Here is a 111814-nt window from a genome sequence, read left to right as displayed (position 1 = left end):
AGCGTCGTCCGCGTCCCATTCCAGCTCAGGTGGAACCGATTGCTCAGCGATAAATACCGCTTCACGAATGCGCCGTATCTCAGCGATGTCCTTTTGCCAGTCCGCGACACTTACGTGAATCTTATTCATCGGCAAACCCCAGGCTCCCTTGCTTGACCAGTTCGCACAGCAGATCGCGGCCGTCTTCGTCGGCCAGCCATGGGCCGAGGTTCTCGGCGTGCAGGGCGTCGGCGGAGCACACCAGTTTCAGCAGCTCGCGCAGTTTGCCCGGCAGGTAACGGCTCTGGCCGCTAGCGAACAGCAGTACATCGTCGTCCACTTCCGACCAAGCCATGCGCGCGCTCGGGTTGCGCACCAGGATCGCACCGTCTTGCAGGGCGCTGATGAAGTCTTCTTCACCCAGTTCCTCACCGGCAACCAGTTCAGGGTAGCGCGGCTCGGTCATGAACTGGCCGAACCAGGTCAGCAGCATGCGCTCATCGCTCATGTGCTCGGCCAGCAGGCTTTTCAGGCGGTCGAGGGCGTCGCTCTGGATCTGGTGCGGATCGCTGACCGGCTGGGCGTCGGCGTCGGTGTAGCGCTCTTCGTCGGTCAGGTATTGGGCGAGGAAGTCGGTGAAGTGGGTCAGCACTTCGGCGGCACTTGGTGCGCGGAAGCCGACCGAGTAGGTCATGCAGTCATCTTCGGCGATGCCGAAGTGCGCCAGGCGCGGTGGCAGGTAGAGCATATCGCCCGGTTCCAGTACCCACTCGGCGCTTTCTTCGAATTCGGCGAGGATGCGCAGGTCGGCGTGCTGCAGCAGCGGACTTTCGGAGCTGCACATCTGGCCGATCTTCCAGTTGCGCTTGCCCTGGGCTTGCAGCAGGAACACGTCGTAGTTGTCGAAGTGCGGGCCGACGCTGCCACCCGGCGCGGCGAAGCTGATCATCACGTCGTCGATGCGCCAGCTTGGCAGGAAACGGAACTGCTCCAGCAACTCGGCGACTTCCGGTACGAACTGGTCAACCGCTTGCACCAGCAGGGTCCACTCGCGCTCGGGCAGGGCGCTGAAGGCATCTTCGGCGAACGGGCCGCGACGCAGCTCCCACGGACGCTCGCCGTGTTCGATCACCAGGCGCGACTCGACTTCTTCTTCAAGGGCCAGGCCGGCCAGTTCGTCGGCGTCGATCGGGCTTTCGAAATCAGGAATGGCCTGGCGGATCAGCAGCGGTTTTTTCTGCCAGTAGTCGCGCAGGAATTCCCGTGCCGTGATGCCGCCCAGAAGTTGAAGAGGGATGTCAGGATTCATGTGTAACCTATTGAAATAAAGCACTTTTCAGACTGGAATAAAAACGCCCGGCGCGGCCGGGCGTCTCAAAGGGTCTTGCGATGATCAGATGCGCTTGGCTTGCTCTACAGCGTTGCCGATGTAGTTGGCCGGGGTGAGCAGTTTCAGCTCGGCCTTGGCGGCGGCTGGCATGTCCAGGCCGTCGATGAAAGTTTGCAGCGCTTCAGGGCTGATGCCCTTGCCACGCGTCAACTCTTTCAGCTTCTCGTACGGGTTTTCGATGTTGTAACGGCGCATCACGGTCTGGATCGGCTCGGCCAGCACTTCCCAGCAGGCATCCAGGTCAGCGGCGATTTTCTGCTCGTTGAGTTCCAGTTTGCTGATGCCTTTGAGGCTGGCTTCGTACGCGATCACGCTGTGAGCGAAGCCCACACCGAGGTTGCGCAGTACGGTGGAGTCGGTCAGGTCGCGCTGCCAGCGGGAGATCGGCAACTTGCTGGCCAGGTGCTGGAACAGGGCGTTGGCGATGCCGAGGTTGCCTTCGGAGTTTTCGAAGTCGATCGGGTTGACCTTGTGCGGCATGGTCGACGAACCGATTTCACCGGCAATGGTGCGCTGCTTGAAGTAACCCAGGGAAATGTAGCCCCAGATGTCGCGATCGAAGTCGATCAGGATGGTGTTGAAGCGCGCGATCGCGTCGAACAGCTCGGCAATGTAGTCGTGCGGTTCGATCTGCGTGGTGTACGGGTTGAAACCCAGGCCCAGCTCATCTTCGATGAAGGCGCGGGCGTTGGCTTCCCAGTCGATCTCCGGGTAGGCCGAGAGGTGGGCGTTGTAGTTGCCCACGGCGCCGTTGATCTTGCCCAGCAACGGCACGGCTGCGACCTGAGCGATCTGACGCTCCAGGCGGTACACCACGTTGGCCAGTTCTTTACCCAGGGTCGTCGGCGAAGCCGGCTGGCCGTGGGTGCGCGACAGCATCGGCACGTCGGCGAAGCGGATCGCCAGCTCACGGATGGCATTGGCGGTCTGGCGCATCAGCGGCAGCATCACGTCATCACGGCCCTCGCGCAGCATCAGTGCGTGGGACAGGTTGTTGATGTCCTCGCTGGTGCAGGCAAAGTGGATGAACTCGCTGACCTGAGCCAGCTCTGGCAGCTTGGCCGCTTGCTCTTTGAGCAGGTATTCGATGGCTTTTACGTCGTGGTTGGTGGTGCGCTCGATCTCTTTTACACGCTCGGCGTGCTCCAGGGAGAAGTTTTCCGCCAGGGTGTTCAATACAGCGTTGGCTTCGGCGGAGAACGCCGGCACTTCGCTGATGGCAGGGTGAGCGGCCAGGCGCTGGAGCCAGCGCACTTCAACCAAGACACGAGCACGGATCAAGCCGTATTCGCTGAAAATAGGGCGCAGGGCCTGGGTTTTGCCGGCGTAGCGGCCGTCAACAGGGGAAACCGCAGTGAGCGAAGAGAGCTGCATGGGGTGTTCTCGGACAGTCGGGCAACGAAATGGGGCGCGTATCATACATGAAAAAATTCGCCGGTCCGTCGCCAACTGACCGGCGTATTACGCGTAACGGCTTGAAAAACGCTTGTTGCTGCGACTTATTCGTTGCGCATCAACGGGTAAAGCTCTTTGAGCAATTTGCGACGGCTGATGACCAACTGCCAACGATGACCGCCCAACTGGCGCCACAGCCGCGCCGAACGAATACCGGCCAGGAGCAGGGCGCGGATTTTCGAGGCGTTGTTCGGTTGTTGCAGGTTGCGCATGTCGCCGTGCACCTGGATCCGCTGGCGCAAGGTGCTCAAGGTGTCCTGGTACAGCGCACCACAGGCCGCGATCACGTTTTCGTGGGCGGGGCCGAAGTGTTCCACCTGGGACTGTATTTGCGGCAGGCGCTTGCCGATGATCTCCAGCATATCCTCGCGCTTGGCCAGTTGACGCTCCAGCCCGAGCATCGACAGGGCGTAGCGCAACGGTTCGCGCTGCAGGGTGCTGGGGTCGCGTTCCAGGGCGCCGATCAGCGCGCGATAACCTTCGCGCAGTGCCAGGTCGTCGCCACCGTAGACTTCCAGGGTGTCCTTGGGGTCGCGGATCAGCAGGCTGCCGAGCATGCAGGTCAGGCCGGCCTCGGTGACCTGGCCGGTCTTGGCGATCTTGTCCACCAATACAGCGGCGAGGAAAACCCCGCCCAGTGCCGTCAATTGCTCCTGGGTCGGGCTCATGCCTTTTGGCTCCAGGCTTCGGCGATTTCAATCACGCCGCCGCCCAGGCAGATTTCGCCGTCATAGAACACCACGGATTGGCCCGGAGTGACCGCACGCTGTGGGTCATCGAAGGTTGCGCGGTAGCCTGTAGCGGTTTTTTCCAGGGTGCATGCCTGGTCGCTCTGGCGATAGCGCACTTTGGCGGTCAGGCGGCGTGGGGTGCTCAGGTCGATCGGGTTGACCCAGTAGATTTCCGAAGCGAGCAGGGCGCCGGAGAACAGCAATGGATGTTCATTGCCCTGGCCCACGATCAGCTCGTTGTGCTCCAGGTCTTTGATCAGCACGTACCACGGCTCTTCGCCGGCGTCTTTCAGGCCGCCGATGCCCAGGCCCTGGCGCTGGCCGATGGTGTGGTACATCAGGCCGTGGTGGCGGCCGATCACTTCACCGTCGGTGGTTTTGATTTCGCCAGGTTGTGCTGGCAGGTATTGCTTGAGGAAGTCGCTGAAGCGGCGCTCGCCGATAAAGCAGATCCCGGTGGAATCCTTCTTCTTGGCGGTGGCCAGGCCGTGTTGCTCGGCGATCTTGCGCACTTCGGGCTTTTCCAGCTCACCCACCGGGAACAGGGTCTTGGCGATCTGTTCGCCGCCGACGGCGTGCAGGAAGTAGCTCTGGTCCTTGTTTGGGTCCAGGCCCTTGAGCAGTTCGGTGCGGCCGTCGACATCGCGGCGGCGCACGTAGTGGCCAGTGGCAATCAGGTCGGCGCCAAGCATCATGGCGTAGTCGAGGAACGCCTTGAACTTGATTTCGCGGTTGCACAGGATGTCCGGGTTCGGCGTGCGACCGGCCTTGTATTCGGCCAGGAAGTGCTCGAACACGTTATCCCAGTACTCGGCGGCGAAGTTGGCGGTGTGCAGCTTGATGCCGATCTTGTCGCACACGGCCTGGGCGTCCGCCAGGTCGTCCATGGCGGTGCAATATTCCGTTCCATCGTCTTCTTCCCAGTTCTTCATGAACAGGCCTTCCACCTCATAACCCTGCTCCATGAGCAGAACGGCGGAAACGGAAGAATCCACGCCGCCGGACATGCCGACGATGACGCGCTTCTTTTGTGTGTCAGAAGGGGCTGGATCACGCATAGGGTTTCAACGGGTGTCTTGAAAAAGGACGCGATTCTATCAGGCTCGGGCCTTCAAGGCTAAAGAGAAGGGCGGATCAATTCGAGACTGTGATGCTGGCCGGCCAGATAATCATCAATACAGCGGATGATCAGCTCGCTGCGCCAGTCGTCACGCACGGCCAGCAGTTCCTCACGGCTCAGCCAGCGGGCACGCAGGATGCCTTCGTCGAGTGGGTAGTCGGGGTGGTGTTTGAGTGCCTTGGCGATGAAGCAAACCCGCTGATAGGTCACGCCGTTGCTCGGCGCGGTGTACAGGTAGATGCCGACGATGCCGGTGGCTTCGACGTCCCACCCGGTTTCTTCGAGGGTTTCGCGCACAGCGGCTTCGGTGAGGGTTTCGTGCGGGTCGAGATGGCCGGCGGGTTGGTTGAGCACGGCGCGGCCGTTTTTGAGTTCTTCGACCATAAGAAAGCGGCCGTTGTCTTCGACGATGGTGGCGACGGTGATGTGGGGTTGCCAGGTCATGGAATGCCTCGATTTGAATGTGCGACGCGGTCTACCGGCAGGATCGTAGTCAATGTGGGAGTGGGCAAGTGCGATCGGCGCACCGCCGCTCCCGCATGTGGATCGGGTTTCCTCAGGGGGGGGCATAAGCAATCTGCATGACACGCCCGACATTTTATGATTTTACCCCGATGTGCCAGCGGCGCAGTTTACCTCTCCAGAACCTTCACTGGAGAAATCTCATGAATCCGATTGCCCACAAAAGCTACGAAGTGCGCCTTACATCGCCGTTGCCGATTGCCTTCATCCTGTTGTGGAGTTCCGGTTATATCGGTGGTGCGTTCGGTGTGCGCTATGGCGAGCCCTTCACCATGACGTTCTACCGATTTGCCCTGGCTGCCTTGGTTTTCCTGGGCGTGGCGCTCGCGATCAAGGCCGAGTGGCCTAGGCGGCTTACACCCTACCTTCACGCGGCTGCCGTGGGGTTGCTCTTGCAGGCTCTGCAGTTTGGCGGCCTCTACACCGGGATAAGTCAGGGCGTCCCGGCTGGGCAAGCTGCGCTGATTGTTGGGCTGATGCCGGTATTTGTGGTGATAGGCGCCTATTTCTGTTTAGGCGAGCAATTGAGTTGGCGCGACTTGCCAGGCTCGATCCTGGGCGTAGGCGGCGTGGCTATTGTGGTAGGCAGCAGTTTTTTTGGTACCGAGGCGTCAATCGGCGGTTATGGCGCGGTAGGGCTGGCGCTGCTAGGCATCACCCTTGGCACGCTTTATCAGAAGCGTTTTCTCGGCGGCGTCAACCTGTGGGTGGGCTGTTTTGTTCAGATGGTCACCGCGTCGCTGGTCATGTTGCTGCTGGCCTATGCCACCGAGACCATGCAGGTGACGCAGTGGGGGCCCTTCGCTGCCTCTGTGGCGTGGATCACTGTAATGAACTCGGTCGGCGCGCTGACCCTGCTTTACCTGATGATTCGGCGGGGGGAGGCGAGTAAGGCGACTAACTTGTTTCATGTTATTCCGGCTGTCACTCAGATCATGGCGTCGTTGATGTTGGGTGAAGTACCGAGTGTGGTGGTGATTGTAGGTTTCATTGTGTCGGGGGTGGGAGTTTATTTGATGAATCATTCGAGAGCAAAGTAAGCGTCGAATATTGAAGGCTGCTTATCAGGAGAATGCTAATGTTTAAGCACGAAATAGCTGATGAGAAATTATATAGCGATGACATTTGCCGGTCTGGAGGTGGACTGCACGTTGACGATATTGATTATCTGAATTTTGAACCTTATGAAGTGGAAGGGCGCAAAGGGATTTCAATATTTTACCTTTATGATGCGCGGGATAATGCGCAAGGGCCAGTTGCCGCATTGGTCCGTTATGCTGTCGGAGCTTTAACGCCGAGACACAGGCATCAGGGATGGGAATTAGTGTTGGTGGTCGATGGTGAGCTAGTCGATGACAGGGGGCGACATACTGCAGGTGCGCTGCAAATTTACCCGCCGGGCTCTACTCACCAACTTTCTTCTGCCACGGGTTGTACGTTTCTAGTCGTTTGGGAGCAACCCGTTCAGCCCGCTCCACCTCAGGATTCCGAGGCCGCAGCATGAAAGTTATCAACGAACAGCAAGCGGCAGAATTGATTGAAGACGGATGGACAATCGTTCCGGGAGGGTTTGGAAGTTGCGGGCATCCTGATGGACTTACTCGAGCAATCAGTGAGCGTTTCAAGCGGGAGGGACGGCCTCGTGAGCTGGGTTTGCTATTCACTTCTGCCTCTGGAGATCTTGACAAAAGGGGGGTGGACGTTTTGGCCCAGAGTGGGCTGGTGGCCAAGGCAATTGGAGGGTTCTGGGGACTCGTGCCGCGATTGGGAAATATGGCGCGTTTAGGAGAGATAGAGGCGCATAACTGGCCGCAGGGGGTTATCAGCCAGCTATTCCGTGCAATCGCGGCGAAGAAGCCTGGTGTGATCTCAAATGTTGGCCTTAACACTTTCGTTGATCCTGATTATGAGGGGGCGTGCTTGAATAGCAGGGGCGCAGGCACACTGGTTCAGAAAATTATTATTAATGGAGAGTGGACGCTATTTTATCCTGCACTTAAGGTGGATTGCGCGTTACTAAGAGGGACATCTTGTGATCCTTCGGGCAATATTTCGATTGAACGGGAAGTGTCTAATAGTGATGTGCTTGCGCAGGCCATGGCAGTCAAGAACTCCGGTGGAATAGTGATTGTGCAGGTTGAAAGTTTGGTGGGACTACACGATATTGAACCGCAGCATGTAATAGTGCCTGGGTTGTTGGTGGATTATGTGACGGTGTCGCGCCCTCATGAACATCCTCAAACGTATGGCGTGGCAAGTAATTCAGCATTTACGCGTCCGGGAGTTCTCACGCCTAGTGAGAGGCCGATTTCGTGCGCGGAGAGAATTATTGCTAAAAGAGCTTTGCAGGAAATTCGACGTGAAAATGCGAGGATTATCAATCTTGGTATTGGTATACCGGTCGTCGTTGCTCAGGTGGCTGAAGAGTTAGGTTGTGCGGAGTCGATGAACTTTACTGTTGAATCCGGCGTTATAGGTGGTCGGCCAGCAACTGGATTGTCATTTGGGGCTAGCTATCGTCCGGTTAGTATCATTGAGCAGGCAGCTTTGTTTGATTTTTACGAAGGTGGTGGGATTGATGTGGCGTGCTTGGGTTTTGCCGAAATGGATAGTTTTGGCAATGTCAATGTGTCGCAGTTTGGTCGTAAGTTGCAAGGCGCGGGTGGCTTCATAAACATCTCACAGTCGGCGCGATGCATTGTATTTTGTGGGACTTTTACAGCTGCAGGGTTGGTTGTGAGTGTAAGTGAAGGGGAGGTTCATATAGTTCGGGAAGGTCGAGTAAATAAATTTGTTCGCCAGGTCTCGCAATTGACATTTAACGGTGGCTATTCTCAATTGTTGGGCCAACGAGTTATTTTTGTTACGGAGCGTGCAGTTTTTGCACTGAAAAATGGAGTGGTCTATTTGGAGGAGATCGCTCCGGGTATAAGTATCGAGCAGGATATTATCCCATTCATAGAGGGTGGTTTTGTCGTGTCTGGAAACTGCAGGCCTATGTCGGAGCACATATTTGTATTGTAAGTATGTTGTTTGAAGCTTTTAAAAAATAAGCATGTTTCATGCAGAAAAAATAGTGGGAGGTTGTTATGTCTGGCAGCGTAATCACGATAATTGGTGGTGGAGCCTCAAGTGTCTCTTTTATCTACGCGATTTTGAATGGTTTAGGGCGATATGGCTGCCATTCGGATGTGTCGATATTTTTGGTGGACAAACAATCTCAATGTGGTCGAGGGTTTGCCTACTCGGAAGACTGCTCCACAAATATTTTAAATACACGAGCGGAATTTATTTCGCCTTTTCCTGATCAGCCTGGACATTTTTACGGATGGTTGGTGGCTAATCGTGGGGTTTGGGAAGATGACTTCCCTGACATTGAACTGTGCCCACATGCATTTTTGCCTCGGCCCCTGTTCGGGTTATATCTTGCGCACATGATTCAATCTCTAGTCAAAAAAGCTGTAGAGCTCGGTTGTCAATTGATTCCAGTCCATGACGAGGTTGTAAATATAAGCTTCTCCCATGACGGAAGGGTCGTGGTTTCAACAAAAGGGAATCTATCGTTCCCCAGTGATCATGTGGTTTTGAGTTGTGGTAATGCACGCAGTCTCGAATACCAGCACCTGGAGGGTACGCAGGGTTTCTTCTCCAGTCCTTATCCTATAAAGCGCACAAGCCGGCTGATTCAAAAGCAGGCGAGTGTTGCAATTGTCGGTTCAAGATTGAGTGCGATCGATGCAGTTATAGGGCTGACTGCTAATGGCCATGAAGGGCCCATTACATTGCATTCCCGCACGGGAGCTCTGCCTAGTGTCAGGGGGAGTCAGGGGCGCTATCAACCCACGATATTGACGCCGGAAACAGTCAGGTCTTGTATTTCTCGATCTGGCGTAGTCCGACTTGACGACGTTATTCGTTGGATGACGCAAGAATTGGCCTTGGAGGGTAAGCGGATTGGCATGGCTGATTGGACTGCAATGTGTTCCCAGAGACCGGCAGCGGAATTTCTTGAGGCTGAAATAGCGGCTGCCCAACACCCTCGGTTTTGGCAATCCGTTCTCTACTCGACAAATGCTGTACTTGATTTGATTTGGCCTGCAATGCCGGATGAGGATAAGCATATATTTCTGGGTTACTCAAGCTGGTGGATGGCCTACCGTGTTTCTATTCCGATGGAGAATGCATTGAAAATTAGATCATTACTCGAGTCTGGGCAGCTATCAATTATAAAGGGTGGGCTTGAGGCGATTGAATACAATAAGCGGTTTTGCTTAAAGGTAGTTAATCGATCGCTTAAGAGTTGCCACAATTATGACTCCGTTGTACTGGCCACGGGTACTCCTCGGGATGCGAGTAAGTTTGATAACCCTTTGGTGCAGAATATTCTCCAGCGAGGAATTGGGTGCGTCGACCCATTTGGCGGAGTGAAGGTGTCTACTGAAACGGGTGGTTTGATAAATCATCTGGGGCATGTAGATGACAGAATCACTGTTTTGGGGGAGCTGACAAGCGGTGCGTTCTTTTTTACTAGTGCTTTAGAAATCAACGCTCGACATTCGACTATGCGTGCAGAGTCTGTTTTGGCGAGGTTGGCATTAACCTCCGGTATGTACTTTAATGCCTCTAAGGCTCGCCTATCAGCTTAGGATGACAGGAAAATCTCTAATTAAACATTTTGTTGCATGTTTTCATACGTAATTTTGCCCCTTACCTATCCGAATGGTCAGTGGTGGATGAAGTGTTGATTTGCCACAATCAGAATATTAATTTCGATAGGTGGCGTGTTATGAGAGTCAATCTTGATGTTCAGTCGTTGCGGAGCTTTATCAAAGTAGGTGAGACCAAAAGTTTTACGCGAGCGGCTGAAGCTCTAAGTTTGACTCAGCCTGCTATCAGTCAGCAGATTAAAAGGTTAGAGGATTTATTGGGTGTGGTGCTGTTTGCAAGGGAAAATCGACAGGTATTGCTGACATTGGAGGGAGAAAAGCTTTTGGGTTATGCCAAAGATATAGTCATTTGTAACGATAAAGTTGGCAGGCTGTTTGAGAGAGTTGAAAGAAGAGAAACGATCATAGTGGGTATGCCAGAGCATTTTTGTGAGAGGGTGCTCCCAAAGATTATTTCCAGCATGGCTACTCACTTTCCAACCATACAGATGGTGGTGAAGGTCGCTAGGTCTGGTTTGCTATTGGACGCGGTAAGTGAGGGTAGGATCGACCTATGTCTTGTGATAGATGAACTGGAAAAGATGCACGAGCGTCCTTGGCACACATTATCGGTCAGATGGTTTGCTGGCGATAGCGCTGACGTGGTCGATAAGCCACACGATGTCCCGCTCGCTTTGTTCAAGCCACCCTGTGGGTTTCGCAGTCTAGCGATCCGGAGTCTAGAGGAGTGCGGTATAAAATGGCATTGCGTTTACGAGTCGGAAGACTTGATGTCGCTGCGGTCTGCAGTGCAAGCAGGAGTTGGCATTACATTACTGCCTTTTGTCGCGCAGGTTTCGGGTTTAAGGAGTCTTGAAGGCATTTCCAGTTTGCCGGTACTGCCTCAATTTGCTGTGGTGTCTAAAGAGCGGGACGGTTGGAATCCTGTTTACAGGTGTGAGGTGCTTGAGTTGATTCGCTCCGTTTGGACTTCAGAGTACGTCAATGCTTCCCTGTGAATAAACTTGAATTCGCTGAAAACACAAACCCCGGCACCAGGCCGGGGTTTGTGATGTCACCTCACAACCTTACTTCAACTTGGCAATCGCCGCGTTGAGGGTGTTGCTTGGGCGCATGGCCTTGCTGGTCAGTTCCGGGCTCGGCGCGTAGTAGCCGCCGATGTCCACTGGCTTGCCCTGTACGGCGTTGAGCTCGGCAACGATGGTCGCTTCGTTCTCGGTCAGGGTCTTGGCCAGTTCGCCGAACTGCGCTTGCAGTGCGGTGTCTTCGGTCTGGGCTGCCAGGGCTTGAGCCCAGTACAGTGCCAGGTAGAAGTGGCTGCCGCGGTTGTCGATGTTGCCGACTTTGCGCGATGGCGACTTGTTGTTGTCGAGGAACTGGCCGGTGGCCTGGTCCAGGGTCTTGGACAGTACCAGGGCTTTCGGGTTGTTGTACGTCACACCCAAGTGCTCAAGGGAGGCCGCCAGGGCCAGGAACTCGCCCAGGGAATCCCAGCGCAGGAAGTTTTCTTCCACCAGCTGTTGCACGTGTTTCGGGGCCGAGCCGCCGGCGCCGGTTTCGAACAGGCCACCACCGTTCATCAGTGGCACGATGGACAGCATCTTGGCGCTGGTGCCCAGTTCCATGATCGGGAACAGGTCGGTCAGGTAGTCGCGCAGCACGTTGCCGGTCACCGAGATGGTGTCCAGGCCCTTGCGGGTGCGTTCCAGGGTGAACTTCATCGCGTCGACCGGAGCCATGATGCGGATGTCCAGGCCTTCGGTGTTGTGGTCTTTCAGGTAAGCCTGGACTTTCTCGACCACGACGCCGTCGTGCGCGCGCTGTGGGTCCAGCCAGAAGATCGCTGGGGTGGCGCTGGCGCGGGCGCGGTTGACGGCCAGTTTGACCCAGTCCTGGATCGGCGCGTCTTTGGTCTGGCACATGCGGAAGATGTCGCCGGCTTCGACTTTCTGTTCCATCAGCAGGTTGCCCTTGCTGTCGGTGACGCGGACTACGCCGTCGGCCTTGATCTGGAAGGTCTTGTCGTGGGAGCCGTACTCTTCGGCTTTCTTCGCCATCAGGCCAACGTTTGGCACGCTGCCCATGGTGGTCGGGTCGAAAGCGCCATGGGCCTTGCAGTCTTCGATGACGGCCTGGTAGATGGTGGCGTAGCAGCGATCCGGGATCACGGCCTTGGTGTCGTGCAGCTGGCCGTCGGTGCCCCACATTTTGCCGGAGTCACGGATCATGGCTGGCATCGAGGCGTCGACGATCACGTCGCTCGGCACGTGCAGGTTGGTGATGCCTTTGTCGGAGTTGACCATCGCCAGGGAAGGGCGAGCGGCATAGACCGCCTGGATGTCAGCTTCGATCTGCGCCTGCTGGTCGGCCGGCAGGGCCTTGATGCGAGCGTACAGGTCGCCGATGCCGTTGTTCAGGTTGAAGCCGATCTGTTCCAGCACGGTGGCGTGCTTGGCCAGGGCGTCTTTATAGAACTCGGCAACGATCTGGCCGAACATGATCGGGTCGGAGACCTTCATCATGGTGGCTTTGAGGTGGACCGACAGCAGCACGCCTTGTTTCTTGGCGTCTTCGATTTCAGCGGCGATGAACGAACGCAGTGCATTCTTGCTCAATACGGCGCTGTCGATGATTTCGCCGGCCTGTACCGAAGTCTTTTCCTTCAGGACGGTGGCGGTGCCGTCCTGGGCGATCAGCTCGATTTTGACAGCATCGGCGCCTTCGATCTGTACGGCTTTTTCGCTGCCGTAGAAGTCGCCACTGTTCATGTGGGCAACGTGCGACTTGGAGTCGGCAGCCCAGGCGCCCATTTTGTGCGGGTGCTTGCGTGCGTAGTTCTTGACCGACAGCGGTGCGCGGCGGTCGGAGTTGCCTTCGCGCAGTACCGGGTTCACGGCGCTGCCCTTGACCTTGTCGTAACGTGCGCGGGTTTCTTTTTCCGCGTCGGTGGTTACGGTTTCCGGGTAGTCCGGCAGGGCGTAGCCCTGGGCCTGCAGTTCCTTGATCGCGGCTTGCAGCTGCGGGGTCGAGGCGCTGATGTTAGGCAGCTTGATGATGTTGGCTTCAGGCGTAACGGCCAGGTCGCCCAGTTCGGCGAGGTGGTCCGGGATGGCCTTGGCGCCCAATTGCTCGGGGAAGCTTGCGAGGATGCGCGCGGCGAGGGAGATGTCGCGGGTTTCCACGGCAATATCAGCGGAAGCGGTGAAGGCCTCTACGATAGGCAGCAGTGAATAGGTGGCGAGGGCCGGGGCTTCGTCGGTGAAGGTGTAGATGATCTTCGAGCGGGTGGGCATATTCGGATTAACTCTCTTCTTTGCTGAAAGCGTGCGCAGAAACTCGAGATGCGCCGGGTGGAGCGCGTTCGTTCAAAGCCATCCATGAGCGAAATGTCGAGGTTTCTTCGCGGTGATGTTGGGTTGCATCAGTCGAGCGTCAAGCGGGTGGGCTATTGTAATAGTCCTGCTTTGTAGCGGAAGGCTGTGTTCTAGAGCGGTCCGCCGTCGTGACTCTTGGGTCAGCGGCGGCATTATACATAGGTCGCTATGCTTACGCCGAGCCTTCATACAAAAGGTGTGTCGTCCATTGGTCTAAAGGTCGCAGGTACCCCATTGCGCCCAAAGTCGTATGGCGTGCTCAAGATTGGCGAATTTGCCTTAGATTTCAGGCTTGTAGACGACAAAATGTGCTGTTTTCGACGCAAATGACCGTGGCGTGAGGTTTCAGTCGTCATGTATCTGGAGTAGGCTCGAACGCAGCCAGATGTTCAATCCAAAGATGGAGTTCAGCATGGGATACAAGAAGATTCAGGTTCCAGCCGTCGGCGACAAAATCACCGTCAATGCAGACCATTCTCTCAATGTTCCTAATAACCCGATCATCCCTTTTATCGAGGGTGATGGTATCGGCGTCGACATCAGCCCGGTGATGATCAAGGTGGTCGACGCAGCTGTTGAAAAGGCCTACGGCGGCAAGCGCAAGATCTCGTGGATGGAGGTTTATGCCGGCGAGAAGGCGACTCAAGTCTACGACCAGGACACCTGGCTGCCCCAGGAGACCCTGGATGCGGTCAAGGATTACGTGGTTTCCATCAAGGGGCCGTTGACCACGCCGGTCGGCGGTGGCATCCGTTCGCTGAACGTGGCCTTGCGCCAACAGCTCGACCTGTATGTGTGCCTGCGTCCGGTGCGCTGGTTCGAAGGCGTGCCGAGCCCGGTCAAGAAGCCGGGAGATGTGGACATGACCATCTTCCGCGAGAACTCCGAGGACATTTACGCCGGTATCGAGTGGAAGGCCGGTTCTGCGGAAGCGATCAAGGTCATCAAGTTCCTCAAGGAGGAAATGGGCGTTACCAAGATCCGTTTCGACCAGGATTGCGGGATCGGTGTGAAGCCGGTGTCCAAAGAGGGGACCAAGCGTCTGGCGCGTAAAGCGCTTCAGTATGTCGTGGATAACGACCGCGACTCCCTGACCATCGTGCATAAAGGCAACATCATGAAGTTCACCGAGGGGGCCTTCAAGGAGTGGGCCTATGAAGTGGCAGCTGAGGAGTTTGGTGCCACGCTGCTCGATGGCGGCCCGTGGATGCAGTTCAAGAATCCAAAGACTGGCAAGAATGTCGTGGTTAAAGATGCCATTGCTGACGCCATGCTTCAGCAGATCCTGCTGCGTCCGGCTGAGTACGATGTGATTGCCACGCTTAACCTGAACGGCGATTACTTGTCCGACGCCCTGGCGGCAGAGGTGGGCGGTATCGGTATTGCGCCGGGCGCCAACCTGTCCGATACCGTGGCGATGTTCGAAGCCACCCACGGCACCGCGCCCAAGTACGCGGGCAAGGATCAGGTCAACCCGGGGTCGCTGATCCTGTCGGCGGAAATGATGTTGCGCCACATGGGCTGGACGGAAGCGGCAGACCTGATCATCAAGGGGACCAATGGTGCGATTTCGGCCAAGACTGTGACCTATGATTTCGAGCGCTTGATGGAAGGGGCGAAGTTGGTGTCGTCGTCGGGCTTTGGCGATGCGTTGATTTCGCATATGTAAAAGACGGGCACACAAAAACGGCCATCCCGGTTTGAGTGGGATGGCCGTTTTTTTTTACTGCAACCCCCAGGCTCAGTGGCGGTTAAGCCGTTAATTTCTTTTCTTTGTGAGCCGTGGTTGTTGCAGGTTTTGCAGGGGTGTCCGCCGTAACCGCAGAGATGTTTACGGCATGCAGCCCTTTAGGTCCTTGAATTATGTCAAAACTCACAGGTTGGCCGGCTTTCAGCGTTTTATAACCTTCCATGGTGATTGCTGAGTAATGGGCAAAAAGATCGTCACTCTTGCCCTCTTCGTTGACGAAGCCGTATCCCTTGGCATTGTTGAACCACTTGACCTTACCGCTTGCCATCTCCATATCCCTCTGCACCAGACTCCATCACTGGAGTATCATCCAGTTTATCCGTCCTAACCCGAATAAATAAGGTTGACTGCGCGGACCTTTTTTACCCACTGTGGGTTCTATTGGTTGTAACACCGATTTGCCGATAGTCAAGGCGACCAGTCGTTCAGAGTTGAAATTCTGACAGGTCGCCCCCACCACTGTATTTGAACCACTGACGAACCTTTCTTTCCATGCATGCAAACAGCCAGATTCGACTAACATTCAATCAGGATCGCCCGGATCAGGAACATGACGACGACGGTTCTGCAGGCATTGCTGTTCAGGAGGCCAAGCCTGCTCTACAGGCGCCGCCGATGTACAAGGTGGTTTTGTTCAATGATGACTACACACCGATGGATTTCGTCGTCGAAGTGCTCGAGGTGTTTTTTAACCTGAACCGCGAGTTGGCGACCAAGGTAATGCTGGCCGTTCATACAGAAGGACGGGCAGTATGTGGAGTGTTTACCCGCGACATCGCCGAGACAAAGGCCATGCAGGTCAACCAGTACGCCAGGGAAAGCCAGCATCCGCTACTCTGTGAAATCGAGAAGGACGGTTAACGCCGACCACTTGGGTATGAGGTGAAGCTATGTTAAACCGCGAGCTCGAAGTCACCCTCAATCTTGCCTTCAAGGAGGCTCGTTCGAAACGTCATGAATTCATGACCGTTGAACACCTGCTGCTGGCACTTTTGGATAACGAAGCTGCCGCCACCGTCTTGCGTGCGTGCGGCGCCAACCTCGACAAACTCAAGCATGACCTGCAGGAGTTTATCGACTCCACAACGCCACTTATTCCAGTCCACGATGAAGACCGTGAAACCCAGCCGACCCTGGGCTTCCAGCGGGTGCTTCAGCGTGCGGTTTTCCACGTGCAGAGCTCCGGTAAGCGTGAGGTCACGGGCGCCAATGTGCTTGTGGCGATCTTCAGCGAACAGGAAAGCCAGGCAGTGTTCCTGCTCAAGCAGCAGAGCGTTGCCCGTATTGATGTCGTCAACTACATCGCCCACGGTATCTCCAAGGTGCCTGGGCACGGCGATCATTCCGAGGGTGAGCAGGATATGCAGGACGACGAGGGCGGTGAGTCTTCTTCTTCGGGCAATCCACTGGATGCCTATGCCAGCAATCTCAACGAACTGGCGCGCCAGGGGCGGATCGATCCGCTGGTGGGGCGTGAGCTTGAAGTCGAGCGCGTAGCGCAGATCCTCGCGCGTCGTCGCAAGAACAATCCGTTGCTGGTGGGCGAGGCGGGCGTGGGTAAAACCGCGATTGCCGAGGGCCTGGCCAAGCGTATCGTCGATAACCAGGTGCCGGACCTGCTGGCCAATAGCGTCGTCTATTCCCTGGACTTGGGCGCGCTGCTCGCCGGGACCAAGTACCGTGGCGATTTCGAGAAGCGTTTCAAGGCATTGCTCGGCGAACTGAAAAAACGCCCGCAAGCGATCCTGTTCATCGATGAGATCCACACCATCATTGGTGCCGGTGCGGCTTCGGGTGGCGTGATGGATGCTTCCAACCTGCTCAAGCCGCTGCTGTCCTCGGGTGATATCCGTTGCATCGGCTCGACCACCTTCCAGGAATTCCGCGGCATCTTCGAAAAAGATCGCGCCCTGGCGCGTCGCTTCCAGAAAGTCGACGTGTCCGAGCCTTCGGTTGAAGACACCATTGGCATCCTGCGCGGGCTCAAGGGGCGTTTCGAGGCGCACCACGGCATCGAATACACCGATGAGGCGCTGCGTGCGGCGGCCGAACTGGCGTCGCGCTACATCAACGATCGGCACATGCCGGACAAGGCTATCGATGTGATCGACGAGGCGGGTGCCTATCAGCGCCTGCAACCGGTCGAGAAGCGTGTGAAACGCATTGATGTGGCTCAGGTTGAGGACATCGTCGCGAAAATCGCGCGTATTCCGCCTAAGCACGTCAACAGCTCCGACAAGGAGCTGCTGCGTAACCTGGAGCGCGACCTCAAGCTCACTGTGTTTGGCCAGGATGCTGCCATTGACGCGCTGTCCACGGCGATCAAGTTGTCCCGTGCGGGCCTCAAGTCGCCGGACAAGCCGGTTGGCTCGTTCCTGTTCGCCGGCCCTACCGGCGTCGGCAAGACCGAAGCGGCGCGGCAGTTGGCCAAGGCCATGGGGATCGAGCTGGTGCGTTTCGACATGTCCGAATACATGGAGCGTCACACCGTGTCGCGCTTGATCGGTGCACCTCCGGGTTATGTCGGGTTCGATCAGGGCGGCCTGCTGACCGAAGCGATCACTAAACAACCGCATTGCGTATTGCTGCTCGATGAAATCGAAAAGGCCCACCCGGAAGTCTTCAACCTGCTGTTGCAGGTCATGGACCACGGGACCCTGACCGACAACAACGGGCGCAAGGCGGATTTCCGCAACGTGATCGTGATCATGACCACCAACGCCGGTGCTGAAACGGCCGCGCGGGCTTCGATCGGCTTCAGCCATCAGGATCACTCTTCCGATGCGATGGAAGTGATCAAGAAGAGCTTCACGCCGGAGTTCCGCAACCGCCTGGACACCATTATCCAGTTTGGTCGCCTCAGTCACGAGGTCATCAAAAGCGTGGTGGACAAGTTCCTTACCGAGTTGCAGGCGCAGTTGGAAGACAAGCGCGTGCAGTTGGAAGTGACCGATGCGGCACGCAGTTGGCTGGCCGAAGGTGGCTACGACGCGGCAATGGGCGCACGCCCGATGGCGCGTCTGATCCAGGACAAGATCAAACGGCCGTTGGCCGAAGAGATCCTGTTCGGCGAACTGTCCGACCATGGCGGTGTGGTGCACATCGACTTGAAGGATGGCGAGCTGACCTTCGAGTTCGAAACCACGGCTGAAATGGCCTGATCGATAGCTGCAACAAAACGAAAAGGCGCCGAAAGGCGCCTTTTTGCTGTCTTGAAAACCATGAGGAGCAAATGTGGGGGCGGGCTTGCTCGCGAATGCGCAGTGTCAGTCAATAGATTCATTGGCTGATCCACCGCATTCGCGAGCAAGCCCGCTCCCACACAAAAACGCCCGGCATAACCGGGCGTTTTGTATTGACTTGCTTAGCGAGCGCGGTAAGTGATGCGCCCTTTGCTCAAGTCATAGGGCGTCAGCTCGACGCGCACTTTGTCACCGGTAAGAATACGAATGTAGTTCTTGCGCATCTTGCCGGAGATATGCGCGGTTACGACGTGCCCATTTTCCAACTCCACACGAAACATGGTGTTGGGCAGGGTGTCGACGACAGTGCCTTCCATTTCGAAGCTGTCTTCTTTCGACATGCAGTAAAGCCCTCGGTATCCAGTGAATGGCCCGGTGCAACTGCGCCAGGCAAAAGCGGCGTGCATTGTGCCCGAAAAAGGGTGTTTAAGCCAAGGGGTTCTAGTTAAGCGTGACCCATCTTTGATTAATCAGCAGTTCTATGGGGCGATATTGGGTCTTGTAGTTCATCTTTTTGCAGTTTTTGATCCAGTAACCGAGGTACACCGCCTCCAGTTCCAGGCGCAGGGCTTCGCCGATTTGCCACAGGATTGCAAAGCGCCCCAGGCTGCGGCGCTCTTCTGCCGGCTCGTAGAAGGTGTAGACCGCCGAGAGGCCGTTAGGCAGCAGATCGGTCACGGCGACAGCCAGCAGCCGGCCGTCGAGGCGGAACTCGTAGAAACGCGAAAACGGCAGGTCGCGCACCAGGAACGTGGAAAACTGGTCGCGGCTGGGCGGAAACATGTCGCCGTCGGCATGGCGTTGTTCGATGTAGCGTTGGTAAAGATCAAAATACTCTTCACTGAAACGCGGCTTGGTAGCTGTGACCGTCAGGTCGGCATTGCGCTTGAGGATGCGCTTCTGATTGCGATCCGGCAAAAACTGCCCCACAGGAATGCGTGCAGGTACGCAGGCATTGCAGTTCTGGCAATGGGGGCGGTACAGATGATCACCGCTGCGGCGAAACCCCATTTCCGAAAGGTCGGCGTACACGTGCACGTCCATCGGCTGACTGGGGTCGAGGAACAGAGTGGTAGCCTGCTCGTCGGGCAGGTAGCTGCAAGAGTGGGCTTGAGTGGCATAGAACTTCAAGCGTGCCAGCTCGGTCATGATCAACCCTCGGGATAGCCTTTGAAACAAGTGTAAGCCACGTGCGCGAAAGTCGCCTAGGAAACCACCCAGGGTCCGCTGTTGGGTTGATCCAAGTGGTTGCGCAGGAAATCTGCGAACTCACTGCGCGGTATGGCGCGGGCGCCCAGGCTGTGCAGGTGATCGTTGGGCATCTGGCAGTCGATCAGTACAAAGCCCCAAGCCTGCAATTGCCGGGTAAGCGTGGCAAAGCCGAACTTCGATGCATTGTCGGCACGACTGAACATGGACTCGCCAAAGAACAGTTGCCCCATCGCCAGGCCGTACAGGCCGCCCACCAGTTCGCCAGCGTCCCACACCTCGACGGAGTGCGCGTAGCCGCGCCTGTGCAGCTCCAGGTAGGCGCTCTGGATGCCTTGGGTGATCCAGGTGCCATCGGCATAGGCGCGCGGCGCCGCGCAGGCCTGGATCACGGCGGCGAAGTCCTGGTCGAAGGTCACTGTGTAACGTTGTTGGCGCAGCAGTTTGCCCAGGCTGCGGGATACATGCAGCTCTTCAGGGAAAATCACCGTGCGCGGGTCCGGCGACCACCAGAGAATCGGCTGGCCATCCGAAAACCACGGAAAACAACCGTGCCGATAGGCCTGCACCAGCCGTTCGGCCGACAAGTCACCACCGGCGGCCAGCAGGCCATTGGGTTCGCGCATGGCCTTGGCCAATGGCGGGAAAGTCAGGGAATCACGTTGCAACCAGGTCAGCATGGCATCCAGGCTTATGGAAGGGGAGGGGAGTGGCAGGTATGACACCTGCCGCACGTGGCGGTGATTATTGTCGACGCAGCGCCTCAGGGCCAGCCCGAATCGGGTGGCGGTCGGGATTAGCGTGAGCAGGTGTTTCTGCAACTCTCTGCCGGGGATGTGGTCGTAATCGGGTCGGCGCCATGCAGGCCATTTGCCAAGCTTGCGCTGATTGGTAAAAACAACCCATAAGCCTTTGTCAGCAAAGACAATGCATGCTCAAATTGACCCTGATGTGACACTTCAATTGTCTATGCTGCTGGGGGAAGGGCAAGGGCGTGGCATCGGGGACACAAACCCGTACAATGCGGCCATTGTGGCGTTATCGCCGTTTCATCGATCCATTACCCAGTGTTAAACGTAGAATCAACGACGTTCGTTCATTTTTCAGCTGCTCGGATTGGGCAGTAGTTGCAGTCATTCAATAGATGGACGCGCCAAAGGCGCAGGAAAAGACCCGTTTTGAAGAAATCCGCCGCAACACCCAAAGCAGCAGTCGTGCCGGCCTGGCGCCAGCACCTGCATTACCGCCTCAAGGAAGGCGCGCTGATCGCTATCGGCGCGCTGTGCCTGTTCCTGATGATGGCCTTGCTCACCTATGGCAAGGACGATCCGGGCTGGAGCCACAACAGCAAGATCGACGACGTGCAGAACTTCGGCGGACCTGCCGGCTCCTACAGCGCCGACATCCTGTTCATGGTGCTGGGTTACTTCGCGTATATCTTCCCATTGCTGCTGGCGATCAAGACCTGGCAGATCTTCCGCCAGCGCCACGAGCCGTGGCAGTGGAGCGGCTGGCTGTTCTCTTGGCGCCTGATCGGCCTGGTGTTCCTGGTGCTGTCCGGCGCGGCGCTGGCGCATATCCATTTCCATGCGCCTACCGGCCTGCCGGCGGGCGCGGGCGGGGCGCTGGGCGAAAGCCTCGGTGACCTGGCGCGCAAGACCCTGAATATCCAGGGCAGCACCCTGATGTTTATCGCACTGTTTCTGTTCGGCCTCACGGTGTTCACCGACCTGTCGTGGTTCAAGGTGATGGATGTGACCGGCAAGATCACCCTCGACCTGCTGGAGCTGTTCCAGGGCGCCGCCAATCGCTGGTGGGCTGCCCGGGTCGAGCGCAAGCGCATGGTGGCCCAGTTGCGTGAGGTGGACACACGCGTCAACGAAGTGGTGGCGCCAAGCACGCCTGACCGCCGCGAGCAGGCCAAGGTCAAGGAGCGCCTGATCGAGCGCGAACAGGCCCTGAGCAAGCACATGTCGGACCGCGAGAAGCAGGTGCCGCCGGTGATCGCTCCAGTGCCGACCAAGGCCCCCGAGCCGAGCGCCCGTGTGCAGAAAGAGAAACAGGCGCCGCTGTTTGTCGACAGCGCCGTCGAAGGCACCTTGCCGCCGATCTCGATCCTCGACCCGGCCGAAAAGAAACAGCTCAACTATTCCCCGGAGTCGCTGGCTGCTGTCGGCCATCTGCTGGAAATCAAACTGAAGGAATTCGGCGTCGAAGTGACGGTGGATTCGATCCACCCCGGCCCCGTCATTACCCGTTACGAAATTCAGCCGGCCGCTGGCGTCAAGGTCAGCCGCATCTCCAACCTGGCGAAAGACCTGGCCCGTTCCCTGGCCGTGACCAGCGTCCGCGTGGTGGAGGTGATTCCCGGCAAGACCACCGTGGGTATCGAGATTCCCAACGAAGACCGCCAGATCGTGCGCTTCTCCGAAGTGCTGTCGACGCCGGAATACGACAACTTCAAGTCGCCGGTCACCCTGGCCCTGGGCCACGACATCGGCGGCAAGCCGGTGATCACCGACCTGGCGAAGATGCCGCACCTGCTGGTCGCCGGTACTACCGGCTCGGGTAAGTCGGTGGGTGTGAACGCGATGATCCTGTCGATCCTGTTCAAGTCCGGCCCGGATGACGCCAAGCTGATCATGATCGACCCGAAGATGTTGGAGTTGTCGATCTACGAGGGCATCCCGCACCTGCTGTGCCCGGTTGTCACCGACATGAAGGACGCCGCCAATGCCCTGCGCTGGAGCGTCGCCGAGATGGAGCGCCGCTACAAGCTGATGGCGAAGATGGGCGTGCGTAACCTGTCGGGCTTCAACGCCAAGGTCAAGGAAGCCCAGGACGCCGGCACTCCGCTGGCCGACCCGCTGTACAAGCGCGAAAGCATCCACGACGAAGCACCGCTGCTGACCAAGCTGCCGACCATCGTGGTGGTGGTCGACGAATTTGCCGACATGATGATGATCGTCGGCAAGAAAGTTGAAGAGCTCATCGCCCGTATCGCCCAGAAAGCCCGTGCGGCCGGTATTCACTTGATCCTTGCAACCCAGCGTCCGTCGGTGGATGTGATCACCGGTCTGATCAAGGCCAACATCCCGACGCGCATGGCGTTCCAGGTATCGAGCAAGATCGACTCGCGGACCATCATCGACCAGGGTGGCGCCGAACAACTGCTGGGCCACGGTGACATGCTCTACATGCCACCGGGCACCAGTCTGCCGATCCGTGTACACGGCGCCTTTGTCTCCGATGATGAAGTGCACCGTGTGGTGGAAGCCTGGAAACTGCGTGGCGCCCCGGAATACAACGACGACATCCTCAACGGCGTCGAAGAAGCCGGCAGCGGCTTCGAGAGCGGCGGTGGTGGTGACGACGATGCGGAAACCGACGCCCTCTACGACGAAGCCGTGGCCTTTGTACTGGAAAGCCGCCGCGCCTCCATTTCTGCCGTGCAGCGTAAATTGAAAATCGGCTACAACCGCGCCGCCCGCATGATCGAAGCCATGGAAATGGCCGGCGTCGTGACCGCGATGAACACCAACGGCTCGCGTGAAATCATCGCCCCCGGGCAGATGCGCGACTGATCCCGCGCCGTGTGGCAGCACACGGCGCGCCCTGACTACTCAATGAGGACTCCCATGCGTCTTATCCGCATGCTGTTGTTGCCGGCACTGGCCCTGACTGCTGTTTCGGCGCACGCTGATCCGGCCTCGGTCGCCAGCCTGACCAACCTGTTGGACAAATCCAAGACCCTGACCGCGCGTTTCTCCCAACTGACCCTGGACGGCGGCGGCACCCAATTGCAGGAAACCGCTGGCGAAATGGCCGTGCAGCGTCCTGGCCTGTTCTTCTGGAAAACCGACGCGCCGAACGAGCAGACCATTGTCTCCGACGGCCAGAAAGTCACCCTGTGGGACCCGGACCTGGAGCAGGTAACCATCAAGAAGCTCGACCCGCGCCTGAACCAGACCCCGGCGCTGCTGTTGTCGGGCGATGTGTCGAAGATCAGCGACAGCTTCGAGATCACCTCCAAGCAGACCAGCAACGTGATCGAGTTCACCCTCAAGCCAAAATCCAAGGACACGCTGTTCGACAGCCTGCACCTGTCGTTCGGCAACGGCGTGATCAACAACATGCGCCTGATCGACAGCGTCGGCCAGCGCACCGACATCCTGTTCTCCGGGGTCAAGGCCAACGAGCCGGTCGCCGCATCCAAGTTCAAGTTCGACATCCCCAAGGGTGCCGACGTGATCCAGGAATAATCTGCCCAGAGGTTTCAAACGCTGCCCATGGACTTGTTTCGAAGTGACCCGATTGCTCAACCCCTGGCCGCGCGCTTGCGCTCGACCAACCTGGATGAGTACGTCGGCCAGGAACACCTGCTCGCTCGCGGCAAGCCCCTGCGCGAAGCCCTGGAGCAAGGTGCGCTGCATTCGATGATCTTCTGGGGCCCGCCAGGGGTGGGTAAGACCACCCTGGCGCGGTTGCTGGCGAAGGTCTCGGATGCGCATTTCGAAACGGTCTCGGCGGTACTCGCCGGGGTCAAGGAGATCCGCCAGGCCGTCGACGTCGCCAAACAGCAGGCCGGGCAATACGGCAAGCGCACCATCCTGTTCGTCGACGAAGTGCATCGCTTCAACAAGTCGCAGCAGGACGCGTTCCTGCCATATGTGGAAGACGGCACGCTGATCTTTATCGGCGCCACCACCGAGAACCCTTCATTCGAATTGAACAATGCCTTGCTGTCGCGGGCGCGGGTCTATGTGCTCAAGAGCCTGGACGAAGCGGCGATGCAAAAGCTGCTGCACCGTGCCTTGAGCGAAGACAAGGGCCTGGGCAAGCGCCGGCTGAGTCTCAGCGACGAAGGCTTCAAGATCCTGCTCACCGCCGCCGATGGTGATGGGCGCCGTTTCCTCAGCCTGCTGGAAAACGCCTCCGACCTGGCCGAAGACGGCAGCGAGATTGGCGTCGACCTGCTGCAAAGCCTGCTCGGCGACACGCGCCGACGCTTCGATAAGGGCGGTGAAGCGTTCTACGACCAGATTTCCGCGCTGCACAAATCCGTACGCGGTTCCAACCCGGACGGTGCGCTGTACTGGTTCGCGCGCATGATCGACGGTGGTTGCGACCCGTTGTACCTCGCGCGTCGCGTAGTGCGCATGGCCAGTGAAGACATCGGCAACGCCGACCCGCGGGCGCTGAGCTTGTGTCTGGCGGCGTGGGAGGTGCAGGAGCGCCTCGGCAGCCCGGAAGGCGAGCTGGCGGTGGCCCAGGCCATCACCTACCTGGCCTGTGCGCCAAAAAGCAACGCGGTGTATATGGGCTTCAAGTCTGCCCTGCGCGCCGCTGCCGAATACGGCTCCCTGGAAGTGCCGCTGCACCTGCGCAACGCGCCGACCAAGCTGATGAAACAATTGGGCTACGGTGATGAATACCGCTACGCCCATGATGAGCCAGACGCCTATGCGGCCGGCGAAGATTACTTCCCCGACGCGCTTGAACCGCTAGCGCTCTATCAGCCGGTGCCCCGTGGCCTGGAGCTGAAGATCGGGGAAAAGCTCAATCACCTCGCCCAACTTGATCGACTCAGCCCCAAACAGCGGAGAAAGTAGTGCTCAAGACGATTCTTGCCGTGTCCGCAGCCGGCATCGCTGGTACATTATTGCGTTTCGCCACCAGCACCTGGGTCAGCGCCAACTGGCCGAAGCATTTTTATGCGGCGACCCTGGCGGTCAATCTGGTCGGCTGCTTGATTATCGGGCTGTTGTACGGCTGGTTCCTGTTGCGCCCGGAAGTACCGATTGAAATTCGCGCCGGCTTGATTGTCGGCTTTGTAGGCGGTCTGACGACCTTTTCATCCTTTTCACTGGATACGCTGCGCTTGCTGGAAAGCGGGCAGGCCCTGGTAGCGTTCGGTTACCTGGGTATCAGCGTGTTCGGCGGGCTGCTCGCCACCTGGGCCGGCCTGTCCTTGACCAAACTTTGATAAACGAGAGACCGACATGCTCGATTCCAAACTGTTACGTAGCAACCTTCAGGACGTAGCGGACCGCCTGGCATCCCGTGGCTTTGCCTTGGATGTTGCGCGCATCGAAGCGCTGGAAGAACAGCGCAAGACCGTCCAGACCCGCACCGAAGCACTGCAGGCTGAGCGTAATGCGCGTTCCAAATCCATTGGTCAGGCCAAACAACGCGGCGAAGACATTGCGCCGTTGATGGCGGACGTCGAGCGTATGGGCACTGAGCTGTCCGAGGGTAAAGTCGAGTTGGACAAGATCCAGACCGAACTGGACTCGATCCTGCTGGGCATCCCCAACATCCCGCATGAATCCGTGCCGGTGGGCGAAGACGAAGACGGCAACGTCGAAGTGCGCCGCTGGGGTACGCCAAAAGCCTTTGATTTCGAGATTAAGGACCACGTCGCCCTGGGCGAACTGACCGGCGGCCTGGACTTTGAAACCGCCGCCAAGATGTCCGGCGCGCGATTCTCGTTGCTGCGCGGCCCGGTGGCCCGTCTGCACCGCGCCCTGGCGCAGTTCATGATCAACCTGCACACCGCCGAGCACGGCTACGAAGAAGCCTACACGCCGTACCTGGTGCAGGCACCAGCGCTGATGGGCACCAGCCAGCTGCCGAAATTCGAAGAAGACCTGTTCAAGATCAGCCGCGAAGGCGAAGCCGACCTGTACCTGATCCCGACGGCGGAAGTGTCGCTGACCAACATCGTGTCCGGCGAGATCCTCGACGCCAAAGCGCTGCCATTGAAGTTCGTCGCCCACTCGCCGTGCTTTCGCAGCGAAGCCGGTGCATCGGGTCGCGACACCCGCGGCATGATCCGCCAGCACCAGTTCGACAAGGTCGAGATGGTGCAGATCGTCGAGCCGTCGACCTCGATGGAAGCCCTCGAAGGCCTGACTGCCAACGCCGAGCGCGTCCTGCAACTGCTGGAGCTGCCGTACCGTGTACTCGCGTTGTGCACCGGCGACATGGGGTTCAGCGCCGTGAAGACCTACGACCTCGAAGTGTGGGTGCCGAGCCAGGACAAGTACCGCGAGATCTCGTCGTGCTCCAACTGCGGCGATTTCCAGGCCCGCCGTATGCAGGCACGTTTCCGCAACCCGGAAACCGGCAAGCCGGAGCTGGTGCACACCCTTAACGGTTCGGGCCTGGCGGTAGGCCGTACCCTGGTGGCCGTGTTGGAAAACTACCAGCAGGCAGACGGTTCCATCCGTGTACCCGAGGTGCTCAAGCCTTATATGGCAGGCGTTGAGGTCATCGGCTAAATGGAATTTCTGCCGCTGTTTCATAACCTGCGCGGCAGTCGTGTGTTGGTCGTCGGTGGCGGGGAGATTGCCTTGCGCAAATCCCGGCTGCTGGCCGACGCCGGTGCGTTGCTGCGGGTGGTTGCTCCCCAGATCGAAGACCAACTCCGCGAGTTGGTACTGGGCAGTGGCGGGGAACTGATTTTGCGCGGTTATCAGGAGGCCGACCTCGACGGTTGCACCCTGATCATCGCGGCAACGGACGACGAGCCACTGAACGCGCAAGTGTCCAGCGACGCCAAGCGCCGTTGCGTGCCGGTCAATGTGGTGGACGCGCCGGCCTTGTGCAGCGTGATCTTCCCGGCGATTGTCGACCGCTCGCCCTTGGTGATCGCGGTGTCCAGTGGCGGCGATGCGCCGGTACTGGCGCGGCTGATCCGGGCCAAGCTGGAAACCTGGATTCCGTCCACCTACGGCCAATTGGCCGGGTTGGCGGCGCGCTTTCGTGCCCAGGTCAAAGGTTTGTACCCGGATGTACAGCAACGTCGCGCGTTCTGGGAAGAGGTGTTCCAGGGCCCGATTGCCGATCGCCAATTGGCCGGGCAGGGTGCTGAAGCCGAGCGTTTGTTGGTGGAGAAAGTCAACGGCAAGCCGCCCCATGCGCCGGGTGAGGTTTACCTGGTGGGCGCCGGTCCTGGTGACCCGGACCTGTTGACCTTCCGCGCACTGCGCCTGATGCAGCAAGCCGATGTGGTGCTGTACGACCGCCTCGTTGCGCCAGCGATTCTCGAACTGTGCCGCCGTGATGCCGAGCGCGTATACGTCGGCAAGCGTCGCGCCGACCACGCCGTGCCCCAGGACCAGATCAACCAGCAATTGGTGGACTTGGCCAAGCAAGGCAAGCGGGTGTTGCGCCTTAAAGGTGGCGATCCGTTCATCTTTGGCCGTGGTGGCGAAGAAATCGAAGAGTTGGCGGCCCACGGCATCCCGTTCCAAGTGGTACCGGGCATCACGGCGGCCAGCGGTTGCGCGGCGTATGCAGGGATTCCGCTGACTCACCGCGACTATGCGCAATCGGTACGCTTCATCACCGGGCATTTGAAGGACGGGACTTCGGACCTGCCCTGGCATGACCTGGTGGGGCCGTCGCAGACCCTGGTGTTCTACATGGGCTTGATCGGCTTGCCGATCATCTGCGAACAGCTGATCAAGCATGGACGCGCAGCCGATACCCCGGCGGCATTGATCCAGCAAGGCACAACGTCCAACCAGCGCGTGTTTACCGGCACCCTGGCCGACTTGCCGCGCATGGTGGCGGAGCATGAAGTGCATGCGCCGACACTGGTGATCGTCGGTGAAGTGGTGGTGTTGCGCGAGAAGCTCAAGTGGTTTGAAGGCGCCCAGTCCCAGGTCTGAAAACTAAAAGCATCGCGGGCAAGCCCGCTCCCACAGGGGATCGCATTCCATGTGGGAGCGGGCTTGCCCGCGATGAGGCCTTCAAGCTCAGCGAGCAACCCGGATCAGCTCCAAACTGCGTTGCCCTTCAATTTCAAGCGATCATGCGGGGTATCAAATGCTTGCAACGGACCTTTGGGCACAATTCCCGTCGGATTGATCGTGCGGTGACTGGCGTAGTAATGCCCCTTGATATGCGCAAAATCCACCGTCTCGGCCACTCCCGGCCACTGATACAGCTCCCGCAGCCAGTTCGACAAGTTCGGATAATCCGCAATCCGCCGCAGATTGCATTTGAAGTGCCCGTAATACACCGCATCAAAACGGATCAGCGTAGTAAACAGGCGCACATCCGCTTCGGTCAGGAACTCGCCGGCCAGGTAGCGATGGTCGCTCAGGTGCTGCTCCAGATGATCCAATTCGGCAAACACATCATCAAACGCACTTTCGTATGCCTGCTGCGAAGTGGCAAAGCCTGCGCGATACACGCCGTTGTTCACGGCCGGGTAGATGCGTTCGTTCAGTGCGTCGATGCTCGGGCGTAGCGCCTCGGGGTAGAAGTCCAGGGTGTTGCCGGTCAGCCCATTGAACGCGCTGTTGAACATGCGGATGATTTCCGCCGATTCATTACTGACGATACGCTTGAGCTTCTTGTCCCACAGAACGGGCACCGTCACCCGGCCGGTGTAGTCGGCGGTATCGGCGGTGTAGCGCTGATGCATGAAGGCAAAACCGTCGAGGGCGTCGCCGCTGGAGCCGTGGGCCTTGTCGAAGGTCCAGCCGTTTTCCAGCATCAACCAGCTGACCACGGACACATCGATCAGGCTTTCCAGGCCCTTGAGCTTGCGCATGATCAGGGTGCGATGGGCCCAAGGGCAGGCGAGGGACACGTAGAGGTGGTAGCGACCGGCTTCGGCCTTGAATCCACCCTCGCCACTCGGGCCGGGCGAACCGTCGGCAGTCACCCAGTGGCGGCGCTGCGCCTGTTCACGCTGGAAAGCGCCATCTGCGCTACTTTCGTACCACTGGTCTTTCCAGCGTCCTTCGATCAGCAAACCCATGACTGGCTCCTCAACTAATAAGCGTTGGAGCCCAGTCTAAAGGGATGGGTTCGATTTAAAAGCGCAAAGACTGCGGGTGAATTATCGATTAAATCGATTTGTTCCGTGCGTCCCAGTATTGCTGGGCCAACACGAAAGCCTGCTCCCGCGAATGGCCAAGACCGCGCAAGGCCAGCGCCATGGTGGCGATCAGCGCCAGTTGCGGGTAGCTGTCCTCGACTTCACCGCGCCACAACGCTTTCAAATGCTCGGGCTCCAGGGTCGCCGGTTTGACGTGGCGTTGGGCGGAGAGGGCGGGCCACTCCTCGTCCCAGCTCTCGCCGCCGGTGGTGCCGTAGAGGTGGCTGGCGCTGTCGGGGTTGATCTCGATCTCGCCGCCGTCGCCCTTCACCACGATCACATTGTCGCCGAGCAGGCCGCTGGCATCGCGGTGCACGCCCTGGTAGCCGGGGTGGAAAATGCTTTGCAGGCCCAGGCGTGCATTCAGCGGGTTGAGCAGACGTGCCAGGGAGTGGATCGGCGAACGCAGGCCGAGGGTGTTGCGCAGGTCGATCATGCGTTGCAGTTGTGGCGCCCAGTCGCCCAGCGGGATAAATGCCAGGTTCCCGTGTTGGTAAGCGCTTTCGACCTGCTGCCAGTTGCGGCAAAGCGGGATCTGCAAGGTTGCCAGCAGTTGCTCGGTGTACAACCGCCCCGCGGTATGCGCGCCGCCGCCGTGCATGAGGATGCGTACGCCATTTTGCGCGAGGCACTTGGCCGCCAGCAGAAACCACGGCAGGTGGCGCTTCTTGCCGGCGTAGGTCGGCCAGTCCACGTCGACGTTCAGCGCCGGGGCGTTGAGGCGTTCGCGTACGGCTTCGGTGAAACCGGCGAGTTCTTCCGGGCTTTCTTCCTTGTGGCGCAGCAACATCAGGAACGCGCCGAGCTGGGTGTCTTCGACTTTTTCGTCGAGCAGCATGCCCATGGCTTCGCGGGCTTCCTCACGGGTGAGATTGCGCGCGCCGCGCTTGCCTTTGCCCAGGATGCGCACGAATGGCGCAAACGGGTGTTCGGCGGGAGTTTCGAGGGTCAGCGGGGCAAAGTCGGTCATAAGCAATTCGTCGGCCTGGGCAGGCCCGCCAGCTTGGCGGCGAGTTTGGCGGGAGTGCCGTTGAACAGTTTGTTGAGGTGCAGGCTGTTGCCCTTTTCCGGGCCCAGCTTCAAGGCGGTGTACTTGATCAGCGGGCGCGTGGCCGGGGACAGTTGGAACTCGGCGTAGAAGCCGCGCAGCAGTTCGAGGATTTCCCAGTGGTCGGGCGTCAGATCGAGCGCTTCGGCGGCAGCCAGGGCGCTGGCGACTTCTGTGGACCAGTCGTTCAAGTCGACGAGGTAGCCGTCCTTGTCCAACTCATAGGTGCGTTCGCCTACGGTCAAGGTGTTCATAGCCAGCTGTTGACCTTGTCATAGTCGATAGACAGTTGCACGAAGCCGGGATAGTCCACGCTGTCGGCCCAGTCGGGTAATGGCAGGTTGCGCGCCTGCATGTCTTCGGCCAGCACAAACACCCTCACACCCTTGGTGTGCAGGGCGGGGGCGTGCAGCCCGTAGGCGCCATCGCCGCACAGCAAGATCGCGTCCTCGGCGCCGCAGATGCGCAGGCAGCTGTCGAGGCGACTGTCGGAAAACGGCGAGTGAGACACCACATGTAAAGTCGACATCAGAGGGTAATCACCTGGTCGTAACGGTCAATCAATTGGGAAATAGCGTCGTTGCTCAATGGTTGTGCCTCGGTGGGCGGCGTCAGGCCACGCACAGCCATGCTGTGGCGGCAGACAAATACATCGTCGATACCGAACAGCCCCAAGGCCTGCAGGTTGGCACTGAGGTCCTTTTGTTGCACGGCCTTGGCGTTCTGGTGCGGTGCGAGCTGGAACACGCCGTCATCCATGAACAACAAACCGATGGGCAAATCGAACGCGCCACCGGCCAGCACGATATCCAGCGCTTCCCGTGCACTCGGGCCGGACCAAGGTGCCTGGCGGCTGATCACCAACAGGGATTTGGACATCTCACGGCCCTCCAAAGCAGATCAGGCGGTCGGCGGTTTGTGCGGCGTCGTGCAGTTGCCCCAGGCCAGACAACGCCCACGGTGCATCGAGGTTGACCGCGCTGCGCTGATAACGCGTGGCCTCCTCGGTGTTGAGCACCCCGCGACGCAGGGCGGCGGCGATGCATACCACGCCGTCAAGCTGGTGCTGGCTGACAAACTCACGCCATTGGCGGGCGATGTCCTGCTCATCCTGCGGGGTGACGATGTTATTGGACGCGCTGTACACGCCGTCCTGGTAGAAAAACAGCCGCACAATCTCATGCCCGCCGGCCAACGCCGCCTGGGCGAACAGCAAGGCGCGGCGCGAGGAGGGCGCGTGGGCCGCGGAAAACAGGGCTATCGCAAACTTCATGGCACACTCGGCAAGCAAACGTGGGCCAATGATAAAGCCGCCGCCAGGAAAAAGCCCGCCGTGATCAAAACGGTCACTGTTGCTGATCGTTCTGACGATTGCCCGTAGGACCAAGGCTGCCTAGTCTGTGGGCAATCGAAACGGAATTGGAGTGCCCATGTCAGGTCCCTTGGCGTCCCTCAAAGTGTTGGATTTCTCCACCTTGCTGCCTGGCCCGTTTGCATCCTTGATGCTCGCGGACATGGGCGCCGAAGTGCTGCGCATCGAATCGCCAACGCGCATGGACCTGCTGCGGGTGCTGCCGCCCCATGACCGGGGGACTTCGGCGAGCCACGCCTACCTCAATCGCAATAAGCGCAGCCTGGCCCTGGACCTCAAGCAAGCCGAGGCGCTGGAGATCGTGCGGGCGCTGGTCAAGGACTACGACATTATTCTCGAACAGTTCCGCCCCGGGGTCATGGAGCGCCTGGGCCTGGGATATGAAGCGCTGAAGGCGATCAACCCCCGGCTGATTTATGTGTCGATCACCGGCTACGGTCAGACCGGCCCCTACAAGGACCGCGCCGGGCACGACATCAACTACCTGGCGTTGTCCGGTGTGGCCAGCTACACCGGGCGCCAGGACAGTGGGCCGCTGCCGTTGGGCGTGCAGTTGGCGGATGTGGGCGGTGGCTCGTTGCATGCGGTGGTGGGGTTGCTCGCGGCAGTGATTGCGCGGCAGCAAAGCGGGGTGGGGCAATATCTGGACGTGAGCATGACCGATTGCTCCTTCAGCCTTAACGCCATGGCGGCAGCGGGCTACCTGGCGTGCGGGGTGGAGCCGGCGTGGGAAAACCACGTGCTCAACGGTGGCAGTTTCTACGATTACTATCGGACCCGGGATGGACGATGGATGTCGGTGGGCAGTCTGGAGCCGGCTTTCATGCAGTCGCTGTGTGCGGCGCTGGGACGGCCGGAGTTGGCGGCGCAAGGCTTGTCGCCGGAGCCGGAGCGGCAAAAAGTGCTCAAGCAGGCTTTGCAGGTTGAGTTTGAGAAACGCAGTTTTGAGGAGCTGTGCGCGTTATTTGCCGAGGTGGATGCCTGCGTCGAACCCGTGTTGAGTTTGAGTGAGGCGCTTGAGCATCCCCAGTTGAAGGCGCGGGAATTGTTGAGCCAGGTGCCCCGGGGCGATGGTTCGACCCAGGTGCAGTTGGCGTGTCCGTTGAAGTTCTCTGAGGGGTTGCCAGCGCCTCGGCATATTGGCGGGGCGGTGGGCGCGCACAGTGATGAAGTGTTGGCTGAATTGGGCTTCAGTAATCAGCGTATTGAGGCTTTGCGGCAGGCCAGGGTTATTGGTTGACTGATCCGGCGCCTTCGCGGGCAAGCCCGTTCCCACATTTGACCGGGTTGTCATGTCGATCACCGATCCAATGTGGGAGCTGGCTTGCCTGCGAAGAGGCTGTCACTCCACCCGGGTCTCTCCAGTAAACACCAAAGTCTGCCTACACCGCCGACACAAATACCGCCGCCCCTGAGCCACCAACCCATGGCGCTGCGACGAAAAGGGAAAGTCACTGTCCGCACACGGGCAACGGTAGATATACCGCGTCACCTGACGCCGCTTTACCGCATACGTATGGCAACGGTCCGGCGGCAGTTCGTACACCCCGCGCATGATCAATTGCCATTCTTCGCCATGGGGCTGAATGCGTTCGCCAAACAATTGGTGGGCAATCAGGTGCGCCACTTCATGGGCCACCGTCTGTTTCAGGAAATGCTGGCTGTTTTCACGGTACAGCTGGGGGTTGAAGCGCAGCAGGTTCTCGTGCAAATGCGCGACACCGGCCTTCTGGCCCCGCAGCTTGAGGCTGACCTGGGGGCGTTTGAAGCTTCGTTTGAAAAAGGATTCGGCTTGCAGGAAACAATCTTCGACGCGGGTATTGAGTTGCTCGGGCATGCTGTACCTATCTCCAGAGGCGCCCAGTATGCCGCAACGCCGTGTGTTTCCGAATGGTTCAGGCGCCGAATGGTCATGCATAACGCACAAAGCCACCTTGCGGTGGCCTTGCTCACGGTCTGAAACGCTCAATTGGTATAGATAGGCCCAACGCCCAAGCCCCAGACGATCACGGTAAACGCCATGATTGCCACCAGCACCACCAGGCCCACGGCCAGCACCGAGCTGGAAAACAGGAAGCCCTCGTCCGGATCGATGCTCATGAACGTCGGCAGCCCCACATACAGCAGGTACACCGTGTAGCAGATCGCCGCGGTGCCCACGACCATGCCCAGCCACATATGTGGGTACAGCGCCGCCAGCCCGCCGATAAACAGCGGTGTCGCGGTATAGGTGGCAAACGCGACGCAGCGCGACATGCTGGGGTTGGCGTCGTAGGTTCGGGCCATCCAATGGATGAAGGCGCCCATCACCGCCACGCCGGCGAGCATGGCCGCGTACGACATGATGGTCATCCACAGGGCGCTTTCCTGAGTCAACATCACGGGCGAGCGGTTGCCGATGACCCAGCCGACCTGGGTGGTGCCGATAAAGGCTGATACGGCGGGGATCGCCGCGAGAATCAGCGTGTGAGTGAGGTACATGTGGCCGATGCTTTCTTCTTTATCGCCACGGATTTCCCGCCATTCCTGGTCAGGATGGGTAAACAGCCCCACGACGTGATGGATCATGCCAGTCACTCCTGTTGTTATTACCATCGCCCCCCATCGGAGCGCCCACGGGCCAATTGGCCTGAAAGGTCTGGATATATACGTGCGACCTCAAGTCGCAGTATAGGAAGGGATGACCGGAATGACTGTAGGGCCTTTAGAGCAAATCGCGCTGTAAACATTGGCCCTAATCGCGGTGAAGTCTGTCGGGACTGCCATGGTCGGTGTGGGAGCAGGCAAGCCAGCCCCCACATTGGATCGGCGTCGCCCATTGAAGCATTTTTGCGTAAAATGCTGCGCTTTTCGTCACACACCTTTTGCGGATTCAAGCGCCATGGGCACTCTTACAGTCAACCAGAACAAACTGCAGAAACGCCTGCGTCGCCTGGCCGGTGAAGCGGTCGCCGATTTCAACATGATCGAGGACGGCGACAAGGTCATGGTCTGCCTCTCCGGCGGCAAAGACAGCTACACCATGCTCGACGTGCTGCTGCACCTGCAAAAGGTCGCGCCGATCAAGTTCGAGATCGTTGCCGTCAACATGGACCAGAAACAACCGGGCTTCCCCGAGCATGTGCTGCCGGCCTACCTCAAAGAGCTGGGTGTCGAGTATCACATCGTCGAAAAAGACACTTATTCGGTGGTCAAGGAATTGGTTCCGGAAGGCAAGACCACCTGCTCGCTGTGCTCGCGCCTGCGTCGGGGCACGCTCTACACCTTTGCCGATGAAATCGGTGCGACCAAAATGGCCCTGGGCCATCACCGCGACGACATCGTCGAGACCTTCTTCCTCAATATGTTCTTCAACGGTTCGCTCAAGGCCATGCCGCCCAAGCTGCGCGCGGATGACGGGCGCAACGTGGTGATTCGCCCGCTGGCGTATTGCAACGAGAAGGACATCCAGGCCTACTCCGACCTCAAGCAATTCCCGATCATCCCGTGCAACCTCTGCGGCTCCCAGGAAAACCTGCAACGCCAGGTGGTCAAGGAAATGCTGGTGGAGTGGGAACGCAAGACACCGGGCCGCACCGAGAGCATCTTCCGCAGCCTGCAGAACGTGCAGCCGTCGCAGTTGGCCGACCGCAACCTGTTCGATTTCACCAGTCTCAAGATCGACGAAAGCGCCGCTTCGCGTTTCGTCAATATAGTGAACCTCTAAGCGACTTCAATGCTCTGACACACGGCGCTCGCGGGCGCCGTTTTCAATTCGAATCCCGGGAGAGGGCATGCGCGATTACAAGTGGCTGCACGAATACTGTCTGAACCGCTTCGGTTCGGCGGCCGAGCTGGAAGCCCACCTACCCGTACCGAATACTGCGGCGCAGTTGCGCCAGATCAGCGACGACCGCTACCTGTCGACCCTGGCCCTGCGGGTGTTCCGTGCGGGCTTGAAACACAGCGTGGTGGATGCCAAGTGGCCGGCGTTCGAGAAAGTGTTCTTCGGCTTCGACCCGGAAAAAGTCGTGCTGATGGGCGCCGAGCACCTGGAGCGGCTGATGCAGGACACCAGCATCATCCGCCACCTGGGCAAGCTCAAGAGTGTGCCGCGCAATGCGCAGATGATCCTGGACATCGCCCATGAACACGGCAGCTTCGGCGCGTTTATCGCCGATTGGCCGGTGACCGACATCGTTGGGCTGTGGAAGTACCTGAGCAAGCACGGCCACCAGTTGGGCGGGCTATCGGCACCGCGCTTTTTGCGCATGGTCGGCAAGGATACGTTCGTGCCGAGTTTTGACGTGGTGGCGGCGTTGAACGCACAGAAGATCGTCGACAAGGCACCCACCAGCCTGCGGGACCTGGCGACGGTGCAGGCGGCGTTCAACGAGTGGCATGCCGAGAGTGGGCGGCCGATGTGCCAGTTGTCGATGATGCTGGCTTACACCGTCAATCACTAGCCTGTAGTGAGCGGGCTTGCCCCGCGCCGGGGGGCGAAGCAGCCCCAAACGGTACTCCGCGGTGTATCAGCAAGACCGCGGTGTCTGGATTTAGGGCGGCTTCGCCCCCCAGCGCGGGGCAAGCCCGCTCACTACAGGTCAAGGTGCGAGCTGTCGGTTGAGCTGATGCCGCCAGCGCACATATAGCAAGGCCGTACAAAACACCGCCAGGCTTGCCAGCATCTCCAGCACCCCGAACCACTGGCGGTTCGGGTCATACGCCGCCAGCGCGCCCTTGATGAAATACAGGTTCACCGCAAAGCACATCCACGAATGCCCGCGCGCACTGCCCAGCAGCATTCCCGGTGCGAGCAACAGCAGCGGCACCAGTTCGATCAGCAGGATCACCCACGGCCGTGCGCCGTGCAGGTCGGCGACGAACAGGTAATAGCCGCACAGCAACCCCACCAGCCCAAAGAACGCCAGCAGGCTCAACGCCCGTGCAACCTTGACCCGTGGCTCCAACCACGCCTGGGGCGGCAAGACCTTAGGCTTTCTGGCCACGGCCGCTCTCCAGCAATGTGGCGGTGTTCGCCAGGCGCAAGCCCAGGGCGCGGCACAGGGCGATCTCATGTTGATCAAGCAGGCGCTTGCCGTCCGGCCCGGCGTGGTGGCTGGCGCCGTAGGGCGTGCCGCCGCCTTGGGTGTCGAGCAATGCCTGTTCGCTGTAGGGCAAGCCGGTGATCAACATGCCGTGGTGCAGCAATGGCAGCAGCATCGACATCAACGTGGTTTCCTGGCCGCCGTGCAGGCTGGCGGTGGAAGTGAACACCCCGGCCGGTTTGCCGACGAGGGCGCCGGTCAGCCACAGGTTGCTGGTGCCATCGATGAAGTACTTGAGCGGCGCGGCCATGTTGCCGAAGCGGGTCGGGCTGCCCAGGGCCAGGCCCGAGCAGTGTTTCAGGTCGTCGAGGCTGGCATACAGCGCGCCTTCCTCCGGGATGCTCGGCGCCACGGCTTCGCACTCGGTGGAGATCGCCGGAACGGTGCGCAGGCGCGCTTCCATGCCGCCTTGCTCGATACCCCGGGCGATCTGCCGGGCCATTTCGCTGACCGAGCCGTTGCGGCTGTAATACAGCACCAGCACATACGGTGTGGTCACGGCAGGATCTCCAGCACGTTCTCTGGCGGGCGGCCGATGATGGCTTTGTCGGCGGTTTCCAGGATCGGCCGTTCCATCAACTTGGGGTGCGCGGCGATGGCGGCGATCAGTTGTGCTTCGCTGAGGCTGGCGTCGGCCAGGTTGAGGGTCTTGTATTCGTCTTCGCCGGTGCGCATCAATTGGCGTGCGCTGAGGCCCAGCTTGGCGAGCAAGGCCTTCAGTTGCGCGGCGTCCAGCGGGGTTTCCAGGTAACGCACCACGGTCGGGGTGAGACCACGGGCTTCGAGCAGTTCAAGCGCACCGCGGGATTTCGAGCAGCGCGGGTTGTGATAAAGCGTCAGATCGGTCATGTGCGGGTCGCATCTTGCGTAAGGTGGCAGGTATTCTACCTGCGCAGCGTCCCGTCCTTAAACCGTAAGAGGCGATAGGTCGCAGCCAACGTTCATTTTTACGAAGGATTACCCCATGACAAGTCGACTGATCGGTGCATTGGCGATCATCACAACCCTGCTGCTCAGCGGCTGCGGTAATGACTACGGCGTTGACCAGTACGGCAAGAAAGTCGCGGCTGAACGCCTGGATAAACAATGGGTCGTGGTCAATTACTGGGCCGAATGGTGTGGCCCGTGCCGTACCGAGATCCCTGAACTGAACGCCCTGGCGGATCAGTTGAAAGGGCAGAACGTCGGGGTGTTCGGGGTCAACTTCGACAATGTGCAGGGTGAGGAGTTGAAGGCCGCCAGCGAGAAGCTGGGGATCAAGTTCACGGTGCTGGCGCAGAACCCGGAAGGGATCTTTGATATACCGCGCAGCGAGGCGCTGCCGGTAACCTACATCATTGATGACAAGGGCAAGGTGCGTGAACAGTTGATGGGGGAGCAGACGGCGGAAGGCGTGATTGCAAAGCTGAAGGCACTACGCGGTTAAAGCAACAACACCAAACCAATGTGGGAGCGGGCTTGCTCGCGAAAGCGGCGGATCAGACAACACATCTGTGACTGATCCACCGCTTTCGCGAGCAAGCCCGCTCCCACATTTTGACCTCGTTCAATCCTGAAAAGGTTGCTGTCAGCCCTCTTCAAGCCACAGGCGAATCGGCTTGCCTTCTGCCGGCCAGAAACGCGTCTGCTCGATCGGCGAGATGTCCCAGCGCTGCACGCCTTGCAGGGCCTGGAAGAAGCGGTGTTCCTGCTCCATCAAGGCCTCTGCGCAGAGTTTGCGGGTGCTGCCGATCTGGCCGAAGCTGAGCTTGTCGCCCTCGAGGGTGTACGGCGCGAACCAATGGTTGCAGCCGCCGTTGCCATAGGCACGACCGTCCTCGCCGAGGGTGACCGTCAGGTGCGCGTAGTCCATCAGTGGCCGCTCACCGATCCATTCCACCACGTAGCTGTGATCCCGCTTGAGCTTGGCCGTATCAGCGGCGCAACCCGTGAGGGCCGCACCTGCGGCGGCGAGCAGAAGCAGGCCTTTCATTGTGCGGCCTGCTGGCATTTCGGGCAGCGGTGCTTGTCGCCCTGGCTGGCCCAGCCCAGCTCCTTGATGCGCGCGTTGGCGGCCGGTTGCAGCGGCTCTTTGCTCAGCTTGGTTTCCACTGCGAATTCAAACTCCAGCACGGTGTCGCAGCTGTCGCAGTTGACCTTCCAGGTGTGAATTTCCAATTCGCCGAATTTCGGCCCGTGGGCCATGGCGACCCATTGACCCGCCGGGCGGATGGAGTAGCGCGCGTCGCCTTCGACGGTGAGGCGCATCGACAGGGTTTTGCTGCCGCGCAGGGTGACGATCAGCACGTCGCCGTGCTTGATCGAACCACCGTTGCCGGTGATCTGGTAACGGCCCGGCACCAGGGCGCGGCATTCGATCAGGGTGTGTTGCGGGCTCAGCAAGCTGAAGCGGAAATCGTGTTCGGCCATGGATCCTCCAAATAGGCGCGGCATCCTATCACGGGTGCTGGCCCATCATGAGCCTGGTATGTGACCGCTGATCATCCTTCAACGAGGTTCTGCGTGCGGCCCTCGGCCCACGCGGCGATGTTGGCGAGGGTCGTGCATGCAATCGCCGACAGCGCCTCGCGGGTAAGAAACGCCTGGTGTGCGGTGATGATCACATTGGGGAAAGTCAACAGGCGCGCAAGTACGTCGTCTTGCAGGGGCAGGTCGGAGCGGTCCTCGAAGAACAATTGCGCCTCTTCCTCGTACACATCCAACCCCAGGTAACCGAGCTGGCCATCCTTGAGCGCTTCGATCAGTGCTGGGGTGTCGACCAGGCCGCCGCGCCCGGTGTTGATCAGCATCGCGCCTGGCTGCATGTGCGCCAGGGAGTCGGCGTTGATCAGGTGTTTGCTGTCGGCCGTCAGCGGGCAATGCAGGCTGATGATCTGCGCTTGGGCCAGCAGTTCGGGCAGGCTCACGTAGCGGGCGCCGAGGGCCAGCACCTGCGGGTTGGGGTACGGATCGTAGGCGAGCAACTGGCAGCCGAAACCGGCCATGATCTTGGCGAATGTCGCACCGATTTGCCCGGTGCCGACCACTCCGACGGTCTTGCCGACCAGATCGAAGCCGGTCAGGCCGTGCAGGCTGAAATCGCCGTCACGGGTGCGGTTGTAGGCGCGGTGCAGGCGGCGGTTGAGGGCGAGGATCAGCGCCACCGCATGTTCGGCGACGGCGTGCGGCGAATAGGCGGGCACGCGCACGATAGTCAGGCCCAGGCGCTTGGCGGCGGCCAGGTCGACATGGTTGTAACCGGCCGAGCGCAGCGCGATCAGGCGGGTGCCGCCTTTGGCCAGGTGTTCCAGCACCGGGGCGCTGAGGTCATCGTTGATAAACGGGCAAACCACTTCGTGGTGTTCGGCCAGTGCCACGGTGTCGAGGTTGAGGCGGGCGGGTTGGAATTGCAGCTCCACGCCGGACGGTAGCGCCTCGCCGAGGAAGCTGTCGCGGTCGTAGGTCTGGCTGCTGAAAAGTATGACGCGCATAAAAAATGCTCCCTGCGATTAATCATTTGAAAACACATGACCCTTGTGGGAGCGGGCTCCCACACAAGCCCGCTCCCACATAAGGCGGTTTCCTGAAGCGTTGCTTCAGGCGCTGACCCGCGCTTCGCTCGCCAACCGCGCAATCGCCATGTCCAGTTCGTCCAAGGCATGCAAGGCCTTTGCATCGTCCTGTTTAAGCAAGGTCTCGGCTCGTTGGCAGGCGGCGCGCAGTTGCGGCACGCCGCAATAACGGGTGGCGCCGTGCAGGCGGTGGACGCGTTCGATCAGCGCGTTGTGGTCCTTGGCTTCGCGGGCCACGGTGATGGCCAGGCGGTCGGCTTCCAGTGAGGCCAGCAACATGGCCAGCATGTCGGCGGCCAGGTCGGTCTTGCCGGCGGCCAGGCGCAGGCCTTCTTCATGATCCAGCACCAGCAGCTTCACGGCTGGGGCGAGGCCGTCGGTGGCACGCTCCGGTACCTGGTTGCGCAGGGCCAGGCCGGTCCACTTGAGCACCACCTGGGCCAACTGCCGCTCGCTGATCGGTTTGGTCAGGTAGTCATCCATGCCGCTTTGCAGCAGGGCACGTTTTTCGTTGGCCATGGCGTGGGCGGTGAGGGCGACCACCGGCAGCGGCGTACCGTGGCGCTCGCTTTCCCACTGGCGAATCGCCTCGGTGCTCTGGCGTCCGTCCATGCCAGGCATCTGCACGTCCATCAGCACCAGGTCGAAGGTTTCCCGTTTGACCGCGTCAATGGCGGCGAACCCGCTTTCTACCGCTTGGACCTTGGCGCCCATGTCTTCCAGCAGGGTCTGCACCAGCAGCAGGTTGGCCGGGTTGTCGTCCACGCACAGCACCCGTGGCGCGCGGCTGGACAGCGGCTCGCCGGGCTCGCTGCGCGAGGGCCGCGGGCTGATCAGGTCGGCCAGGGCGCGGCGCAGTTTGCGGGTGCAGGCAGGCTTGGCCTGCAACTGGCTGTTGGGGTTGGGTACCGACTGGGTGAACAGCATCTGTTCGGTGGTCGGGCACAGCACCAGAACCTTGCAACCCAGGTGCTCAAGGTCCCACAGGTGCTGGTTGAGGCGCTCCGGTGGGATGTCATTGGCGGTGATGCCAAGCACGGCGAGGTCGATGGCCTGCTCGGTCTGATGGGCGCTGGTGATGCCGTTGGTCAGGCTTTCCAGGCTGTTGAACGGCGTGACTTCCAGGCCGCAGTCTTCCAGCTGATGCTGCAGGGCCTGGCGCGCCAGTTCGTGGTTCTCCAGCACCGCCACGCGGCGCCCGAGCAATGGCGCAGACGGCAGGTCTTCGAGGTCGTCGCGGGTTTTGGGCAGGTTCAGGCTGATCCAGAATTCCGAGCCTTCCCCAGGCGTGCTGTCGACACCGATTTCACCGCCCATCTGTTCAATCAAACGCTTGGAAATCACCAGGCCCAGGCCGGTGCCGCCAGGCTGGCGCGACAGCGAGTTATCGGCCTGGCTGAAGGCCTGGAACAACGCGCGCACATCCTGGCTGGACAGGCCGATGCCGGTGTCCTGCACGCTGATGCGCAGTTGCACGCTGTCTTCCTGTTCGTCTTCGATCATTGCCCGGGCGACGATGGTGCCTTCGCGAGTGAACTTGATCGCGTTGCTGATCAGGTTGGTCAGGATCTGTTTGAGGCGCAGCGGGTCGCCCACCAACGCCAGTGGGGTGTCGCGGTAGACCAGGCTGACCAGCTCCAACTGTTTGGCATGGGCCGCAGGGGCGAGGATGGTCAGGGTGTCCTGCAGCAGATCCCGCAGGTTGAAGGGCACGCTGTCGAGCACCAGTTTGCCGGCCTCGATCTTCGAGAAATCGAGGATTTCGTTGATGATGCCCAGCAGGTTGTCGGCGGATTTTTCGATGGTGCCCAGGTAGTCCAGCTGGCGCGGCGACAATTCGCTTTTTTGCAGCAGATGGGTGAAACCAAGGATGCCGTTGAGCGGAGTGCGGATTTCATGGCTCATGTTGGCCAGGAACTCGGACTTGATGCGGCTGGCCTCCAGGGCCTCCTTGCGCGCCAGGTCCAGCTCGATGTTCTGGATCTCGATGGTTTCCAGGTTCTGGCGCACGTCTTCGGTGGCCTGGTCAATGCTGTGCTGCAGTTCTTCCCTGGCGTTTTGCAGGGTTTCGGCCATGCGGTTGATGCCCGAGGCGAGCTGGTCCAACTCCTGGCTGCCCAGCGGCGGCAGGCGGGTTTCCAGGTTGCCGTCCTTGAGCTGGGCTACGGCTTGCTTGATCAGGCCAATCGGCGAGTTGATGGTGCGGCTGATGCGCAGGGCCAGGGCTGCGGTGCAGATCAGCCCGATGGCGATCAACAGCAGGCTGGCGAACAGGCTGCGATAGCCACGCAGCAACATGCCGTTGTGGGACAGTTCGACTTCGACCCAGCCCAGCAGGCGGTCGGCTTCGTCGGGGATCAACTCGCCCGCGAGGTTGCGATGACGGCCAAATACTGGCAGCAGGTAACGCGTTGCATCGTTGCCGGTGCGTTGCAGCAGGTGCGAACTGTTGCCGATGGGCGGCTGGTTGAGCATGGTCGGGCCGGCGTGGGCTTGGGGCGTGCGGTCCGGGCTGAGGAACGACACGGCGCGCACGTCCGGCTGCTCCAGTGACTGGGTGGCGATGCGCTCCAGCAGCTCGGTGTTCTTCGCGCTCAGGGCCGGGGCGACCAGCGGCGCCAGTTGCTCGGCGATCATTTCGCCGCGTTGCAGCAATTGGGTCTGCAATTCCGACAGTTGCATCCAGGTGAAATAGCCCCCCAACAACAGGGCCATCAGACTGGTCGGTAATAAGGTCAGCAACAGTACGCGGCCTTTTATCCCCATTCTTCTAAGCACGCCACTCTCCTGCTACCACATTGTTATCGATAAACCACGCCAGCATCCGGGCCGCGCCACCTGCGCAGTGTAGCCATTTGAGCGGCGTCGGATCTTGCAAATTAATGATATGAGGCAATCTTCGGGCCATTGGGGGGGCGGATGGCGATTGCCTGCGGCGGGTTAATCTTGAATAATCGGCCATTGAGAATGACTTGCAGACGCTAATGAATCCCGCAGCAGTTGTCCTACCCAGTATCCTGACCATTGAAGATGACCCTGTGCTCGGCGCCTATGTCCACGAGCATTTGGGGCGCTGTGGTTTCCAGGTGACGTGGTGCCAGAACGGTCAGCAGGGCTTGCAAATGGCCCGTGACCAGGCGTTCGACGTGGTGCTGATGGATATTCTGCTGCCGGGGATGGATGGCTTGTCGATCCTCACGCATTTGCGCCAGAGCCACTCGATCCCGGTCATCCTGATGTCGGCCCTGGGCGCCGAGGCCGATCGTATCAGTGGCTTTCGCCTGGGGGCGGACGACTATCTGCCCAAGCCGTTCAGTATGGTCGAATTGCGCGTGCGCATCGAAGCCATCCTGCGCCGGGTGGCCCTCGACCGCCGCCCGTTGCCGAGCCTTTCACCGCCGCGCGACGATGCGCCCACCCTGCGTTTTGACGACGAGCTGTGCGACGTTCTCTATCAGGAGCAGTGGGCCGGGCTGACGCGCAGCGAATACCGCTTGCTGGAAACCCTGCACCGCAACGGTGAAGAAGTCCTCAGTAAAGCCTTCCTTTATCAGCACGTGTTGCAGCGCGGCTATGCGCCCCATGATCGCAGCCTCGACATGCACATCAGCCAGATCCGCCGCAAGCTCAAGGCCGTTGGCTACGGCGAGCGCGAAGTACGCACGGTGTGGGGCAAGGGCTATGTGCTGAGCGGTGCCGATGACAGCCTTTGAACGTCCGTTGCAGCGGTTGCCGGGCAAGCACTCGCTATTCTGGAAACTGGCGTGCCTGTTGATCGCCTTCTGTTTGTTGATGATCTGGCTCAGTTGGTCCTGGGGTCGGTACATGGAGCAGAAGAACCAGTACCTGTCCGACGAAGCGAGGATCACCTTGAGTGGTTACGCGGTCAGTGCCGAACAGGCCTGGAACCGCGGTGGGCACGCCGGGGTTGATGCGTGGCTGCAGCAGATGGGCACGCGTGAGCGCACCTGGATCGGGGTGATTGGCAATGACTTGCAGTCCTTGAGCAGCTACCCGTTGAGCGACAAGGAAAGTCAACGCCTGACGTTCCTGCGTGGGCTGGACTGGCCGGTCAGCCGGCATGTGAAAGGCTTGCCGTGGTTGAAAATTCCCTTCCCGGTGAACCCGGAGGCGGGTTCGCTGGTGATCGAGTTGCCGCAACGTTTTATGCCGGGGCGCTACCAGGTGTTCTGGCGAGTGGTGACCAATGGGGTCATCCCCGGTTTATTCACGTTGCTGCTGTGCATCGGGCTCTATCGCCTGCTGATCATGCCCCTCAATCAACTGCGTGAGCAGGCCAATGCCTGGCGCGCCGACCAGTTGAATACACGGTTGTCCCAGGCGGCCATCAGTCGCCAGGATGAGCTTGGCGAATTGGGGCGTGCGTTTGATCACATGTCCGAACGCCTGCAGGGCACGGTGGTCTTGCAGCAACAACTGCTGCGGGACATGTCCCACGAACTGCGCACCCCGCTGAGCCGGCTGCGGGTGGCGTGCGACAGCGAACAGGATCTGACGCAGCTGCGTGAGCGCTTGAGCCGGGAGATCGACGCAATGCAGCGCCTGGTGGAGGACAGTCTGCAACTCGCCTGGCTGGATACCGAGCGTGCGCCGCTGCCCCGGGAAGACATTCAGGTGCAGGCGTTGTGGGACATGTTGCGTGAGAACGCCTGTTTTGAAAGTGATTGGCCGGCATCGCGCCTGCCGTGCCTGCTGGGCGCCGATTGCTGGGTGCGCGGCAACCTCAACGCGTTGGCCCAGGCCCTGGAGAATATCCTGCGCAATGCCATACGCCATTCGCCCGCCGAGGGTGCAGTCAGCCTGGATGGGCGGCGCGAGGGGGATTACTGGCACTTGTGGCTGGAGGATCAGGGCGGTGGTATCGATGAGCGCGATCTGGAGCGTATCTTTGCGCCGTTCACCCGTCTGGATGGCTCGCGGCCCGGCGACGGCGGCTTTGGCCTGGGCCTGAGCATCGCGCGCAACGCCGTGCAGCGTCAGGACGGCAGCCTGTGGGCGCAAAACACCGGACAAGGCCTGCGCATTCACCTGCGCCTGCAGGCGCGCCAGGCCTCAAGCGCGACGTAGTCTGCGCTTCTTCCATTGGTGGGCCACCCACCAGCGCCAGTAGCCCATGGTCAGGCAATAGGCCAGCGCGCCCAACACCAACCCCAATACCACTGAACCCAGCAGGAACGGCTGCCACAGGGTGCTCAGCTGGCCGCTGATCCACTCCCAGGTCAGGTCGTCGGGCAGGCTGCGTGGCGGCACATTCATCAGCCAGGCGCCGGTCAAATAGGTGCAAAAGAACACCACCGGCATGGTGATCGGATTGGTCAGCCACACAAGGCTGACGGCGATGGGCATGTTGCCGCGCACCGTGATCGACAGGACCGCCGCCAACAACATCTGCAACGGAATCGGGATAAACGCCGCGAATAAACCCACGGCCATGGCCCGTGCCACCGAGTGCCGGTTGAGGTGCCAGAGGTTGGGGTCATGCAGCAACGTGCCGAGGAATCGTAAGGACTTGTGTTCCCTGATACTGCTGGGGTCGGGCATGTACCGTTTGAATAAGCGCCGAGGCATAAGGCTTCCAGGTCAGATCGAGGGGCAAGTATGCCCACATTCTATAAACAGAAAATTCAGACTTTGTGACAAAACATCAAAGGCAGTACCGGGCGCTCGGCTAAGACTGAATGGATCACTTGAAAGGGATGATCCATGAGAGCAGGGATGTTCGCGTTTGCACTGGGGTTGTTGACCCTGCGCTTTTTACCGGTGTTGCCGTCTGTCGGCCTGCTGCTGGCCATGCCAGTGGTGGCGTTGATGTTGTTGCCATTTCGCACCTATTGCCTGGCGTTCTTTCTATTCGGCTTGAGTTGGGCGTGCCTGAGTGCGCAGTGGGCGCTGGATGATCGTCTTAGGCCGGCACTGGATGGGCAGACACGCTGGCTGGAAGGGCGTGTCGTCGGGTTACCGCAGCAGACTGGCAGCGGTGTACGGTTCGAGCTGGCCGACAGTCGCTCGCGCAATGCCCGGTTGCCCAAGCGTATCCAAGTGTCCTGGCACGCTGGGCCGGCGGTGCACAGCGGTGAACGCTGGCGCGTGGCGGTCACGCTCAAGCGGCCGGCGGGGTTGCTTAATTTTCATGGCTTTGACCGCGAGGCCTGGTTGCTTGCCCATCGTATTGGCGCCACGGGCTCGGTAAAGGATGGCATGCGCCTGTCGCCTGCGCGTAACGCTTGGCGCGACAGCGTGCGCCAACGCCTGTCGAGCGTGGATGCCCAGGGGCGCGAGGCTGGGTTGGCGGCGTTGGTGCTGGGGGACGGTTCGGCACTGGCGCCGCAGGATTGGCAGGTATTGCAAGCCACCGGCACGGTGCACCTGCTGGTGATTTCCGGTCAACACATTGGTTTGCTCTCGGGGTTGATTTACGCGCTGGTCGCCGGGTTGGCGCGCTACGGCTATTGGCCGCGGGCCCTGCCTTGGCTACCGTGGGCGTGTGGCTTGGCGTTTGCCGCTGCGCTGGGCTACGGCTTGCTGGCAGGGTTCGGTGTGCCCGTGCAGCGTGCCTGCGTGATGGTCGGGCTGGTGCTGCTGTGGCGCTTGCGGTTTCGCCATCTGGGTGCCTGGTGGCCGCTGCTGCTCGCGCTCAATGGGGTATTGGTGCTGGAGCCGTTGGCCAGTTTGCAGCCTGGATTCTGGTTGTCGTTCGCGGCCGTTGCCGTGTTGGTGCCGGCGTTCAGCGGGCGCTTGGGCGCTTGGAGTGTGTGGCAGGCGTGGACCCGTGCGCAGTGGCTGATTGCACTCGGTTTGTTTCCGGTATTGCTGGCGCTGGGGCTGCCGATCAGCCTGAGCGCGCCGTTGGCCAACCTGTTCGCGGTGCCCTGGATCAGCCTGGTGGTGTTGCCGTTGGCGCTGCTCGGGACTGCGCTCTTGCCGCTGCCATGGGTGGGCGAGCAACTATTGTGGCTGGCCGGTGCCGCGTTGGACGGACTGTTTCGCGGCCTCGCGTTGCTGGCGGAACAACTGCCGGCCTGGACTCCGGCCGAGGTGCCGCTGGGCTGCTGGCTGATCAGCCTGTCGGGCGCGGTGTTGTTGCTGTTGCCCAAGGGCGTGCCGTTGCGGCTGCTGGGCTGGCCGATGCTGTTGCTGGCGGTGTTTCCACCCAGGGAATCAGTGCCCCATGGGCAGGTCGAGGTGCTGCAGTTGGATGTCGGGCAGGGTCAGGCATTGATCCTGCGCACCCGTCGGCACACCCTGCTTTACGATGCGGGGCCGCGTTCGGGTGCGTCCGATCTGGGCGCCAGCGTGGTGTTGCCAGCGTTGAAAAAGCTCGGGGTAGGGCGGTTGGACATGCTGCTGCTGAGCCATGCCGACGTCGACCACGCCGGTGGTGCGGCCGCGGTTGCCCGTGGGTTGGCCATCCGCCGGGTAGTGGGCGGCGAGACCGAAAGGTTGCCGACATTCCTCGGGACCCAGCCATGCGTGAGCGGCGAGCGTTGGGAGTGGGACGGCGTGGCGTTTGAGTTGTGGCAATGGTCGGACGCGGTTGAAGGCAACGCGAAGTCCTGTGTGTTGCAGGTCCAGGCCAATGGCGAGCGCCTGTTGCTGACCGGCGATATTGACCGCGCCGCCGAGCGGGCCTTGCTTGAGTCACCCCTGGCGGTGGCGACCGACTGGCTGCAGACACCCCACCATGGCAGTCGCAGTTCTTCGTCCTGGCCCTTTGTACAAAGGCTTTCGCCCCACTCGGTGTTGATCTCCCGCGGCCGTGGCAATGCGTTTGGCCATCCTCATCCGCAAGTGCTGGAGCGCTACCAGGCGCTGGGTAGCCGGATCTACGACAGCGCCGAGCAAGGGGCCGTGCGTCTGCGACTGGGCGCCTTCGCACCGCCGATTGTTGCGCGCAGTCAACGTCGTTTCTGGCGTTATGCATTACCCTTTGAGCCTAAGGTCGGCGAACCCCGCTGACGAACCGATATGGTAAAGTGGCGCACTTTTTCGAGGGGACATTCACTGTGTGGGAATTGGTCAAATCCGGTGGTTGGATGATGTTGCCGATCATCATGAGCTCCATCGCCGCACTCGGCATCGTCGCCGAACGCCTGTGGACCCTGCGCGCCAGTCGCGTCACCCCCGAACATCTGCTGGGGCAGGTGTGGGGCTGGATCAAGAACAAGCAGCTCGACAAGGAAAAACTCAAGGAACTGCGCGCCAACTCACCTCTAGGTGAAATCCTCGCCGCCGGCCTGGCCAATTCCAAGCATGGTCGCGAGATCATGAAGGAGTGCATCGAGGAGGCCGCCGCCCGGGTCATTCATGAGCTGGAGCGCTATATCAATGCCCTCGGCACCATTGCCGCCATGGCCCCGTTGCTCGGTTTGCTGGGCACCGTTCTGGGTATGATCGACATCTTCAGTTCGTTCATGGGCTCGGGCATGACCACCAACGCTGCCGTACTGGCCGGTGGTATTTCCAAGGCACTGATAACCACGGCCGCCGGCCTGATGGTCGGGATTCCTTCGGTGTTCTTCCACCGTTTCCTGCAACGGCGCATCGATGAATTGGTGGTGGGCATGGAGCAGGAGGCGATCAAGCTGGTGGAAGTGGTACAGGGCGACCGTGATGTGGATCTGGTCGAGGGTCGAGCGTGAAATTTCGCCGCAAGCAACGGGAAAACGTCGACATCAACCTCGCGTCGTTGATCGACGTAGTGTTTATCCTGCTGCTGTTTTTTGTCGTCACCACCACCTTCACCCGGCAGACCGAGCTGCGCGTCGATTTGCCCGAAGCGGTCAGCGGCTCGCCGGCAGAAGACCAGCAGGTCAAGCAACTGGACATCGCCATCAGTGCCGAGGGGGTGTTTTCGGTGAATAACCAGGTGCTGGAGAAAAACGACCTGGCCAGCCTGATGGATGCCTTGCAGCGAGAATCCGGCGGCGATACCAAGATGCCGCTGTCGATCAGTGCCGATGGCAAGACCCAGCATCAGGCGGTGATCACGGCGATGGACGCTGCTGGCAAGCTCGGTTTCAGCCATCTGCGCATGAGTACCGTCGAGGCGGCGAGCCAACCCTGATGGCTATGTCCGATCGTTTACTCAAGGCCTGGTATGAAGGGCACCCGGCGCTGTCGCTGTTGCGCCCGCTGGAGTCGCTGTATCGCCGCGTCGTGCAGGGCAAGCGCGCGCGCTTCCTGGCGGGCGAGGGCGAGATCTATCAATCGCCGGTGCCGGTGGTGGTGGTCGGCAATATCACGGTGGGCGGCACCGGCAAGACGCCGTTGATCCTGTGGTTGATCGAGCACTGCCGTCGCAGCGGGTTGCGTGTGGGGGTGGTCAGCCGGGGTTATGGCGCCAAGCCACCGCAGTTGCCGTGGCGGGTCGAGGCCAGTCACAGTGCTGCAGTGGCTGGCGATGAGCCACTGCTGATCGTGCAGCGTTGTGGCGTGCCGCTGATGATCGATCCCGACCGCAGCCGTGCAGTCAAGGCGCTGCTGGCCAGTGAAACCCTGGACTTGATCCTGTCCGATGACGGCCTGCAACACTATCGCCTGGCCCGCGACCTGGAACTGGTGCTGATCGACGCCGCGCGCGGCCTTGGCAACCGCCGCTGCCTGCCTGCCGGGCCGTTGCGCGAGCCGGTGGAGCGTCTTGAGAGCGTGGATGCGCTGCTCTATAACGGTGCCACCGCTGATCGCGAAGATGGCTTTGCCTTCCGTCTACAGCCCACGGCGTTGATCAACTTGAAGACCGGTGAGCGTCAATCGGTCGAGTATTTTTCGTCTGGCCAGCAGGTTCACGCGGTTGCCGGCATCGGCAACCCGCAACGTTTCTTCAACACGCTTGAATCGCTACACTGGCAGCCGATCCCCCATGCTTTTGCCGACCATGCGCCCTACAGCGCAGAGGTCTTGAATTTCACGCCATCATTGCCGCTGGTCATGACCGAGAAGGACGCGGTCAAGTGCCGCGCCTTTGCCCAGCCCGACTGGTGGTATCTTGCGGTGGATGCGGTGCCGTCGCCGGCGTTCGTCGCCTGGTTCGACACGCAACTGATGCGCCTGTTGCCCGCCCGTCTCTTGCCTTAAAACGCTTCTTTCCAGGAAACACTCATGGACACCAAACTGCTCGACATCCTCGCTTGCCCTATCTGCAAAGGCCCGCTCAAGCTCAGCGCCGACAAAACCGAGCTGATCAGCAAAGGCGCCGGCCTGGCTTTCCCGATCCGTGATGGCATTCCGGTCATGCTGGAAAGCGAAGCCCGTACCCTGACCTCCGATGAGCGCCTGGATAAATGACCACCGCCTTTACCGTTGTCATTCCTTCGCGCTTTGCCTCAACCCGCTTGCCGGGCAAACCGCTGCAACTGATCGGCAACAAGCCGATGATCCAGCTGGTGTGGGAGCAGGCCTGCAAGAGCAGCGCCGAGCGGGTCGTAGTGGCCACTGATGACCCACGCATCATCGAAGCCTGCCAAGGCTTCGGCGCCGAAGCAGTGCTGACCCGTGAAGACCACAACTCCGGCACCGACCGTTTGGCCGAAGTGGCCACGCAGCTGGGCCTGGCGCCCGATGCCATCGTGGTCAACGTACAAGGCGACGAGCCGCTGATCCCGCCAAGCGTCATCGACCAGGTGGCTGCCAACCTCGCTGCCCACGGCGAAGCACGCATGGCGACGCTGGCTGAGCCGATTGAAGACATCGCTACGCTGTTCAACCCGAACGTGGTGAAAGTGGTCAGCGACATCAACGGCCTGGCACTGACCTTCAGCCGCTCGACCTTGCCTTGGGCGCGCGACGCCTTCGCCAAGCATCCTGACGCGTTGCCGGAGGGTGTGCCGTATCGCCGCCACATCGGCATCTACGCCTACCGCGCCGGATTCCTGCATGACTTCGTCAGCTGGGGCCCCTGCTGGCTGGAAAACACCGAATCCCTGGAACAACTGCGTGCCTTGTGGCACGGCGTGCGCATCCACGTCGGCGACGCCCTGGAAGCGCCGCCCGCCGGTGTCGACACGCCGGAAGACCTTGAGCGCGTCCGTCGCCTGTTGGGGGCCTGATGGAAGTCCTGTTCGTCTGCCTGGGCAACATCTGCCGCTCGCCAACGGCCGAGGGCGTGTTGCGCCAGAAGTTGCGCGATGCGGGGCTGGCCGGGCAGGTTGAAGTCGCGTCCGCCGGCACTGGTGACTGGCATGTCGGCAACCCGCCGGACCAGCGCAGCCAGCGCGCGGCGCTGGCGCGCGGCTACGACCTGTCGGCACAGCGTGCGCAGCAGGTCGGTCGAGCCGACTTCGCGCGCTACGACCTGATCCTGGCCATGGATCACAGCAACCTGCGCAACCTCAAGGCGCTGCAGCCGGGGCAGGGCAAGGCAGAGCTGGACTTGTTCCTGCGCCGCTATGACGCTGAGGTCGACGAGGTGCCAGACCCATACTACGAAGGCGAACAAGGCTTTGAGCGGGTCCTTGACCTGATCGAGCAAGCCTGTGACCTATTGGTGATCGAAATTAAGGGGCGGTTATGACCTTGCACGTGCTTGCGCAGGTATCGCTCAAGCCCTTCAACAGCTTTGGCATCGATGTGCGCGCGCGACTGTTCGCCGAAGCCCGCAGTGACGCCGATGTTCGTGAGGCCCTGGCCTACGCCGCCGCGCAGGCGCTGCCACTGCTGGTGATTGGCGGCGGCAGCAATTTGCTGCTGACCCAGGACATACCGGCGCTGGTGTTGCGCATGGCCACCCAAGGTATTCGGGTGTTGCAGGACGATGGCCAGCAGGTGATCGTTGAAGCCGAAGCAGGCGAGGCCTGGCACCCCTTTGTGCTCTGGACCCTGGAGCAAGGCTTTTGTGGCCTGGAAAACCTCAGCCTGATCCCCGGCACCGTCGGTGCCGCGCCGATGCAGAATATCGGCGCCTATGGCGTAGAAATCAAAGACGTATTCGCCGGCCTGACCGCCCTGGATCGCCAAACCGGCGAACTGCGGGATTTCAGCCTGGAGGAATGCAACTTCGCCTATCGTGACAGCCTGTTCAAACACGAAGTCGGGCGCTGGCTGATCCTGCGCGTGCGTTTCGCCCTGAGCCGCGTCAGCCACCTGAAACTCGACTACGGCCCGGTGCAGCAGCGCCTGACCGGGCAAGGGATCACCGAGGCGACACCGAGCGATGTGAGCCGCGCCATTTGCAGCATCCGCCGCGAAAAACTGCCAGACCCGGCAGAGCTGGGCAATGCTGGCAGCTTCTTCAAGAACCCGTTGGTCTCCCAAGCCCTTGCGGCTGAACTGCAAGCCTTATACCCCGATCTTGTGGCCTACCCGCAGGCAGATGGGCAGATGAAACTCGCTGCCGGTTGGCTGATCGACAAGGCTGGCTGGAAGGGCTTTCGGGATGGCGATGCGGGCGTGCACAAGCTGCAGGCGCTGGTGCTGGTCAACTATGGTGCCGCCACCGGGCACGATATTGCAGACCTGGCGCTACGTATCCAGCGCGACATTGCCGAACGCTTCAAGGTGGACCTGGAGATGGAGCCCAACCAGTACTGATCCCTTGAAAACAAGAAAGCCCCGCATCTTTCGATACGGGGCTTTTTTTGTGTCGGCTGAAATCAGTCGTCGCGGCTCATGATGCCGAAGATCTGCAACAGGCTGATAAACAGGTTGTAGATCGACACATACAGGCTGATGGTCGCCATGATGTAGTTACGCTCACCGCCGTGGATGATCGCACTGGTCTGGAACAGGATGCACACCGAGGAGAACAGCACAAAACCCGCGCTGATCGCCAACTGCAGGCCGCTGATCTGGAAGAACATCCCAGCTACCACCGCTGCCAGCAGCACGAAGAAGCCTGCGGTGATGAAACCGCCCAGGAAACTCATGTCCTTACGGGTGACCAGCACGTAGGCCGACAGGCCACCAAACACCAGCGCGGTCATGGCAAACGCCGAACTGACCACTTGCGCACCGCCGGCCATGCCGAGGTAGCGGTTAAGGATCGGGCCGAGGATAAAGCCCATGAAACCGGTCAAGGCAAACGCCGACACCAGGCCCCAGGCCGAATCGCGCAGTTTGTTGGTCAGGAAAAACAGACCATAGAAGCCGATCAGCACGACAAAAATGTTCGGATAACCAACACGCATCTGCTGCGCCACGAACGCCATCACGCCGCTGAATGCGAGGGTAAGGGCGAGCAAGCCGTACGTGTTGCGCAATACGCGGCTGACTTCAAGCTGCTCAGCCTGCGCATTGCCATTCACTGCGTAATTCTGTTCGCGCATGGCGACACTCCTTGAGTTTTGAAACGTTCAGTCGCAAAGATCATAACAGACGCTCTGTAACAAGCGATGGCGAGAGTTTGACAGTGTGTTTCATTCGGGTATTATGGCGCCCGCTGAGACGGGATGGTCTATTCTAATCCTGTGATGCAAAAGGGAAATTGGCAGAGTGGTTGAATGCACCGGTCTTGAAAACCGGCGAACGTTAATAGCGTTCCCAGGGTTCGAATCCCTGGTTTCCCGCCAAGATTCATACAAAAGCCCCGCAATGCGGGGCTTTTGTGTTTCTGGCATTCGGGAAGCGGGAGGCGTCTTTTCATAGGTATTCCATAACTATTGTGGAAGTGTCCCAGAACTTTCCTATTTTGATGGCTTCGCGGTCGCGCCGATCCTCCTGTAAACCCGCTTGGTAATTTCCTGTCCGCTGTGCCAGCAGCAGGTTCGCGTCGCCAATAATCAGCGTCATCGCCTCGCTCTGCTCAGTAATCCCAGACCACTCCATCAGATCGACCAAGGGCTAGCGTATTCCAAGTCTGACACGGCATCGATGATGCAAAGTGTCACTGCTTATTCTTCCTTAAAACAGTAGATCGGAGGCTGATCTTGGGGAGTGATTATGAAGGAAGGGAAATCGGTGATTGTTACCGTCTTGTATAGCCTTAGATCGCTTCCAGTAGCGGGGAGAGTACTGCGCATTTTGTTCGCCACAATGGACTCGCTGGCTGGATTTGAAGGGCTGAATGAGACAGTTAGGCTATCTGGGTCAATATCAACTAACTCACCGTCATCTTCCATGGTTGCTCGCGACTGGTAATTCACGGTCATTGTGGTGGTTGATGATCCCTGTGGGACAAACGTTACGCTCACATCAGTACGGGTCAGGTTCCCCGTTCTTTCTTCGATGTGCGCGCGAGTTTTCAGGAGCGTTGGAAATAAATTTCCCCCGTTTCCTTCAAGCCGCGTCTCACAGCTAACCACACTACCGGGCGGGTACGCGGCATTGAGCTTGAGCATTTCTTCCCGCGTTATAGCTTCGACATTCATCGAGCACAACACCGCAATACCGATACCCGTAGGTAGTAGAAACGTTTTGTAGATGTGATTCATGTCCCTATCCTTCGATGTTGAAGCTCCGGTGGTGCTTAAATCCAGAAAAAGGTAAGCGTCCCGCCAAGACACCTTGATTTTCGATATGGCACGCGAAGCAATGCCTGCTTCTTGATAGATGCTTAGTTGAAGGAATAAGTAATTATCGTGCCGGCAAAGCCGGTTCGGCGGGTCGTGCCGCATTCCGCACGACTGATCTCTCCCTCTCATTGTTTTCCAGAATGATCCCGAATAGGCCAGACAGCTCCTTTCGTCCCTTGGATGTCAATGCGAGTGCCCGGCTATCAAGGTCTTGGATAACCCACTTGCGGCTTATGACCGTCTGTAGAAAAGCCGCTCCGAGTGCTCCGGCAAGATGAGGGCGCCGCATGCTCCAGTCCAAGCAGGAGCACGCGAAACGACGCCGCTGTGCCCTTACCTTTTCTATCTCGATACCGAGCCCGGTCATGGCTTTTTCGCCGCTTATCGTAAGCTGATACAACTCCCCGGAAACTGGCACGGTTAACCAGCCTGACTCCACGAAATGATCGTGCAGTTGTACAGCCAGTGTTCCTGCCATGTGGTCATAACAGGTACGCGCGAACTGCAGTCGGGTTGGGGTCGTGGACACATATCGTGTAGGTGCGTTTTGGCTGATCACCATGAGGGCCTCAATAGCCTGGGCCACTTGCGCGTCAGCCAGACTGTAGTAACGATGCCTGCCTTGCGTGTGCAACTTTACCAACCCGTCCTCTTTTAGCCTTGCCAAATGCGCGCTCGCCGTGGACGCACTGACGTCGGCGATGACGGCCATTTCGGTACTGGTACGGGCGTGGCCGTCCATCAGCGAACACAGCATTTTCGTCCTCGCTGGTTCGGCAATAGCGCCGGCTACCCGAGAAATCGCGGTGTCATTGCTTCGAGCGTCCATATTTCGTTCCTGAGCGAATCGTCACCATGAGGGGTGCTCGATAGTAGCCGTTCTTTGTGAACAGGACTTACGCAATGACGCCTTTTGAAGCCGCTACCCATACTGATCCCTACGTTTATTACTCAGGTCTCAGGCGACAAAACGGCCTGCTATTCGATGCAGATCTTCGTTTATGGATTGCAAGTAGTGCCGAAGCTGTCGAAGCCATTCTGGGGCATCCAGACTGTCGGGTGCGTCCGCTAAACGAGCCGATACCTCCTGCCATTGCGCAAGGCGTGGCAGGAATGATTTTCGGTCGTTTGATGCGCATGAACGAAGGCCCACAGCACCTGTGCCCCAGGATGGTTATCGAACCTGCCTTGGCCTCTGTCCAAACAGATAGCATCGCAGACATCGTGTCACGTGTGGTCGAGACCCTCGATAACCCGGTCGACAACCTAGATGAGTTGATGTTCACGTTACCGGTTTCCGTTATTGCCGCTTTGATAGGCTTTCCATCCAACCGGCTACAGGAAGTAGCGAGGCTGACGAGGGATTTCGTCGCCTGCCTGTCGCCGTTAAGCGACGAAATTCAACTCGGTGAAGCTGATTCTGGGGCCACCCGACTTAGTCAATTAGTCAGCGCGCTGCTGAGCAACGACGATGAAAGTAGCCGCTTCTTGAGCCATATCTGGAGTGGATGCGAAGCCACCGCCTGGAGAGATCATGATGAATTGATCGCTAACCTGATCGGCCTGTTGTCACAGACCTGCGAAGCCACTGCAGGCCTGATCGGCAATACCCTTGTAGCGCTCCATCGTAACCCTGATCTGATTAAAGACATGCTACCTACGCAGATGCTCGTTGCAGACTTGGTGGAAGAGGTAGCGCGCTACGACTCGCCCGTGCAAAACACCCGGCGATTCGTTGCTAAGCGATGCACTATCGGGGGCAGCGTCTTGGAGGCGGGCGATACCGTTCTAGTGTTACTCGCTTCAGCCAATAGGGATTCCTACGCGAACCCAGACCCCGATAGACTCTTGGTCAAACGAACGCAACGACGAACCTTCAGCTTCGGATCAGGACGACATGAATGTCCAGGCCAGCAACTTGCATTGACTATCGCCGCTGAGGCGATTTTGGCATGGCTGCATCGACAACCAGCCTCCTCTGCGCGTCCTTATCGGTGGAGTTATTTGCCCTCCCTTAATGGTCGCATACCTCATTTTTATCGTGATCGGGAAACTCAGCAATGAATCGCCCCGTATTCTCTAGACACCTTGCAAGCTCATTGGCCCCGTTAGAGGCTCAGTTACCTCTGTAGGTAGAGAAACCATAGGGGCTGAGCAGTAATGGAATGTGGTAGTGCGCAACGGCACCGTCTACCTCAAAGATTACCGGTACCTCAGGGAAGAAACTTGGAATCTTATGCGCTTTGAACCACTCGCCTGTCTTGAAGGTTACACGGTAGATGCCTTTCTCCAGAGCCTGACCTTCGGGGTATAGCCCGGGAATACGACCTTGTTCATTTGTCGAAGCGCTGTTGAGCATGTCCCAGTTCTTACCGTCTTGTTTTTCCAATGTGACATTGATACCAGGGGAGGGCAGGCCATCTTGTAAGTTGAGGACATGCACGCTCAGCGGGTTTCCTGCCGCTGATGCCAGTGACGATACGACACTCAATACAACGCCAGCGAAGAATGTTTTCAATCCAGTCATGATGATGTCCTTAGTTTTTGACGGTAGGTAAAATTTTGTTGATAGCGGCCAATGCGCAACCTTCATCGTTTGCTGCTCCGCCGGCACCGGCCACTCCGATTGCGCCAATGACTTGCCCTTCAAACAGCAACGGCACGCCGCCGCCTAGCAGCAATAGCTCATGCAGGGTGTTGAGGTTTTCCGCATCGGGGGTACTGCGAGCACGCTCTGCCAACAGTCGTGTGGGCGTCTTGGTCGATAGGGCGGTATAGGCTTTGCGTTGGGCGGCTAATGTATTGTGTGGGCCCACGTTATCGTCACGCTGCAAGGCGACTAGATTTGCGCCACTGTCGACAATTGCAGCAACACCTGTGCGGCCTTCGGCGTGACACGCTGCCAGCGCGGTATTTAGCAAATCATTGGCCATTGCCAATGAAACGTCGTTGCGCTGCACAACTTGACCCGGGGCTGCAACGGCGAGCGCAGAGCTCATTGCAAGTGAGCTGAGCAATAAAGCTGACAGGCGTATACGCATGCTTTTTTCCTTTGTTTTGTCTGGCTGAGTCATCGCCAGGCATGATGCCCCGTGCACACCGTCAGAATGATTGCCTCATGATTACCAAGATGTAATGTGCCAAAACGGCCAAGCGCGCTAGCCTATGCTCCAATTCTGGAGGAAAAGATGCGTATCCTGGTCGTTGAAGATGAAGCGAAAACAGCGGATTACCTCCACAAAGCCCTGACTGAATCGGGCTACGTGGTGGAGGTCGCCTTAGATGGCCTGGAGGGCCAGTATCTGGCACAGGAAAGTGAGTTCGACTTGATCATCCTGGATGTCATGCTGCCGGGCCTGGACGGTTGGCAATTGCTTCAGATTATTCGACGCAAGTGGCAAACCCCGGTGCTTTTTCTTACTGCTAGGGACTCTGTGGAGGATCGGGTCAAGGGGCTTGAATCAGGGGCCGATGATTATTTGGTCAAACCCTTTTCCTATGCCGAGTTATTGGCGCGTGTACGTACGCTCCTGCGCAGGGGGCCGCCCCGTGAGGTCGAGCAGTTCCTGGTTGCAGACCTGAGCGTGGATCTGTTGAGCCGTAAGGTCACGCGCCAGGGTGAACGCCTGACCCTGACCAACAAGGAGTTTGCCCTGTTGCACCTGTTAGTCAGTAGGGAAGGAGAGGTGCTATCGCGTTCCTCGATTGCTTCGCAAATCTGGCAGATGAACTTTGACAGTGATACCAATGTGGTCGATGTCGCCATCCGACGACTGCGCGCCAAGGTTGACGATCCTTACCCACTAAAGTTGATACATACAGTGCGTGGCATCGGTTACATGCTTGAGGTGCAATCCTGAAACTGTTTGCGCGTAACCTGAGCTTGCGCCTGGCGCTCATGTTCGCGTTAGTCAGTGCGCTGCTGCTGGGGTCCATTGGTTTTTATCTTTATCAGTCGTTACAGCGAGAAATCGCTTGGCGCGATGACCAGGCCCTGCTCGGGCGCCTGGAGCGCATGCATGCGTTGATCAACGACAGTATCAGCGTCGAGCAACTCAGAAAGCGGCCCAAGCTATACGAAAATATGCTGGGCAATCGCGACAACTTGCTGTGGATCATCGATGACACAGGTCAGGTGCTGATCGAAATCAACCCCGTCGGCATGAGCTTGCCCGCGTTACCGGCTGTAGCCCAGGCTCAGTTGAGTGACGGTAACTCTTCGGTGGCAGTGCGCTTTGCCTGGCAGCATGTCATGCAAGGTGATCGCGGCTTGACCCTGATTGCTGGCAAGTTGTTGAGCGAGCGCGAGCAGATGCTGGGGGCTTATCGACTCAAGCTCTGGCTCGCGATGTCGGTCGGTGCGCTGCTGGCTTTTGTGCTCGGCGGGTGGGTAAGTCAGCGAGGCTTACGACCTGTGCGCTTACTGGCGAAGCGCGCTGCCGCAATTGATGTACACCATCTGCATCTGCGGCTGGATGAGTTCAACGAACTGAGTGAACTACAAGCACTCAGCCAAGCGCTTAACCAGATGCTTGCACGCCTCGAAGAGGGGTTCGCCCAGCTATCACGATTCTCGGAGGATCTCGCCCATGAGATGCGCACCCCGCTCACCAATCTGATGGGGCACACCCAGCAGGCCCTGAGGCATTGTCGTTCAATCGAAGACTATCAAAACTTGCTGGTTTCGAATCAGGAAGAGTATGAGCGTCTAGCGCGAATGGTCGATAGCATGCTGTTTCTCGCGCGCACCGAGCAGTCGCATGCATGTGTCAGTGATGAGCTCATCAACCTGCACGACCTGGTGGAGCAACTGTGTGAGTATTTTGAAGGTGTTGCACAAGAACGTGATGTCGCGCTGATCAATCAGGCCCATGATCAACTGCATGCTGATCCTGCTTTGATCCGCAGAGCACTGGCCAACTTGCTGGCCAACGCACTGCGTTATGGCTCTCCTGCTACGCCGGTAACCATTAGCAGTATGGCTTTAGGGGACAGGATTGAAATTATCGTGCATAACCAAGGCCAGCCGATTTCAGCGCAGCATCTCCCTCGACTGTTTGAGCGCTTCTACCGGTGCGATCCGTCACGTAGTCAGCCGGACGACTCTGGTGGGCTAGGTTTAGCCATCGTTCGCTCAATTATGCAGTTGCATGGTGGTCGGGTCAGCGTAGACAGCAATTCATCCGGAACGAGCTTTCGTTTGGAGTTTCCTCCAATGGGCCCGGTAGCAAGCCAGGTTGAATCCAAGCGGATTATTTAGTGAGTCCTCCTGAACATGATCGACTGGACCTGTGTTTGCACATAACGTTGTGACGCTGTTGTGGATGACGTGAGCAACGCCAGCAAGGTCAATTCATCCACTTGAAGATCCAGCGAACCGGCCAGGGCCAGTACCGCTTCACCGCTCTTTTGCGGTGCGGCGAGGCTTACCGATTGCCGTGACAGCCCGCCCGAGTTCGCGTTGATGTCAGTAAAACCGGATACCTCGACCCGCCCGGTAGGCGTCGTCAACGTGCCGCTGACACGACCTAAAGCATGCTGGCTTGACGCTCTAACGTGCAGTTTCAGGTTATATCCTTGCACTGCCATCCAAGTGCCATTTAACCGGTTGTCGTGCTCCGAAGCCAAGGTGGGGGTGATAGGACGTAGTTCTATGGCCTCATCTGCAACCCGTCGATAGCTCAGTTTGTCCAGATACGCTCCTTGTTTAGCCAGATCGGGAAAATCTTCGGTGGCGATGAGCACGTGCGATAGATTGAGCCGATCCTCGCCTGCGATCCGATGGAGCTGTCCGCACAACCCCGACACCCAATGCCAGCTCGGGTCGGCCTGCTGCTCATCCAGCGAGTGCCAGTCTATAGCCAATGCCACAGGTAGCCCTTTTTCCCGTGAAGGACTTGTACTCGCTTGATAACCCGTCACTGCGTATCGGCCCGTTGAGCCCGTGGATGACTGATACGAACCGGTAATGACATTGCCGGTGACCGTCAACGTCATTGTCGAGCCGTAGTCATTTTTCCAGGTGCCAGCGGCGCAAAGCGGCGGCGCTGTATGGGCAGTCGCTAGGGGCGGGCGGAGCACCAGCTTTCCACTGACAAGCGTGCGCGGCTTTGCCTCAAAGCGCCGTGAAGATGAGCGGCTGATAATCTGGGGCCCCTGCGGGCGGTTAAACAGCCATATCCCAACCGGCGCGAGTGAGTAAGTGCCTGCTCGACATTGCACCACACGATACTCATAGACGGTGTAGCAATACTCCATCACCAGCGAACCCACCAGCACCAGGTCGGTCAGTCCCAGCGGCTCGAATTGAGGAAGGGTTTTACCCTTGTCTGGACCGTCCTCGATCAAAACGTTGTACAGGTCGGCACCCAGGGTGATTTCGCCATCGGCGAAGCCCAGGACGACCGTTGGACTGCCGCCTTGGGCAATACGCTCAAGGGTCTGGCGCATCAGCCGGTCATCCCCTTTGAATTGGGATGAGCCAGAGTCCAGCGCGAAGGTTACGTTCCTGGCCAAAACGTCGCCGCCTACGGTGTAGGACGTCAGCGGAGTCGACCAGATGTATTCCATACCACGCACTTTGCTGTAGAGCGACCACGGAAGAAACAGGTGCGGACCACGGGTTTTAGCCGCATCCACTGCCCCCATCTGGCACACGCCCCGACGCGAAGCAGGGTCCCAGTCGAAGGCAACGAAGGGTTGATGGGGATCGATTTTTCCAGCATTCATCAACGCCTGAAACACAAACGAGCTTTTCCCGTCGACATAGGCGCTGCTGCTGGGCAAGCCCATGCCGCCGTCCCAGTCCAATTGGCGAAACTGCGTTCCGGTGTAGTCTGCCGCCAGTAGAAGTTGAATGGGCAATGCGGTGTTATTCAGAGTCAATACATCCGAACCGGATTCTACCTGCATCGTGCCCCAGGGCCCGAAGCTGTAGGGCCGTTGCAGGCAATCCGTAAAGGTGAAGGTGCTGGACGCCTGATGGTCAAACCGGCCTGCGCTGAAGTGCTGGCATCGGTCGGGCGAACACAGGCTGGAGGTTATCCAGGTGATATTGGTTCCGGTGTCCATCGACACCTTCAGGGATTGCCCTGGTGTGCCTACCTGTACACGGGTGTACCAAGGTGTGGCGCCGTTGTTCTGAAAGGGACCGCGTTGCATGGTAAAGGTGAATCCGTCACTCCATTGTTGACTGTCCATAGTGAATTCCGTGTCTGCAATTTGATGGGGCATCCGGTTGGATGACCCGCTCGAGGTCTGGGGTTATTCAAACGCAGGGGGCAGGGCGTGGGCTGTCAGTCACGATGGATCACATATGCCTGAAAGCACGATGGGCATTGTGCTAATCCAACGCCTTGCCCTCGGTTTCAGGAATGAACAGTGCGAGCAACACGGTTACCAGCATGAAGGCATTGATAAAGGTGGTGGTCATATTGAAGGAGGCGCCGTAAGCCACCAGTGCGCCGATCAAAGACGGTGCCAGGATATTGGCCACGCGTTGCGCAAAAATCGCCCACCCGTAACCGATGGTACGCAATGGGGTCGGGTACAGCTCGGCGATCCAGGTGCCCCACACCCCCCAAGCCCCCAGGCTGAAGAACGCCAGGGCGAAGTTGCTCAGGTACAGCATTTCCAGGCTTTGAGCGTTGGCAAAGCCGTAGCCAGCGAGCACCGAGGCACTGATGAAACCGATAATGACGTGTTTGCGGCCATAACGATGGGTGAGCCACGACGCCGCCATGTAGCCGGGGATCATGCACAGTGCCGACAGTGCAATAAAACCGTAGCTTTGCGGCAGGCTCAGCCCGCGTTGTTGCAACAGCGTCGGCAGCCAGGTCTGCAAGCCCCAGTAACCCCAGGAGAACGTAAAATTCACCAGGATCTGCAACGCACTGATCCTCAACAGCGCCGGTGAAAACAGCTCCCGCTGGCGCCCTGACGTCGTTTGGTCCACTTGCAGCAGGCAATCTTCAGGCACTTGCACGGTACCTCGGCTTAATCGCGTGATGACCGCTCGGGCCTGCGCTTGGCGCTTGGCGTTGGCCAGCCAGTACGGCGACTCCGGCACCCAGAGCGCCACCACCAAAGCCCACAACCCACCCAGTGAACTCACCGCAATGATTGTGCGCCAACCATAGGGCATCAGCCATACGGTCGCCCCCAGTGCCAGTAGCATGCCGATTGGCCATCCCGAGGCCAGGTACACGGTTAGCGCGCCGCGATGGCGCACGGGCAATAGCTCCTGATAGTGAGCAAACGTCACCACCATCATGCCAACTGCGGCCACGCCCGAGAACAGCCGTAACGCGTAGAGCGAGGCGTAGTCGGGGGCAAACGCACTCGCCAACGAGATCACGCCGTAAATGGCCAGGCTCCAGACCACCGCGCCCTTGCGGCCGATACGTTCGGCGAGCTTGCCCCAGACTAACGAGCCCAACAGCATGCCGATGAACATGGCGCCGATCAGGTGGCCGACGGCAAGTGCATCCAGGGAAAAATCCTGGGCGATCAGCGGCGCGGTGTAGACGATGATCATCATCTCCCACGCCTCAATGGCGAACACAAAAAACAGCGCCAAGCAGCACTTGAGGTGCTCGCGGGTCAGGGGTACGTCTCTGAATACATCGCCCACTTGCCGAGTGGAGGTGTAGTTGGCTTGTGCGGGCATTGGCGTGACGTCGCTCATAGGGATTGCTCCAAGTAAGGGCTAGGCTTGCACACGGTTACCGATGGGCACCGGGCCCTGAAACAGGCCAAAGGCTTTGATTTCGGCTTCCGGTGGAGGCTCGCAACTGCCGACACGGCTGGGGCTCCAGCCGAAGCGCTGCTTCATCCCCGCCATGGCTTCGGCCATCTTGAACGCGGCGACCACCGGGTCGATCACGGGTACGCCGACCTCACGCTGCACCTGTTCGAAGAAACCGAATTCGATGGTGCAGCCCAAAATGATCGCTTCCGCGCCATCTTCCTCGACCGCCAAAAACGCTTGTTCAATGATTCGGCGTCGGGTGAGGGCCGGGTCTTTCTGGAACTCATCGACGCCCATGCCCAGCGCGCGCATAGAGGCGAGTCGATCCGCCGAGCCGTAGCCGCGAACGCGCTCGCGCATTTGCTCCATCCATTTATCTCGCCCTACGATGATCGAATAACGGTTAGCCAGTTGGTCGGCGATCTGCAGGCTGGCCTGGCAGGGAGCAACCACCAGGCAGTTGCCGGAGATTTCCCGGGCATCCTCCAGGGCCGGATCGTAGAAGCAGCCGATCACCAGGGCATCGATGTTTTGCTGGGCGCAATCGCGGGCAATGCGTACCGTGCGCTCGTAGGTCATTGCCTCGTAGGCCCGGTACTCCAGGTGTGTCGGGCTGGGCTGCATATCGAACGACACCACTTCCAGGTGTGTCGAGGGGTGCTTGATGCCGTGCAGCAACTCGGCGATCGGTGCGTCGAACATCGAGCAACCAATCGGGTTAAGCCAGCGCACTGTCACCGGCACATCGTGTGGTGGGGGAGTGGGGGTTGGGGTTTGCATCGGTTATTTCCTCGGATAGGGGGCCAATTGGCGCTAGAAAAACTTCACCAGCGCCATGGTCAGCTCATTGGAATGGGGCAGGTTGGCGCTGTGGTAGTAGTCGAAATTCAGATTTGCAGACAGGTAGAGTCCCTGTTGGGAAAAGCCTGTGTAGGTCATCGACGGTCCGATTTTTCCAACCCGCGACTCGGCATAGTCCGAGGCTGTTCGATTGTTGATGTGGTAGACGTGATGCGCGCCCAGCCACAGGTCATCGGTGACGAGGTAGCCGGCGGCGACGTTGGCCAGCCATAGGCTGACACCGCCTTGCAAGCGCTTGGGATCGCCGCTGCCGAGATCTGTGGTGTTGCGGTTACGTGCGGCGTAATGGATGCCAACTGGGGTGAAGGTCGCGGCGAATTTTCCGACACGCAGGTAATTGGCGAGGCTGAAACTCAGCGCATAGCGGTTGGCAAAGGCACCGTAACCGGCAACTTCGTTGTTACCGTTGGGGAACTCGACCGTCAGCGTCGGGTTGGTCCAGAACGTGGTGTAGTCCTCTGAACCATAGGCGCTGGCGGGCTCGACCACGTTGTAGTAGTAGGCAAAGCCGAGATTGGGTGAGGCGATGCCCCAGGGGCTGACGTTTTTCGCGTCGTTGGTGCTGGCGTATCCGGGAACGGCGCCGACCCAGAACTGCAATTGGTCGCGGGTGGTGTCGGTGAAACCGGTCTCGGAAAAGTACGCAAGCACCGTATTGCCACCGGCACGTACATTGCCGTCGGTGTTGCGGTTGAAGACCGGGAAGGTTTCCAAAGCCCAGCGTCCCGGCAGCCCTGGTTGACCGAAGCCGATGAATTGTTCGGCTTGGGTTGAAGGGCTGCTGCCCAACACCAACGCCAGCGAGCACGCAGCGCCGAAGCGCGAGAGTGGAAGTTGCAACATGACGGTTCTCTCTTATTGTTTTAGGTCAACGCATGGAAAGCCGCCGCACGGCGGTGTATTGGGATCAGGGCATGACGCCGTACACGGCGCGGGCGGTTTGCGCGTCGAGGTAGCCATTCTTCAAGTCGTCGCGCACGGCCGCCGTGTCACGGGCTGCGGGTGCGCCGTAGCCACCGCCGGCCCCCGTGCGTACCCGCACCAGGTCGCCGGCATTGAGAGGGATGCTGCTGGCCATGGCGTAGCGTTCCGGCGGGTTGTCGCCGCGCAGCACTTCGACGTAATTGGGGGTGCCATCCTGGCCCTGTTGCAGGCCCCAGGGTGGAACGACCGAGCGGGTGTAACCACAGGTCAGAAAGCTGTCATCGGCCCGTACGCGATAGTCGATGCAGATGCCTCGCCCACCGCGGAACTGGCCGTGCCCACCGGGTTCGTCATTCAGCGCCATGCGCTCGACATACAGGCCGTAACGGGCCTCACAGACTTCCACTGGACAGTTGTAGGTCTCGCCATGCAGGCCGCAATAAACGGCGTTGTTGCCGTCACGTCCGGGCTCGGCGCCCCAACCACCGATTTCCGGCTCCACCAGGGTAAACAGCCGACCGGTATCCGGATGCCGGCCGCCGATAACAGTGGCGCATACCGAAGAGAAATTGCCCGCCGGCAAGCGGTCGGGAAAATGCTGGGCCAGGCAGCGCAAGATCAGGTCGTGTACGCGAATCAGGTTTTCAAAGTAAAACCCCTCTGCGGCGGGCAGTTGCGCATCGAATAGCGAACCGGGGCGTGTCAGTACATTCAACGGCCGGAACGTGCCTCCATTGGTAATGCCTTGCGGGGCAGTCAGGGATTTGAACGCCATTTGGGCGGCAACCACCGCGCCATCCCGACTGAGGTTAGTGGGCCCGGTGCATTGGTCGGGGTTGTCGCGCAGGTCCACGGTCATTGCACGGTCATGGATCTGCACCGACACCGAATACAGGCTGCCGTCGTCTTGCGGCTCCACCAGGGAAAGGTTGACATTGGGCAGTTCGGCCAGGGCTTTGCGCGATACCTTTTCGCCCAGGTCCATGAAGTCCTGCATCGCCAGCAAAAACAGGTCAGTACCGTATTTGGCGGTCAACTCACGCAGGTGCAAGGCCCCGCCGCGCACCGCCGCTACGCCAGCCCATAGATCGCCTTCCATGAAATCCGGCATGCGCGTGTTGGCCCGCAGTATCTGCAGCACTGAGCGGATCGGTTGGCCACGGCTGATCAGCTTGACCGAGCACAGGCGCAGCCCTTCCTGAAAGATGTCGGTAGCCTCAGTGGACATCGACCCGGGGACCATGCCGCCGACATCGTTCCAGTGGGCGATATTCGCGGTCCAGGCCACGCGCCTGCCCTCGGCAAACACGGGCATGGCCAGCACCACATCGTTCAGGTGAGTGACTGCGCCACCGTGGGGGTCATTGCAGATGAACACATCGCCGTCTTCGATTTCCCCTGGGCGGGCATGTTGCAGCAAGATCTGTTTGACGGCCTTGTCCAGCACGCCTACGAAGGCTGGGATACCTGCGCCGGAGCTGGCAATCTCGCCATTGGCGTCGGTGATGCCGGTGCCCATGTCGAGCACTTCATAAATGACGGGGCTCATGGCAGCTTTGCGCATAGCTACGAACATTTCGTCAGCAATGGCTTGAAGCGAATTTTGGATAATGTCTCGGGTGAAGATGTCGAGCGTATGCATGGCGAGACTCCCGTCAGCCGTTGATCGTGATGTGCAGATTGCCGAAGCGATCCACATGCACCCGGTTTTGTGGATGAACGACGACGGTGGTGCCGGCGTCTTCAATGATGGCGGGGCCGTGGAAACACATTTGGGGTTCCAGCAGGGCGTAGTCGTAGATGGCCGCGTCGTGGATGCCATCGGTTGCGTAGTCGACGACGCGGTGGCCCTTGCGTGCGGCCTCAAGCGTTCGCCCTGTCACTGCAAGCGATTCGGGAATCAGCTTGTCAATTTGCGCGATGGCGACCAGGTGGAAGCCGACGATCTCCACGGGAGCGTCCAGGCAGTAGGTGTAATGCTGTTCGTACAGGGTATGAAAACGATGCTCGATGTGTGCCCAGTCACGTTCGAGGTGTTCATCGGCGTCCAGCGGCACTTCGACCGAGTGTTCCTGGTTCTGGTAGCGCAGCTTGCAATTGACCTTCAATTCGACCCGCTCCGGGGGCACAGCCTCGGCGATGAACTGCTCGCGGGCCGAGGCCATCAGTTCGTTCAGGAACGCCTGGGTGTGCGCCTGTGCCTGTGGCTGGGTGGTGTCGACAAAACGATTGATAAACAGGTCGCGGCGTAAGTCCGACAGGGTCATGCCCCAGGCTGAAAACACCGAGGCGCCGCGCGGGACGATGACTTTTTTGACGCCCAGCTCTTGAGCCAAGGCGACCGCATGCAGCGCGCCACCGCCGCCAAAGGCCATCAGGGTCAGGTCCCGGGGATCGTGACCACGGCTAAGCGACACCAGCTTCAGGGCGTTGACCATGTTGTTATTGGCCAGGCGCACCACACCACGGGCAATTTCATCGGCAGGCAGATCCAAGCGTTCGCTGAGCAGGCTGAAGCCGTCCGCTACTGCTTGTAGGTCGGCTACCACTTCGCCGCCGCAGAAATACGCCGGGTTGATCCGGCCGAGTGCCAGGTTGGCATCCGTGGTGGTGATGTCGGTGCCACCGTTACCGTACGCCGCCGGGCCGGGCAGAGCGCCCGCTGATTGCGGGCCGACATGCAGCTTGTCAAACCCGTCGACCCAGGCAATGGAGCCGCCGCCGTTGCCGATTTCCACTAGGTCCACCACGGGCACCATGATGGGGTAACCGGCATTGAGGCGGTCTCGTTCGATCCAGTAGTCCGTCTTGATCGCGACCTGGCCATCGCGGATCAGTGCGCATTTTGCCGTGGTGCCGCCGATGTCGAGCCCCAGCAAGTTGGGTTCGCCAATCAAGCGTCCCAACTCGGCGGCCGCCCAGAAACCACTGGCCGGCCCGGACTCGACCATGGTGATCGGGATGTCCCTGGCGTGGGCCACACTGTCAACGCCGCAATTGGACTGCATGATATACAGCGGCGCCTCGTAGCCTGCGCTGCGCAGACCCGCCTCCAGTTCATCGAGGTAGCGCGCCGCTATCGGTTGCACGTAGGCCGACAGCACGGTGGTGCTGGAGCGCTCGTACTCGCGCCATTCACGGGTGATCTGATGTGAAGCGACCACCGATACTTCAGGCCACAGCCGCTTCACTTCGGCCAATACCGCCTGCTCGTGGCTGGGGTTGGCGTAGGCATGCAGCAGGCAAATAGCAATGGCTTGCACGCCATCGGCGCGCAAGGCGTCGATGATGGCGGGCAGCTCATCGAGTATTACAGGCTCGCGCTCACGGCCGTCGGTGTGCAGGCGCTCGGTGATTTCCCGGCGTAGGTAGCGCGGCACAAACGGCGCAGGTTTGACCCATTTCAGGTTGAAATAGTCTGGGCGGTTGGCCCGGGCAATTTCCAGGATGTCGCGAAAGCCTCGGGTGGTGATCAGCGCGGTCTTGACCCCACGCCGTTCGGTAAGCGCGTTGATGACAACAGTGGTGCCGTGGGCGAGGAAGTCGACTTCCGAAAGCGTTACCCGTGCCTTTTTGATGACATTGAGAATGCCTTGGGCAAAGTTCGGTGGCGTGGTGTCCACCTTCGCCGTACGCAGAGTCTGCTGGCCGGTGACGGGATCACTTTCGAAGTACACAAGGTCAGTAAAGGTGCCGCCCACATCGGTGGCTACGCGTACGGTTTTTCGGCTTTTCTGCACGGTTCGTCTCCTGGATCGTGTCTTGGCGCAAGCAGGAGAAGGACGGCATGGCGCCCCTCATTGCTGATGGTCACGATGCTAGGCAGGGCGCTGGGCGGGGGGCCACAGATGGGGCGGGTAGGTCGCAGGCCGATAGGTGGCAAGACCTACCCGCCTGGGTGGGTTGGTGGCTTAGAAAGTGGTGTCGAGGTGCCCTTGGCGTATTGCAGCGCTGATTGCCGCGGTGCGGTTGTCCACGCCCAGCTTGGCGAACAGGTGTTTGAGGTGGAACTTTACCGTGTTCTCGGAGATGTCCAGGGCGAGGGCGATGGCCTTGTTGGATTGACCGCTGACAAGCAGCTCCAGTATCTGCGCTTCCTTGCCACTCAGGGCCATGTGCGCCGGCGTTGGGTGCGAGCGCCAGCCGCGCAGTCGCGTGATGGCTGTGGTCAGTAGCGTTGTGGGTTTGGGGTAGGCCTCCAGTGCCGGCAGCAGGCTGGGGCCGACTTCCAGCAACAGGCCGGGCAGGGCGTACTGCATGATCGGGGCAAGGGCCATGTCGAGTTCTTCTGCTTGGAGCTGCCGGCCGTTTTTCGCCGCGGCCAGGGCCATCAACCTCAAGCGCCAGGCGGGTAGACGCAGACCTTTGTTCTCCATCTCTTCAGCGGTTCGTTGAAGGTCGGTCCATGCGGCGCCCGAGTGACCGCTGAGCAACCGCAAGCGGCCCAATGCCAGGCTGGCAGCTTCCTGACTACGCCAGTCTTCGCGCTGACCTGCAATCTGTTCCAGATTGGCCTGCAGGAGCGCTTGGCGAGCGGCATGCAGTTGCCCACTCTGTACCTGGGCATCGATGCGCCAGGCCTGTACCAGACGCAATAGCCGTGGCCACTGGCGCGCGTGCGCCAGGTGGTCGGCATGGTCCAACTCCTGCAGTGCGGCATGCAACCCATGGCTGCGTAACCGCGAACGCCACGCTACCTCCGCCGTCATCGCAACCACATCGAGCCAGCCATCGGCGTGTTCCAATGCAGCCCAGCCGTCGTCCAGCCACGGCTGGATTTCGGACCAAGTACCTTGCCAATAGAGCTGACGTGCCTTGAAGCAGCCGACCAGGGCCCGCAGCGAACTCTCCTGACCAAAATGGCCGTCGGCAAATGCCAGGGCCTCGTCCACCAATGTAGCGGCTTCGTTGATAGACCCTGATAACGCCAGGGCCTGGGCTTCATGGATCCGGCAGTAGTTTTCGCCACGCGGGCTGGCGATCACGCGCATTTTGACGTGAGCGTCCCTGATGGTGCGCAGGCTCGAAACCAACTCGCCGCGCGTCAGGTCCGCCAGTGCGTGCACGCACTCCAGCGTGGCTTGCGCGAGGGTCTGGTCAAGGGGGTAGGGGCTGCTATGGAACGTCGTAACATCAGCATCAAGGCACTCAAAGCAGTCCTGGTAAGCATTCGCCAAGGTTTGGATAACATGAAAGTCTCGGGCCAGTCGTGCATCCCCGACCACCGTGCCACGGGCCAGGTGCAACAGCTGTGTGGACAATTTGTGATCGCCCAGCTTGGCGTGCAGGTAGGCTTGGAGCAGCAGGAGGTCCGGCTGGGTATTGCAGGTAACGGCGTCGAACTGACTCAACAAACCCTGGGCGTAACGAATGCCATGGTGCAGCACCAGTTCCCAGCCGCCTGCGCGGACCACCAGGTTCACCGCCAGTGGGATGTCCCCCGCCTTGAGCGCGTGATGAATGGCTTGGCTCCAGTCCTGTTGCTGCGCCAACCAATGTGCGGCGGCGCGGTGAATTGCCTGGGCTTGATGACTGTCGACACGCAAGCGCAGGAAGTCACGTAGCAATGCGTGATAGCGAAACCACTGGCGTTCGGGGTCCAGGGGAATCAGTAGCGTGTCGAGGTGCGATAGTTGCCTGAAGAGGTCTGCGCTGTCATGGCGGCCGCGCACCGCATCTGCCAAATCGGCATTGAACCGTTGCAGCAAAGAGGTCTGCAGCAGCAGTGATTGGCAGTCCGCGGACAGGCTGTTGAATACATGCGCGGTGAGGTAGTTCGCAACGTCCGTCACTCCCCCGGAGAACGCTGTCAAGCCATACACCGAGCCGTCAATGCTGGTACGCCAGAGGCGTGCCAATTGCACTGCCACGGCCCATCCCTCGGTCGCGATGTGTACGCGACATAGGTCGTTCTCATCCAATCCATTGCCTAGAATGCCACGCACCTCGTGCAAGGACAGGATCAACTCCCGGGCGCTGATCTCGTGTACCCAGCCTTTGGCTTTCCAGCGTGACAGCGGCCAGTCCGGACGGGTCCTGCTGGCGACCACCCAACGCAAGCCCGACGCGGCATGCTCTGTTAATACACCTAGTATCGAACTCACTTCCGGGCTGGCGGCGAGGTGATAGTCATCCAAAAAAAGCGTGATCGCCCGATCTTCCTCGGCAAGCGCGCGCAGTAGCGCCTGGATCGTGCGTTGTGGTTGTACATCCAAGGCTTGCAAGGCTGCCAGGCGCGGCAAGTGCGCCAGCGCAACACCGGCATGGTCCAGCGAAAGGATCAGGTACGCGAGGAAGCGATTGGGGTCTGCGTCAGACTCGTCCAGTGACAACCAGGCCACTATTGCCTTGGGTGTCTGCTGCCGTATGGCTGCGTGCGATTGCATCAGCAGCGTGGTTTTACCGTAACCAGCGGGGGCCGTCAGCAGTGTCAATGGGACAAGGGCGTTCGTTTGCATGGAAGCCAGCAAGGCCTCACGCACAACTGAGGTGAGCATTGGCTGTGGAGGGGTGAGTTTACCGATCCAATACCAAGCATTGGATGAATGAGCGGGGGACTGTTGTTTCATGGTGAGGCGCACCGATGAAGAGCTGTTGGGGCCGTTTTAACAGCAAACTACGCGAGTTGTTGATTGACTGTGTTACCCGCAGTTTCTAAGTAAATCGCCCCGAATTCTCCAGACACTTTGCAGACTCGTGGTCGTGGACGCCCACCATCCCCGATCACTGACGACGGTGATGCGCGCAAATGTGGGAACCAGGCGCGATGCAATCAGGGTATATGCGCAGCTTGGCCCCACAGAAAATGCCCCACTAACTCTGTGGCTTTTCTGGCGAGCTTTTCCTCGTCATCTCTTTGTTTTTTTACTACTATCCTTCATCTGTGTACTCAAGGAAGAGGGGCTGAGCGCCTTGAGGCTGGTAGAAAATTTACACTCGATCATTGAGTGAGTTTTTACTTTTACCCAGAACCTAACGACTCAGCCAGCCGTAATTACTTTTTGGTGGAACCGATGGATAAAATGTGTGGCATCGTTGTAGTGGTAGGACTTGCCCTCTCGGGATGCGCTACGAAAACTCCAGAAAAACCTGAAGAAGTGACGCCGCCTCCTGCCGTAGTTCAACAAGCACCACCTGAAGCCGCACCTTCGACACCCTATACTGTGCGATATGAGGCTGCACCCGCCGCCAGTGCTGACGCGCAAGCCCACGCTTCTGCTGAGGCCGATCAGTCAGACTCTGAAACAAACTTGAACCAAAATCGCGCTGAGCAATGCCGTAAAGAGTTGGATGTTTTGAAGGTTTACAACAAAGCGTCTTACGCCAAATACGAAGCGGAATACCAAGGCATTGCGGCCAAGACTGCAAAATACATGGAAATCAAAGACTCGCTGGGTCCTGATTTGAACTACATGGTTATGCCGGCTTATCAATTTCAAATCCGTGAATTCTGCTTCCGGGTTAAGACCCGTCTGTCAGAGCTTGTGCTTCGCCAAGCCAAATAACGATTTCATGTTCGGGGGCGTCTTTTACCAGTCACGGAGGCACTAAAAAGGTTTCCATCTCTGATGAAATGTTCGCCTCACGGGAATCGCACGGTTAAGCGCCAATGACGCAGAGTGCCTTCGCTGCTGCCGAATTGGCGGGTAAATATAAGCGCCTGATCGGCTTCTTGGTCCAGAGAGGTCAGGCGGCTTCTCCCAATGCCGCTGGCATCGCCCATATCTGGAATCCGCTTGCGCGTTTTCGGGCGAATGTCGTGGGAACTGCACACCAGCGGATGCTGGATGCGTATCTCCCCTGTCTCCTTTCTCTGGTTTTCGTAATTGTTTTTTCGCGTGTGTCGTCGAAACGCAACCGGAGCAATGGTTGGGCAGTCGTTTAACCACAAACTACTTGAATGGAGAACCCCGTGGGCTTACGGATAGAGCTGAATGACGCGCCGCAAGAGGTCGACTACCAAGCGATTCTGGCGCCATTGAAAGAATACAACCAAGCCCAAGCGGGCCTTATCGAAACTGAAAAGTTTGCGCTTTTAATCAAGGATGACGTGGGCGCCACTCAAGGTGGGCTATACGCGAGAATTTCTGGACAGTGGTTATTCGTTGAATTGCTGGTGGTGCCCGAAGCGGCGCGAGGGCAGGGTCTGGGCGCAAAATTGATGGCCAGGGCGGAAGCTCAGGCGCGTGAGAAAGGCTGCCAAGGTATCTGGCTGGACACATTCTCTTTCCAGGCTCCGGACTTTTACCGCCGCTTGGGCTTCAGCCTATTTGGAGAACTTAAGGATTATCCCGTCGCTGGATACAGCCGGTTTTTTATGCAGAAGCGATTTGATTGAATCGCCCCGGTTTTTCTAGCCAGGCTGAGACCTTCCGGATGACGAGTGCATTGACAAAGACACTCGTCATTTCCCCAGAGTCAGTTAGCAGTCAGAGCAGCAACTACCGGCACGATCAACACGGTACTGATCGCCATCGACAACACATTGCCAATATACGGATGCATGTGCTTTGGCAGCCTCCCTGCGATCGCGCAGGCCAATGGCGGTGCGATCAGCGCCCCCAGCAAAGCACTGAGCACAATCACGCTCGCGCTCCCTCCATGGGTCAACACCGCCGCAGGTACTACGGACACCAACGGCACATAGGTCGGATACCACCCACGCTTTCGCCATTGCTGACGCCACAACAGGACGCCCAGCAGTGAGGCCAGCGCCTGACCCGTGACCAAATGGGGCAACCATCCCGACCCGTAGGCAGGGCTTAAGGGATTCAACGCATAGGCCAGCAAAACCCCGGCGAGCAACCCCAGGCTCGCCCATTCATTGCCAAAAAACGGCGCTTCCGAAAAGTCGGCCAACACTCGGCGCAATGTCCAGCGAACTCCGTAGTCCGGTGGAGCAACGGTCGTGGTAGGGGGGACATTGACCCTGCTCTCAGGTTTACGGCTAACCAACCCTGGCAATGCCCGACACAGCAAAAACGCCGCCACGCTGCCCAGTGCCATACCCAGGACATTCCCGATCACCACCGGCAATCCCAACGGGAGGCATAAGTAATTCACGAACAACAGACAACTTGGCGTCACTAGAATCGCACCGAGTAGGGCACCATTCAGTGTGACCTTCCAGCCACCTCCAAACAGCAACACCATGGCCGCCGGTAACGACACAAATGCCGCAAACGTGGGCTGCCAGGATTCGGCACTCACCGTCCAGCCCCACAGTGCATTGCTCAGCAAGAGCCCAAGCAATGAGCTAGTCACCAGCCAAGGCCAAAGACCCGTGCCATAGCTGATGCTGAAACCCTGCCAGCGCTGGGCGTAACGGCTGGTCCAGTAACCGAATGCACCGCCAAGCAGCAAGCCTATAGATGCAAACTCATGTTTGTAAAACGCCACCTCGCTGACATCACCGACCACCCAGCGCAACCAGGCAGTCGGTGAAGGCAGGGCGGCTACCATGTCGTTATAGGCGGGCCAGTAGCCCGGCGCGGAAGATGAATACATCACCGACAGTGCGGTGATCGTTCCGATGGTGACGAGTGTAAAAGCAATCAGGATCGTCAGATGGCGAGCAGCCGAGTCTGATGACGGTTTCGTCGAGATAAAGTCCATGATCCTGCCCCCATCAACGTGGCAGGCACGGGTGGTGGCGATAGCCGAGCATGCCGTCATACAGGTCGATGCGGCGATCACGCTGCAGGTCGTTCAGATCATTCCAGATCGGTGCGCTGCGGGCGCTGGACAGATCGATGTCGGCATACAAAATGGCCTGCTCATTCGGCGAGGCGACTTTGCCGATTGGCCAACCGTTGGTGCCAGCGATCAGCGAACAACCAAGGTACCGCCCCCCATGTTCCTCACCGATCCGGTTGGCAGCGGCGATGAATACGTTGTTGACGTGGGCGGCGGTCATGGTCAGGTAGGAGGCCATGCATTTGCCCGCTTCATCGAACAGCGGCGGCGGAGTCCACACCCAGTTGTTCAAGCTGCAAATGATGTCGGCGCCTTGCTGGGTCAGTATGCGAGGGACTTCAGGGAACCAGATGTCCCAGCAAATCAGCAAGCCGACGCGGCCGATGGGCGTCTCAAACACCGGGAAACCTAGATTGCCCGGCGTAAACCACAGCTTTTCCTTGTTCCACAGGTGGGCCTTGCGGTACTTGCCGATCAAACCATCCGGGCCCAAGAGCACCGCCGTGTCGAACAGTTGCATGCCCTCGCGCTCCGCCAGCCCGGCGACGAGGTATACCTGCCGGTCTCGCGCAAAATCCATCCAGGCTCGGATGCTTGGGCCGTCCGGAATGGACTCGGCATGCTCGAACGCATCTTGGCGATTGCTGAACAGGTAACCGGTATTGGCCAGCTCCGGCAGCACAATCAGGTTGGCGCCATTGTTCACCGCTTGCAGGGCCAGGCTAAGGCTGTTGGCGAGGTTGGACTGGCGATTTTGTGTGCCGACTTGCGGATCGAATTGCACAACGGCAACGCGGGCGAGACTGGTAGCTTCGTTCATGGATCATGACCTCTTTTTATTGTTATGGCTCCGCTACGGTAGGCGGATGCTTAAGTAGGAGGTCTTTTCGGTGTGCTCGTCAGTAGTCTGTTTCCGCTAGAGATGTAGGCTCTTGCCATAAAGGCTGGGTCTGGTAGCTCGGGTAGTCGTCAAGAGTAAAATCTTGATCTTTTGCAGGCTTTACTTCCGTTGCTTCTCAAAACGAATGTCCCCTTGCCCTAGATTCTTCACGGGCTGCCAGCCAAGGTTTCTATAGAATCCGCTCGCACGGCTTGCTTCAGCGGTTTCTAGCCATATCTTCTGATGGCGTTTAAACAGGAAAGACTCTGCTTTGTGCATCAGATTACGCCCCAACCCGTATCCTTCGAATTCCGGTAGGACGAAGACCGCGAATACGCAGCCATCTTCAATATCGACCATCGAAAAACCTACTGGAACACCACAGACCTGCGCGACCCAAGCGCACGGAGTCTCTGAAATTGCCTGACTTATGGCTTCAGGTGTTATCCCCATATCCGCTAACTGATCTTCAGATAAGTGATTTTCCTGAACGCTGGTTCGAATCTTGAAAATCGCATCGACATCGGCAAGTTTGGCAAGCCGGACTACTGCTTCCATGGCGTCTTCCTTTTTTCATCCGTGTAATGGAAAGTATCCTTACATATATCGGTGCTAGTGCAGCGAAAATGTCTACGCCGCACCCTTGGAGCCTGCTGGATGAACCGTCAACGTCCACCTGATCACTTCGCAACACCTCCTGCCGCACCAAGCACTGAAAGCACCGCCGCCCATCCGCCTGTTTGGCATAGCGGTCCGGACTTCTTGACCATTAGCAACACCGGTTCGGCCATTTTGGGCTTCTGCTGCGCGGTGCTTATGCTGTTGCCGGCCTTCTGCCTGGCGATACTGCTTTTTGTCGGGCTCGGTGCGATGCAGGACGTGCCATCCGGGGATGAGTCGAGTTTCACAACATCGTCGTTCATCCTGTTCCTGCTTGGTTTTGTCGTGCTTATGGGCTTGGTCTTTGCGTGGATATTTTCTGAGCCTAGCGTGGAGGCCTTCACGTTCGACGAAAACCAGCGACTGCTGACCCTCACGGTCACTCGGCGCGGACGTAAACCCACTCAATGGCGCGTGCCATTCAGCGACATTATTTACATCTGCCCCTATGTGGTCGCTGCGTTTGACCGCGATGGCCATTTTAGCGTGGTGTTTCAGGGACAAAAGAACAAGGTATTCGAGTTCCGGTTTGCGCAGGGCACTTCTCTGGAAAACATGGAGTTTCATGCGACGTGGTTGCGGGGAATCATCGGCGAACGGATGCACGAACTACTGAATCTGGACAAATGAGCAAAGCACATCCATCCATTTACGGGTTTTCCATTTCGGCTTTTCAAACGCCTCTAAGGCGATACGAACCTTGATAGGCGTGCGAAAGTGGATCGCGTAGTTAGCCGTGAACAATCCCCCTCGGCGATCTGCAGTAGGCTGGTCGCGCGTTCACGGAGGAAAACATGCGGATCTACATCACTGGCGCCTCGTGCGCAGGTGTCACCACCCTGGGCCAGAACCTTGCCACGCGGCTCGATGTGCAACACGTCGACGTCGATGACTTCTACTGGATGCCCACAAACCCGCCGTTTACGACCAAGCGACCCGCCGCTGAACGTGTGTCATTGATTCAGCAAACACTCAGTGGCGAAGCTTGGCTGTTGACCGGTTCCTGCATGGGCTGGGGCGACGCCCTGATGGCTGCTGTCGACCTGATCGTGTTCGTGGTGACACCCACGCCCGTTCGTCGCGAACGCCTGGCGGCCCGTGAAAAACAGCGCTTTGGCGATCGGATCGCGCCCGGTGGCGACATGCACCAGATCCATGTGGCCTTTCGGGAGTGGGCTTCGCAGTATGACGATCCGGGCTTTTCAGGGCGCAACCGCGCGTGGCACGAGAGGTGGCTGTCGGAGCAAACGGCGCAGGTGTTGCGCATTGATGGAACGCGGGATGCGCAAAAGATGGCGGCGGATGTCATCCAGGCGCTGCCACGTTAGCCCGGAACCCACTGTCGAACACGCGGTCCGAACGACTGCGCCCCGCGATGGCATCGACCCTCTACCGTGAAGGATCACACCCGATGAAACGATTGACCGCCAGCCTCCTGCTCGCCGGCACCAGCCTGATTTGCGCTTCCAACACCTGGGCGTGGAGCAGCGACGGAGACAAGATCAAGTTGACCGAGGGCGAAATCGCGTTCTGTCGGACCTGGCAGAACGACGGCACTTTGGTGATGTACGCCAGGCAGAAGGGGGAACCCACGCCGACTTACCCTGATGACGCCTACTCTGAGCCCTCCGATGAGCAAAAAAAGATGCGAGCCTATTTCATTCGAGAGGCAAAAAATGTTCAGGTTGCCAACACCGAAAAAGAGCACGTGGCAGTTTCCGAAGCCTTCGGCGTCCAGATGCTGAATCGCTGCGTAGGCCTGGTCACCTCGCTTCCATCGAGCAAGGAACCGTAGGCCGCCATCCGCCGCTGATGGGCCAGCCGGCTCGCGGCGCTGCCGCACATTGCCTGATAAATCCCAGACAAAGAAAAGCCCGCGATGGGGGCACGGGCTAAAGGGATGTTCATTAGGAGCTGGATTAACCATAAGCCTCCGTCTGTGAAAACGGCGTGAAAGGAAAGCCTGCAATACGAGCTTTTTTGTAGGACTGTGCCTCGCTGGTCAGCTGGCGTACTGTGTCGGTTCATTTTTCCCACAGTGAAGGGTGTTATCCATGTCAGATGAAGTACGGCTTGTCGTGATTATCCAGACCCAACCGGGCCGCGGGCCGGACCAGTTGGCAGCGTTCGCGCAACTGGCGCCGCTGGTCAGGGCCGAGCAAGGCTGTATTCAATATGACCTGCACCCCGTCTCCGGCAACCCGGACAGTTTCGTGCTGATCGAGAAGTGGGCGTCCAAAGCTGCGCTCGAAGCCCACCACGCCACGCCCCATATGATCGCGGCGAGCCGGCACAATCCTACGTTCCGCGCCGGGCCTTCCACGGTCTTGTTGCTTGAGGCCGCTGTTTAAGCAAGCGCCTATCGCACTTTTTTGCATTTCCTCGCTCTATCTCTGACCCCACCACATAAATACTCCCTGTGGTCACAAGAGCGAGACCTGGTGCCGATAGTTCGTCTGTTTACTTCATGCAAGCGTCGCTGGACGCGTCAGCCTCTGCTACTGGCTGCCGCGTTCATGCTCTGTACTGTCGGTTGCAGCCAGCAGCAGGCGCGAGATGTGGCCAAGCAATTGAGTAACGGCAAGCCGGATGAGTTCTTTCAGACCAGCGTTGATCGCATGGCGACCCTGGGCATGCGCGCCAATCTGCAAAGTCTGTATTTGCTGATGAACAAACTTTACCTGCGCAACCCCAGCCAATGGCGGCAATCGGGATACCCGGATGCGGTGAGCGCGGCCCGGGAAATCCGCCTGGCGATTGAAAACCGTCGCCCGTTGCCAGCCCTTGGCGAGCGGCGCGACCTGGTGGCGTTGAGCTACTCCTTGAGCCCGGAGTTTCGCGGCGATCGTGTCGGTGCGTTTATCTATGCCATCGGCAGCATGATCGTTACCGCCCACGGCGGGCGCACCGAGTTTTACCTCACCGATTCAATCAACCCGCAATTCGTCAGCAACGCCGCACGCAACATCGAGAAGGCCACCTGGCTGCTCAGCCAGCGCCAGGATGCCAATGGCGTGTTGCTGCTGTTCTCCAACGAAATCTCGGAGGAGGGCAGCAACCTCAGTTTTGCCGTGGAGTTTGGCAAGGTCGTCGCGCGGCTCGACCTGTTGACCCAACTGCTGGATGAGCGCTACCGGCGGATCGGGGTCAACTATGCGCAGAGCTTGTTGCTGATGAATTTTCTGCCGGTACAGTGAGCCACATGCGTACGCCATAGCAGGGAAAAAGCATGGCGTTATCCTCGTCTTGCTTTACATCCTTGTGGCTAAAAATGTCCAATTGCCCCGTGATAGACGGTTTCAGCCGCCTAGCACCCCATCCGCTTTGCCCAAGAGGCCTCAATGCAGATCAACAGCGAGCGTGCAGCCACTGCATGCGGTTTGGTAGCGATTCTCCTGTGGAGTACCGCCGCCGGGCTTATCCGCAGCGTCAGTGAACTGTTCGGCCCATTGGGCGGTGCGGCGTTGATCTACACACTGGGAGCGGTGCTGCTGGTGATGTTCCTGGGACGGCCGCGGGTGCGCTCCACCTCCTGGTTCTACCTGATTGTGGGCAGTGCGCTGTTTGTGGCGTACGAATTGTGCCTGTCGCTGGCATTGGGTTACGCAAGCAATCACAACCAGGCGATTGAGCTGGGTGTGGTGAATTACCTGTGGCCATGCCTGACCGTACTGCTCGCCATCGTCATGAATGGGCAAAAGGCCCGTTGGCTGATCTTGCCTGGCACCGTGCTGGCGTTGTTCGGCATCGTGTGGGTGGTGAGCGGCGATGGCCTGGCCTTGGCCACCCTCGTCGCCAATGTGAACAGCAACCCCCTGAGCTATAGCCTCGCGCTCGGCTGTGCAGTCACTTTTGCGCTTTACTGCAATGTCACCCGACGCTACGCCGGCGGGCAAAATCTGGTGATGCTGTTTTTCATCCTGGCCGCCAGTGTGCTCTGGTTGAAATACGCGCTGAGCAGCGAAGTGCTGCCGGCATTCACTTTCAATGGCAGCCTGCAACTGGGTGCGGCCGGTGTGGCCATGGCCGGCGGTTATGCGCTGTGGAACGTCGGAATACTGCGCGGCAACCTGACGTTGCTCGCCACTGCCTCGTACTCTGCGCCGGTGTTGTCTTCGGCATTTGCCGCTGTGTGGCTGGGTGCGCATCTCACTGCACAGTTCTGGCAAGGCGCAGTCCTGGTAACGCTGGGCTCACTGATGTGCTGGCAGGCAACGCGGGTGCGTTCAACGGCCTGAGCCAGTACGTTGTTTCGCTTTCCAGTGTAGGAACGGGCCTAAGTGCACGGACGCTGCTTGAAACGCTCTCGGCTCGGCAATAGCCTCGGACTTTTCTTAAACATGAGTGGCTGCCTTGGGTAAGCAAAAAACGCGTTGGCCGACTGATCGCGAGATTCGCCTGCGATTTATCCTGTTTGCCGTCATCAATGCCGCGAGCGTTCAAGGCGTTTCTGCGGAGTTGTTATTGCCCGCGCACAAACTGCTGCGGGAATCGCCGACAGAGGCGCAGTTGCACGACACCCTGGCCGAGATTTTGGCGACCGATGAAATGTATGGTTTGCGGTTTCCTCCCGGTTCAGAGGCCGATGAGCTGTTGCAGACGCTGAATCTCAGCCGCGGTTAGATCGATCCTTTCCTTCTGACAGGCCGCCATTGCTGATCGCTTGTACGCCACAGGTAAATACCCGGTTAATCAGGCGTGACTTGAGCGCGATCCTTGTCTTCCCATCTGGGCCCCGCCATTTTCGCCTCCCCGATTTCCAAGGACCCACCCCATGTTGCTGCGTCAACCTCCGCTCCTTTTCGCTGCCCTGACCTTTGGCTCACTGGTGCACGCCGAAGGTCTGCAACTGGCCCCGGTCGAAGTCACCAGCAGCGAAGCCAGCGCTGGCGAAATCGCCGAGGCCCAGCTCAAGAGCGTGCCGGGCGGCACCAACTACATCGACATGGACAGCGTGCAGCAGGGCAGGGTGAGCACCAACGAGGACGTGTTCAAGTACCAGGCCGGGGTGTACGCCAAGGCAGCGAACAACGAAGGGATCAAACTGTCGATCCGTGGCTCGGGCTTGAACCGCAGCCCCGGTGCCCATGGCTCGGGCCTGTATGAAATGTTCGACGGCCTGCCGCTGACCGGCCCTGGCGGCACGCCCTATGAATTGAAAGACCCGTTGTGGCAAAGCCGCGTCGAAGTGCTGCGCGGCGCCAATGGTTTCGACCAGGGCGCCTTGGCCCTGGGGGGCGCGGTCAACTACGTGACCCGCACCGGCTACGATGCGCCCAAACTGCAACTGCGCTATGAAGTGGGCAGCAAAGGTTACGCCCAGCGCGAGATCAGCTCGGGCCAGGTGCTGGGGGATGCCGACTACTACATCAGCCTCACCGACTCCGAATCCGACGGCTACCAACGCCAGAGCGCAGCCACCGGCAAAGGCTTCGCCGCCAACTTCGGCTACCGCTTCAGCCCGGAATTGGAAACGCGTTTTTACATCCGTTACCGCGAAACCACCAACGATACCCCCGGCAAGTTGACGCGCGACCAGATCAGCCACGACCCCCGCGCCGCCAACAGCCTCAACGCCGCCCGTGACTCCAAGCGCCTGCAACCGGGCTCGACCTGGATCGCCAACAAGACCACCTTGCAGCTGGACGACAACTCCCGCGTCGAATTCGGCTTGGCCTACCACGATTACCCGATGGACCTGCGCGAAGGCACCATCCGCCTGAAAGTCGCCTACACCGACATCAGCAGCACCCTCAATTACATCCGCCAGGACACGCTGTTCGGGCACGACAGCAAGACCACCATCGGCCTGCGTACTACCCAGGCGATGCCCAATAACGGTGGCGCGGAATACGTGCGTATTCCTTCAAAAGACCCCACAAAATACTACGCCCCCGGCACCAAGACCCGCGACTACAGCTACCTGGGATCCGACACCGTGCTGCACATCGGCAACGACCTGGAGCTGGTGCCGGACCTGTGGCTGACCACCGGCCTCGCGGCAATCTATACCCGCCGCGAAACCGAAGTCACTTACCCAGAGACCCACGCACCGCTGAGCCAGCACGATTGGGACTACGCACCACGGGTCGGCCTGCGTTACGACTTCACGCCGCAATTGCAGGTCTACGGCAACCTGAGCCGCTCGGTGGAGCCGCCGCATGCGTGGTCGATGATCTGGGGTTCGAACAAGTACTTTACGAGCGGACCGGCCAACGGCATGGCCCGCGAAGGTGTCAGCCTGAAAAACCAGACCGCTACAACCTTGGAGATCGGGGGACGTGGCGAGCAGTGGTTCGGCCAATGGGACTTGGCGCTGTATCGCTCTGAAGTGCGCCACGAATTGCTCACTGTAGAAGTACAGGCCGAAACCTCCAGCACCCGTGCGATAAACGCCGAAAACAACGCCAGCCCAACCATCCACCAAGGCATCGAACTGAGCCTGCTCAGCCCGCTGTGGGACGGCGGCGGCAGTGGCAAGCTCGACCTGCGCCAGGCATATGCCTTCAGCGACTTCCACTACCGCGACGATGAGCGCTTCGGCGACAACACCTTGCCGGGTATCCCCAGGCACTACTACCAGGGGCAGTTGCGCTACAGCCATCCGACCGGTTTCTACACCAGCTTCAACACCGAGCATTCGTCAAAAGTGGCAGTGGACTATGCCAATTCCTACACGGCTGCGTCCTACACCCTCTTGGGTGCAACCTTCGGTTACGACGCCCCCAAGCACGACTGGCAAGCCTGGGTTGACCTGCGCAACCTCACCAACCGTCGCTACGCCAATACCGTCACGCCGGGTTACGACGACAAGGGCGCAGACATGGCGCGTTCCACACCGGGCGATGGTCGCGGCATCTACACCGGCGTGTCCTGGAGCTGGCGCTGAGGCTGACAGACCGTCATCGCAGGCAAGCCAGCTCCCACAGGGATTGGCGTTGGCTGTGAGATCTGGAGCCAGACGCGTTCTGCCGAACAACACAGCTCACCTGTGGGAGCGGGCTTGCCCGCGAAAGCGGTGGTTCAGCCAACACCTCCACCAACAGTCTCACCGCCTTCGCAGCCTCGCTAAAGCTCGACAGCTCCCACAGGGGATTGGCAGTGCCTGGGCGATCTCCAGCCGAGCACTCACTATCCATCAACACCAATCAACTGTGGGAGCGGGCTTGCCCGCGAAAGCGGTGGTTCAGCCAAAACCTCTACCGACAGTACCGCCGCCTTCGCAGCCTCGCTAAAGCTCGACAGCTCCCACAGGGGACTAGCAGTGCCTGGGCGATCTCCAGCCGAACACTCACTCCCCATCAACACCAATCACCTGTGGGAGCGGGCTTGCCCGCGAAAGCGGTGGTTCAGCCAAAACCTCTATCAACAGTGCCACCGCTTTCGCAGCCTCGCTAGGGCTCGACAGCTCCCACAGGGGATTGGCAGTGTTCGGGCGATCTCCAGCCGAGCACTGACAGCCCGCCAACACCAATCACCTGTGGGAGCGGGCTTGCCCGCGAAAGCGGTGGTTCAGCCAACACCTCTCCCAACAGTGCCACCGCCTTCGCCGCCTCGCTAAAGCTCGACAGCTCCCACAGGGGATTGGCGGTGTGAGGGCGATCTCCAGCCGAACACTCACTATCCATCAACACCAATCACCTGTGGGAGCGGGCTTGCCCGCGAAAGCGGTGGTTCAGCCAAAACCTCTACCGACAGTACCGCCGCCTTCGCAGCCTCGCTAAAGCTCGACAGCTCCCACAGGGGACTAGCAGTGCCTGGGCGATCTCCAGCCGAACACTCACTATCCATCAACACCAATCACCTGTGGGAGCGGGCTTGCCCGCGAAGGCGGTGGTTCAGCCAACACCTCTATCAACAGTGCCACCGCCTTCGCAGCCTCGCTAAAGCTCGACAGCTCCCACAGGGGATTGGCAGTGCCTGGGCGATCTCCAGCCGAACACTCACTTCCCATCAACATCAATCAACTGTGGGCTTGCCCGCGATGACGGTCCGTCAGTCAACAGTGATAGGTGCTGCTCAGTGGTTCTTGCTCCTACTTCGTTTTACTGGCATTGTTTGCGCAATTGGTAATATTTCCCATTTGAGACTCTTTTGCGCATGCATGACATTCCGGCCACGCTTGACGGTTCAGCCCGTCAGCAGACCCTTGCGGCAATGTACAGCGAGCATCACGGCTGGTTGCACGGCTGGCTGCGCAAAAAGCTGGGTTGCTCGCAACACGCCGCCGACCTGGCTCACGATGCGTTTATCCGCGTCCTCATGCTCGCCGAACCGCAACATATCAAGGAGCCCCGGGCGTTCCTGGCGACCACGGCAGGGCGCTTGCTGATCGATAGTGCCCGTCGTCGCCGTATCGAAAAAGCCTACATGGAGGCCCTCGCCGTCCAGTGCGAAGACGCCGGCATGCCCGACCCAGCGGCGATCCATGTCGCGCTGCAAGCCCTGGAACGCATCGCCGAGATGCTCGCCGGCTTGCCCGCCAAGGCTCGCGAGGCCTTTCTGTTAAGTCGCCTCGACGGGCTCACCTACAGTGAAATCGCCACGCGCCTGGAAGTTTCCTCCAGCACCGTCAAAAACTACATCTCCAGCGCCCTGGTGCACTGTTACCACAGCCTGCACGGGGCCGACCCGCTCTAATGAACTGCGAACACATCATCCAGCAAGCGGCGAATTGGCTGACACGCTTGCACGACGAAGACGTCAGCGACGCCGAGCGCCAGGCCTTCCGCGCATGGTGCGACGCCGACCCGCGCCACGCCGTCGCCATCGAGCGCATGCGCGGCCTGTGGGGCAGCCTCGACACCTTGCCGGCAAAGCCTGCGCGTCGCGCCCTCAACCGTGCGTTTGCGCCCCAACACCGGCGTGGCGCCCAGGCGGTCGGTTTGCTCGGCGTGGTGCTCTGCGCCTGGCTGGGCCTGCAACACCTGCCGGTGTGGATGGCTGACCAGCGCACCGGCGTCGGCGAACGCCGGCAGATCGCCCTCGACGATGGCAGCCAACTGCAGCTCAACAGCAACTCGGCGGTGGACGTGAAATTTGACGGCCACCAGCGAGTGATCGAGTTGCTGCAAGGCGAACTCTGGGTCGATGTGGCCAAGGATGCGCAGCGACCGTTCGTAGTGCGCACCGACCAGGGCACGGCGACGGCACTGGGCACCCGTTATCTGGTCAAGCGTGCGGCCGACGGAACGACCGTGGTCACGGTGATCGAGTCCACCGTGGCCGTGCAGGGCGACAGCCGCGACAGCGTCAAGGTCATGGCCGGCCAGCGTTCGGTGCTTGACCACGGTCACGCGCAGCCTGCGCAAGCCAGCGGCAATGCCGATGCGGACGCCTGGACCCGTGGCCTGCTCAAGGTCAATGACCAACCCCTCGGCGACGTCCTGCAAACCTTGGCCAGCTATCGCCACGGGATGCTGCGTTTCGATCCCGAGGCCCTGCGCAACCTGCGGGTGTCCGGGGTGTTCAAACTGGATGACACGGCGGCGGCGCTCGCGGCATTGGCGGATAACCTGCCGATCCAGGTGGAGTACTTCACCGACCTGCTGGTGGTGGTCAAGCCGCGCTAGGGTTCGTTCTGGCGCAGGCGTTTGTACAGGGTGTTGCGGCTGACGCCGAGTTCCCGCGCAAGGTGGGAAATGTTCCCGCCGAGCGCCTTCAAGCGCTGGTTCAGGTCGATGTTGTCATCCAGAAACTCATTGGCGGGCAGCGGCGGCGTCACGTTCAGGTCGACAAAAAAATCATCCGGCAGGTGTTCCGCGCGAATCGGCTGCTCTTCGGCCATCGCCAGCGCGACCTGCAACACGCTGCTCACCTGGCGCAAATTCCCCGGCCACGGATGCTGCTCAAACAGTGCCAGCACCTCGGCGCTCAGCCCGGCCCATTGGGTCGGCTCGCGGTGTTGTTGCCAGAGTTGCTGGAACAGCGCCTGCTTATCGGTGCGCTCGCGCAAGGGCGGCAACTCCAGGGTCAGGCCACCAATGCGGTAGTACAAATCCTCACGAAAACGCCCGGCCTGCACCCATTCGCGCAGGGCGCGGTTGGTGGCCGAGATAATGCGCAAATCCACCGGGAACAGCTCGCTACTACCGACTGGTTGCACACAACGTTCCTGCAATATCCTTAGTAAACGCGCCTGGGTCGGCAGCGGCATATCGCCGATCTCGTCAAGAAACAACGTGCCCTTGTCGGCCTTGCGGATCAGGCCAATGCTGCCTTTCTGATTGGCCCCGGTGAACGCGCCTTTTTCGTAGCCGAACAGTTCCGATTCCACCAGCTCAGCCGGAATGGCCGCACAGTTCACCGCGATAAACGCCTGCTGGCTGCGGGAACTGGCCTGGTGCAGGGCTTTGACGAACACCTCTTTGCCCACGCCGGTTTCGCCGTGGATCAGCAGCGGAATGTCCTTCTCCAGCAACCGCTCGGCCTGGCGTACGGCCTTCTCCACGCGCAGGTCGCCGAAGTGCAAGGTTTTCAGGCCAACCGCTGCCGGCTTTGGCGCTGCGGGTTGTGTGAATACTCGCGCCTGCACCGGCATCTGCTTGGGGCGTTTCAACAGGCACTGGAACCGATTGCGTCCCGCCGCCTGCAACGAAAACGGCAAGCCTTCCGGCTGGTTCAACAACTCCAGCAGCGACACCTTGAACAAACGGTCGATCATCACCCGCGACAAGCTGATGCCCAGCAGGTTGTCTGCACGGCGGTTGGCCGAGAGCACCTGGCCGCTGTCATCAAAGATCAGCAGGCCGGCCCATTGGCTGTCGAGGTTGTTCAGGCCGGTGTTGAAGGTCAGTTGGAAGTGTTCACCGCGAAACAGGTTGAGGATCAGCCGGTTTTCTACGGTCTGGCTCATCATCTTGACCATGCCCAAGGTGTGGGAGGGCGGCAGGTAGCTGTCGCTGGACACATCCAGCACCGCAATGATCTCGCGTTGCGCATCGAAAATCGGCGCCGCCGAACCGGTCATGAAGCGGTTGGCCTTGAGGAAGTGTTCGTCGTGCTCGATATGCACCGCCTGGGCACAGGCCAGCGCGGTGCCGATGGCATTGGTGCCGCTGGAACGCTCCTGCCAGCTGGCGCCAGGGTTGAAGCCGCGGGCCAGTTTCGGCTCGATGAACCGCTGGGTGCCCCACGAGGTCAGCACCTGGCCCTGGTTGTCGGCCAGCATGATCAGGCAGTTGGAATTGCTCAGGATGTTTTCGTAGTACGGCAACACTTCCTGGTGGGTGGTCTGCACCAGGGAATGTTGGCTTTCGAGCAGTTGGCTGATGCCTGCGGCGGGCAGTTGATCAAAGCTGGGGGCGCTTTGATGGTCCAGGCCGAATGCGCGGCAACGGCGCCAGGATTCCTGGATAAGGGTGTCGTGAGCCAAGGGTTCGGCCATGGTGTGACCTTCTTTTATTGTTATTTTTATACAGCCTTGCGCAGCCCGATGTGGGAGCGGGCTTGCCCGCGATAGCGGTGGGTCAGTCACTGAACAGGCAAGCTGATACACCGTCATCGCGGGCAAGCCCGCTCCCACATGTTGGCGGTGTCGATGGCCAAGAGAGTGTTGTTCAGAACTGTTCATTGTCAACCCCCGAACTGTTCAGTTGTTCAGTCGGATTGTTCACTCCCGAACATCCCGTTCAAGCCATTTCCTCATACATCAAGCACTTGCAGTTTTGGCACGAAACTCGCTCTGACGAATGGCCAGATTCATTCCAATAATAAAAAAGGTCGTGTCATGTCATTGACCCTGGAACATGTCTCCCGCGTCGTTGAAGGCCAAACCTGGATCGACGACGCCACCCTGCGTTTCGAAGCCGGTTCCTTCAACGTGTTGCTCGGCCGCACCCTGTCCGGCAAGACCAGCCTGATGCGCCTGATGGCCGGCCTGGACAAGCCCGACAGCGGCCGCATTCTGATGAACGGCGTGGATGTCACCCACAAGCCGGTGCGCCTGCGCAACGTGTCGATGGTGTATCAGCAGTTCATCAACTACCCGACCATGACCGTGTTCGAAAACATCGCCTCGCCCTTGCGCCAGGCCGGGATGGCCAACGAGCTGATCCAAAGCAAGGTGCTGGAAACCGCCAAGATGCTGCGCATCGAGAAATTCCTGCAGCGCCACCCGCTGGAATTGTCCGGCGGCCAGCAGCAGCGCACGGCCATGGCCCGGGCCTTGGTGAAAGACGCCGAGTTGATCCTGTTCGATGAGCCGCTGGTGAATCTGGACTACAAACTGCGCGAAGAGCTGCGTCAGGAAATGCGCGAGCTGTTCAAGGCGCGCCATACCATCGCCATCTACGCCACCACCGAACCCAACGAAGCCCTGGCGCTGGGTGGCACCACCACCATCCTTCACGAAGGTCGGGTGATTCAGAGCGGCAAGGCCGCCGAGGTCTATCACCAACCCCAGAGCGTGCTGGCTGCCGAGCTGTTTTCCGAACCGCCGATCAACCTGATGCCGGGACGGATCAGCGGCAACGAAGTCAGCTTCGCGAATTTTGTGCACTTTCCGCTCAATGTCGATTTGCGCCCCATCGGTGAAGGCGAATTCCGTTTTGGCGTGCGTCCCAGCCATATCAGCCTGGTGCCGAGCAACGACGATGACCTGGAGCTGGCGGTGACTGTGGAAGTCGCCGAGATCAGCGGCTCGGAAACCTTTCTGCATGTGCGCAGCGAACATTTCCTACTGGTGCTGCACCTGCCTGGGGTGCATGAGTACGACGTCGACGCACCGATCCGCGTGTATATCCCCACCCATAAACTGTTTGTGTTCGATAGCCAGGGCCGCTTGGTCCAAGCTCCCGGGCGACGTGTTGCGAGGGTTGCCTGATGGCCGAGATCCATTTGCAGAACCTGGCGCACAGCTACAGCCCTACGCCGAGTGGTCCTGAGGACTACGCAATTAGGGAAATGAACCACGTCTGGGAGCAGGGCGGTGCCTACGCGTTGCTCGGGCCGTCGGGTTGCGGCAAGTCGACCTTGCTCAACATCATCTCCGGCCTGCTCAGCCCCTCCGAAGGCCAGGTGCTGTTCGACACCAAAGTGGTCAACGACCTCACCCCGGAAAAACGCAATATTGCCCAGGTGTTTCAGTTCCCGGTGGTGTACGACACCATGACCGTGTTCGACAACCTGGCGTTCCCACTGCGCAATCAGGGCATGGCCGAAGCGAAAATTCACAGCAAGGTGCAGGAAATTGCCGAAGTCCTCGACCTACAAAACCTGCTGACGAAAAAGGCGCGCAACCTCACCGCCGACGAAAAGCAGAAAGTCTCCATGGGCCGTGGCCTGGTGCGTGACGACGTGTCGGCGATCCTGTTCGATGAACCGTTGACGGTGATCGACCCGCACCTCAAGTGGAAGCTGCGGCGCAAGCTCAAGCAGATCCACGAGCAGTTCAATATCACCATGGTCTACGTGACCCACGACCAGTTGGAAGCCTCGACCTTCGCCGACAAGATCGCGGTGATGTACGGCGGGCAGATCGTGCAGTTCGGTACGCCGCGTGAACTGTTCGAGCGCCCCAGCCACACCTTTGTCGGCTATTTCATCGGCAGCCCTGGGATGAATCTGATCGAGGTGCAGGCCGAGGTGGGCGGGGTGCGTTTTGCTGGTACCCATCTGCCGTTGTCCGAGGCGCTTCAACAGCGCATCAACGACACGCCTTACAAAAAACTCCAGGTCGGTATCCGCCCGGAATTTATCCACGTATGGGATGAGTACAACCCTGACGCCCTGCACGCCGATGTCACTCATCTGGAAGACCTCGGCACCTACAAGATCATCACCCTCAACCTCGACGGCGCGCTGTTGAAGGTCCGCCTGGCCGAAGACAAACCGGTGCCGCAAGGCCAGGCCTGCATCAGCTTCCCCGCGCAATGGCTGATGCTCTACGCCGACGATTACCTGCTGGAGGTGCAGCCATGAACAAGGTGCAGAACAACAAGGCCTGGTGGCTGGTGTTGCCGGTGTTCCTGCTGGTGGCGTTCAGTGCGGTGATCCCGATGATGACCGTGGTCAACTACTCGGTGCAGGACATCTTCGACCAATCCAGCCGCTACTTCGTCGGTGCCGATTGGTACAAGCAGGTGCTGCTCGACCCGCGCCTGCACGACTCACTGTTGCGCCAGTTCATCTACTCGGCCTGCGTGCTGTTGATCGAAATCCCTCTGGGTATCGCCATCGCCTTGACCATGCCGACCAAGGGCCGCTGGTCGTCACTGGTGCTGATCATCCTCGCGATTCCGTTGCTGATCCCATGGAATGTGGTGGGCACCATCTGGCAGATTTTCGGCCGCGCCGACATCGGTTTACTGGGTTACAGCCTCAACGCGCTGGGCATCAGCTACAACTACGCGGCCAACACGGCAGACGCCTGGGTCACTGTGCTGGTCATGGACGTATGGCACTGGACCTCGTTGGTGGCGCTGCTCTGCTACTCGGGGCTTCGGGCCATTCCGGATGTGTACTACCAGGCCGCACGGATCGATCGTGCATCCGCCTGGGCGGTGTTCCGACATATCCAGTTGCCGAAGATGAAAAGCGTGCTGTTGATCGCGGTGATGCTGCGCTTTATGGACAGCTTCATGATCTACACCGAGCCGTTCGTACTGACCGGCGGTGGACCGGGGAATGCCACTACCTTCCTCAGTCAGACGCTGACCCAGATGGCCGTAGGTCAATTCGACCTGGGGCCGGCGGCAGCGTTTTCCCTGGTGTACTTCCTGATCATCCTGTTGGTGTCCTGGCTGTTCTACACCGCCATGACCCACTCCGACGCCAACCGCTGAGGCCGCAGACATGAGCAAGCGCAAGGTTATCCCGCTGCTGATCTACATCCTGTTCCTGTTGGTGCCGATCTATTGGCTGCTGAACATGTCCTTCAAGAGCAACACCGAAATCCTCGGCGGGCTCACGCTGTTTCCGCAGGACTTCACCTTGGCCAACTACAAGGTGATCTTCACCGACCCGAGTTGGTACACCGGCTACCTCAATTCGCTGTACTACGTCAGCCTGAACACGGTGATTTCTCTTACGGTGGCACTACCGGCGGCCTACGCTTTTTCGCGCTATCGCTTCCTCGGCGACAAGCACCTGTTCTTTTGGCTGCTGACCAACCGTATGGCGCCGCCGGCGGTGTTTTTACTGCCGTTCTTCCAGCTGTATTCGTCGATCGGTTTGTTTGACACCCACATCGCCGTGGCACTGGCTCACTGTTTGTTCAACGTGCCGCTGGCGGTGTGGATTCTTGAGGGGTTCATGTCCGGCGTACCCAAGGAGATCGACGAAACCGCCTACATCGACGGCTACTCGTTTCCCAAGTTTTTCGTGAAGATCTTTATCCCGCTGATCGGCTCGGGCATCGGCGTGACGGCATTTTTCTGCTTTATGTTTTCCTGGGTCGAGCTACTGCTGGCGCGCACTCTGACCTCGGTCAACGCCAAGCCCATTGCTGCGGTGATGACCCGTACGGTCTCGGCATCGGGCATCGATTGGGGCGTACTGGCAGCGGCGGGGGTGTTGACCATCCTGCCCGGCATGCTGGTGATCTGGTTTGTTCGCAACCACGTGGCTAAGGGCTTTGCCCTGGGCCGGGTCTGAGGAGTCGATGATGGAATGGATGGCCTGGACCACCCCCACTGCACTGTTCTTCGGCGGCATTGCCCTGATTCTGGCGGGCATGACCACCTGGGAACTGCGTTCGCCGAGTATCCCCCGGCGCGGTTTTTTACCGATCAGCACCACCCGTGGTGATCGCCTGTTTATCGGTCTTCTCGGCAGCGCCTACCTGCATTTGCTGGTAATCGGCGTCACCGGCTGGAGCATCTGGGTGGCGACTGCGCTGTCCCTGGTGTGGCTGTTGAGCGTGATGCGTTGGGGCTAGTGCCCTTATGAATAAACAACCAGGAGGTCTCTATGTTCGATAAAAACAATAAGCTGCGACATAGCATTTCATTGGCCGCCGTCTTGGCCCTCAGCGGTTTGAGCGCTTCGGCCTGGGCCGATGCGTACGAAGATGCCGCGAAAAAATGGATCGGCAGCGAGTTCAAACCATCCACCCTCACGGCCGAGCAGCAGCTGGCGGAACTCAAGTGGTTTATCAAGGCGGCCGAACCGTTCCGTGGGATGAAGATCAACGTGGTGTCGGAAACCCTCACCACCCACGAGTACGAGTCCAAGGTCCTGGCCAAGGCCTTCAGTGAAATCACCGGGATCAAGCTGACCCACGACCTGCTGCAGGAAGGCGACGTGGTGGAGAAGCTGCAAACCCAGATGCAGTCCGACAAGAACATCTATGACGGCTGGGTCAACGATTCCGACTTGATCGGTACGCACTTTCGCTATGGCAAGACGGAATCCATCACCGATCTGATGGCCAACGAAGGCAAGGACTTCACTTCGCCGACGCTGGACCTGAAGGACTTTATCGGCCTGTCCTTCACCACCGCGCCGGACGGCAAGCTCTACCAACTGCCTGACCAGCAGTTCGCCAACCTATACTGGTTCCGCGCCGACTGGTTCGAACGTGCGGACCTCAAAGCCAAGTTCAAGGAAAAGTACGGTTATGACCTCGGCGTGCCGGTCAACTGGTCGGCCTACGAAGACATCGCCAAATTCTTCAGCGAAGACGTCAAGGAGATCGACGGCAAGCGCGTGTATGGGCACATGGACTACGGCAAGAAAGACCCGTCCCTGGGCTGGCGCTTCACCGATGCCTGGTTCTCCATGGCCGGTGGCGGCGACAAAGGCTTGCCCAACGGCCTGCCGGTGGACGAGTGGGGCATTCGCGTCGAGGACTGCCATCCGGTGGGCTCCAGTGTCACCCGTGGCGGCGACACCAACGGCCCGGCCGCCGTATTCGCCACGCAGAAATACGTGGATTGGATGAAGGCCTATGCGCCACCGGAAGCAGCGGGTATGACCTTCTCCGAATCCGGCCCGGTGCCGTCCCAGGGCAATATTGCCCAGCAGATCTTCTGGTACACCGCGTTTACCGCCGATATGGTCAAGCCGGGCCTGCCAGTGGTGAATGCCGACGGCACGCCGAAATGGCGCATGGCGCCGTCGCCGGTCGGGCCTTACTGGGAAGAAGGTATGAAGAAGGGCTATCAGGACGTAGGCTCCTGGACCTTCATGAAGTCCACTCCAGAGAAGCAAAAGCTTGCGGCCTGGCTCTACGCGCAGTTCGTGACCTCAAAAACCGTCTCGCTGAAGAAAACCATCGTCGGCCTGACGCCGATCCGAGAGTCCGACATCAACTCCCAGGCCATGACCGACCTGGCGCCGAAGCTGGGTGGCCTGGTGGAGTTCTATCGCAGTCCGGCTCGACTACAGTGGTCGCCAACCGGCACCAACGTGCCCGACTACCCGCGTCTGGCGCAGCTGTGGTGGAGCAACATCGCCGCCGCCGCCAGCGGCGAGAAGACCCCGCAACAGGCGCTGGATAACCTGGCCAAGGAGCAAGACGCAATCATGACGCGCCTGGAGCGTTCCAAGGTGCAAACGACGTGCGGCCCGAAAATGAACCCCGAGCGTGACGCGCAATACTGGTTCGACCAGCCGGGTGCACCGAAGCCGAAACTGGCCAACGAGAAACCCAAAGGCGAGACCGTGGCCTACGGCGACCTGCTCAAACAATGGGAGGCCGCCCGTAAGTAACAACTTGTAGTGAGCGGGCTCGCCCCGCGCTGGGTGGCGAAGCCGCCCCAAATCCAGGCGCCGCGGTGTATCAGAAAGACCGAGGTGTCTGGTTTTAGGGCGGCTTCGCCCCCCAGCGCGGGGCGAGCCCGCTCACTACAGATTTTGGTTGTTGGCGAGGGGCTGCGCCGCTGTCAGCGCATTCGCCAACCCCCTGCGACATTATTCAGGTTGTTCAGTCCTGCAACTGGATGTGCAACTCACCGTCCACTTCCTTGACCAGCTCGCTAGCCAAAAACAGCGGCACCAGACGCTTGTGCAATTGCGGCTCGACAAACTCCTTCACCGTCTCCAGTGCCAGTACGCCACTGAGTGGCAACTCAGCCTTGGTGTACGACAACCACGCCTTCTTCAACACCTGCAACACATCGCTGCCCGAGGTGGTGGCGAAGCGACGGTGGGTGGGTTTGCCGTCAAAGGTAAAGGTGTGCTGGAACGCATAGCCGCTTTCATCGCCCTGGCTGGCGGTGCAGCGGATGCAGGTGCACGGGCCGTCGCCGAACGCTGTGCGCAGGTAGCTGTTGAAGTCCACCACGGGTTTGAGTGACAGGCGCTTATCCACCTCGAACAGGTCCCCGGTCATTTTTTCGTCAGTGTTCAACGTGCATTTCCTCGCAGGTTCGGCGGTTTTTCAGAGCGCGGCACAATAGCAGCTAAATTCGGCTCTGGCTCAATTCAAGATGCGGATCTTCACACGGCTCAGACGGCAATCAAACTGCGCTTGATCCAGTCATACAAGTCATTGCCCTCGCTCGACAACTCACTGTTGGCCCGCCGACACAGGTAGTACTGGCGGCCATCATTCACTTCCAGTTCAAACAGCTTCACCAGCTCGCCACTGGCCACCAGCGGTGCCACCAGCGGCTCGCGCAGCAGTGCGCAGCCCAGGCCGGTGAGGGTGGCGGTCAGCGCCAGTTGGCCGTCTTCCAGCAACAACCCATTCAACGCCGTGGCATCCACCTCGGCGGCCTCGAACCATTGGCCCCAGGTGCCGCGTTCTTCGTCGTGCAGCAGCGGCAGTTCACTCAGCGCTGCGGGCGTGTCGATCGGCCCGTGTTGCGCCAGGAAGGCGCGGCTGCAATAGGGCGTGACCGCGCCAGAAATCAGCGGCTCACTGTGATAGCCCGGCCAGTGCCCGGTGCCGAAACGGATCGACAGGTCGGCCGCGTCACTCGGGTAGCTGCGGTGGTTGGCATAGGTCACGTTGATGTCCAGTGCCGGGTGGTCCTTCAGGAAACTCGCCAAACGCGGGATGAACAGGTTGATGCCAAACAGTGGGATCAGGCTGATGGTCACCTGGCGCGTGGCGCTTTTTTCGCGCACATGTTCGGTGGCACTGCGCAGCACCGCAAACGCCGAACGGATGGCGCGGTAGTACTCGCGGCCTTCGTCGGTAAGCACCAGGTTGCGGCCTTGACGCAAGGTCAGCGGCTGCTGCAGGAAGTCTTCCAGCAAGTGCAGTTGATGGCTGATGGCCGAGGCGGAAACGTCCAGCTCGCGCGCGGCGGCATTCACCCCGCCATGACGGGCAAAGGCTTCGAACGTGCGCACGGCGCGCAGGGGAGGGTCATTGGCTAACTGTTCTGATTTATTCATGTGTTGAATTAAATACCAACTAAATCCACAAATAAAGAGCCATAAGCGCCGTATTTTCGGCATAAATAGCCTGTTTTAAGCTTGATATAACCATATGACTTTCTGTTATTTGATAAAAACAGAATAGATGCTTAGTGTGCCGCCCCTGTACGCACTGAGGTCGACGGTTTTCATGGATGGGTTTATCCAACAACTGCTCAATGGTTTGATGACGGGCAGTCTCTACGCGCTGGTGGCCCTGGGTTACACCATGGTCTACGGCATCTTGCGCATCATCAACTTTGCCCATGGCGATGTGTTGATGATCGGCGCGCTGGTGGGCCTGTCGGTAATCCGCTTGTTGCAGGCGACCTGGCCCGCTTTGCCGCCAGTGCTGGTGCTGCTCGGCGCCACTGTCGTCGCCATGGCGTTTTGCGCAGTTCTCGCGGTGGTGATCGAACGTGTCGCCTACCGTCGCTTGCGCCATGCCCCACGTCTGGCGCCGTTGATCAGCGGTATCGGTGTGTCGTTGCTGCTGCAAACCATCGCCATGCTGGTGTGGACCCGCAACCCGCAGATGTTCCCGCAACTGTTGCCGCTGGAGCCGATTGAAGTGTTGCCCGGCGCCTGCGCGCATCCGGCGATCACCAACGTCACGGCGCTGACGACGATTGCCATCGCCCTGTCAGTGATGGCCGCACTGCTGGTGCTGGTGGAGCGCACGCGCTTCGGTCGCGCCATGCGCGCCGTGGCAGAGAACCCGCAAGTCGCCAGCCTGATGGGCATCAGCCCCAATCGCGTGATCGTCATCACCTTTGCCATCGGCGGCGCATTGGCAGCGCTCGCCGGGATCATGATGGCCAGCAACTACGGCAGCGCGCATTTCTACATGGGCTTCTTGCCGGGCATCAAGGCCTTCACCGCTGCGGTGCTGGGTGGCATCGGCAACCTCAAGGGCGCCATGCTGGGCGGCTTGCTGCTGGGGTTGATCGAAGCCCTTGGTACCGGCTATCTGGGCGCGGCCACCAACGGCGTGTTTGGCAGTAATTACCAGGATGTGTTCGCCTTCATCGTGTTGATCGCGGTGCTGGTATTGCGTCCTTCCGGGTTGTTGGGTGAACGTTTGGCGAGCCGCGCATGATCAACTCCCTGACCCCCAACCAGCGCGCGAGCCTGGGCCTGCTGCTGTTCGCCGTGGCCCTGGTGCTGGCGCCGTGGATCGTTGGCCACGCCGGCGGCAACACCTGGGTGCGCACCCTGGATTTTGCCCTGCTGTACATCATGCTCGCCCTCGGGTTGAACATCGTGGTCGGTTACGCCGGGCTGCTGGACATGGGCTTCATCGCGTTCTACGCGGTGGGCGCCTACCTCGCCGCGCTGCTCTCGTCGCCCCATCTGCTGCAACAGTTTCCCGCGCTGGCGGCGTGGTTGCCGGCGGGCATGCACACCTCGATCTGGCTGATCCTGCCGTTGGGCGCGTTGCTCGCCGCCGGGTGCGGCGTGGTATTGGGCGCGCCGACCTTGCGCCTGCGCGGCGACTACCTGGCCATCGTCACCCTGGGTTTCGGCGAAATCATCCGCATCCTGCTGCGCAACCTCGATCGCCCGGTAAACATCACCAATGGGCCCAAGGGCATCGCCCAGGTCGACCCGGTCAACCTGCTCGGCGTCAACCTGGGCCGCACCCAGGAACTGTTCGGCCTGCGCCTGCCTTCGGTGTATCTCTATTACTACCTGTTTGCGGCGCTGGTGCTGCTGATCCTGTTCGCCTGCATCCGCCTGGAGCATTCGCGCATCGGCCGCGCCTGGGTAGCGATCCGTGAAGACGAAGACGCGGCCCAGGCCATGGGCATCAACACCGTGCGCCTCAAACTGCTGGCGTTTGCGATTGGCGCCGCGTTTGGCGGGGTGAGCGGGGCGTTGTTTGCGTCGTTCCAGGGCTTTGTTTCGCCCGAGTCTTTCACCCTCAACGAGTCCATCGCCGTGCTGGCGATGGTGGTGCTGGGCGGCATGGGGCATATCCCGGGCGTGATTCTTGGCTGCGTACTGCTCGCCGCCTTGCCCGAAGCCTTGCGCGCCAGCATGGGGCCGCTGCAACAGGCGCTGTTCGGCCAGGTGCTGGTGGACCCGGAGATCATCCGCCAGCTGTTCTACGGCCTGGCGCTGATTCTCGCGATGCTGTACCGACCCGCCGGATTGTGGCCCAAAGGAGTGGCACGATGAACGCACCGCTGTTGCAGATCGACAAGGTCAACAAACACTTCGGCGGCGTGATGGCGCTGACCGACGTGAGCCTGAGTATCCAGCCCGGCGAGATCTACGGATTGATCGGCCCGAATGGCGCGGGCAAGACCACCTTTTTCAACGTGATGACGGGGCTGTATACCCCGGACTCCGGGCGCTTCCAGCTCGAAGGCCGGGAGTACCAGCCCACCAGTGTGCATCAGGTGACCGAGGCCGGCATTGCGCGCACCTTTCAGAATATCCGCCTGTTCAATGCGATGAGCGCCCTGGAAAACGTCATGGTCGGTCGCCATGTGCGCACCCGCAATGGCTTGTGGGCGGCCTTGAGTCAGCACCGCAGCGCCCGCGACGAAGAGGCGCAAACACGCGCCCATGCTCATCGTTTGCTGGCCTATGTGGGCCTCGCCGGGTTTGCCAACTACCGCGCCGACAGCCTCAGCTACGGCCATCAACGACGCCTGGAAATCGCCCGCGCCCTGGCCACCGAACCACGCCTGTTGGCCCTGGATGAACCGGCGGCGGGCATGAACGCCAGTGAGAAAGTACAACTGCGAGGCCTGCTGGAAAAAATCCGCGACGACGGCCACACACTGCTGTTGATCGAACACGACGTGAAGCTGGTGATGGGCGTCTGCGACCGCATCAGCGTGCTCGATTATGGCCAGGTCATCGCCGTCGGACCGCCCGCTGAAGTCCGTCAGCACCCGGCGGTCATCCAGGCTTATCTCGGAGCCAGCGCCCATGTCTGAAGCCTTATTGAAAGTCGAGGGTTTGCAGGTGCGCTACGGCGCTATCGAAGCGGTCAAAGCCCTCGACCTGCATATCCACGAAGGCGAGCGCGTCACGCTGATCGGCGCCAATGGGGCGGGCAAAACCTCAAGCCTCAAGGCGTTGACCGGCCTGCTGCCGGCGGCGAAGGGCGAGATCCGCTTTGCCGGGCGATCGGTCCTTGGCCAGGCGCCCGAGCAACTGCTGCGCCAAGGCATCGCCATGGTCCCGGAAGGGCGCGGGATTTTCGCGCGCATGAGCGTGCTGGAAAACCTCCAGGCCGGGGCCTTTCTGCGCCGCGATCACGCGCAAGTGCAGCGCGAAATACGCGAGCTGTTTGGGCACTTCCCGCGCCTGGAAGAACGCCTGCACCAATCTGCCGGCCTGCTGTCCGGCGGCGAGCAACAGATGCTCGCCCTGGCCCGTGCGCTGTTGTCGCGCCCGCGTTTGTTGGTCCTCGATGAGCCGTCGATGGGCCTGGCACCGATCATGGTCGAGAAGATCTTCCAGGTGATCGACGACGTATGTCGCCAGGGCATGACCCTGTTGCTGGTCGAACAAAACGCGCGGCTGGCCCTGCAAGTCACCGACCGCGCCTACGTGATGGACACCGGCCGCATCAGCCTCAGCGGCCCGTCCCGGGATTTGCTCGAACACCCCGAGGTGCGCAGTGCGTACCTCGGCGAATAACCACACCCCCATGACGCTACCGGACGCCCGGCGTGTTCCGACCCGCCCGAAAAGAAGCAGGAACCCCAGATGAACACTTTGAACAAAACCGCATTGATCGGCCTGGCCCTGAGCAGCCTCGCCAGCGCCGTGGCCCAGGCCGACCAGACCGTGCTGATCGGCCTGGCAGGCCCACTCACCGGCCCGTCGGCCCGCATCGGCAAGGACCTGGAAAACGGCGCCAGACTGGCCATCGACCAGGCCAACGCCAAGCACCCGACAATCAACGGTGAGGCGGTGACCTTCAAGCTGGTCTCCGAAGATGACCAGTCCGACCCACGCACCGCCGTCACCGTGGCCCAGCGCCTGGTGGATGAAGGCGTGGTCGGCGTGGTCGGTCACTGGAACACCGGCACCAGCATCCCGGCGGCGCGGGTGTACCACGATGCCGGGATCGCCCAGGTGGCGCCGGTCGCGACCGGTCACGCGTACACCCAGCAGGGTTTTGATACCAGCTTTCGGATCATGGGCCATGACGATGACGGCGGTCAGGTCGCTGGCGACTATGCGCTGCACACGCTCAAGGCCAAGCGCATCGCCGTGATCGACGACCGCACTGCGTTCGGCCAGGGCCTGGCGGACCAGTTCGTCAAAGCCATCGAGGCCGGCGGCGGCAAAGTCGTCGGCCGCGAATACGTGGATGACAAGACCATCGACTTCAGCTCCGTGCTCACCAACATCCGCAGCCAGAATCCGGACCTGATCTTCTTCGGTGGCGTCGACTCCCAGGCTGCACCGCTGGCCCGTCGCATCAAGCAACTGGGGATCAAGGCGCCGTTGATGGGGGCCGGTGGCTTTGTCAGCCAGACCTTCCTGGAACTGGCGCAGAACGAAGGCGAGGGCGTGATTGCCTTGGAGCCGGGCCTGGCGATTGCGCAGATGCCCGGTGGCAAGGCGTTCGAGCAGGCCTACAAAGAGCGCTACAAGGCCAACATCGAACTGCATGCGCCGTTTGCCTACGACGGCGTTGGCGTGCTGGTGGCGGCTATCGAAAAAGCCGATTCGGTCGACCCGCAGAAATACCTGCCGGTGCTGCGCGCCATCAGCTACCCAGGCGTGACCGGCACCCTCGCGTTTGATGCCGAAGGCAACTTGAAAAAACCGTCGTTCACCGTGTACCAGGTCAAGGCCAACCAATGGCAGCCGGTCAGCATGGCGGGCGGCCAGTAACCCACTGGGCGGGCACGAGCTTATTGTAGTGAGCGGGCTTGCCCGCGCTGGGTGGCGAAGCCGCCCCAAACCCAGGCACTGCGGTCTTCCTGATACACCGCGGCGGACCGTTTTGGGGCGGCTTCGCCCCCCAGCGCGGGGCAAGCCCGCTCACTACAGGTTTAGGTTTTTTGGAGGTGGACAATGAGCAAACTGGAAGGTGAACTGGGCATCCTCGCCCGGCGGCGGATCGAGGCCGAAATCATCAAGCCGATCTACGAGATCTTGAAGCGCGAGCAGGGCAAGGACTTTGCCGCCGCCGTGATCGGCGAAGCCGTGGGCAATGCGGCGATCCAGGCGGGCAAGCATTTTGCCGCGCTGGAACAGCAGGCTGACCTCAAGAGCTTCGTCGAGCTGCAAGTGCTCTGGGAAAAGGACGACGCGCTGAAAGTCGAGATCATCGCCAGCGACGCCGAGCGCTATGACTACGACGTCAAGCGCTGCCGCTACGCCGAGATGTACACCGAAATGGGCCTGGGCGAAATCGGCCACCTGTTGTCGTGCAACCGCGACGAGCTGTTTATCGTCGGCTACAACCCGGACATCGAACTGACCCGAACCCAGACCATCATGGGCGGCGATCACCGCTGCGACTTCCGCTACCGGGCCAAGCCCCATGAGTAACCTGGCGCGGGTGAACGGCAAGCGTCTGTGGGACTCGCTGATGGACATGGCGCAAATCGGCGCCACCGAAAAGGGCGGCGTCTCGCGCCTGGCGCTGACCGATGAAGACCGCCGCGGTCGCGACCTGTTCGTGCAGTGGTGCACGGCCGCCGGGTGCAGCATCCGTGTGGACGCCATGGGCAACATCTTCGCCCGCCGCGCCGGGCGCCAGAATCATCTGGCCCCAGTGCTGACCGGCTCCCATGGCGACTCGCAACCCTTCGGCGGCAAGTACGACGGCATCTACGGCGTGCTCGCCGGGCTGGAAGTGCTGCGAACCTTAAATGACCTGGGTATCGAGACCGAGCGGCCGATTGAAGTGGTCAACTGGACCAACGAAGAGGGCTCGCGTTTCGCCCCGGCCATGATTTCGTCCGGCGTTTACGCGGGCGTGTTTGACCTGGAATACGGCCTGTCCCGTGCCGACAAAAACGGCGTGAGCATCGGCCAGGCCTTGCAGCAGATCGGCTACGCCGGCCCCGAACCTGTAGGTGGCCAGGCGGTGCATGCGGCGTTTGAACTGCACATCGAACAAGGCCCGATCCTTGAAGCGCAAGGCATCACCATCGGCGTCGTCACCGGTGCCCAGGGCCAGCGTTGGTATGAAGTTGAGCTGAACGGCCGCAGCGCCCACGCCGGCACTACGCCGATGGACCATCGCCTGGACGCCTTGCTCGGCTTTGCCCGCGTGGTCGAGGCGGTCAACGGCTTGGGCCTGGAGCAGGGCGCTGAAGGGCGTGCCACGGTGGGCATGGCCAACATCTTCCCCAACTCGCGCAACGTGGTGCCGGGGCGGGTGTTTTTCAGCGTGGAATTCCGCCACCCGGATGAAGCGGTATTGGCGCGCCAGGATCAGCAGTTGCGTGATGCGGTGGCACAGATCGCCGACGGGATTGGTTTGCAGCACAGCGTGAAGCAAATTTTCCAATACGCACCGATTGCGTTTGATGCTGATTGCGTCGAAGTGGTGCGGGCATCGGCTGAGCGACTGGGGTACAGCCATCGGCCGATGATCTCCGGGGCCGGGCATGATGCCTGCTACCTGAACCAGGTGGCGCCGACGGCGATGATCTTTGTGCCTTGTGTGGATGGCTTGAGCCATAACGAAGCGGAGGAGATTTCGCCAGAGTGGTCGACGGCGGGAGCGGATGTGCTGCTCCAGGCCATCCTGGCCAAGTCCTCTATCTAGCGGGCCTACCTCAATCAAAATGTGGGAGCGGGCTTGCTCGCGAATGCGGTGGGTCAGTCAACATGTTTGGGTCTGATACACCGTCTTCGCGAGCAAGCCCGCTCCCACACAAGCCCGCTCCCAGACTGGGTCTCCTGTATCTGATGCGTCGAGGGTTTCAGCGGAAAAACTCGCCGGGCGTCGCATCAAACTGCTGGCGAAACGCATTGATAAACGCCGACGTCGACTCATACCCACACCCCAGCGCCACATCCGTGACCCGCTCGCCGCGTTCCAGGGCGGGCAGGGCGGTCAGCAAGCGCAGGCGCTGGCGCCAGGCGCGGAACGTCAGCCCGGTATCGCTCAGGAACAACCGGCTCAGGGTCTTTTCACTCACGGCCAACTTGCGGCTCCAGTCCCCCAGGGTGGTCTGCTGTTCCGGGTGCAGGTTCAGGCTGCGGTAGATCTGGCGCAAACGCGGGTCCAGTGGCAGCGGCAGCATCAAATCCACCTGCGGCGCTGCCGCCAGTTGGTCCAGCACCACCTGGGCCAGGCGCCCGTCCGGGCCGTCCTCGGCATATTCCACCGGCAGTTCGCTGAAGCTGCGGATCAATTCGCGCAGCAGGCTGCTGACCTCCAGCACATGGCAACGCGCATCCGCCCAGGCGGTGACGCGGCAGTCCAGGTAGAGGCTGCGCATTTCCGTGCGCGGCGAACTGAACACGCGGTGCGGCATGCCCGCCGGAATCCATACCGCGCGCTGCGGCGGGGCGACGAAGCGGCCGACGCTGGTCTGGATCTCCAGCACCCCGGCAATCGCATAGGACAACTGCACCCACGGGTGACTGTGGCGACGGGTCAGCGCACGGTTGGGCAGCGATTCGGTGCGCCCGTACACCGGCCGCGGCAGGCTGGCGAGCCCGGGCACACTGCGGCGAACGGTTTTGTCCTGTCCTTTAGGCGGCATTTGTTGGCTCATTGGCGTTAGTCGGTAACAAGCCGTTACGTTAGAGTCGTCCAGACGCTCTTGGCAACCCCCGGAAGACCTACTTATGACTCGTCCGCGTTTTCTCCCTGACAACTTCACCCTGACCCTGATCGCCACGGTGATCCTCGCCTCATTGCTGCCCGCCAGCGGCCAGACCGCCGTGGCGTTTGGTTGGGTGACCAATCTGGCCATCGCGCTGCTGTTTTTCCTGCACGGCGCCAAGCTGTCGAACCAGGCGATCATTGCCGGGGCCGGGCATTGGCGCCTGCACTTGCTGGTGTTCAGCCTGACCTTTGTGCTGTTCCCGCTGCTGGGCCTGGCGCTCAAACCGCTGCTGTCGCCGCTGATCGGCAACGAGCTGTACATGGGCATGCTTTACCTCTGCGCGCTGCCGGCCACGGTGCAGTCGGCGATTGCCTTTACTTCCCTGGCACGGGGCAATATCCCGGCGGCGATTTGCAGCGCGGCGGCGTCCAGCCTGTTTGGGATTTTCCTCACGCCGTTGCTGGTGACGCTGCTGCTCAATGTGCACGGCGAAGGCAGCAGCACCCTCGACGCCATTGTGAAAATCAGCGTGCAACTGCTGCTGCCGTTTATCGCCGGGCAGATCGCCCGCCGCTGGATTGGCGCGTGGGTGGGGCGCAACAAGGCCTGGCTGAAATTCGTCGATCAGGGTTCGATCCTGCTGGTGGTCTACGGCGCGTTCAGCGAAGCGGTCAATGAGGGGATCTGGCACCAGATCCCGCTGTGGGAACTCGGCGGCCTGGTGGTGGCGTGCTGTGTGTTGCTGGCCCTGGTGCTGGTGGCCTCGACGGTGCTGGCCAAGGCCTTTGGCTTCAACCAGGAAGACCGCATCACCATCTTGTTCTGCGGCTCGAAGAAAAGCCTGGCGACCGGGGTGCCGATGGCCCAGGTGTTGTTCGCCGGGGCGAGCATGGGCGTGCTGATCCTGCCGTTGATGCTGTTTCACCAGATCCAGCTGATGGTGTGTGCGGCGTTGGCGCAGCGCTATGCGAATCGGCCAGAGTCGATTCCGGAGTTGATGGGGCAGGTGGACCCGTAATTTTTCCTTCAGCTGCTGACGAGTAGCCTCAAGTAAATTCGGGGCCAGACGACATTCTTGTTAACAACCCAAGAAGGAATGTCGTCATGAACAACGTTATGCGTTTGTCAGTGCTCACCGGCTTTCTTGCAATGTGGACGGGGGTGAGCATGGCTGCACCCTCCGGTGTCATCCGGTTTTCCGGCAGTGTAGTCATGCCGGGTTGTGAGTCGGCTGCGGTGGGCGGCCGGACGCTGGAGTTGAGGGGCTGTCCGCAGGCCAGTCGCGGCAGCGGGTTTGATGTGCGTTCGGTCGGCAGCGTCAAGGCGCTGGGCAATGCGCCAGCCAACGTCAAGTTGGTGAGCGACAGCGGCGACGGGCGTTATTACGACCAACGGTATGAGCTGGTCGACGCCGCTGGAAAGCCGATTCAGTCCGGGCTCTACGTGGTCACCATGACCGCGCCATGACGAAATTGATGGATTTTTGATTAGGAACAGCGCCAACAGCCGGGCCAGAAACCTATAGAATGCCCGGCGGCGGCGCTTGTCCTGGGTGGCCGTCTGATCATCGTCCGAGTACCGCGCCCTTCAATGAGCCATTCAGCTGCAACTCCCCAAGCCAACTGGCAACCGGTCTTCGCCCTCGCGTTGGCCGCCTTTGTGTTCAACACCACCGAATTCGTGCCCGTCGGGTTGCTCAGCGCCATCGGCGCCAGCTTTGACATGCCGGTGTCCAGCGTCGGCCTGATGCTGACCATCTACGCATGGATCGTGTCGCTGACGTCGCTGCCGGTGATGCTGCTGACCCGCAACGTCGAACGGCGCAAGCTGCTGATCGTGCTGTTCGGCCTGTTTATCGCCAGTCATGTGCTGTCCAGCGTCGCCACCAGTTTTGGCCTGTTGATGGTCAGTCGCGTTGGCATCGCTTTGTCCCATGCATTGTTCTGGTCGATCACCGCGTCGCTCGCCGTGCGCCTGGCGCCGGAAGGCAAGCAGGTGCAGGCCCTCGGCCTGTTGGCCACTGGCACCTCCTTGGCCATGGTATTGGGGATTCCGCTGGGTCGCCTGCTCGGCGAAGCCATGGGCTGGCGCACCACTTTCCTGGTGATCGGCGCGTTCGCCGCGGCCCTGGTGTTCTGGCTGGCGCGCACCTTGCCGCTGTTGCCAAGCCAGAACTCCGGCTCGCTGCGCAGCCTGCCGCTGTTGTTCAAACGCCCCGCGCTGGTGGCGCTCTACGTGCTCACCGCGCTGACGGTGACCGCGCAATTCACCGCCTACAGCTACATCGAGCCCTTCGTCGAAGGCGTGGCCGGCATGAGCGGCAGTGCAGTGACCCTGATCCTGCTGGTCTTCGGTGGTGCGGGCATCATCGGCTCGCTGTTGTTCAGCCTGGTGCACCGCCTCAACCCGCACCTGTTCGTGGTCGGCGCAGTGTCCATCCTCGCTGCGTGCCTGGCGCTGATGCTGCCGTTGAGCGGTGCTGAATCCTACCTCGTCGGCCTGAGCATCTTCTGGGGCATGGCGATCATGGGCTTTGGCCTGGCGATGCAGTCCAAGGTCCTGGTCCTCGCACCGGACGCCACCGACGTGGCCATGGCGATGTTCTCCGGCATCTACAACATCGGCATCGGCGGCGGCGCCCTGATGGGCAGTTGGGTCGGTAGCCAGTTCGGCTTCGCCTGGATCGGCGCGGCGGGCGGGTTGTTGGCGGCGCTGGCGTTGGTTGGGTATTGCCTGGCGATTCGGCGGTTTGGGCAGGGTGTGCCACACGGCTAAAACCGGACAAGTCTTATAGGGCGCCTCAAGACCCATTGCTACCGTCACCCAGGACCGCCCACGTCCTGTGGTGGCGGCACGTGAACAGCAATGGAGTCGATTGTGCAAAAGCGTTTGACCGCAGAGTTTCTCGGTACTTTCTGGCTGACCTTTGGCGGCTGTGGCAGCGCCATCCTGGCGGCGGCCTTTCCGGAGTTGGGCATTGGATTTGTCGGCGTATCCCTGGCGTTCGGCCTCACGGTGCTGACCATGGCCTATGCGGTGGGCGGCATCTCGGGCGGGCACTTCAACCCGGCGGTGACGGTTGGCCTATGGGCCGGGCGGCGGATGGCCGGCGTGGACGTGTTGCCGTACCTCGCCGCGCAAGTCAGCGCGGCGATCGTTGCGGCTGCAGCGTTGTACCTGATTGCCAACGGGCAGCCAGGCTTTGCTGCAGGTGGTTTTGCCGCCAACGGCTACGGGCCCTTGAGCCCAGGCCAATTCGATATGAAAGCCGCGCTGCTGGCTGAATTGATCGCCACGTTCTTCTTTGTGTTCATCATCATGCGCGTGACCGCTCCGGGCACTGTGCCTGGGTTTGCACCGATTGCGATTGGCTTGGCACTGACCCTGATTCACTTGGTGCTGATCCCGGTGACCAACACCTCGGTGAACCCGGCACGCAGCACCGGGCCGGCGCTGTTTGCGGGGGGTGAGTACATCGCGCAGTTATGGCTGTTCTGGCTGGCGCCGATGGTGGGCGGGGTGTTGGGTGCGGTGGCGGCGCGTAGGTTTGAGTAGTGAGCGGGCTTGCCCCGGTACAAACCGGGGACATCGTTTACATATCTAACCGGGGACATGGTTTACAGGTTAATACGCATGATCAGGAGGTAACTGATCATGCCCTGGAACCAACAGTCCCACCGCCTTCGCAGCCTCACTAAAGTTCGACAGCTCCCACAGGAGATTGGCAGTGTCTGGGCGACCTCCAGCCGAACACTGATAGCCCAGCACCGCCGATCACCTGTGGGAGCGCGCTTGCCCGCGAAAGCGCTGGTTCAGCCAACACCTCTACCAACAGTCCCACCGCCTTCGCAGCCTCACTAAAGTTCGACAGCTCCCGCAAGGACTGGCAGTGCCTGGGCGATCTCCAGCAAGCGCCTAATGCCCTTCACGTCCTTGCACCCAAGGCCGTTCCACAGTTGACCCGATTACGGCTTCCAGGTGTCGACATCCTTGGCATCCACGGATTTGGGCAGCAAGCCCGCCTTGAAGAACGCATCGGCAATCTTCTGCTGTTCACCCAACTGCTCGACCGTCACCGGCTGCACCAGGTAGCTGCGGTGCGCATTCGCCGCTTCCACCGTGGCGACATCCAGGTTGCCCCACAGCGGGCCGAGCACTTTTGCTGCGTCCTGCGGGTTGCTCTTCACCCATTTCCCGGCTTTTTCCAACTGCTCATACACCACCTTCAACACCTCGGGATGGGCCTTGGCGTACGGGGTGCCGGTCAGGTAGTAACGCTTGTAGCTGGCCAGCCCGCTGCCGTCCGTGAGGGTGCGGGTCGGCAGTTGGCGCTGCACGCCGGTGAGGAAGGGTTCCCAGGTGACCCAGGCATCCACCTTATTGTTCTCGAACGCGGCGCGGCCGTCGGCGGGGGACAGGTAGGCGGGCTCGATGTCGGCGAATGCCAACCCGGCCTTGGCCAGTGCAGCGATCAGCAAGTAATGGGTACCGGCGGCCTTGGTCACCGCGATTTTCTTGCCTTTCAAATCGCTGAGCTGCTGGATCGGCGAGTCCTTGCGCACCACGATGGCCTGGGCCGAAGGCGAGGGCGCTTCCTGGGCGAAGTAGGTGAGTTTGGCCTGGGCCGCCTGGGCGAAGATCGGCACGGTGTCGGCGACGTCGGCGCTGATGTCGACGTTGCCCACATTCAACGCTTCGAGCAGCGGCAGGCCACTGGGGAACTCGTGCCAGGACACGTCAATGTGTTCGGCCTTGAGGGCGGTTTCCAAGGTGCCCTGGGTCTTCAACAGAGTGATCAGGGTGGACGACTTCTGATAACCGATACGCAGGGTCTCCTGGGCTTCGGCACTGATCGCAACGCAGAGGACCAACAGCCCGAATGCAGCGGCGAGGGGGCGACGGATAGACATGGCAGGCTCGATCTTCAACGGAATGCGGCCAATCTTAAAGTTCTAAAAACTATTCGATAAATACTCTTTCGATCTTAGCTTAGGGCACTTTTTCCGCGATCCGACGAATCGGGCATAACCATAGAATTATAGGGTCCTTTCATAATCATTCGTCATTAATATAATCGAAAGCGATTTATTTTCGAGCCCTGTGCAATTTTTGGCATATGGCTGCTGGCCTCTTTGAAGGGAAACTCTCCATGGCTGCATTCGACCATTTGACCCGTCGCCACTTGCTCGGCATCGCCGGCATCACCCTGGCCGGCCTGACGCTGCCGCACCTGGCTTTCGGTGCCGACGAACACGCCGGCCACCACCCGCCGCAGGAGCCCTCGGGCACTGGCGATTTCATCCGCCTCGACGCCCCGCGCAAACTCAAGCTGGCCGTCAACCTCAACGCCGTATGCCTGGCTCCGGTGGTGATCGCCCACGGGCAGGGTTTTTTCACCCGGCACAACCTGGACGTGGAATTGGTCAACTTCGGCAACTCCACCGAGGTGCTGCTGGAGGCCATCGCCACCGGCAAGGCCGATGCGGGCGTGGGCATGGCGCTGCGTTGGCTCAAGGCACTGGAGCAGGGCTTCGACGTCAAACTCACCGCCGGTACCCACGGCGGTTGCCTGCGTTTGCTCAGTGCCGCGAATGGCCGTATCAGCAAGCTGGAAGACCTCAAGGGCAAGGCCATTGGCGTCACCGACATGGCCAGCCCGGACCGCAATTTCTTCTCGATCCTGCTGAAAAAACACGGCGTTGACCCGGTGCGTGACGTGGAGTGGCGCCTGTACCCCGCCGACTTGCTCGGCACCGCCCTGGAGCGCGGCGAAGTGCAGGCGGTGAGCGGCAGCGACCCGTTCATGTATCGCCTGATCAAGTCCGGCGTGGCGCGGGAACTGTCCACCAACCTGGTGGAGGAATACGCCAACCTCAGTTGCTGCGTGGTCGGTGTCACCGGCAAGTTGGTGCGCGAAGACAAACGCGTGGTTGCGGCGCTGACCCAGGCGATCCTCGAAGCCCATGACTATAGCGTGCAACACCCGGAAGCGGTCGCCAAAGGCTTCCAGGCCCATGCGCTGAACACTTCGGTGGAAGAAGTGCAGGCGATCCTTCACGACCACACCCACGGCCACCACGCGGTGGGGGCGGCGTTGACCGAGGAAATCCTGACTTACGTCACCGACCTGAAAACCGTCGAAGTGATCAGCAAGAGTACTGACCCGGCGGAGTTTGCCAAGGAGATCACCGCCGATGTCTTCAGCTGACGCGACAACCCTCAACCCGCCGCTGACATTCAAGGCCTGGGGGCAGGGCGCCGCCGTGGTGGCGGCCTGGCTGGCCGTCGCGCTGTTGATCAGCTACTGGCCCAACGCGGTGCGCCATTGGCCGATGACCCAGGGCTTGGCGAATCTCTGCGTGGGTCTGGCGGTCTTGTTCGTTGTGCTGAGCCTGCTCGGTCTGCGTATCGCCAAACTGGGCCAGCGCCTGCGTACTGGCGCGCCGTGGTTGATCGCCTTGCCGGTGCTGCTGGGCATCTGGGAGCTGCTCACCGCCAAACTCGCGCTCCTTCCGGTGCCGTTTTTTGCACCACCCCAGGCCTTGCTCGCGGTGTACGTCGAAGACTACGCACGCCTGGCCGACAGCCTGCTCAACTCCGCGTTGCTGCTCGGTTCGGGCGTGGCGCTGGGGGCGATCAGCGGGTTTATCGCCGGTGTCGCCATCGGTTGGTCAGCGCGTATCGGCTATTGGCTGCACCCGCTGCTGCGCATCCTTGGCCCGGTGCCGTCGACGGCCTTGTTGCCGCTGTGCTTTTTCCTGTTTCCGAGCAGCTGGAGCGCGAGTGTGTTTCTGATCGCGCTGGCCACCTGGTTTCCGGTCACGGTGCTGACCTGGTCCGGTGTGGCCAGCGTGGACAAGGCCTATTACGACGTGGCACGCACCCTCGGCGCCAAGCAAGGCTTCCTGATTTTCAAAGTGGCGATTCCGGCGGCGCTGCCCCACGTATTCGTCGGTTTGTTCATGGGCTTGGGCGCCTCGTTTTCGACCCTGGTGGTGGCGGAAATGATGGGGGTCAAATCCGGCATCGGCTGGTATCTGCAATGGGCCCAAGGCTGGGCCGCTTACGCGAATATGTACGCCGCACTGTTGATCATGGCATTGGCCTGTTCGGGGTTGATCACCGGGTTGTTTCTGGTGCGTGACCGCTTGCTGGCCTGGCAGAAAGGAGCGATGAAATGGTAGCCCTGGCACACGCGGTATCGGCGTCGACGGGATTGGCGCTGCGCATCGACAACCTCAGCCACGGTTTTGCCCTGGACGGCGAGCATTTGCCGGTGTTGGAACGGGTGTCGCTGGACGTGGCGCCGGGGGAATTCGTCGCACTGCTCGGTCCTTCCGGCTGCGGCAAATCCACCCTGCTGCGCTTGGTCGCCGGGCTGGAACCGGCGGATTCCGGGCGCTTGCTCGCCGACGGCGCACCCATCACCGGGCCTGACCCGAGCCGCGTGGTGGTGTTCCAGGACCCGACCCTCTACCCCTGGCGCCGGGTGTGGGACAACGTTGCGCTGGGCCTGGAAGCCCAGGGTTTGCTCAAGACGCATTCGGCCAAGGTCGATGAGGCCCTGGACAAGGTCGGCCTGCGCCAGTTCGCCCGCGCCTATCCGCGCCAGTTGTCCGGCGGCATGGCGCAGCGCGTGGCGTTGGCCCGTGCGCTGGTCAATCAACCGCGCTTGCTGATCCTCGACGAACCGCTGGGCAAGCTGGACTCCCTGACGCGCATCACCATGCAAAAAGAATTGATCGAGTTGTGGCAACGCCAGGGCTACACGGCGTTGCTGGTGACCCATGACGTGGAAGAAGCCTTGCTGCTGGCCAACCGCGTGATCGTATTCAACGATCGCCCGGCAAAAATCCAGGCACAGTTGACCATCGAACGGCCGTACCCCCGGCATCGTGATGATCCGTATCTGGTCGACTTGCGGCGGCAGATCCTGGGCCTGCTCGGGTTGGGAGAAAACTGGTAGAAACCGACCCGAAACAGGCAGGGCCATGTAGTGAGCGGGCTTGCCCGCGCTGGGTGGCGAAGCCGCCCCAAACCCAGGCACCTCGACCTCCCTGAAACACCGCGTCGGTCGTGTTGGGGCGGCTTCGCCCCCCGGCGC

111 protein-coding genes and 1 tRNA gene (1 of these 112 cut by a window edge) are annotated in these 111814 nt (G+C 60.0%); 64 read left to right on the top strand and 48 right to left on the bottom strand.

The window, feature by feature from the left end; genetic code table 11:
- The 6 genes from LIY36_RS17050 to LIY36_RS17025 all read right to left on the bottom strand — a co-directional run.
- On the bottom strand, window positions 1-129 hold the 5' portion of the coding sequence (locus tag LIY36_RS17050) for a GNAT family N-acetyltransferase (protein ID WP_192296561.1). Its footprint begins 294 nt before the window's first position; 129 of the gene's 423 nt are visible here — the first part of the coding sequence; the start codon lies at window positions 127-129; its stop codon lies beyond the left edge, outside the window.
- The gene (locus tag LIY36_RS17045; protein WP_226456382.1) at window positions 122-1288 is read right to left on the bottom strand and encodes a ribosomal protein uL16 3-hydroxylase; all 1167 of its coding nucleotides are present in this window, start codon (window positions 1286-1288) and stop codon (window positions 122-124) included. The genes LIY36_RS17050 and LIY36_RS17045 overlap by 8 nt, the downstream gene beginning before the upstream one ends.
- 84 nt (window positions 1289-1372) lie before the next feature.
- Window positions 1373-2743: an adenylosuccinate lyase gene (gene purB, locus LIY36_RS17040; RefSeq protein WP_010209589.1), complete on the bottom strand. Its 1371-nt coding sequence runs from the start codon at window positions 2741-2743 to the stop codon at window positions 1373-1375.
- Between the two features lie 125 nt (window positions 2744-2868).
- Window positions 2869-3492 carry a high frequency lysogenization protein HflD gene (gene hflD / locus LIY36_RS17035; RefSeq protein WP_176999529.1) on the bottom strand — a complete coding sequence of 208 codons (624 nt, stop codon included), beginning with the start codon at window positions 3490-3492 and terminating at the stop codon, window positions 2869-2871.
- Window positions 3489-4613 carry a tRNA 2-thiouridine(34) synthase MnmA gene (mnmA, locus tag LIY36_RS17030; protein WP_226456381.1) on the bottom strand — a complete coding sequence of 375 codons (1125 nt, stop codon included), beginning with the start codon at window positions 4611-4613 and terminating at the stop codon, window positions 3489-3491. Before mnmA ends, hflD begins: the two co-directional genes overlap by 4 nt.
- A gap of 59 nt (window positions 4614-4672) precedes the next feature.
- A complete protein-coding gene (locus tag LIY36_RS17025; protein WP_226456380.1) occupies window positions 4673-5119 on the bottom strand; it encodes an NUDIX hydrolase in 447 nt (148 codons plus the stop codon).
- Between the two features lie 221 nt (window positions 5120-5340).
- Here LIY36_RS17025 and LIY36_RS17020 point away from each other — a divergent pair, with 221 nt between their 5' ends.
- From LIY36_RS17020 to LIY36_RS16995, 5 genes are all read left to right on the top strand, one after another.
- Entirely contained in the window at window positions 5341-6237 is an 897-nt protein-coding gene (locus LIY36_RS17020) for a DMT family transporter (protein ID WP_226456379.1), read from the top strand.
- Between the two features lie 38 nt (window positions 6238-6275).
- Window positions 6276-6701 (top strand): cupin domain-containing protein, encoded by a 426-nt coding sequence (locus LIY36_RS17015; protein ID WP_226456378.1) that lies wholly within the window; start codon window positions 6276-6278, stop codon window positions 6699-6701.
- Window positions 6698-8221 (top strand): acyl CoA:acetate/3-ketoacid CoA transferase, encoded by a 1524-nt coding sequence (locus LIY36_RS17010; RefSeq protein WP_226456377.1) that lies wholly within the window; start codon window positions 6698-6700, stop codon window positions 8219-8221. The genes LIY36_RS17015 and LIY36_RS17010 overlap by 4 nt, the downstream gene beginning before the upstream one ends.
- Window positions 8222-8286: 65 nt before the next feature.
- Entirely contained in the window at window positions 8287-9843 is a 1557-nt protein-coding gene (locus tag LIY36_RS17005; protein WP_226456376.1) for an FAD/NAD(P)-binding protein, read from the top strand.
- A gap of 140 nt (window positions 9844-9983) precedes the next feature.
- Window positions 9984-10862 carry a LysR family transcriptional regulator gene (locus LIY36_RS16995; protein WP_268945320.1) on the top strand — a complete coding sequence of 293 codons (879 nt, stop codon included), beginning with the start codon at window positions 9984-9986 and terminating at the stop codon, window positions 10860-10862.
- A gap of 69 nt (window positions 10863-10931) precedes the next feature.
- On the opposite strand, the gene LIY36_RS16990 is transcribed toward LIY36_RS16995, so the two are convergent.
- On the bottom strand, window positions 10932-13157 hold the full coding sequence (locus tag LIY36_RS16990; RefSeq protein WP_226456375.1) for an NADP-dependent isocitrate dehydrogenase: 2226 nt from the start codon (window positions 13155-13157) through the stop codon (window positions 10932-10934).
- A 493-nt stretch (window positions 13158-13650) separates the two neighbouring features.
- On the opposite strand from LIY36_RS16990, the gene icd reads away from it, so the two are divergent.
- Window positions 13651-14907 carry an NADP-dependent isocitrate dehydrogenase gene (gene icd / locus LIY36_RS16985; protein WP_226456374.1) on the top strand — a complete coding sequence of 419 codons (1257 nt, stop codon included), beginning with the start codon at window positions 13651-13653 and terminating at the stop codon, window positions 14905-14907.
- 82 nt (window positions 14908-14989) lie between these two features.
- Here icd and cspD read toward each other — a convergent pair whose 3' ends face one another.
- A complete protein-coding gene (gene cspD, locus LIY36_RS16980) occupies window positions 14990-15262 on the bottom strand; it encodes a cold shock domain-containing protein CspD (protein ID WP_305391087.1) in 273 nt (90 codons plus the stop codon).
- A gap of 218 nt (window positions 15263-15480) precedes the next feature.
- Between cspD and clpS the strand changes: the two genes are divergently transcribed.
- Together clpS and clpA are read left to right on the top strand one after the other, a co-directional pair.
- Window positions 15481-15849 (top strand): ATP-dependent Clp protease adapter ClpS, encoded by a 369-nt coding sequence (gene clpS / locus LIY36_RS16975; RefSeq protein ID WP_005789091.1) that lies wholly within the window; start codon window positions 15481-15483, stop codon window positions 15847-15849.
- A 29-nt stretch (window positions 15850-15878) separates the two neighbouring features.
- Window positions 15879-18149 carry an ATP-dependent Clp protease ATP-binding subunit ClpA gene (gene clpA, locus LIY36_RS16970; RefSeq protein WP_192296554.1) on the top strand — a complete coding sequence of 757 codons (2271 nt, stop codon included), beginning with the start codon at window positions 15879-15881 and terminating at the stop codon, window positions 18147-18149.
- A 203-nt stretch (window positions 18150-18352) separates the two neighbouring features.
- Here the strand turns inward: clpA and infA are convergent, their stop codons facing one another.
- From infA to aat, 3 genes are all read right to left on the bottom strand, one after another.
- Window positions 18353-18571: a translation initiation factor IF-1 gene (gene infA, locus LIY36_RS16965; protein WP_002553999.1), complete on the bottom strand. Its 219-nt coding sequence runs from the start codon at window positions 18569-18571 to the stop codon at window positions 18353-18355.
- A 100-nt stretch (window positions 18572-18671) separates the two neighbouring features.
- Entirely contained in the window at window positions 18672-19379 is a 708-nt protein-coding gene (locus LIY36_RS16960) for an arginyltransferase (RefSeq protein WP_226456373.1), read from the bottom strand.
- Between the two features lie 56 nt (window positions 19380-19435).
- On the bottom strand, window positions 19436-20119 hold the full coding sequence (gene aat / locus LIY36_RS16955; protein ID WP_192296552.1) for a leucyl/phenylalanyl-tRNA--protein transferase: 684 nt from the start codon (window positions 20117-20119) through the stop codon (window positions 19436-19438).
- Window positions 20120-20617: 498 nt separating this feature from the next.
- Here aat and LIY36_RS16950 point away from each other — a divergent pair, with 498 nt between their 5' ends.
- Genes LIY36_RS16950 through cysG form a run of 6 tightly spaced genes read left to right on the top strand, consistent with a single transcriptional unit; the run spans window position 20618 to window position 28117 of the window.
- The gene (locus LIY36_RS16950; RefSeq protein WP_226456372.1) at window positions 20618-23023 is read left to right on the top strand and encodes a DNA translocase FtsK; all 2406 of its coding nucleotides are present in this window, start codon (window positions 20618-20620) and stop codon (window positions 23021-23023) included.
- 54 nt (window positions 23024-23077) lie between these two features.
- Window positions 23078-23701, top strand: coding sequence for an outer membrane lipoprotein chaperone LolA (lolA, locus tag LIY36_RS16945; RefSeq protein WP_192296550.1), 624 nt, complete (start codon window positions 23078-23080; stop codon window positions 23699-23701).
- Window positions 23702-23728: 27 nt separating this feature from the next.
- The gene (locus tag LIY36_RS16940) at window positions 23729-25051 is read left to right on the top strand and encodes a replication-associated recombination protein A (RefSeq protein ID WP_226456371.1); all 1323 of its coding nucleotides are present in this window, start codon (window positions 23729-23731) and stop codon (window positions 25049-25051) included.
- On the top strand, window positions 25051-25425 hold the full coding sequence (gene crcB, locus LIY36_RS16935) for a fluoride efflux transporter CrcB (protein ID WP_065872076.1): 375 nt from the start codon (window positions 25051-25053) through the stop codon (window positions 25423-25425). The genes LIY36_RS16940 and crcB overlap by 1 nt, the downstream gene beginning before the upstream one ends.
- A 16-nt stretch (window positions 25426-25441) precedes the next feature.
- A complete protein-coding gene (serS, locus tag LIY36_RS16930) occupies window positions 25442-26722 on the top strand; it encodes a serine--tRNA ligase (RefSeq protein WP_192296548.1) in 1281 nt (426 codons plus the stop codon).
- Window positions 26723-28117: a siroheme synthase CysG gene (gene cysG, locus LIY36_RS16925; RefSeq protein WP_192296547.1), complete on the top strand. Its 1395-nt coding sequence runs from the start codon at window positions 26723-26725 to the stop codon at window positions 28115-28117.
- 104 nt (window positions 28118-28221) lie between these two features.
- On the opposite strand, the gene LIY36_RS16920 is transcribed toward cysG, so the two are convergent.
- The 6 genes from LIY36_RS16920 to tusD all read right to left on the bottom strand — a co-directional run bounded on the left by LIY36_RS16920 (window position 28222) and on the right by tusD (window position 31658).
- Window positions 28222-29217 carry a glutathione S-transferase family protein gene (locus LIY36_RS16920; protein ID WP_226456370.1) on the bottom strand — a complete coding sequence of 332 codons (996 nt, stop codon included), beginning with the start codon at window positions 29215-29217 and terminating at the stop codon, window positions 28222-28224.
- A gap of 88 nt (window positions 29218-29305) precedes the next feature.
- A complete protein-coding gene (locus LIY36_RS16915) occupies window positions 29306-30307 on the bottom strand; it encodes a glycosyl transferase family protein (protein ID WP_226456369.1) in 1002 nt (333 codons plus the stop codon).
- Window positions 30304-30639 (bottom strand): TusE/DsrC/DsvC family sulfur relay protein, encoded by a 336-nt coding sequence (locus tag LIY36_RS16910; protein ID WP_192296544.1) that lies wholly within the window; start codon window positions 30637-30639, stop codon window positions 30304-30306. The genes LIY36_RS16915 and LIY36_RS16910 overlap by 4 nt, the downstream gene beginning before the upstream one ends.
- Window positions 30636-30914, bottom strand: a complete 279-nt coding sequence (gene tusB / locus LIY36_RS16905) for a sulfurtransferase complex subunit TusB (RefSeq protein WP_226456368.1) — start codon at window positions 30912-30914, stop codon at window positions 30636-30638. The genes LIY36_RS16910 and tusB overlap by 4 nt, the downstream gene beginning before the upstream one ends.
- Window positions 30914-31264: a sulfurtransferase complex subunit TusC gene (gene tusC / locus LIY36_RS16900; protein WP_105522787.1), complete on the bottom strand. Its 351-nt coding sequence runs from the start codon at window positions 31262-31264 to the stop codon at window positions 30914-30916. The genes tusB and tusC overlap by 1 nt, the downstream gene beginning before the upstream one ends.
- 1 nt (window position 31265) lies before the next feature.
- On the bottom strand, window positions 31266-31658 hold the full coding sequence (gene tusD / locus LIY36_RS16895; RefSeq protein ID WP_192296542.1) for a sulfurtransferase complex subunit TusD: 393 nt from the start codon (window positions 31656-31658) through the stop codon (window positions 31266-31268).
- A 157-nt stretch (window positions 31659-31815) separates the two neighbouring features.
- On the opposite strand from tusD, the gene LIY36_RS16890 reads away from it, so the two are divergent.
- Window positions 31816-32997 (top strand): CaiB/BaiF CoA transferase family protein, encoded by a 1182-nt coding sequence (locus tag LIY36_RS16890; RefSeq protein WP_226456367.1) that lies wholly within the window; start codon window positions 31816-31818, stop codon window positions 32995-32997.
- 102 nt (window positions 32998-33099) lie between these two features.
- Here LIY36_RS16890 and LIY36_RS16885 read toward each other — a convergent pair whose 3' ends face one another.
- Both LIY36_RS16885 and LIY36_RS16880 read right to left on the bottom strand, forming a co-directional pair.
- Entirely contained in the window at window positions 33100-33594 is a 495-nt protein-coding gene (locus tag LIY36_RS16885; protein ID WP_192296540.1) for a SprT family zinc-dependent metalloprotease, read from the bottom strand.
- A gap of 128 nt (window positions 33595-33722) precedes the next feature.
- Entirely contained in the window at window positions 33723-34325 is a 603-nt protein-coding gene (locus LIY36_RS16880; protein WP_226456366.1) for a Yip1 family protein, read from the bottom strand.
- A 313-nt stretch (window positions 34326-34638) separates the two neighbouring features.
- On the opposite strand from LIY36_RS16880, the gene ttcA reads away from it, so the two are divergent.
- Window positions 34639-35463, top strand: coding sequence for a tRNA 2-thiocytidine(32) synthetase TtcA (gene ttcA / locus LIY36_RS16875; protein ID WP_192296538.1), 825 nt, complete (start codon window positions 34639-34641; stop codon window positions 35461-35463).
- Window positions 35464-35530: 67 nt separating this feature from the next.
- On the top strand, window positions 35531-36202 hold the full coding sequence (locus tag LIY36_RS16870) for a DNA-3-methyladenine glycosylase I (protein WP_192296537.1): 672 nt from the start codon (window positions 35531-35533) through the stop codon (window positions 36200-36202).
- A gap of 138 nt (window positions 36203-36340) precedes the next feature.
- Here LIY36_RS16870 and LIY36_RS16865 read toward each other — a convergent pair whose 3' ends face one another.
- Genes LIY36_RS16865 through arsC form a run of 3 tightly spaced genes read right to left on the bottom strand, consistent with a single transcriptional unit; the run spans window position 36341 to window position 37693 of the window.
- Window positions 36341-36745, bottom strand: a complete 405-nt coding sequence (locus LIY36_RS16865; RefSeq protein WP_192296536.1) for a DUF2069 domain-containing protein — start codon at window positions 36743-36745, stop codon at window positions 36341-36343.
- Window positions 36729-37343 carry an NAD(P)H:quinone oxidoreductase gene (gene wrbA / locus LIY36_RS16860; RefSeq protein ID WP_192296535.1) on the bottom strand — a complete coding sequence of 205 codons (615 nt, stop codon included), beginning with the start codon at window positions 37341-37343 and terminating at the stop codon, window positions 36729-36731. Before wrbA ends, LIY36_RS16865 begins: the two co-directional genes overlap by 17 nt.
- A complete protein-coding gene (arsC, locus tag LIY36_RS16855) occupies window positions 37340-37693 on the bottom strand; it encodes an arsenate reductase (glutaredoxin) (protein ID WP_226456365.1) in 354 nt (117 codons plus the stop codon). Before arsC ends, wrbA begins: the two co-directional genes overlap by 4 nt.
- A gap of 115 nt (window positions 37694-37808) precedes the next feature.
- Here arsC and LIY36_RS16850 point away from each other — a divergent pair, with 115 nt between their 5' ends.
- A complete protein-coding gene (locus tag LIY36_RS16850) occupies window positions 37809-38270 on the top strand; it encodes a TlpA family protein disulfide reductase (RefSeq protein ID WP_192296533.1) in 462 nt (153 codons plus the stop codon).
- A 141-nt stretch (window positions 38271-38411) separates the two neighbouring features.
- Here the strand turns inward: LIY36_RS16850 and LIY36_RS16845 are convergent, their stop codons facing one another.
- The 4 genes from LIY36_RS16845 to LIY36_RS16830 all read right to left on the bottom strand — a co-directional run bounded on the left by LIY36_RS16845 (window position 38412) and on the right by LIY36_RS16830 (window position 43173).
- Window positions 38412-38816 carry an META domain-containing protein gene (locus LIY36_RS16845; RefSeq protein ID WP_226456364.1) on the bottom strand — a complete coding sequence of 135 codons (405 nt, stop codon included), beginning with the start codon at window positions 38814-38816 and terminating at the stop codon, window positions 38412-38414.
- Window positions 38813-39253, bottom strand: coding sequence for a hypothetical protein (locus tag LIY36_RS16840; protein ID WP_192296531.1), 441 nt, complete (start codon window positions 39251-39253; stop codon window positions 38813-38815). The genes LIY36_RS16845 and LIY36_RS16840 overlap by 4 nt, the downstream gene beginning before the upstream one ends.
- Window positions 39254-39324: 71 nt before the next feature.
- Window positions 39325-40314 carry a 2-hydroxyacid dehydrogenase gene (locus tag LIY36_RS16835; RefSeq protein ID WP_226456363.1) on the bottom strand — a complete coding sequence of 330 codons (990 nt, stop codon included), beginning with the start codon at window positions 40312-40314 and terminating at the stop codon, window positions 39325-39327.
- A gap of 105 nt (window positions 40315-40419) precedes the next feature.
- Complete coding sequence (locus tag LIY36_RS16830) at window positions 40420-43173, bottom strand: response regulator (RefSeq protein WP_192296529.1); 2754 nt, start codon at window positions 43171-43173, stop codon at window positions 40420-40422.
- A 206-nt stretch (window positions 43174-43379) separates the two neighbouring features.
- Here LIY36_RS16830 and LIY36_RS16825 point away from each other — a divergent pair, with 206 nt between their 5' ends.
- Together LIY36_RS16825 and LIY36_RS16820 are read left to right on the top strand one after the other, a co-directional pair.
- A complete protein-coding gene (locus LIY36_RS16825) occupies window positions 43380-44108 on the top strand; it encodes a response regulator transcription factor (RefSeq protein WP_226456362.1) in 729 nt (242 codons plus the stop codon).
- A complete protein-coding gene (locus LIY36_RS16820) occupies window positions 44095-45483 on the top strand; it encodes a sensor histidine kinase (RefSeq protein WP_226456361.1) in 1389 nt (462 codons plus the stop codon). Before LIY36_RS16825 ends, LIY36_RS16820 begins: the two co-directional genes overlap by 14 nt.
- Here the strand turns inward: LIY36_RS16820 and LIY36_RS16815 are convergent.
- Window positions 45469-45984, bottom strand: coding sequence for a DUF2062 domain-containing protein (locus LIY36_RS16815; RefSeq protein WP_192296526.1), 516 nt, complete (start codon window positions 45982-45984; stop codon window positions 45469-45471). The two genes, LIY36_RS16820 and LIY36_RS16815, sit on opposite strands and share 15 nt — an antisense overlap.
- A 135-nt stretch (window positions 45985-46119) precedes the next feature.
- Between LIY36_RS16815 and LIY36_RS16810 the strand changes: the two genes are divergently transcribed.
- From LIY36_RS16810 to murB, 8 genes are read left to right on the top strand one after another with little or no spacing between them, the layout of a single operon-like run.
- Complete coding sequence (locus LIY36_RS16810; protein WP_226456360.1) at window positions 46120-48372, top strand: DNA internalization-related competence protein ComEC/Rec2; 2253 nt, start codon at window positions 46120-46122, stop codon at window positions 48370-48372.
- Between the two features lie 47 nt (window positions 48373-48419).
- Window positions 48420-49055, top strand: a complete 636-nt coding sequence (locus tag LIY36_RS16805) for a MotA/TolQ/ExbB proton channel family protein (RefSeq protein WP_185706715.1) — start codon at window positions 48420-48422, stop codon at window positions 49053-49055.
- A complete protein-coding gene (locus LIY36_RS16800) occupies window positions 49052-49480 on the top strand; it encodes an ExbD/TolR family protein (protein ID WP_192296524.1) in 429 nt (142 codons plus the stop codon). Before LIY36_RS16805 ends, LIY36_RS16800 begins: the two co-directional genes overlap by 4 nt.
- The gene (gene lpxK / locus LIY36_RS16795; RefSeq protein WP_226456359.1) at window positions 49480-50490 is read left to right on the top strand and encodes a tetraacyldisaccharide 4'-kinase; all 1011 of its coding nucleotides are present in this window, start codon (window positions 49480-49482) and stop codon (window positions 50488-50490) included. Before LIY36_RS16800 ends, lpxK begins: the two co-directional genes overlap by 1 nt.
- A gap of 24 nt (window positions 50491-50514) precedes the next feature.
- Window positions 50515-50700, top strand: a complete 186-nt coding sequence (locus tag LIY36_RS16790; protein WP_192296522.1) for a Trm112 family protein — start codon at window positions 50515-50517, stop codon at window positions 50698-50700.
- Window positions 50697-51461 carry a 3-deoxy-manno-octulosonate cytidylyltransferase gene (kdsB, locus tag LIY36_RS16785; protein ID WP_192296521.1) on the top strand — a complete coding sequence of 255 codons (765 nt, stop codon included), beginning with the start codon at window positions 50697-50699 and terminating at the stop codon, window positions 51459-51461. Before LIY36_RS16790 ends, kdsB begins: the two co-directional genes overlap by 4 nt.
- Window positions 51461-51925: a low molecular weight protein-tyrosine-phosphatase gene (locus tag LIY36_RS16780; RefSeq protein ID WP_226456358.1), complete on the top strand. Its 465-nt coding sequence runs from the start codon at window positions 51461-51463 to the stop codon at window positions 51923-51925. The genes kdsB and LIY36_RS16780 overlap by 1 nt, the downstream gene beginning before the upstream one ends.
- Window positions 51922-52941, top strand: coding sequence for a UDP-N-acetylmuramate dehydrogenase (gene murB / locus LIY36_RS16775; RefSeq protein ID WP_226456357.1), 1020 nt, complete (start codon window positions 51922-51924; stop codon window positions 52939-52941). The genes LIY36_RS16780 and murB overlap by 4 nt, the downstream gene beginning before the upstream one ends.
- Window positions 52942-53003: 62 nt before the next feature.
- On the opposite strand, the gene LIY36_RS16770 is transcribed toward murB, so the two are convergent.
- Window positions 53004-53675, bottom strand: a complete 672-nt coding sequence (locus LIY36_RS16770) for a Bax inhibitor-1/YccA family protein (RefSeq protein ID WP_192296518.1) — start codon at window positions 53673-53675, stop codon at window positions 53004-53006.
- Between the two features lie 152 nt (window positions 53676-53827).
- Between LIY36_RS16770 and LIY36_RS16765 the strand changes: the two genes are divergently transcribed.
- Window positions 53828-53918, top strand: a tRNA-Ser gene (locus LIY36_RS16765).
- 70 nt (window positions 53919-53988) lie between these two features.
- Here the strand turns inward: LIY36_RS16765 and LIY36_RS16760 are convergent.
- The 3 genes from LIY36_RS16760 to LIY36_RS16750 all read right to left on the bottom strand — a co-directional run bounded on the left by LIY36_RS16760 (window position 53989) and on the right by LIY36_RS16750 (window position 55689).
- Complete coding sequence (locus tag LIY36_RS16760; protein WP_226456356.1) at window positions 53989-54186, bottom strand: hypothetical protein; 198 nt, start codon at window positions 54184-54186, stop codon at window positions 53989-53991.
- 53 nt (window positions 54187-54239) lie between these two features.
- Window positions 54240-54779: a hypothetical protein gene (locus tag LIY36_RS16755; protein WP_226456355.1), complete on the bottom strand. Its 540-nt coding sequence runs from the start codon at window positions 54777-54779 to the stop codon at window positions 54240-54242.
- A gap of 142 nt (window positions 54780-54921) precedes the next feature.
- Window positions 54922-55689 (bottom strand): ArsR/SmtB family transcription factor, encoded by a 768-nt coding sequence (locus tag LIY36_RS16750; protein WP_226456354.1) that lies wholly within the window; start codon window positions 55687-55689, stop codon window positions 54922-54924.
- A 74-nt stretch (window positions 55690-55763) separates the two neighbouring features.
- Here LIY36_RS16750 and LIY36_RS16745 point away from each other — a divergent pair, with 74 nt between their 5' ends.
- The gene (locus LIY36_RS16745) at window positions 55764-56924 is read left to right on the top strand and encodes a cytochrome P450 (RefSeq protein ID WP_226456353.1); all 1161 of its coding nucleotides are present in this window, start codon (window positions 55764-55766) and stop codon (window positions 56922-56924) included.
- A gap of 52 nt (window positions 56925-56976) precedes the next feature.
- Here the strand turns inward: LIY36_RS16745 and uraH are convergent, their stop codons facing one another.
- On the bottom strand, window positions 56977-57387 hold the full coding sequence (uraH, locus tag LIY36_RS16740; RefSeq protein ID WP_226456352.1) for a hydroxyisourate hydrolase: 411 nt from the start codon (window positions 57385-57387) through the stop codon (window positions 56977-56979).
- Window positions 57388-57397: 10 nt separating this feature from the next.
- Window positions 57398-57901, bottom strand: a complete 504-nt coding sequence (locus tag LIY36_RS16735) for a GlcG/HbpS family heme-binding protein (RefSeq protein ID WP_226456351.1) — start codon at window positions 57899-57901, stop codon at window positions 57398-57400.
- A gap of 147 nt (window positions 57902-58048) precedes the next feature.
- Here LIY36_RS16735 and LIY36_RS16730 point away from each other — a divergent pair, with 147 nt between their 5' ends.
- Both LIY36_RS16730 and LIY36_RS16725 read left to right on the top strand, forming a co-directional pair.
- On the top strand, window positions 58049-58720 hold the full coding sequence (locus LIY36_RS16730) for a heavy metal response regulator transcription factor (RefSeq protein ID WP_192296466.1): 672 nt from the start codon (window positions 58049-58051) through the stop codon (window positions 58718-58720).
- Window positions 58717-60120 carry a heavy metal sensor histidine kinase gene (locus LIY36_RS16725; RefSeq protein WP_226456453.1) on the top strand — a complete coding sequence of 468 codons (1404 nt, stop codon included), beginning with the start codon at window positions 58717-58719 and terminating at the stop codon, window positions 60118-60120. The genes LIY36_RS16730 and LIY36_RS16725 overlap by 4 nt, the downstream gene beginning before the upstream one ends.
- Here the strand turns inward: LIY36_RS16725 and LIY36_RS16720 are convergent.
- The 7 genes from LIY36_RS16720 to LIY36_RS16690 all read right to left on the bottom strand — a co-directional run bounded on the left by LIY36_RS16720 (window position 60117) and on the right by LIY36_RS16690 (window position 71735).
- On the bottom strand, window positions 60117-62060 hold the full coding sequence (locus tag LIY36_RS16720) for an avidin/streptavidin family protein (protein WP_226456350.1): 1944 nt from the start codon (window positions 62058-62060) through the stop codon (window positions 60117-60119). The genes LIY36_RS16725 and LIY36_RS16720 overlap by 4 nt on opposite strands.
- A gap of 142 nt (window positions 62061-62202) precedes the next feature.
- Window positions 62203-63546 carry an MFS transporter gene (locus LIY36_RS16715; RefSeq protein ID WP_192296464.1) on the bottom strand — a complete coding sequence of 448 codons (1344 nt, stop codon included), beginning with the start codon at window positions 63544-63546 and terminating at the stop codon, window positions 62203-62205.
- A 21-nt stretch (window positions 63547-63567) separates the two neighbouring features.
- A complete protein-coding gene (locus LIY36_RS16710; protein ID WP_226456349.1) occupies window positions 63568-64389 on the bottom strand; it encodes an aspartate/glutamate racemase family protein in 822 nt (273 codons plus the stop codon).
- 33 nt (window positions 64390-64422) lie between these two features.
- Entirely contained in the window at window positions 64423-65313 is an 891-nt protein-coding gene (locus tag LIY36_RS16705) for a hypothetical protein (protein WP_226456348.1), read from the bottom strand.
- Between the two features lie 64 nt (window positions 65314-65377).
- Window positions 65378-67036 carry a hydantoinase B/oxoprolinase family protein gene (locus LIY36_RS16700; protein WP_226456347.1) on the bottom strand — a complete coding sequence of 553 codons (1659 nt, stop codon included), beginning with the start codon at window positions 67034-67036 and terminating at the stop codon, window positions 65378-65380.
- Window positions 67037-67049: 13 nt separating this feature from the next.
- A complete protein-coding gene (locus LIY36_RS27645; RefSeq protein ID WP_192296460.1) occupies window positions 67050-69134 on the bottom strand; it encodes a hydantoinase/oxoprolinase family protein in 2085 nt (694 codons plus the stop codon).
- Window positions 69135-69305: 171 nt separating this feature from the next.
- Window positions 69306-71735: a LuxR C-terminal-related transcriptional regulator gene (locus LIY36_RS16690; protein ID WP_226456346.1), complete on the bottom strand. Its 2430-nt coding sequence runs from the start codon at window positions 71733-71735 to the stop codon at window positions 69306-69308.
- Window positions 71736-72341: 606 nt separating this feature from the next.
- On the opposite strand from LIY36_RS16690, the gene LIY36_RS16685 reads away from it, so the two are divergent.
- A complete protein-coding gene (locus tag LIY36_RS16685) occupies window positions 72342-72899 on the top strand; it encodes a hypothetical protein (protein WP_226456345.1) in 558 nt (185 codons plus the stop codon).
- Between the two features lie 407 nt (window positions 72900-73306).
- Window positions 73307-73732: a GNAT family N-acetyltransferase gene (locus tag LIY36_RS16680; RefSeq protein WP_226456344.1), complete on the top strand. Its 426-nt coding sequence runs from the start codon at window positions 73307-73309 to the stop codon at window positions 73730-73732.
- Between the two features lie 80 nt (window positions 73733-73812).
- Here the strand turns inward: LIY36_RS16680 and LIY36_RS16675 are convergent, their stop codons facing one another.
- The 3 genes from LIY36_RS16675 to LIY36_RS16665 all read right to left on the bottom strand — a co-directional run bounded on the left by LIY36_RS16675 (window position 73813) and on the right by LIY36_RS16665 (window position 76528).
- Window positions 73813-75009, bottom strand: a complete 1197-nt coding sequence (locus LIY36_RS16675) for a hypothetical protein (protein ID WP_226456343.1) — start codon at window positions 75007-75009, stop codon at window positions 73813-73815.
- Window positions 75010-75022: 13 nt separating this feature from the next.
- Window positions 75023-75910, bottom strand: a complete 888-nt coding sequence (locus tag LIY36_RS16670; protein ID WP_226456342.1) for a nitrilase family protein — start codon at window positions 75908-75910, stop codon at window positions 75023-75025.
- Window positions 75911-76090: 180 nt separating this feature from the next.
- On the bottom strand, window positions 76091-76528 hold the full coding sequence (locus tag LIY36_RS16665; RefSeq protein WP_226456341.1) for a GNAT family N-acetyltransferase: 438 nt from the start codon (window positions 76526-76528) through the stop codon (window positions 76091-76093).
- 99 nt (window positions 76529-76627) lie between these two features.
- Between LIY36_RS16665 and LIY36_RS16660 the strand changes: the two genes are divergently transcribed.
- From LIY36_RS16660 to LIY36_RS16615, 10 genes are all read left to right on the top strand, one after another.
- Entirely contained in the window at window positions 76628-77260 is a 633-nt protein-coding gene (locus LIY36_RS16660; RefSeq protein ID WP_226456340.1) for a hypothetical protein, read from the top strand.
- Between the two features lie 164 nt (window positions 77261-77424).
- A complete protein-coding gene (locus LIY36_RS16655; protein ID WP_226456339.1) occupies window positions 77425-77958 on the top strand; it encodes an ATP-binding protein in 534 nt (177 codons plus the stop codon).
- An 83-nt stretch (window positions 77959-78041) separates the two neighbouring features.
- Complete coding sequence (locus tag LIY36_RS16650; RefSeq protein ID WP_226456338.1) at window positions 78042-78425, top strand: hypothetical protein; 384 nt, start codon at window positions 78042-78044, stop codon at window positions 78423-78425.
- Window positions 78426-78684: 259 nt separating this feature from the next.
- Window positions 78685-78981, top strand: coding sequence for a putative quinol monooxygenase (locus LIY36_RS16645; protein WP_226456337.1), 297 nt, complete (start codon window positions 78685-78687; stop codon window positions 78979-78981).
- A 165-nt stretch (window positions 78982-79146) separates the two neighbouring features.
- Complete coding sequence (locus LIY36_RS16640; RefSeq protein ID WP_226456336.1) at window positions 79147-79827, top strand: hypothetical protein; 681 nt, start codon at window positions 79147-79149, stop codon at window positions 79825-79827.
- Between the two features lie 144 nt (window positions 79828-79971).
- The gene (gene yddG / locus LIY36_RS16635) at window positions 79972-80868 is read left to right on the top strand and encodes an aromatic amino acid DMT transporter YddG (protein WP_226456335.1); all 897 of its coding nucleotides are present in this window, start codon (window positions 79972-79974) and stop codon (window positions 80866-80868) included.
- A gap of 115 nt (window positions 80869-80983) precedes the next feature.
- The gene (locus LIY36_RS16630; protein ID WP_192296449.1) at window positions 80984-81253 is read left to right on the top strand and encodes a hypothetical protein; all 270 of its coding nucleotides are present in this window, start codon (window positions 80984-80986) and stop codon (window positions 81251-81253) included.
- Between the two features lie 151 nt (window positions 81254-81404).
- Window positions 81405-83519 carry a TonB-dependent receptor family protein gene (locus LIY36_RS16625; protein WP_226456334.1) on the top strand — a complete coding sequence of 705 codons (2115 nt, stop codon included), beginning with the start codon at window positions 81405-81407 and terminating at the stop codon, window positions 83517-83519.
- A gap of 1211 nt (window positions 83520-84730) precedes the next feature.
- A complete protein-coding gene (locus LIY36_RS16620) occupies window positions 84731-85270 on the top strand; it encodes a sigma-70 family RNA polymerase sigma factor (RefSeq protein WP_226456333.1) in 540 nt (179 codons plus the stop codon).
- Window positions 85270-86202 carry a FecR family protein gene (locus LIY36_RS16615; RefSeq protein WP_226456332.1) on the top strand — a complete coding sequence of 311 codons (933 nt, stop codon included), beginning with the start codon at window positions 85270-85272 and terminating at the stop codon, window positions 86200-86202. Before LIY36_RS16620 ends, LIY36_RS16615 begins: the two co-directional genes overlap by 1 nt.
- Here LIY36_RS16615 and LIY36_RS16610 read toward each other — a convergent pair.
- Window positions 86199-88016, bottom strand: coding sequence for a sigma-54-dependent Fis family transcriptional regulator (locus tag LIY36_RS16610; protein WP_226456331.1), 1818 nt, complete (start codon window positions 88014-88016; stop codon window positions 86199-86201). The genes LIY36_RS16615 and LIY36_RS16610 overlap by 4 nt on opposite strands.
- Before the next feature lie 342 nt (window positions 88017-88358).
- On the opposite strand from LIY36_RS16610, the gene LIY36_RS16605 reads away from it, so the two are divergent.
- From LIY36_RS16605 to LIY36_RS16580, 6 genes are read left to right on the top strand one after another with little or no spacing between them, the layout of a single operon-like run.
- Window positions 88359-89453, top strand: coding sequence for an ABC transporter ATP-binding protein (locus LIY36_RS16605; RefSeq protein WP_226456330.1), 1095 nt, complete (start codon window positions 88359-88361; stop codon window positions 89451-89453).
- Complete coding sequence (locus LIY36_RS16600; RefSeq protein WP_226456329.1) at window positions 89453-90550, top strand: ABC transporter ATP-binding protein; 1098 nt, start codon at window positions 89453-89455, stop codon at window positions 90548-90550. Before LIY36_RS16605 ends, LIY36_RS16600 begins: the two co-directional genes overlap by 1 nt.
- Window positions 90547-91413, top strand: coding sequence for a carbohydrate ABC transporter permease (locus LIY36_RS16595; protein ID WP_017735078.1), 867 nt, complete (start codon window positions 90547-90549; stop codon window positions 91411-91413). The genes LIY36_RS16600 and LIY36_RS16595 overlap by 4 nt, the downstream gene beginning before the upstream one ends.
- A 10-nt stretch (window positions 91414-91423) precedes the next feature.
- Window positions 91424-92224: a carbohydrate ABC transporter permease gene (locus tag LIY36_RS16590; RefSeq protein ID WP_017735079.1), complete on the top strand. Its 801-nt coding sequence runs from the start codon at window positions 91424-91426 to the stop codon at window positions 92222-92224.
- A 10-nt stretch (window positions 92225-92234) separates the two neighbouring features.
- Entirely contained in the window at window positions 92235-92507 is a 273-nt protein-coding gene (locus LIY36_RS16585; RefSeq protein ID WP_192296443.1) for a DUF2160 domain-containing protein, read from the top strand.
- Between the two features lie 32 nt (window positions 92508-92539).
- Window positions 92540-94282 (top strand): ABC transporter substrate-binding protein, encoded by a 1743-nt coding sequence (locus LIY36_RS16580; RefSeq protein ID WP_192296442.1) that lies wholly within the window; start codon window positions 92540-92542, stop codon window positions 94280-94282.
- Between the two features lie 214 nt (window positions 94283-94496).
- On the opposite strand, the gene LIY36_RS16575 is transcribed toward LIY36_RS16580, so the two are convergent.
- Window positions 94497-94922 carry a hypothetical protein gene (locus LIY36_RS16575; protein ID WP_192296441.1) on the bottom strand — a complete coding sequence of 142 codons (426 nt, stop codon included), beginning with the start codon at window positions 94920-94922 and terminating at the stop codon, window positions 94497-94499.
- A 98-nt stretch (window positions 94923-95020) separates the two neighbouring features.
- Window positions 95021-95917, bottom strand: coding sequence for a LysR substrate-binding domain-containing protein (locus LIY36_RS16570; RefSeq protein ID WP_226456328.1), 897 nt, complete (start codon window positions 95915-95917; stop codon window positions 95021-95023).
- 172 nt (window positions 95918-96089) lie between these two features.
- On the opposite strand from LIY36_RS16570, the gene LIY36_RS16565 reads away from it, so the two are divergent.
- From LIY36_RS16565 to LIY36_RS16535, 7 genes are all read left to right on the top strand, one after another.
- Complete coding sequence (locus LIY36_RS16565) at window positions 96090-97037, top strand: branched-chain amino acid ABC transporter permease (RefSeq protein WP_226456327.1); 948 nt, start codon at window positions 96090-96092, stop codon at window positions 97035-97037.
- Complete coding sequence (locus tag LIY36_RS16560; RefSeq protein ID WP_226456326.1) at window positions 97034-98119, top strand: branched-chain amino acid ABC transporter permease; 1086 nt, start codon at window positions 97034-97036, stop codon at window positions 98117-98119. The genes LIY36_RS16565 and LIY36_RS16560 overlap by 4 nt, the downstream gene beginning before the upstream one ends.
- Complete coding sequence (locus tag LIY36_RS16555) at window positions 98116-98889, top strand: ABC transporter ATP-binding protein (RefSeq protein WP_226456325.1); 774 nt, start codon at window positions 98116-98118, stop codon at window positions 98887-98889. The genes LIY36_RS16560 and LIY36_RS16555 overlap by 4 nt, the downstream gene beginning before the upstream one ends.
- Window positions 98882-99598, top strand: coding sequence for an ABC transporter ATP-binding protein (locus tag LIY36_RS16550; RefSeq protein ID WP_226456324.1), 717 nt, complete (start codon window positions 98882-98884; stop codon window positions 99596-99598). Before LIY36_RS16555 ends, LIY36_RS16550 begins: the two co-directional genes overlap by 8 nt.
- A gap of 69 nt (window positions 99599-99667) precedes the next feature.
- On the top strand, window positions 99668-100807 hold the full coding sequence (locus LIY36_RS16545; protein WP_226456323.1) for a branched-chain amino acid ABC transporter substrate-binding protein: 1140 nt from the start codon (window positions 99668-99670) through the stop codon (window positions 100805-100807).
- Window positions 100808-100990: 183 nt separating this feature from the next.
- Complete coding sequence (locus LIY36_RS16540; protein WP_192296434.1) at window positions 100991-101470, top strand: L-2-amino-thiazoline-4-carboxylic acid hydrolase; 480 nt, start codon at window positions 100991-100993, stop codon at window positions 101468-101470.
- Window positions 101463-102698, top strand: a complete 1236-nt coding sequence (locus LIY36_RS16535) for a Zn-dependent hydrolase (RefSeq protein ID WP_226456322.1) — start codon at window positions 101463-101465, stop codon at window positions 102696-102698. The genes LIY36_RS16540 and LIY36_RS16535 overlap by 8 nt, the downstream gene beginning before the upstream one ends.
- A gap of 157 nt (window positions 102699-102855) precedes the next feature.
- Here the strand turns inward: LIY36_RS16535 and LIY36_RS16530 are convergent, their stop codons facing one another.
- Complete coding sequence (locus LIY36_RS16530) at window positions 102856-103644, bottom strand: AraC family transcriptional regulator (RefSeq protein ID WP_192296432.1); 789 nt, start codon at window positions 103642-103644, stop codon at window positions 102856-102858.
- A gap of 85 nt (window positions 103645-103729) precedes the next feature.
- Here LIY36_RS16530 and LIY36_RS16525 point away from each other — a divergent pair, with 85 nt between their 5' ends.
- The 4 genes from LIY36_RS16525 to aqpZ all read left to right on the top strand — a co-directional run bounded on the left by LIY36_RS16525 (window position 103730) and on the right by aqpZ (window position 107265).
- The gene (locus LIY36_RS16525; RefSeq protein ID WP_192296431.1) at window positions 103730-104728 is read left to right on the top strand and encodes a bile acid:sodium symporter family protein; all 999 of its coding nucleotides are present in this window, start codon (window positions 103730-103732) and stop codon (window positions 104726-104728) included.
- 86 nt (window positions 104729-104814) lie between these two features.
- A complete protein-coding gene (locus LIY36_RS16520) occupies window positions 104815-105177 on the top strand; it encodes a type 1 fimbrial protein (protein ID WP_226456321.1) in 363 nt (120 codons plus the stop codon).
- Window positions 105178-105300: 123 nt separating this feature from the next.
- Window positions 105301-106485: a sugar transporter gene (locus LIY36_RS16515; protein ID WP_192296429.1), complete on the top strand. Its 1185-nt coding sequence runs from the start codon at window positions 105301-105303 to the stop codon at window positions 106483-106485.
- 90 nt (window positions 106486-106575) lie between these two features.
- On the top strand, window positions 106576-107265 hold the full coding sequence (aqpZ, locus tag LIY36_RS16510) for an aquaporin Z (protein WP_226456320.1): 690 nt from the start codon (window positions 106576-106578) through the stop codon (window positions 107263-107265).
- Window positions 107266-107675: 410 nt separating this feature from the next.
- Here the strand turns inward: aqpZ and LIY36_RS16505 are convergent, their stop codons facing one another.
- On the bottom strand, window positions 107676-108620 hold the full coding sequence (locus tag LIY36_RS16505) for an aliphatic sulfonate ABC transporter substrate-binding protein (protein WP_226456319.1): 945 nt from the start codon (window positions 108618-108620) through the stop codon (window positions 107676-107678).
- A 239-nt stretch (window positions 108621-108859) separates the two neighbouring features.
- Here LIY36_RS16505 and LIY36_RS16500 point away from each other — a divergent pair, with 239 nt between their 5' ends.
- The 3 genes from LIY36_RS16500 to LIY36_RS16490 are packed head-to-tail and all read left to right on the top strand — an operon-like array spanning window position 108860 to window position 111676.
- Window positions 108860-109918, top strand: a complete 1059-nt coding sequence (locus LIY36_RS16500; RefSeq protein WP_226456318.1) for an ABC transporter substrate-binding protein — start codon at window positions 108860-108862, stop codon at window positions 109916-109918.
- Entirely contained in the window at window positions 109905-110894 is a 990-nt protein-coding gene (locus LIY36_RS16495) for an ABC transporter permease (protein ID WP_226456317.1), read from the top strand. The genes LIY36_RS16500 and LIY36_RS16495 overlap by 14 nt, the downstream gene beginning before the upstream one ends.
- Window positions 110888-111676, top strand: a complete 789-nt coding sequence (locus tag LIY36_RS16490; protein ID WP_226456316.1) for an ABC transporter ATP-binding protein — start codon at window positions 110888-110890, stop codon at window positions 111674-111676. Before LIY36_RS16495 ends, LIY36_RS16490 begins: the two co-directional genes overlap by 7 nt.
- Window positions 111677-111814: the final 138 nt, after the last annotated feature.

This window comes from Pseudomonas sp. AF03-9, assembly GCF_020515815.1.
Lineage (GTDB): Bacteria > Pseudomonadota > Gammaproteobacteria > Pseudomonadales > Pseudomonadaceae > Aquipseudomonas.
Note: the sequence above shows the minus strand (reverse complement) of the source record. Positions and strands in the feature narration are given on the sequence as shown.

What these genes read in the sequence shown, in the direction of transcription:
- LIY36_RS17045 (WP_226456382.1), bottom strand. Translation starts at nt 1,288, where the DNA reads ATGAATCCTGACATCCCTCTTCAACTTCTGGGCGGCATCACGGCACGG.
- purB (WP_010209589.1), bottom strand. Translation starts at nt 2,743, where the DNA reads ATGCAGCTCTCTTCGCTCACTGCGGTTTCCCCTGTTGACGGCCGCTAC.
- hflD (WP_176999529.1), bottom strand. Translation starts at nt 3,492, where the DNA reads ATGAGCCCGACCCAGGAGCAATTGACGGCACTGGGCGGGGTTTTCCTC.
- mnmA (WP_226456381.1), bottom strand. Translation starts at nt 4,613, where the DNA reads ATGCGTGATCCAGCCCCTTCTGACACACAAAAGAAGCGCGTCATCGTC.
- LIY36_RS17025 (WP_226456380.1), bottom strand. Translation starts at nt 5,119, where the DNA reads ATGACCTGGCAACCCCACATCACCGTCGCCACCATCGTCGAAGACAAC.
- LIY36_RS17020 (WP_226456379.1), top strand. Translation starts at nt 5,341, where the DNA reads ATGAATCCGATTGCCCACAAAAGCTACGAAGTGCGCCTTACATCGCCG.
- LIY36_RS17015 (WP_226456378.1), top strand. Translation starts at nt 6,276, where the DNA reads ATGTTTAAGCACGAAATAGCTGATGAGAAATTATATAGCGATGACATT.
- LIY36_RS17010 (WP_226456377.1), top strand. Translation starts at nt 6,698, where the DNA reads ATGAAAGTTATCAACGAACAGCAAGCGGCAGAATTGATTGAAGACGGA.
- LIY36_RS17005 (WP_226456376.1), top strand. Translation starts at nt 8,287, where the DNA reads ATGTCTGGCAGCGTAATCACGATAATTGGTGGTGGAGCCTCAAGTGTC.
- LIY36_RS16995 (WP_268945320.1), top strand. Translation starts at nt 9,984, where the DNA reads ATGAGAGTCAATCTTGATGTTCAGTCGTTGCGGAGCTTTATCAAAGTA.
- LIY36_RS16990 (WP_226456375.1), bottom strand. Translation starts at nt 13,157, where the DNA reads ATGCCCACCCGCTCGAAGATCATCTACACCTTCACCGACGAAGCCCCG.
- icd (WP_226456374.1), top strand. Translation starts at nt 13,651, where the DNA reads ATGGGATACAAGAAGATTCAGGTTCCAGCCGTCGGCGACAAAATCACC.
- cspD (WP_305391087.1), bottom strand. Translation starts at nt 15,262, where the DNA reads ATGGAGATGGCAAGCGGTAAGGTCAAGTGGTTCAACAATGCCAAGGGA.
- clpS (WP_005789091.1), top strand. Translation starts at nt 15,481, where the DNA reads ATGCATGCAAACAGCCAGATTCGACTAACATTCAATCAGGATCGCCCG.
- clpA (WP_192296554.1), top strand. Translation starts at nt 15,879, where the DNA reads ATGTTAAACCGCGAGCTCGAAGTCACCCTCAATCTTGCCTTCAAGGAG.
- infA (WP_002553999.1), bottom strand. Translation starts at nt 18,571, where the DNA reads ATGTCGAAAGAAGACAGCTTCGAAATGGAAGGCACTGTCGTCGACACC.
- LIY36_RS16960 (WP_226456373.1), bottom strand. Translation starts at nt 19,379, where the DNA reads ATGACCGAGCTGGCACGCTTGAAGTTCTATGCCACTCAAGCCCACTCT.
- aat (WP_192296552.1), bottom strand. Translation starts at nt 20,119, where the DNA reads ATGCTGACCTGGTTGCAACGTGATTCCCTGACTTTCCCGCCATTGGCC.
- lolA (WP_192296550.1), top strand. Translation starts at nt 23,078, where the DNA reads ATGCGTCTTATCCGCATGCTGTTGTTGCCGGCACTGGCCCTGACTGCT.
- LIY36_RS16940 (WP_226456371.1), top strand. Translation starts at nt 23,729, where the DNA reads ATGGACTTGTTTCGAAGTGACCCGATTGCTCAACCCCTGGCCGCGCGC.
- serS (WP_192296548.1), top strand. Translation starts at nt 25,442, where the DNA reads ATGCTCGATTCCAAACTGTTACGTAGCAACCTTCAGGACGTAGCGGAC.
- cysG (WP_192296547.1), top strand. Translation starts at nt 26,723, where the DNA reads ATGGAATTTCTGCCGCTGTTTCATAACCTGCGCGGCAGTCGTGTGTTG.
- LIY36_RS16920 (WP_226456370.1), bottom strand. Translation starts at nt 29,217, where the DNA reads ATGGGTTTGCTGATCGAAGGACGCTGGAAAGACCAGTGGTACGAAAGT.
- LIY36_RS16915 (WP_226456369.1), bottom strand. Translation starts at nt 30,307, where the DNA reads ATGACCGACTTTGCCCCGCTGACCCTCGAAACTCCCGCCGAACACCCG.
- LIY36_RS16910 (WP_192296544.1), bottom strand. Translation starts at nt 30,639, where the DNA reads ATGAACACCTTGACCGTAGGCGAACGCACCTATGAGTTGGACAAGGAC.
- tusB (WP_226456368.1), bottom strand. Translation starts at nt 30,914, where the DNA reads ATGTCGACTTTACATGTGGTGTCTCACTCGCCGTTTTCCGACAGTCGC.
- tusC (WP_105522787.1), bottom strand. Translation starts at nt 31,264, where the DNA reads ATGTCCAAATCCCTGTTGGTGATCAGCCGCCAGGCACCTTGGTCCGGC.
- tusD (WP_192296542.1), bottom strand. Translation starts at nt 31,658, where the DNA reads ATGAAGTTTGCGATAGCCCTGTTTTCCGCGGCCCACGCGCCCTCCTCG.
- LIY36_RS16890 (WP_226456367.1), top strand. Translation starts at nt 31,816, where the DNA reads ATGTCAGGTCCCTTGGCGTCCCTCAAAGTGTTGGATTTCTCCACCTTG.
- LIY36_RS16885 (WP_192296540.1), bottom strand. Translation starts at nt 33,594, where the DNA reads ATGCCCGAGCAACTCAATACCCGCGTCGAAGATTGTTTCCTGCAAGCC.
- LIY36_RS16880 (WP_226456366.1), bottom strand. Translation starts at nt 34,325, where the DNA reads ATGATCCATCACGTCGTGGGGCTGTTTACCCATCCTGACCAGGAATGG.
- ttcA (WP_192296538.1), top strand. Translation starts at nt 34,639, where the DNA reads ATGGGCACTCTTACAGTCAACCAGAACAAACTGCAGAAACGCCTGCGT.
- LIY36_RS16870 (WP_192296537.1), top strand. Translation starts at nt 35,531, where the DNA reads ATGCGCGATTACAAGTGGCTGCACGAATACTGTCTGAACCGCTTCGGT.
- arsC (WP_226456365.1), bottom strand. Translation starts at nt 37,693, where the DNA reads ATGACCGATCTGACGCTTTATCACAACCCGCGCTGCTCGAAATCCCGC.
- LIY36_RS16850 (WP_192296533.1), top strand. Translation starts at nt 37,809, where the DNA reads ATGACAAGTCGACTGATCGGTGCATTGGCGATCATCACAACCCTGCTG.
- LIY36_RS16845 (WP_226456364.1), bottom strand. Translation starts at nt 38,816, where the DNA reads ATGAAAGGCCTGCTTCTGCTCGCCGCCGCAGGTGCGGCCCTCACGGGT.
- LIY36_RS16840 (WP_192296531.1), bottom strand. Translation starts at nt 39,253, where the DNA reads ATGGCCGAACACGATTTCCGCTTCAGCTTGCTGAGCCCGCAACACACC.
- LIY36_RS16835 (WP_226456363.1), bottom strand. Translation starts at nt 40,314, where the DNA reads ATGCGCGTCATACTTTTCAGCAGCCAGACCTACGACCGCGACAGCTTC.
- LIY36_RS16825 (WP_226456362.1), top strand. Translation starts at nt 43,380, where the DNA reads ATGAATCCCGCAGCAGTTGTCCTACCCAGTATCCTGACCATTGAAGAT.
- LIY36_RS16820 (WP_226456361.1), top strand. Translation starts at nt 44,095, where the DNA reads ATGACAGCCTTTGAACGTCCGTTGCAGCGGTTGCCGGGCAAGCACTCG.
- LIY36_RS16815 (WP_192296526.1), bottom strand. Translation starts at nt 45,984, where the DNA reads ATGCCTCGGCGCTTATTCAAACGGTACATGCCCGACCCCAGCAGTATC.
- LIY36_RS16810 (WP_226456360.1), top strand. Translation starts at nt 46,120, where the DNA reads ATGAGAGCAGGGATGTTCGCGTTTGCACTGGGGTTGTTGACCCTGCGC.
- lpxK (WP_226456359.1), top strand. Translation starts at nt 49,480, where the DNA reads ATGGCTATGTCCGATCGTTTACTCAAGGCCTGGTATGAAGGGCACCCG.
- LIY36_RS16790 (WP_192296522.1), top strand. Translation starts at nt 50,515, where the DNA reads ATGGACACCAAACTGCTCGACATCCTCGCTTGCCCTATCTGCAAAGGC.
- kdsB (WP_192296521.1), top strand. Translation starts at nt 50,697, where the DNA reads ATGACCACCGCCTTTACCGTTGTCATTCCTTCGCGCTTTGCCTCAACC.
- LIY36_RS16780 (WP_226456358.1), top strand. Translation starts at nt 51,461, where the DNA reads ATGGAAGTCCTGTTCGTCTGCCTGGGCAACATCTGCCGCTCGCCAACG.
- murB (WP_226456357.1), top strand. Translation starts at nt 51,922, where the DNA reads ATGACCTTGCACGTGCTTGCGCAGGTATCGCTCAAGCCCTTCAACAGC.
- LIY36_RS16770 (WP_192296518.1), bottom strand. Translation starts at nt 53,675, where the DNA reads ATGCGCGAACAGAATTACGCAGTGAATGGCAATGCGCAGGCTGAGCAG.
- LIY36_RS16755 (WP_226456355.1), bottom strand. Translation starts at nt 54,779, where the DNA reads ATGAATCACATCTACAAAACGTTTCTACTACCTACGGGTATCGGTATT.
- LIY36_RS16750 (WP_226456354.1), bottom strand. Translation starts at nt 55,689, where the DNA reads ATGGACGCTCGAAGCAATGACACCGCGATTTCTCGGGTAGCCGGCGCT.
- LIY36_RS16745 (WP_226456353.1), top strand. Translation starts at nt 55,764, where the DNA reads ATGACGCCTTTTGAAGCCGCTACCCATACTGATCCCTACGTTTATTAC.
- uraH (WP_226456352.1), bottom strand. Translation starts at nt 57,387, where the DNA reads ATGACTGGATTGAAAACATTCTTCGCTGGCGTTGTATTGAGTGTCGTA.
- LIY36_RS16735 (WP_226456351.1), bottom strand. Translation starts at nt 57,901, where the DNA reads ATGCGTATACGCCTGTCAGCTTTATTGCTCAGCTCACTTGCAATGAGC.
- LIY36_RS16730 (WP_192296466.1), top strand. Translation starts at nt 58,049, where the DNA reads ATGCGTATCCTGGTCGTTGAAGATGAAGCGAAAACAGCGGATTACCTC.
- LIY36_RS16720 (WP_226456350.1), bottom strand. Translation starts at nt 62,060, where the DNA reads ATGGACAGTCAACAATGGAGTGACGGATTCACCTTTACCATGCAACGC.
- LIY36_RS16715 (WP_192296464.1), bottom strand. Translation starts at nt 63,546, where the DNA reads ATGAGCGACGTCACGCCAATGCCCGCACAAGCCAACTACACCTCCACT.
- LIY36_RS16710 (WP_226456349.1), bottom strand. Translation starts at nt 64,389, where the DNA reads ATGCAAACCCCAACCCCCACTCCCCCACCACACGATGTGCCGGTGACA.
- LIY36_RS16705 (WP_226456348.1), bottom strand. Translation starts at nt 65,313, where the DNA reads ATGTTGCAACTTCCACTCTCGCGCTTCGGCGCTGCGTGCTCGCTGGCG.
- LIY36_RS16700 (WP_226456347.1), bottom strand. Translation starts at nt 67,036, where the DNA reads ATGCATACGCTCGACATCTTCACCCGAGACATTATCCAAAATTCGCTT.
- LIY36_RS16675 (WP_226456343.1), bottom strand. Translation starts at nt 75,009, where the DNA reads ATGGACTTTATCTCGACGAAACCGTCATCAGACTCGGCTGCTCGCCAT.
- LIY36_RS16670 (WP_226456342.1), bottom strand. Translation starts at nt 75,910, where the DNA reads ATGAACGAAGCTACCAGTCTCGCCCGCGTTGCCGTTGTGCAATTCGAT.
- LIY36_RS16665 (WP_226456341.1), bottom strand. Translation starts at nt 76,528, where the DNA reads ATGGAAGCAGTAGTCCGGCTTGCCAAACTTGCCGATGTCGATGCGATT.
- LIY36_RS16660 (WP_226456340.1), top strand. Translation starts at nt 76,628, where the DNA reads ATGAACCGTCAACGTCCACCTGATCACTTCGCAACACCTCCTGCCGCA.
- LIY36_RS16655 (WP_226456339.1), top strand. Translation starts at nt 77,425, where the DNA reads ATGCGGATCTACATCACTGGCGCCTCGTGCGCAGGTGTCACCACCCTG.
- LIY36_RS16650 (WP_226456338.1), top strand. Translation starts at nt 78,042, where the DNA reads ATGAAACGATTGACCGCCAGCCTCCTGCTCGCCGGCACCAGCCTGATT.
- LIY36_RS16645 (WP_226456337.1), top strand. Translation starts at nt 78,685, where the DNA reads ATGTCAGATGAAGTACGGCTTGTCGTGATTATCCAGACCCAACCGGGC.
- LIY36_RS16640 (WP_226456336.1), top strand. Translation starts at nt 79,147, where the DNA reads ATGCTCTGTACTGTCGGTTGCAGCCAGCAGCAGGCGCGAGATGTGGCC.
- yddG (WP_226456335.1), top strand. Translation starts at nt 79,972, where the DNA reads ATGCAGATCAACAGCGAGCGTGCAGCCACTGCATGCGGTTTGGTAGCG.
- LIY36_RS16625 (WP_226456334.1), top strand. Translation starts at nt 81,405, where the DNA reads ATGTTGCTGCGTCAACCTCCGCTCCTTTTCGCTGCCCTGACCTTTGGC.
- LIY36_RS16620 (WP_226456333.1), top strand. Translation starts at nt 84,731, where the DNA reads ATGCATGACATTCCGGCCACGCTTGACGGTTCAGCCCGTCAGCAGACC.
- LIY36_RS16615 (WP_226456332.1), top strand. Translation starts at nt 85,270, where the DNA reads ATGAACTGCGAACACATCATCCAGCAAGCGGCGAATTGGCTGACACGC.
- LIY36_RS16610 (WP_226456331.1), bottom strand. Translation starts at nt 88,016, where the DNA reads ATGGCCGAACCCTTGGCTCACGACACCCTTATCCAGGAATCCTGGCGC.
- LIY36_RS16605 (WP_226456330.1), top strand. Translation starts at nt 88,359, where the DNA reads ATGTCATTGACCCTGGAACATGTCTCCCGCGTCGTTGAAGGCCAAACC.
- LIY36_RS16600 (WP_226456329.1), top strand. Translation starts at nt 89,453, where the DNA reads ATGGCCGAGATCCATTTGCAGAACCTGGCGCACAGCTACAGCCCTACG.
- LIY36_RS16595 (WP_017735078.1), top strand. Translation starts at nt 90,547, where the DNA reads ATGAACAAGGTGCAGAACAACAAGGCCTGGTGGCTGGTGTTGCCGGTG.
- LIY36_RS16590 (WP_017735079.1), top strand. Translation starts at nt 91,424, where the DNA reads ATGAGCAAGCGCAAGGTTATCCCGCTGCTGATCTACATCCTGTTCCTG.
- LIY36_RS16585 (WP_192296443.1), top strand. Translation starts at nt 92,235, where the DNA reads ATGGAATGGATGGCCTGGACCACCCCCACTGCACTGTTCTTCGGCGGC.
- LIY36_RS16580 (WP_192296442.1), top strand. Translation starts at nt 92,540, where the DNA reads ATGTTCGATAAAAACAATAAGCTGCGACATAGCATTTCATTGGCCGCC.
- LIY36_RS16570 (WP_226456328.1), bottom strand. Translation starts at nt 95,917, where the DNA reads ATGAATAAATCAGAACAGTTAGCCAATGACCCTCCCCTGCGCGCCGTG.
- LIY36_RS16565 (WP_226456327.1), top strand. Translation starts at nt 96,090, where the DNA reads ATGGATGGGTTTATCCAACAACTGCTCAATGGTTTGATGACGGGCAGT.
- LIY36_RS16560 (WP_226456326.1), top strand. Translation starts at nt 97,034, where the DNA reads ATGATCAACTCCCTGACCCCCAACCAGCGCGCGAGCCTGGGCCTGCTG.
- LIY36_RS16555 (WP_226456325.1), top strand. Translation starts at nt 98,116, where the DNA reads ATGAACGCACCGCTGTTGCAGATCGACAAGGTCAACAAACACTTCGGC.
- LIY36_RS16550 (WP_226456324.1), top strand. Translation starts at nt 98,882, where the DNA reads ATGTCTGAAGCCTTATTGAAAGTCGAGGGTTTGCAGGTGCGCTACGGC.
- LIY36_RS16545 (WP_226456323.1), top strand. Translation starts at nt 99,668, where the DNA reads ATGAACACTTTGAACAAAACCGCATTGATCGGCCTGGCCCTGAGCAGC.
- LIY36_RS16540 (WP_192296434.1), top strand. Translation starts at nt 100,991, where the DNA reads ATGAGCAAACTGGAAGGTGAACTGGGCATCCTCGCCCGGCGGCGGATC.
- LIY36_RS16535 (WP_226456322.1), top strand. Translation starts at nt 101,463, where the DNA reads ATGAGTAACCTGGCGCGGGTGAACGGCAAGCGTCTGTGGGACTCGCTG.
- LIY36_RS16530 (WP_192296432.1), bottom strand. Translation starts at nt 103,644, where the DNA reads ATGCCGCCTAAAGGACAGGACAAAACCGTTCGCCGCAGTGTGCCCGGG.
- LIY36_RS16525 (WP_192296431.1), top strand. Translation starts at nt 103,730, where the DNA reads ATGACTCGTCCGCGTTTTCTCCCTGACAACTTCACCCTGACCCTGATC.
- LIY36_RS16520 (WP_226456321.1), top strand. Translation starts at nt 104,815, where the DNA reads ATGAACAACGTTATGCGTTTGTCAGTGCTCACCGGCTTTCTTGCAATG.
- LIY36_RS16515 (WP_192296429.1), top strand. Translation starts at nt 105,301, where the DNA reads ATGAGCCATTCAGCTGCAACTCCCCAAGCCAACTGGCAACCGGTCTTC.
- aqpZ (WP_226456320.1), top strand. Translation starts at nt 106,576, where the DNA reads ATGGAGTCGATTGTGCAAAAGCGTTTGACCGCAGAGTTTCTCGGTACT.
- LIY36_RS16505 (WP_226456319.1), bottom strand. Translation starts at nt 108,620, where the DNA reads ATGTCTATCCGTCGCCCCCTCGCCGCTGCATTCGGGCTGTTGGTCCTC.
- LIY36_RS16500 (WP_226456318.1), top strand. Translation starts at nt 108,860, where the DNA reads ATGGCTGCATTCGACCATTTGACCCGTCGCCACTTGCTCGGCATCGCC.
- LIY36_RS16495 (WP_226456317.1), top strand. Translation starts at nt 109,905, where the DNA reads ATGTCTTCAGCTGACGCGACAACCCTCAACCCGCCGCTGACATTCAAG.
- LIY36_RS16490 (WP_226456316.1), top strand. Translation starts at nt 110,888, where the DNA reads ATGGTAGCCCTGGCACACGCGGTATCGGCGTCGACGGGATTGGCGCTG.